Source organism: Ruminococcoides sp. (assembly GCF_057037865.1).
In genome coordinates, this window is sequence record NZ_DBLZMS010000001.1 from 52,573 (window position 1) to 167,915 (window position 115,343).

The window sequence follows — 115,343 nt, forward strand, 5'->3', positions numbered from 1 at the left end:
TGCGAAATACATAAAAAATAAGTTTAAGCACGAAGTATTTGTTTCTATTAACAGAGAAGATACTCTGAATATAATTCATTCAGAAAATATTGATTTGTTGATTATTGACATTGTGCTTAAAGATGACAACGGAATTTTACTTGCGGAAGATATTCAAAAAATTCAGCCAAATATAAAAACTATTTTCATAACCGGCTACGGCAATGTTTATTATGAAAATATTTACGAGCATATTACTCCACAGGGATTTCTTGAAAAACCGATTCAGTACAACATTCTGAACTTTTTCATTAAACAGGCTGAAAATGAATATAAGAAAAAGACGGCAAAGCTTAAAATTTCTTATGACTTCAAAGAATATCTTATTACTGTTGACGATATTCTGTACATACAGAGTTCTAAAAGAGTTTGTGAAATTATCACCAATGACAAAACCTATCGTTGCTACAAAAAACTTTCTGATTTTCTAAAGGAGTTGCCCGAATATTTCGTAAGATGCCACCAGAGCTATATTGTAAATACCAAATACATTGCCTCTTATCAATCAGGGCAATTTACTTTGACAAACGGAGCTATTATTCCGATAAGCGATTCTTATGCTAAAGATGCAAAAAATTTATATCTTATGAATTTCGGAGGATAAACAATGTTACTTGCTTTTGCTACTATATTAGACTTAATTACAACTGCTACTTTTATTCAGTATCCACTGCAACTGCTTACTTTAAAAAAGGATAAACCTATTTATAAAATTATAATTGGAATGTTCTTTGTTTTTACCATGGTTATTTCTTTTCTATCCAGAATAAACGAGGAATTTAACGCTAATCCGTTTAAACCTATTATCTTATTCGGAGTGATTGCCATAACATTTTTCACTTGTTTCAGCGATAAAATCTCTCAGAAAACAATAGCCTATGTTCTGTTCCTTGCTTCAATGTGTATAACAGAGCTTTCGGTTATGGCGTTATTTACTTTTATGGGATTTTCATTGCGTGACGATAAAGTTGCAAATGTACTCAGCAATGTTGTAGCTATTCTTGTTCTTTGGATTTTACTTTTAATATGCAAAAAAATTTTTGATAAAAATCTTAAGCACAAAAATTATTCATCAAGAATGTGGCAATTTGATATTATCATTGTTTCACAGCTTATGTGCAGTTCGGCAATTGCCATTTCTGTATATAACAATAACAATTTTGAACTGACAAGTGCAAATATTATACTTTGGATTTTTGTCCTTGCAACAATCATATGTATGGTTATATGTGACATTGCACTTTACAAAGTTTTGCTTGTAAATTCTGAAAATCACGATTTGAAAGAAGCACTCGAACTTTCTAATTTAAAGAACGAACTCGAACTTGAATACTACAACAAAATGAAAGTAAGTATTGCCGAAACAAGAAAAATGAATCACGATATCAGTAATATGATTACAGTTGTAAAAGCTATGGTCAACGATAACAGTGATAATAATAGCGAGCGAGCAAATGCAATTATCCAAGATTTGACCGAAACTCTTGAGAACAACAAAATCAGAAAATTCTGTGACAACGAATTGGTCAACATCATTATGATTAACAAATATGGCACCATAAAAGCAAATCATATTGAATTTTCTAGCAACTTAAATATTCCGAATAACATCAATATTAAAAATACAGACCTCTGCAGATTGTTTACCAACATAATTGACAACGCAATAGAGTCTTGTGTTAGCTCTAACGATAAAAACAAAGTATTTATTATTCTTTCATCGCAAATTAAAGATAATAACTTTGTAGTAAAATGCATCAATTACTGCGACCATAATATTACCGATAACATTGATAATTTACAATCCACAAAGCCAAATCATAAAGGACTTGGTATTGAAATCCTAAAAAATATTACAGAATCATATTCAGGCGATTTCACAGTAAGTTGTGAAGATAATACTTTCACTACAATAGCATTGTTAAAAATCTGATTATTACAAACAGCACCCACATCATTACGATATGAGTGCTGTTTTGTTGTGACTAAAAGTTTTTTATGCTATAATAAAATCATCTTTTAAACCCATTAACGATAGCTTGAATTGGTAAATTATAATTCTCTCATTGAATTATAACAAGCGAAAATCCACTTTGCACCCCCTACTCAAAAACTATCGTTATACGGTTGATTTTGAAAGTAGTCTGCACCACCTTAACTGACTACTATTTGACTACTTTTGGAAAATCTAATATGCCACATTTTGCCTTGATTTGCGTGTTTAGAGGAAATTTCAAAAGTGATACTCATTCCTGTTATACTCAATTCACCCTTGCAAATCACGGCATATTACGGCAAATCGGGAGGAATTTTAATATGATAAGGATAATGTTTGTGTGCCATGGGAATATTTGTCGGTCGCCTATGGCGGAGTTTATATTTAGGGACATGGTTAAGAAGGGCGAGATTGCTGACAGGTTTGTGATTAAATCATCTGCTACGAGTACGGAGGAGATATGGAACGGGATTGGGAATCCTGTTTATCCGCCGGCTAAGCGTGAGCTTGCAAAACACGGAATCGGTTGTGACGGCAAGAGGGCTGTTCAGCTCAAAAAATCCGACTATGACAAGTACGATTATTTCATCTGCATGGACTCTAATAATATCAGAAACACTATGCGAATTTTCGGCGATGACAAAGACGGAAAGGTTTGCAAGATGATGAGCTTTGCAGGTATGAATCGTGATGTATCGGATCCGTGGTACAGCGGTGATTTTGAGCAGGCATACAATGATATTTACAGCGGATGCAAAGGACTTTTTGAAAAATTTAAAGGCAAAGCTTAATTTTGTTGTTAATATGCACAAAGATTTTTGATCGTATATGTGCAAAATCTAAAACACATTTAATTGACACAATAAATAAACGATGTTAAAATTGTGACAGGTTGTCATATGACTGCCTGTCACATTTATTTTGGAGGATTTTTTATGATTAAAAACACCTTTTATAATCTTCCCGAAGAAAAGCGTCAGAGAATCACGGACGCAATATTCAATGAATTTGCCGGTTCGTCGGGAGAGAGAGTCAGCATAAACAATATTATAAAGAACGCAAACATTTCGAGAGGCAGTTTTTATCAGTACTTTGACGATAAGGTTGACCTTGTGGAGGTTATGACACGCTCATTTATTGACTTTTCGCTTAAAAAAGCCACAGAGGTTATCTCTCGCACTCACGGCGACATATTTGTAACTTATGATTTGCTTTTTGAAATTCTATGCGAATGTTCAAAGGATGCAAAACAAAGTATCATTATGAAGAATCTCATCAAAAATATAAAGGCAAATGACAGTCTTGTTTCGGAATATTTTATCAACCGTTTCAAGGGCGTTGCAGAGCTTGTCAGCGTTACAAACAATTTTGACAGAAGTAACCTTAAATATACTTCAGATGAAGATGTGAAGTGTCTTTCACAGATTCTCACTCAGGTGCTGAAGAATGCCGTGTTCAATGTTTTTGTAATAGGAAAACCTTTTGACGAGGTTCACAGGGAGTATCACAGAAAACTTGAAATTATCAAAACAGGTGCAATTGCAGATTAAGTTTAATATTCACGCAACCGGTTGCGACCGATTTCAACAGAAAATGTAAACCTAAGTTGGTAGAAATTGCATTTAATATGAAATATACTCATAGATAAAAGCACAAACAAAGGAGTAATCAATGTTATCTAAAATCAGCGTAAAAAAACCGATGACGGTATTGGTTGCGGTTGTACTTGTTCTGGTTCTCGGTATAGTGTCATTTTTTAAGATGACGCCCGACCTTTTACCGAATATGGACTTTCCCTATGCCGTTATCATGACCACCTACGCAGGTCAGACGCCCGAGGCGGTTGAAACAACGGTTTCAAAGCCTCTTGAACAGTCGATGTCGGCAATTGACGGTGTTAAGGAGATCACCTCTACCTCATCGGACAACTATTCTCTTTTGATGATTGAATTTGAGGACGGCACAAATATGGACAGCGCAACTGTTGATATGCGTTCAAGCCTTGACACAATCAAGGGCAATTGGCCTGACGGAGTCGGAACACCGTACCTCATCAAAATCAATCCGAACATCCTCCCCGTTGCAATGACGGCGGTTGACTTTGAAGGCAAGTCGCAGACAGAGCTTTCGGATTATGTCACAAACGAACTTTTGAATGAACTTGAAGGCATTGACGGGGTTGCCTCTGTTTCTGACAAGGGCATTGTTACGGAACAGGAAAATGTCGTACTTTCACAGGATAAGCTTGACAAGCTTAATAAGAAGATTTCCGCTGCGCTCGATAATCAATTCGGTGATGCGGAGGACAAAATTGCCAAAGCTAAAAAGGAATTGCAGGATAATATCGGCAAAGCCAAGGACGGTCAGGGTACTGTTTCATCTTCAATTGAGCAAATCAACTCACAGCAAGAGGCTGTTTCAAAACAGCTTGCCGATGCACAGAACAAGGCTGAAAGCGGTAAAACACAGCTTTTGTCGGCAAAGATGCAGTTGCTTGACCGAAAGGCAAGCCTCACTTCAACAAAGACATTGCTCGAAACCGCTTATCAGGGTTTGCTTGAACTGAAAACTACCTATGATGAGCTGACTTCCGAGCAGTCACAGCTTACGCAAAAACTTGAACAGCTTTCAAAATTCAACGAACAGTATCAGGAAATTGTTCGGAAAATGAATGATGCACTGCCCGACAGCGAGGAATACAAGGCACTTCAACAGCAGATTGACGAGATTAACAAGGTGCTTGAGCCTTACGGAATCAAAGCTCCCGATATTGCAAAAACAATGCAGACAGTTCAGAATTCCATTAACAAAAGTGCAGAGGCTCTTCAAAATGTTGAAAACTCACTTAAAAAGCTCGGAACTTCGGGAGATGCAATCAATTCTGCATTAAGCGAAATGTCGGAGAAAATCTCAGAAATCAACTCGGGTATTGCACAGCTTGATAACGCAATTTCGGGACTTGACGACAAGTCGGTTTCGGTTGATTCCGCTCTTGCCCTCATTTCACAACAACAGTCAAGTGCGGACTTCAAAATGTCCTCTGCCATGTCAACTCTCACTTCAAAACAGAGTGAACTCAACAGCGCACTTACACAGCTTTCAAGTGCAGAAAAACAGATTGAAACATCCGAAAAAGAACTTGCAGATAAAAAGAAAGAGGCAAAAAGCAAGGCTGATGTGAGCAACACAGTCACACTTGATACCATTTCTTCAATTCTAACGGCACAAAACTTTTCAATGCCGGCAGGCTATGTTACCGATGACGATAACAATAAATTTATGGTTCGTGTCGGCGACAAGGTGAATGATGAAAAAGAGATGAAGTCGCTTGTGCTTTTTGACACAGGAATTGACGGAATAGGAGTTATTCATCTTGAAGATGTTGCAGATGTTTTTGTTGCCGATAATTCCGACGAAACCTTTGCAAGAATCAACGGCAACCCCGGTATTGTATTGAGCTTTTCAAAGTCAAGTAACACAGCGTCTTCTACCGTTTGCGAAAATATTAACGCAAAGCTTGATTCGCTTTCAAAAGAGGTTGACGGACTTCACTTTACAAACCTTTATAATGAAGGCGACTACATTAATCTTGTAATCAACAGCGTTTTGCAGAACCTCCTTATGGGTGCGGTTCTTGCAATTATCATACTTTTCCTATTTCTCAGAGATATCAAACCGACGCTCATTGTTGCCTGCTCAATTCCGATAAGCGTTGTGTTTGCAATCGTTCTTATGTATTTCAGCGGCGTAACACTCAATATGATTTCGCTGTCAGGACTTGCGATAGGAGTCGGTATGCTTGTTGACAACTCGGTTGTTGTTATCGAAAATATCTACCGACTGAGAAGCATGGGCGTTTCGCCGATTAAGGCGGCACTTAACGGTGCAAGACAGGTTGCCGGCGCAATTACAGCGTCAACTCTCACCACAGTATGCGTGTTCCTGCCGATTGTATTTGTTGAAGGCATCACCCGTCAGCTGTTTGTTGACCTTGCACTCACGGTTACATATTCACTTCTTGCAAGCCTTATTGTTGCGCTGACGCTTGTTCCGGCCATGGGACAGAGAATACTCCGCAAGATGAAACCTAATTCCGCTCCGAAGGACGGAAAAATCAAAAAGGCATACGAACGCTCACTTCGTTTCGTATTAAAGCACAAAGTTCCTGCAATTCTCGTTGCAGTTGCACTTCTCTTTACAAGTGCAGTTCTTTGTCTGATGAGAGGTTTCAGCTTTATGCCCGATATGAGCAGTACACAGATTCAGGTATCATTGAAGCTTGACGATAACGCAACCTTTGAGGAAACAGTTAAAGAGGGCGAAAAGCTCAACGATTTGCTTTCAAAATATGACCAGTTTGAAACCGTAGGCGTTATGGCGGGAAACTCGTCAAGCCTTATGGGACTTACAGGCGGTTCATCGTCAAATGATGCCGGCTCACTTATGGCATATGCCGTTCTCAAGGATGATTTTACAAAACAGAGCGGTGAGATTTCAAAGAAGATTGAAAAGGATCTTGAAAGCCTTGACGGTGAGGCTGCCGTAAGCGGCGGCACTTCAAGTTCAATGTCAAGCCTTATGGGTGACGGTTCCGTTCAGATTACGCTCTACGGTGACGATCTTGACACACTCAAAAGCACTGCCGAGGATATCGGCAAGACACTTGAAAAGGTTAAAGGCGTTGCATCGGTTGACAACGGCATCGGTGCTGTTTCTCCCGAAATCAAGGTTACTGTTGACAAGTCAAAAGCCGCTGAAAAGGGACTTACCGTTGCACAGGTTTATCAGCAGGTTGCCGCTGCAATTTCAACAGAAAAAACCGCTGCCACTCTTACGAATGATGACGGCAATGATATGAATGTTGTGGTTGTAAAGGACGACAGCGAAACCGTTACTCCGAAAAATCTCCGTGACCTCGACATAACTTATACGGATAAGAGCGGTAACGAAAAGACAGTTAAACTCTCCTCTGTTTCGGATATTTCAAAGTCGGAAACTATGGATAAAATCAGCCGTGAAAATCAAAAGCGTTATCTTACAATCAGCGCCGAAGTCAAGGACGGCTACACGCTTACATCTGTTTCAAACAATGTAAAATCCGCAATGAACGATTACAAGCTCCCGAACAGCTGTTCAATCGACTATGCAGGTACAGACAAAATGACAATGGAGGCAGTTTCACAGCTTATGCTTATGCTGTTGCTCGGCATTATTCTCATCTACCTCATTATGGTTGCACAGTTCCAGAGCCTAAAATCACCGTTCATTATTATGTTTACAATTCCGCTTGCATTTACGGGAGGTTTCCTCGCACTTTTAATCACAGGATTTGACATCAGCGTTGTATCGCTTGTCGGTTTTGTAATGCTCTGCGGTATCATTGTAAACAACGGTATCGTACTTGTTGACTACATCAACAAACTTCGTATTGACGGCAAAGAAAGAATTGAGTCAATTGTTGAGGCAGGTAAAACCCGTATGCGTCCTATCCTCATAACCGCACTCACAACCGTTCTCGGTCTTGTTGTTATGGCTCTCGGCATAGGCACAGGTGCAGAAATGATGCAGCCTATCGCAATTGTCTGCATCGGCGGTTTGCTCTACGCAACATTTATGACGCTCTACATCGTTCCCGTTATTTACGATTTGTTCAATAAAAAGGAACTCAAAAAAGTAAGTGACGAAGACCTTGAATTTATTGACGAATAAAACATACTAATAAAACACACCCCCGACTTAACCGTTTGGCACAGTCGGGGGTGTTGTTTTTTGAATATCAGGTCAGTCCTTTATAATATCGGCACATTGACCGTTTGTAAGACGGATTAAATCTTCTGGTTTTAAATCAATTTGATAACCGATTTTTCCTGCACTGACAATGATTTTCGGAATTGACTCTGCTGTAATGTGGAAGGTTGTCTTGAACTGCTTTTTCATTCCGAGAGGTGAACAGCCTCCACGCACATAACCCGTGACCTTTGTAATGTCCTTTACGGGAATCATTTCAACCGACTTTTCACCTACGCTCTTTGCACATTTTTTAAGGTCAAGCTCATGGTCAACAGGAACTACGAAAACATAATAATCTCTGCCCATGCCCTTTGTTACAAGAGTTTTGAAAACATAATCGGGATTTTGATTCATAAGCGTTGCAACCGTTACTCCGTCAACGGCATCCTTGCCGTGGGGATATTCATGGTGAGTATATTCAACCTTTTCTTTGTCTAAAATTCTCATTACATTTGTCTTGATTTCTTTCATAAATACACAATCCTCCATGCATATTGCCATCTTGTTATTACCCTCACATAATACAACTTTTCGCATCGGATTTCAACCTTGATTTATTTGCAATTTTATTAAAATAATGTCAGAATAAATTCAGAAGTTATTCGAGGTGGAAGATTTCGTACAATCCACACGCCGATGGCTTGACAAAGGGAAACCTTGAGAGATGCAGGAGAGTTATACGCCTGCCGAATAACCGTAGCTTTGAAAGCCGCTCCGAATTTTTTCGGGACGGCTTTCTTCTGTTTTACAGACTAAAATATCGCTGTTTTACCCACAACACGCAAGATAATAAGCAAGTCAGTAAGCAAGACAGTAAGTAAGATAATAAGCAAGTTAATTTTTTAAACACCGTATTATGCGGTGTTTTTTCTTTTATCGCAAATTAATGCTGTAAAACCACTCGCAAATGCGGTCACAGGGAAGAAAATGATAAAAAACTGGGCAAACTTTAATGTATGTTGATTGCTTTTTTTAAATAATTGTGCTACAATCTAGGAATAGAATAAACAAAATAGTGTATTCTTCAAAAATATTTTTATGCATTTTTTAACAAAGGAGGATAACAATGGCAAAAGATATGCTGGACGCCATTTACAATGCCGAAGAGGATTGCAGACAGCGTGAGGCAAATGCACGAGCAGAATCAGCAGAAAGGGTTGAACAGACAAAGGCAGATGCCAAACAGGTTGTGCTTTCGGCAAAGGAAAAGGCACAAAAGGATGCCGATATGCTTTTTGAAAAGACTGCGAAAGAGAGCAAAAAAGAGCTTGAGAAAGCCTCTGAAAAGGCAAATCTTGAGTGCGACATTCTCTCTCGGACTGCAGACAAAAACCGCAAGCGTGTTATTGACGGGGCTATACAAAGGCTCTCTCTTTAAAACGGTTGCAATGAAAGAAGCGTGGTGATAGAAATTGGCAAAACTTAAAATGAAGTCGGTTCGGATTATTGCCCTAAGACAGGACAGAAAGCGACTTCTTGAACATTTGCAGGATTCGGGTTTGGTTCAGATTGAAAAGACCGAAACCTGCAGAAAAGGTTTCGGCAAGATTGATATGACCTCACAAATTCAGATTTTCGAGCGGAATGTTACTCTCAGTGAAAACGCTCTGAAAATTCTCGACAGCAACTCTCCCGAAAAGAAAAGTATGCTTTCCGCATTTTGCGGACGGCGGGAGATTGATCCCGATGAAATCGGAGTTATCGCATCAAATGCAGGCGAAGTTATTGATGTGTGCAACAGAATTTGTGAGCTTAACAAACAGATTGCCGATAATGCGGCGGAACGGATTCGCATAAAAACCGCTCTTGCACAGCTTGAGCCGTGGAAGAATCTTGACATTCCGCTTAATGCAAAGGACACAAAAACAACGGCTGTTTTCATAGGCTCAATTCAAAAGGAGTACAACGAGATATCGCTTTCAAAGGCACTTGCCGAGGCTTCTCCGAAGCTTGAATTTGATTTTGAAATTCAATTTGCAAACGAGGTGCTTACCTGTATTGTACTTTTTGCACCGATTGCCCAAAAGGAGCTTGCAGAAAATGCTCTGCGTGATATCGGTTTTGCAAAACCTGTTACAAACTCAAGCCTTACCCCTTTGGCGGAATCAAAAAAGCTTGTTGAAAGAAGTCACAAGCTTGAAGATGATACGGAAAACGCAAAAAAGGAAATCATTTCCTTTGCAGACAGACGAAAAGATATTAAAGATACACAGGATTATTTCAGAATCAGAGCCGATAAATACAGCGTAATCGGTGAACTTCAGCATTCACGGAATGTTTTTGTTATTTCGGGTTATATTCCCGAGGAGGACTGTGAAAAGCTTGAAAGGCTTTGCGAAAGAGTTTCTGTATGCTATGTTGAATTCGGCGATGTTGACGAGGAAAAAGCTCCTGTAAAGCTAAAGAACAGTCGCTTTGCAGCACCGGCAGAGAGCATTGTAAATATGTACTCTCCCCCATCGCATGACGATATTGATCCAACACCGTTGCTTGCATTCTTCTTCTACTTTTTCTTTGGAATGATGTTCTCGGACGCAGGCTACGGACTGTTAATGGTAATAGGAACAGGACTTGCAATAAAGCTGTTCAAGCCTGACAAAGAAATGCGAAACACCTTGAAGCTGTTCCAATATTGCGGTGTTTCAACATTTTTCTGGGGACTTGTTTTTGCAAGCTTCTTCGGAGATGCCCCCGCAACCCTTTACAACTACTTTACGGGTGCAGACATTACGATGAAACAAATCTTCCCGTGGCCGACAATTGACCCGCAAAAGGACGCACTTATGCTGATGATTATTTCAATAGCATTCGGTCTTGTACACATTCTTGTCGGTATGGGCTGCAAATTCTATGTTTGCCTCAGGCAGAAGGATTACGGCGGAGCGTTCTTTGACACGGGACTTTGGATGCTTATGCTTATCGGATTTGCCGTTTTGGCGGCAGGTATGGCATTCGGTCAGACACTCGTCTATGTCGGAGCAGGCATTGCGATTTTCTGCGCAATCGGTCTTGTTCTCACACAGGGCAGAAACAAAAAGGGATTCGGCAAAGTCATCGGCGGACTTGCCTCTCTCTATGACATCACAGGTTACATCAGTGACCTTCTGAGCTATTCAAGACTTCTTGCTCTCGGACTTACAACGGGAGTTATGGCTCAGGTGTTCAATATGCTTTCGACCATGTTCGGAAAGAGCTGGTTCGGAATTATCTTACTCATTATCGTGTTCATCATCGGACACGCAATCAACATCGGACTCAACGCACTCGGTTCATATGTTCACACAATGCGACTTCAGTATGTTGAAATGTTCGGAAAATTCTATGAGGGCGGCGGCAAACAGTTTAAGCCGTTCAAGCTCAACAGTAAATATATTAAAATTCAGGAGGACAAATCAAAATGAATGGAATATTTTTCGCACTTTTAGGCGCATCAATAGCAACAGCACTTGCAGGCGTAGGTTCTGCTCGAGGTGTAGGCTCTGCCGCACAGGCAGCTATGGGAGTTCTTTCCGAGGACTCATCAAAATTCGGTAAAATGCTCGTTCTCACACTTCTCCCGGGTACTCAGGGACTTTACGGATTTATCGTAGGCTTCCTTATTCTCGTAAGCGGCGGCGTTCTCGGCGGCACAGCTCCGACAATCGGACAGGGACTTGCATACTTTGCAGCATCGCTTGCTATCGGCATCGGCGGTATGATTTCAGGTTTTGCACAGGGCAAGGCAGCCGTTTCGGGTATTGCACTTAGCGCAAAGGACGATTCAAACTTCTCAAAGGCTATGGTTTCCGTAACTCTCGTTGAGATTTACGCTCTCCTTTCATTCATCGTTTCACTTCTCGTTGTTATCACAGTTCCAAACCTTAACATCTGATAACCGACTAACGAAAATTACGAAAGAAAGGTGGAATCACTTTGAGCAGCGGTGATAAAATTTTAAATCGCATAAGTCTTGACTGTGACGAAAGAATCAGCCAAATAGGTGCTGAAACCGATGAAAAATGCGCACAGATTATGGCACAGGCAAAGCTTGATGCCGACAAGATTTCTGCCGAAATTGCCGACAGGGCACAGTCAAAGGTCAAGCAGATGCAGGCGGCTTCAAAGAGCCGTTGCGACCTTGAAACACGCAACGCTTTCCTAAAGAGAAGGCGTGAGGAAATTGACAAGACATACAGTGAAATTCTTAATAAAATGAAAAATCTTCCCGATGAAGATTACTTTGAACTGATTTACACATTTGCAAAAAAGTTAAACGGAATGAGCGGTGTTGTGCTTTTGAATGAAAAGGATATGAACCGACTTCCGAAGGATTTTCTTGCAAGGCTTGAAAAATGCGGTGTAAAAGCAGAGCTTTCAAAAACGCCGTGTGACATTGAAAGCGGATTTATTCTTAAATGCGGTGACATTGAAGAAAACATGGACTTCTCGGCAATATTGTCCGAAAAGCGTGACGCTATCGAGGATTTTATAAATCAGGAACTTTTTAAGGCATAGGGAGGAATATGATGGCATTATCTTATGAATTTTCCATCGGCTCCGTCCGTGCTAAAGAAAAAAATCTGTTTACAAACAGCGACATTGAGCATATGCTCGGTTGTGAAAATGTGCATGAGCTTTGCAGATACCTCTCGGACAAGGGTTACGGTGAGGGCGATGACATTGAAGATATATTGAAATCACACAGCGAAAATGTGTGGGAATATCTCAAAAGAACCGCACCCGATTTTGCAATATTCAAACCGTTCTTCTATCTTAACGACCTTCACAACCTTAAAGCTGTTTTAAAGGGAACGCTTTCAAACAGACCGTATTCACAGCTTTTGGTAAAGCCGTGTACTTTCTCAGAAGAAACGCTTAAACAGGCGGTTGAGAACAGAAAGTTTTCACTTTTGGGCGAAGAACTTTCCGCACCTTGTGACAAGGCATATGAAATTCTTGCACACACAGGTGACGCAAGACTCAGCGATGCGGTTCTTGACAGAGCTTTTATGGAGCTTGTTCTGAAAACATCCGAAAAATCCGACAGCGAATTTATGTCCGAATATTTTAAAGCTACAGTATTTTATAATAATGTAAAGACAGCCATAAGAGGTGCAAAAGCCGATTGTGACAGGGATTTTCTTGAAATTGCAATCTGTGATGTGCAGGACTTCCCCCGTTCAAGGGTTATTGAGGCAAGCGTAAAGGGGCTTGAACCAACGCTTGATGTGCTGTCAAAAATCTCGGCATACGGCTGTAACAAGGCTGTTGAAGAGTACAAGGCTTCTCCGTCGGCATTTGAAAAATTTGTTGACAACAGGCTTATGAGCCTTGCAAAAGAAAAATGCAAAAGAAGCGGTGACGGTGCAGACCCGATTACGGGCTATCTGATTGCAAGTGAAACAGAGAAAAAAGTTATTCACATTATTGCAAGCGGAATCCGCACCAAGACAAATTATGAAACCGTAAAAGAAAGGTTGCGTGAAGTTTATGGCTAAAAATATTGCCGTTATCGGCGACAGCGAAAGCATAAAGGGCTTTGCGGCAATCGGCATGGACATTTATCCGTGTGATGACAACGAAAACGCACCGCATCTTTTCAGAAAGATTGCTGACGGTGACAACTATGCGGTAATTTTTATTACCGAGGAAATGTTCGGACTTGTTGAAAAAGAGCGAAAAAGATATGAAGAAAGGCTCATTCCTGCCGTTATTCCTATCCCCGGTGTAAAAGGCAATACGGGAATCGGTATAAAAAGACTGTCGTCATTCGTTGAAAAGGCAGTCGGTTCGGACATTATCTTCAATGATTGAGGTGTAAGAATTTGAAATCTGGAATTATAACTAAGGTAGCAGGTCCTCTGGTAATTGCCGAGGGTATGCGTGATGCCGATATGTTCGATGTTGTGCGTGTAAGCAGTCAGCGACTTATCGGTGAAATAATTGAGATGCACGGTGACAGGGCATCAATTCAGGTATATGAAGAAACTTCGGGACTCGGACCCGGTGAGATTGTTGAATCCACAGGCGCTCCGCTTTCCGTTGAACTCGGTCCGGGACTTATCGGTTCAATTTATGACGGTATTCAGCGACCGCTTAACGAGATTATGAAGGTTGCCGGCACAAACCTCAAAAGAGGTGTTGATGTTCCGTCACTTGATCACAAAAAGAAGTGGCACTTTACTCCCCTTGTTAAAAAGGGTGACACAGTTGCGGCAGGCGACACACTCGGTACTGTTCAGGAAACACACGCTGTTCTCCACAGGATTCTTGTTCCGAACAAAACAGGCGGTGTTGTTGAGAGCATCAGCGAGGGCGATTTTACAATTGACGAAACAGTTGCCGTTCTCAAAACAGACAAGGGCAATGTTGAGATTAATATGTGTACAAAATGGCCTGTTCGTGTGGGCAGACCGTACAAAAGAAAGCTCTCCCCCGACATTCTTCTTACCACAGGTCAAAGACCTATCGACACACTCTTTCCGCTTGCAAAGGGCGGTGTAGCCGCAGTTCCGGGACCGTTCGGTTCGGGCAAAACTGTTGTTCAGCATCAGCTTGCAAAGTGGGCGGCTGCCGATATTATCGTATATATCGGTTGCGGTGAGCGTGGCAACGAGATGACTGATGTTCTTAACGAGTTCCCCGAACTTAAAGACCCACGCACAGGCAACTCTCTTATGGAGAGAACCGTGCTTATTGCAAACACATCCGATATGCCTGTTGCCGCCCGTGAGGCATCTATCTACACAGGCATTACTATTGCCGAGTATTTCCGTGATATGGGTTACACGGTTGCACTTATGGCTGACTCAACATCCCGCTGGGCAGAGGCTCTCCGTGAAATGTCCGGCCGTCTTGAAGAAATGCCGGGTGAAGAAGGTTATCCCGCATACCTCGGCAGCCGACTTGCACAGTTCTATGAAAGAGCAGGCCGTGTTATCGTAAACGGCAGTGAGGACACGGAAGGCGCACTCTCGGTTATCGGTGCTGTATCACCTCCGGGCGGTGATATTTCAGAGCCTGTATCACAGGCAACACTCAGAATTGTTAAGGTATTCTGGGGACTTGACGCAAACCTTGCTTACAAACGACACTTCCCTGCAATTAACTGGCTTACAAGTTATTCGCTTTATACAGACCGACTTGCAGATTGGTTCTCAAAGAATGCCGCTCCCGACTTTATGGAGCTTCGTGGCAAACTTATGACATTATTACAGGAAGAAAGCGAGCTTCAGGAAATTGTAAACCTTGTCGGTATGGACGCACTTTCCGCACCCGACAGACTTAAGCTTGAAACCTCCCGTTCAATCCGTGAGGACTATCTGCACCAAAACGCATTTGACCCGACAGACACATACACATCTCTCGGCAAGCAGGTGCTTATGATGCGAGCAATTCTTGCTTACTATGACAAAGCAAAAGAGGCTCTTGCAAACGGTGCAGACATTGAAATGCTTGTCAATCTTCCTGTCCGTGAACGCATAGGAAGATATAAATATGTACCCGAGGATAAGGTTCGGGACGAGTTCGAGTCAATCAAGGCTCTGCTTGATTCGGAAATTAAGGATGTACTTGAAAGGAGTGAGGACTGATGCCAAAGGAATACCGCACAATACGAGAGGTTGCAGGTCCTCTTATGATGGTAAGTGATGTTGAGGGCGTAACATATGACGAACTCGGCGAAATTGAACTTCCGAACGGTGAAACACGCCGTTGCAAGGTTCTTGAGGTTGACGGCTCAAACGCACTTGTTCAGCTTTTTGAATCAGCCGCAGGCATTAACCTTGCAAATTCAAAGGTAAGATTTTTAGGTCGTTCAATGGAACTTCCCGTATCTCCCGATATGCTTTCACGAGTATTTGATGGTCTTGGAAATCCGATTGACGGCGGTCCTGCTCTTATTCCCGAAAAAAGACTTGACATCAACGGAACACCTATGAACCCTGCTGCAAGAAACTATCCGCAGGAATTTATTCAGACAGGTATTTCAGCAATTGACGGACTTAACACACTTGTTAGAGGACAGAAGCTGCCTATCTTCTCAGCATCGGGTCTGCCCCATGCCCAGCTTGCCGCTCAGATTGCAAGACAGGCGGCTGTAAGAGGCAAGGACGAGCAGTTTGCCGTTGTATTTGCCGCAATGGGTATTACATTTGAAGAATCCGACTACTTTGTTCAGTCGTTTAAAGAAACAGGCGCTATTGACAGAACCGTAATGTTTGTAAACCTTGCAAACGATCCTGCCATTGAGCGTATTGCAACTCCTAAAATGGCACTCACGGCGGCTGAATATCTTGCATTTGACAGAGGAATGCACGTTCTCGTTATTATGACCGACATCACAAACTATGCCGATGCGCTCCGTGAGGTTTCTGCCGCAAGAAAAGAAGTTCCGGGCAGACGAGGCTATCCGGGTTATATGTACACAGACCTTGCAACATTGTATGAAAGAGCCGGCAGACTTAAAGGCAAAGAGGGTTCAATCACTCTTATTCCGATTCTTACAATGCCCGAAGATGACAAGACTCACCCGATTCCTGACCTTACAGGCTACATTACAGAAGGTCAGATTATCCTATCCCGTGAGCTTTACAGAAAGGGAATTACTCCGCCGATTGATGTTCTTCCGTCACTTTCAAGACTTAAAGACAAGGGTATCGGTCCCGACAGAACCCGTAAAGACCACGCCGCAACCATGAACCAGCTTTTTGCCGCTTATGCAAGAGGTAAAGACGCAAGAGAACTTATGATAATTCTCGGTGAGGCGGCTCTTACCGATATGGATAAAAAGTACGCTGAATTTGCCGAGGCATTTGAGCGTGAGTATGTTTCACAGGGTTATGACGCAAACCGTTCAATTGAAGAAACACTTGACATCGGCTGGAAGCTTTTGCATATTCTTCCCAGAAGTGAACTTAAACGAATTAAGGACGATATGCTTGACGAGTTTTACGGTAAAGAATAATCGCATTGAAGGTGTTTGCTAATGGCAGTTATGAATGTTAATCCCACCCGTATGCAGTTGACAAAACTGAGAAAACAGCTTGCAACAGCTACCCGTGGTCATAAAATGTTAAAAAACAAGCGTGACGAACTGATGCGCCGATTTCTTGACCTTGTTAGAGAAAACAAGGAGCTTCGTGAGAAGATTGAAAGAGAGCTTGCAGAGTGCAACAACCACTTTGTGAACGCAAGTGCGGTTATGTCAAAAGAGGCTCTGGACGCCTCATTGATGTCACCGAAGCAGAGAATTGACCTTGAGCTTTCTTCAAAAAATGTTATGAGCGTTGATATTCCGCAGTTTTCATCAAGCACACGAACAAGCAACGAGAGCGATATTTTTCCCTACGGTTTTGCGTTTACTTCGTTTGAACTTGATGATGCGGTTATGTCGCTCAACGAGCTTTTGCCCGACCTGATAAGGCTTGCTGAAATTGAAAAAAGCTGTGAGCTTATGTCGGCAGAAATTGAAAAGACACGCCGCCGTGTTAATTCGCTTGAGCATGTTATGATTCCGAGATATCAGGAAACAATCAAATACATCTCGATGAAACTTGAAGAAAATGACCGCAGCAGTCGTACAAGGCTGATGAAGGTTAAGGATATGCTTCTTGACAAGGCACATCATTATTCGGAACACTATAATTAACTACACAACAATCAAAGGGGCTGTTAAAAAACAGCCCCTTGTTTGTCAAAAAATTCTGTAAAATAAAAAAATCAGTACATCAACTGTACTGATTTAATGGAGCGGATGACGGGGCTCGAACCCGCTACCTCCACCTTGGCAAGGTGGCGCTCTACCAGATGAGCTACATCCGCATATAATGGTGGGAACAACAGGGCTCGAACCTGTGACCCTCTGCTTGTAAGGCAGATGCTCTCCCAGCTGAGCTATGCTCCCACATTTTTATAATCGGAAAGCACTCCCGTTAAGAAGTGCTTTCCGTTTTGGAGGCGACACCCGGATTTGAACCGGGGCGTCAGAGTTTTGCAGACTCGTGCCTTACCACTTGGCTATGTCGCCGAATACTGAGCAATGTCACTCAACAGGCATTATTCTATCATAATAAAATTCATTTGTCAATACTGAATTTGCATTTTAACAACAAAATTTAACGGAAAATTTCTACACTGATATTTTATGCATCAAACAGAAAAATGACACCTCTGTTTTTGATTCCTCATAAAGCCCCGAACCCTCAAAGATGCAATACTCTGAAGGTTCGGGATTTTGGGGTTATCATACTTTTCTTAAAAAGAGAAGAAAACAAGATAAGTATCTTACACGCTCGGCTTTTCAAATGCCGAAAGAATAAGCTTTACACCGTAGATTGACAAAAGGACACCAATCATAAATCCGATTGTCTGTGCGGCAAATATAAGGTGGAAAAATCCGTAGATACCGCCGATTATGACGAGTATTCCGCAGAAAAGCGGAATAAGCCATGCACCTGAGGAAGATGCTTTTTTGACCTTGAGTGACATTGCAACGGACGAGATACCGTCCACTACAAGCCAACCTGAGAAAATGCAGAGAATGATAACATCAAACATAAGTCTTATGCCCGGCATAAACATAGCAAGAATTGAAATTACTGCCGCTGCAATACCGACAACAAGACCGAGTGTTCCCATTATCGCTTCACTCTGTTCAGCCTTTGCCTTTTTGCGTTTTGCAAAGTAGTCAATCACGGAGCATATTCCCCATACTCCGAGAAGAATTGTCACTATCCAACCGGCATTAAGGAAGGTAAGTCCCGGATAGAACATACAATAAATCGCACCGATTATCGACAATATGCCGAAAATACAATTAAATACTTTCATAGTCACCTCATACTTTAATTAGGGTTCAATAATATTGAAATACAGCGGGAATTCGGCAACGCTTGATGTAAGGGTTTTGATGATGTCACTGTTGCCCTCAACCTTTTCAATGCCGGCGTCCATAAGTTTCTGATTGTTCTGTGCAATGCCGAGAATACCTGCACTCTTGGTTTTGATTGTTGCGTCAGCCTTATCGCTCCACTTTTCCTGTGAATAGATAAGCACACCGTGATTTATGCGAAGAAGATATTTTGCGTTTTTATCGGTCACTTCAAGATTGATTACAAGGTTCTGATCTTCAAGCTTCTTTTCGTCAAGACAGATTCCGAGATAATCCAACATTGTTTCGGTACTCATACCGAGAGCTGTTGCACCTGAACCTTCGGAATTCGGATAATTTTTTGTACCGTTACGAAGCTCATAAGCACCTGTAAGATAAGCGTTTCTCCATGCACCGCTTTCAGCCTGATAGCCGAGCTGTTCGAGTGCGTCTGCGCAAAGATAGCGGGCATCTTTATTTTCGGGATCTGCATATACAAGTGTGTTTGTAATCTGTGCAACCCACTGATACTCTCCCTTGTCAAAGTCTTTTTTAGCCATTTCAAGAACCTTGTCTGTATCGCCGAGATACTCAACAAGCTTCTTTGAATATTCTGTCGGTTCAAGCTCATCAAGATGAATGGGGTTTTCGTCATACCAACCCATATACTTCTGATAAACCGCCTTTACATTGTGCTTGAGAGTTCCGTAATACTGACGAGTGTACCAAATCTTGTTGAGTTCATCGGGAAGCTCAATCATATTTGCAATCTCGGTTGAAGTATAGCCCTGATTGATGTACATAAGTGTCTGTGAGAATATGTACTTATAGACAGAGGCTGTGTTTGCCATGTAGTCATTGATTACATCGTTGCCCCAATGAGGCCAGTTGTGAGCCTGGAAAACTACTTCGGCTTTGTCTCCGAAAAGCTCCTTTGCCTCCATAATGTACTGCGCCCACGCATTGCCGTCACGAACCTCTGCGCCTCTGAGTGTGTAGAGATTGTGCATTGTGCCGGAGCAGTTTTCAGCCATCCACAAAGCCTTGTATTTTGGAAGGTAGGTGTTCATCTCGGCAGGCGATTCTGTGTTGGGAGTAAGCTGGAACACCATTTCAACACCGTCAACCTTGATGGTTTCGGTAGCTTTCTTTACCTCATAAGACGGTGAAATGTATGTTGTTGTGCCGCTTGAAGGGGTAAGACCGATACCTACCGACAAACTGCCCTTACCGCCCTTATCAAGCAATGATCCGTACTGAAAGTTGGTTCTGCGTTTCATTGCGTTTCCTGCAAAAACATTTTCTTCCATAACAGCCTTTTCGTAGCCTTCGGGAACGATAATGAGCGTTTTGCCGGACTTAATCTGTTCATCAAGCGGAAGTGATGAATCTGCAACATTCTTTTCGTCAATAAGTCCGCCGATACCGCCGTAGTGGTCAATGTGAGCGTGGCTTACAACAACAGCGGCAATATGCGCCTTGCCGAACTTAGATTCAAGCAGTTCAAGCGCCGCCTTTGCAGTTTCGGAGCTTGTTGTACAGTCAAAAACAATCCAGCCGTTGTCGCTCTTTACAAAGGTTACATTGGCAACATCGTAGCCTCTGACCTGATAAACACCGTCAACAACTTCAAAAAGTCCGTAAAGCGAGTTAAGCTCCGTGTTTCTCCAAAGGCTTGGGTTTGCACTGTCGGGAGTTGACGAGTTTCTGATAAAATCATATGCCGATTGACTCCATGCAACAGTTCCGTTCTCGGTTTTGATTTCGAGTTTGTCGGGTGCTGTTATAAAGCCTTTTTTTGCAAATTCCTTTTCCTGTTCATCGGAAAAGTCAAGTGTCTTATACACCTGTGCGTTTTCGTCAGCTGTATATTTTGACGCATCCTTTACATCGCTGTTGAATTTTGCGGATTTGCTGCTGTCGCTCTGCTGACATCCGCAAAGTGCAGACGAGGCAATCAATGTTGCCGCCAAAGCAAGACAAAGTCCCGTTTTCTTTTTGTTAATCATAGAATATTTCCTCCGTGTTTCTATCCGTCCATGATTTTTTGGTTTAAGCCGAATTATAATAAATAATTGTCATTTAGTCCATACATTTGGCACAAAGTGAAAATTTTTGGCACGAAATGCAAATTAAAGTCACTATTTGCGATATTATGTGATACAATAAGAGTGATAATTATGCAGGAGGTACGGTATGAGGATTGCAATAGTTGATGATTGCGAAAATGAGCGGAATGAACTTTGCAAAAGACTTTCTCAAAGCTCATTTTCAAGGTCATATGATATTGAAATTTGCGAATATAACAGCGGAACGGATTTTCTGAATGAGGCAATGCAGAACAGATTTGACCTTGTTTTTATGGATATATATATGGAAAAGGAAAACGGAATTGATGCGGCACAAAAGCTGAGGAAGTTTGACAAAGATTGTCTGCTTGTTTTCACAACCACATCAACCGACCACGCACTTGAAGGTTTTAGGGTTCGGGCATTGCACTATCTTGTGAAGCCATACAGTGATGAAGAGCTTGATATGTTGCTTGATGAGATTTCGCAGAAAATTTCCGTTGAAGAAAAATACATTGAAATACCCTCTGCAAGTGACTTGTTGCGTATAAAGCTTTGCGACATTTTGTATGCCGAGCATTTTAAGCACTGCATACATATTCATTGTACGGACAAATCCGAAAAGTCTGTGCGCAGTACATTTGCCGAATTTGTAATGCTGTTTGATGACGGGGATAATTTCTTTGTGTGCAACCGAGGAATCATAGTAAATCTTGAACACATCAGGGATATGAACGGCAATGAATTTGTTCTTGACAACGGTGAAAAAATCTCCATAAGTCGAAGTCTTGTAAAAAGCGCAAAAAGCACCTTTGGCGAATATATTTTCGGCAGGAGGGATTTGCATTGACAAATGTTTTCTGTCCGATGATTGAACTCGGTGCAATCATCCCCGGTGTTGTACTTGCATATCTTCCGATAAAAAAACATCTCAAACTATCAAAGCTCAGGCTGTTTCCTGTGATGATTTTATCACTTGTGTGCCTTTGTACATTGTGCGGTTTTGTTTGTTACAGATACAATCTGAAATCGTTTGTGCTTGCAATACCGATAGTGCTTGCCCTTTCGGCAGCATACTGTTGTTCACTCAAAACATCCATGTGGAAATCGGTGAGTGTGTTACTTGCGGTATGCGGAGTGTTTGCTTGCATTGCGAGCATTACACGGGCGGTTGATTCGATAACATTTCCGCAGAACACAACGCCGTGGTTTGAAATTAAATCGGCTGTGCTGTTCAATATTCTATGCTGGATGTTTGTAATTCTTGCATGGTATCCTGCAACACACGGTGTGAGTGAACTGCTCGATGACGAAAACATTGCCCAGACATGGTATGTATTCTGGATTTTACCGATAATATTCATCTTGCTCAACTTTTTTATAATCCCATGGAATCCTAACATTCTCCATACAGGAAGAATTATGCAGGGTTACATTGTTATCAGCGTATCACTTCTTGTGCTGTTGCTCATTTTCTACGCTTTGCTGTATTTTATTGCAAAAAGTCTGAACCGCAATAACAAACTTGCTCAGAAAAATCAATTTTTGAATATGCAGAGGGCACAGTATGACGCATTAAAAGTCGCTATTGAAGAAACCCGTCAGGCACGGCATGATATGCGACATCACTTTGCCGTACTCAATGCTCTTGCCGAGCAAAAGAACTGGGAAGAACTTGAAAAATACCTTTCGTCAGCATCGCAGAATATTCCCGACACAGAGCTTGTACTCTGTAAAAACCACGCTGTTAATGCGATTATCGGACATTATTATTCAAAATACAAGAGCAATGGTATTCCGTTTAAACTAAAAATTGACATTCCCGAAAAGTTGACAGTTTCGGAATCCGATATCTGTCTTGTAATCGCAAATTTGCTTGAAAATGCATTTGAGGCGAGCATGAAGCTTGACAGAGATAAACGGCAGATTAAAATGTATGCCCGTCCGCATTCCGAAAAGATATTGCTTATTTCCGTAGAGAATGCTTTCAACGGAGAGATTACCGAAAAGGACGGATTTTTCGGTTCGTCAAAGCGAAACGGTAACGGTATCGGTACGCAGTCGGTACGCAGAATTGCCGAGAAAGACGGCGGTTATTGCAGATTTTCTCACGAAAACGGAATTTTTACGGCGGATGTTATGCTGCACGGCAAAAACTGAATCGGACATTATAAAAGGGAAGAAACTTTTTTCGGTTTCTTCCCTGTTTTTTTATTCCGTAATTTTATTTTCTTTTAGCGAATATTTTGTCACCGTGTTCCAATCTCGGCGGATCGAAATATCAGCGGTAAGGTTTGTGTTGTCATAAACAATCGACCATTGAGTATTGCTTGTTATATCGTTCGGATTCGGTGCTTGTGATGCCGAAACAAGTGCCTCCCATGCTGTTTCTTTTGTGTAACTATTATTCTTTTCAAGAATATTGATTATCTTATCATACCGCTCTCTGCCGTGACCGTAAACACCGTTTTTCTGATAAGGCTTTACAAAATTTTTGTACATCACAAAAAAGTTTGTAACGGCAGGCGATTTTGTAACAACAAGCTTTCGGTCATCGCTGTTGCAATCGTACTCAATAACACGACCGTCACCGTTTGAATCGGTAACATAAAAGTGATAATCTCTTCCGCTTGAAGCGAACATATCGTATTTTTCAAAAAGTGTAACCGCCTCTTCGGTTGACGAAGCTCTGTCAAGTATAAGACGGATTGCAAGCGTTGTGGCGATAACGGGCTTTCCGCTTTGCTGACAAACCGGCTTACTGTCAAGTGTGAGAACTGCGATTGACACGCCCTTTTCATTGATTCCGTCAAGGCTGATAAACGGTGAGAGCAAGGTTGCAAGCCTTGTTTTATCACTCAACTCTGGGTTGTTTGCACCTACATTATCAAGTGCCGCAAACGCAACCGACCTGTAGCCGTCCTTTGGCAAACAATACACAAGCATTGACGAGGTGTCGTTCTTAAAATCATAGTTTCGCCCCATCATTACGCTGTCGGGATTTTTCATTGTAAAGGCACTGCACCCGAAATTCGGCATTTTAAGATTGACGGGATAATCGGGCAGAACCTCCTGCAAAATTGCACCGAGAGCCGACTCATCATCAAAAATCCCTCTGTCAATGATTTTATCAATGCTGTAATCGTAGCATATATCCATTTTATAAAGGTTAAAATCGCTGTAATCGGTCAGCTTTTTAACAGATTCAAGTGTATGCTTTCTTGCGTCAATCATAATGTATCCTCCTTAAAACGGGGTGTTTTCAACGCAATAATAGCATAATATTTTTATTTTTTCAACAATTTTGAGTCAATTCGCAATAATTTTTTCATAAGAAAAATCGGAAAGACAGAATTTTTGATTTCTGTCCTTCCGACCGGTATTTTACATATTGAATTTTAATTTATTTAAGAAGATTATTGTCTGTAAAATAATCGATTCTCATAGAATGACGGACATCCTCAAGTGTTTTTGCGGCAGTTTCCTTTGCAACCTTACTGCCCTCTTTGAGAATATCGAGAACATCGGGAAGATGATTTTCCCATTCTTTTCTGCGTTCACGAATAGGACGAAGCTCCTCCTGCATAACATTGTTAAGGAATTTCTTAACCTTGACATCACCGAGTCCGCCACGCTGATAATGAGCCTTGAGTTCGTCAAGACAGCTGTAATCATTCCAAAATTCCGCAAAATACTCGTCACGGCAGAATGCGTCAAGGTAGATAAACACGGGATTGCCCTCAACCTTGCCGGGATCCTCAACACGAAGATGATTCGGGTCGGTAAACATTGACATAACCTTTTTCTTGATATCCTCGGGTTCTTCTGCAAGATAAATGCAGTTGCCGAGGGATTTGCTCATCTTTGCCTTACCGTCAATACCGGGCAGTCGCAGACAAGCCTTGTTGCTCGGAAGAATAATCTGCGGTTCCGTAAGAGTTTCGCCGTAAACGGAATTGAACTTGTGAACAATCTCTTTGCATTGTTCAAGCATCGGAAGCTGATCCTCGCCGACAGGAACGGCAGTTGCACGGAATGCCGTGATATCAGCCGCCTGACTGATTGGATAACAGAAAAATCCCACAGGAATGCTTGCCTCAAAATTACGCATCTGAATTTCTGCCTTAACGGTGGGGTTGCGCTGAACACGGGACACGGTTACGAGGTTCATATAATAGAAAGTAAGCTCCGTAAGCTCGGGAATCATTGACTGAACAAAAATTGTTGACTTGTTCGGATCTATTCCGCAGGCAAGGTAGTCGAGCGCAACCTGCAAAATATTCTGTCTTACCTTTTCGGGATGCTCGGCATTGTCGGTAAGAGCCTGAGCGTCTGCAATCATAATGTATATATCATCATATTCGCCCGAATTCTGGAGCTTTACTCTCTCCTTGAGCGAACCTGCATAGTGACCGACATGAAGTCTGCCCGTAGGACGGTCACCTGTTAAAATTACTTTTTTCATAGGTTTCTCCTTTGTTTACCTTGATTCAAAGGCAAAATTCTTTTCTATGATTATATCACCATAAACAACAGCCGTCAACATTTGTAAAAAAGCTAAAAAGAAAAATATTCCATAATAATTCCCATATATTTTATGCCACAAAATTCGACAAAATGTTGCATAAGACACACGCAAAATTCATTTGACCGTTGAATTTTTTTAAAATAAAAATATAATATTCTAAAAAACGAGGGTAAAGAGTATGGAGTACAATTATCATAAAAATGCAGGACAGCTTGCATTCATAAAATTTGTAAAAGGTCTTGTGCATCTTCTTATTCGCCCGAAGGTTGAATGGAAAGACAAGAGCCTTAAAAAGAGCCTCAAGGGCAATCCTGTTGTGTTTGTGTGCAACCACACTCACCACTTTGACGGAGTTGTGATAAGCTCTGTACTCAGCAGATACAAGCCGTATATGCTTGTTAAAAAAAGCTGGTACGACAAGAGCGGAACAGGCTCATTTATTCGAATTTGCCGCAGTATTCCCGTTGACTTTGACACCATGGACACAAACTGGTATGCGCAAAGTGAGGGTGCGGTTGAAAACGGATATTCAATGCTTATCTTCCCCGAGGGCGGAATTGCAAGAGAGGGCAAAATGCTCCCGTTCAAGCCCGGTGCGGCATTGCTTGCGGCAAAAAAAGGTCTTGACATAATCCCGATTGCATCTTTGGGTGAGTATAAAATTCTTTTTGGAAAGAGGCAGAAAATTTTAATCGGCAATCCGATAAAATCCGAATGTCCCGAAAATGTTCGCTGCTCAAAATATGCAAAAGGAATAAGTGCCGAAGCCGAAAAGCAGGTCAAAAAACTTTATCTTGAGCTTGAAGAAAAATACGGCAAAGGCAAGGTTTATTACAAAGAAGATTTTTCTTCGGAAAATTTATAATAAAATCAAAAAAATCAAAATTTTAAGTGAGGTAATTAAAATGAACAATGCTATTGCAGATCAGATTAAGGAAATGCTCGTAGAAAACCTTAGAATTCCCGAAAACATTCTTACATACGATTCAGAACTTTTCGGTGACGAAATCGGTCTTGACTCAATCGACTCAATCGAAATCGTTGCAGGCATCGACACACTTTTCGGTATTGATATGACAGGTGCAGACCGTGAGCACTTCCAATCAATCAGAGCACTTACAGAATATGTAGAAAGCAAGCAGGGTTAATATGGCTGACAAAAAGAGATGTGTTGTCACAGGACTCGGACTTATCTGCGGCGTCGGTGACAATGTAAAGGATTGCTGGGATGCCGTAACACTAGGTCACTCCGGCATTGATGAGGTTAAGTCGGTTGACACCTCAAACTGTTATGCACACAAAGGTGCAGAGGTTGACAAGGCATCGTCAGAGCTTTCTCCCGAAAACTATGACCGTTCTTCCCTTCTCTGTATTCATGCCGCAAACGAGGCTTTTGAAGATGCAAACATTGACGCATCCGAAAAGAACATCGGTGTTATTCTTGGCAGTTGTGTAGGCGGTGCGGCAAGCATTGACAAATATTACACAGACGAAATCAAGGGTGACGGCGGTAAAAAAGAAGATATTTTCAAAATGGGTGCTTCGGCAATTGCCAACAATGTTTCCGCTCATTTCGGACTTGAGGGCATTACCGCAAACATCGTCAACGCTTGTGCGGCAGGCACAATGAGCATCGGCTATGCCTGTGACCTTATCCGTGAGGGCAAGGGTGATGTGTTCATCGCAGGCGGTTCGGACAGCTTTTCTTCACTTGCATTCAGCGGTTTCCACGCTCTCCATGCGCTTGACGAAAACGCCTGTTCCCCGTTCAATCACAGCACAGGTATCACGCTCGGCGAGGGTTCGGGTATTCTTGTAATCGAAAGCTACGAACACGCTGTTGAACGAGGCGCAAAGATTTACTGTGAAATTCTCGGTTCGGGTGTAAGCAGTGACGCTTACCACATTACCGCACCCCGTCCCGACGGTGAAGGTCAGATGAGTGCAATCAGAAGGGCTGTTGAAAGCTCTGCTCTTAGTTTCGACGATATCGACTACATAAACGCACACGGAACGGGTACTGCCAAAAATGACGAGGCTGAATTTCTTTCACTTCACACACTTTTTGACGGCAACGACCACCTTTCTGTCAGCTCAACAAAATCTATGACAGGTCATTGCCTCGGTGCGGCAGGTTCAATTGAGGCTGTATTTTCCGTAAAAGCAATAAAAGAGAACCTCGTTCCCCCTACAATCGGCTACTCCGATGAGGATTTGAAGGTGCTTTCCGAAAAGGCGGGCAACATTGACTTTATTCCGAACAAGAGCCACATAAAAGATGTTCACTATGCAATGTCAAACTCATTTGCATTCGGCGGCAACAACGCAAGCATCATTTTCTCGGACAACGAGCATGATATTCCCGACAACAGTAAAAATGAAAAAATTTACATTACGGGCATTTCAAAGCTTACAGGCACAAAGACTGACGAACACAGCCTTAACTGCAACCTCACCTCCGAAGATTATGACAAACACGGAATCAAGGTTGCATTTTACAGAAAGCTTGACCGTTTCAGCCAGCTCCAACTTTTGAGCGGTATGGACGCACTTGCAGACGCTGACATAAAAATTGACAAGGACAACGAATATAAAACAGGTATTGTAATCGGCACGGCTGACGGCCCTATGACCGAAATTGTTGATTTCCAAAAAAAGGCAATCACAAGAGGTACCGAAAAGGGCAGTGCTTTTTCATTCCCAAATACGGTTTACAATGCCGCAGGCGGTTATCTGAGCATTTTCTCAGGTATCAAGGGCTACAACGCAACTGTTGCAAACGGCAATCAGGCAGGACTGCAGAGTATTTGCTATGCCGCTGATATTCTTGCAGACGGCAACGAAAGCGTTATGCTTGCCGCAGGTACCGATGAAAATACAAAGACAAACCTTGAACTCTATACAAAGGCCGAATTGCTTGAAAAACCGCTCGGTGAGGGCTCTGTAACTCTCGTTCTTGAAACAGAGAAAAGTGCAAACGGCAGAAATGCACGCAAGTATGCAGAAATTAAGGGTTATGCACAGGCTCACCGCCCTGTATCGTACGACAATTCAGAGGTTGACAGCAAGGCTGTTGTTGAGGTTATCGAAAAGGCTTGTATGAATGCCGGCATTGAGGCAGACAATATCGACTTTGTATGCTGTGACGACAGGAAGATTATCAAGACGCTTATGCCATGCTATGATGTATCGCAGGAAATCGGCAATGCAAGAGCCGCAGCAAGCGCAATGACAGCGGCATATGCGGCTGAGCTTCTTTCTGACAGCGAGAAAAATTACGAATACGGACTTGCTCTTTCAATGGGTGCGGGCGGAACATACTCTGCCGTAATTCTGAAGAAAGCGTAAAAATCGGAGGTAAATATGAGCAAAACCGCTCTTGTAACAGGTTCATCAAGGGGCATTGGCAAGGCTTGCGCTTTAAAGCTTGCAGAGCTTGGATATGACATTGCCGTGAACTGCAATTCAAATTTAGAAATGGCTCAAAAGGCTGTTGACGAAATTACATCACTCGGCAGAAAAGCCGTTGCCTACAAGGCGAACACGGCAGATATTGACGAAGTAAAGGATATGTTCCGCAGTATTCAGCAGGACTTCGGCGGAATTGATGTGCTTGTCAACAACGCAGGTGTGGTTGACGACGCTTACCTTTTGATGATTAAAGACGAGTCACTTGAAAGAAGTCTTGACATTAATATCAAAGGATATTTCAATTGTGCAAGACAGGCATCGCTTAAAATGCTCCGCAAAAAGAGCGGAATCATCATCAACATTTCTTCCGTAAGCTCTGTTCTTGCAGTTGAAGGTCAGTCGGTTTACAGTGCAACAAAGGGTGCGGTAAACGCTATGACACACACGCTTGCAAAGGAACTTGCAAAGTACGGAATCAGAGTAAACGCAGTTGCACCCGGTTTTATCGAAACCGAAATGATGAACGGCATTCCCGAAGAATTGCAGAAAAAGTATCTTGAGGCTATTCCCGAAAAGAGATTCGGCACAGTTCAGGATGTCGCAAATGTAGTCGGACAGCTTTGCAGTGACGATTTTTCATATATGACAGGTCAGGTGCTTGTGCTTGACGGAGGACTCAGCTTATGATGAATCTGCTTGAAATCAATCAAAGAATAAAACAAAGACCACCCTTTCAGATGATTGAGAGGGTGACCGAGCTTGAACCGAATGTTTCGGCAACAGGTATTAAAAATGTGTCGGTGAACGAGCCGTATTTTGCAGGTCATTTTCCCGACACACCGATTATGCCGGGAGTATTGCTCATTGAATCTGCGGCACAGCTTTGCAGTCTTGTATTTGCTCCCGAAAGCGTTGAGGAGGACAAGCTGTATGTTCTTCTAAAAGTCAAGGATTTCAAAATGCTCCGCCCCGTTATTCCGGGTGATACGCTTATTATCAGCGTAAATGTTACAATGTCAACAAAGTCGGCATTTGAATTTGCGTGTGTCATCAAGGTTGACGGTGAAGTGAGGGCAAAAGGAAGTCTTTTGTTTACTACAATGGATAAAAATGCGGTTTACAAGCCGTCACAGGAGTGATTATGAAGGTTCTCGTATTAAACGGTAGTCCAAAGGGCGAAAAAAGCAATACTCTCAACATTACAAAAGCATTTCTTGACGGCTTTTCAGCCGATACGGAAGTTGAATATATCACGGTTAAAAAGGAAACAATCAAGCCATGTATGGGTTGCTTTTCGTGTTGGAGCAGAACACCCGGCAAATGTGTTATAAAGGACGATATGCAGAAAATCTACGAAAAGATTAATTCTGCCGATATTATCATTGAGAGCTTTCCGCTCTACTTTTTCGGTATGCCGTCACAGATGAAAGCATTAACCGACAGATGTCTGCCGTATATGCTCCCCTATTCGGGAAATGTTGTCGAGGACAAAGAAGCCTCTTTCCATGAACTGCGTGATGAAGCAATGCACGAAAAGAGGCTTTTGGTTATTACAACTTGCGGCTATGTGAGTGCCGAACCGATGTATCCCGCACTTATAAAACAGCTTGATTTGATTTGCGGTAACGGCAATTACACGATGATAAAATGCCCCGAGGGCGAGCTTTTTATTGCAGAAAAAGCTGAAAGACAGAGAAAGGCATACCTTGATTCAATCACGGAGGCAGGCAGGGAATTCTGCGAAAACCGCTGTCTTTGCGATGAAACAATGAAAAAAATTTCAAAGCCTATTCTCTCCCCCAAAGGATTTGAGGCTATTACTAAGGCTCATTGGAAAATGAGTTAATCAGCTTTTCGGGCGAACATATTCGGACAATGCTCCGAGAACGAACTCGTTGACAGCGTCTGCAAGCTTTTCGGAGCTTTCTGCACAGCCGTCATTGAACCAACGGACATAAACCGAGATGAATCCCGAAACGACAAACTCAACAAGGTATTTGAGTTTTGTTTCATTTTTAAAATTAAGCACAGGTCTTATTGAAACCTCGATAAATCTTTTCAAAAGCTCAACAGAGCGTCCCGAGCCGAACACCTCGGGAGAATTTTTCAGAATTTTATTAATCTGTTCTTTATTTTCAACAATGGAAAGACCGATAAAATTCAGCTGATTCACAAGATTGTTGCCGTCACGATCGGATTTTTTCGCATGGCTGATAACATCGTTGACTATATCGTAATTGATATCATCGACAACATCCTGAACCGTGTGATAATGGCGGTAAAAGGTTTTGCGGTTAATCATCGCCTTTTCTGCAAGCTCAGTCACCGTGATTTTGGAAACATTTTTTTCGGCAAGCAAATCAATCAGCGAATTTTTTATATTGGTTCTTGTTTTTACAATGCGAAGGTCAGTCACATTAGCATCCATACTATCACCCCATAAAACAGTTTGATTATAGCACCAAAATTTTTTTGAGTCAACGGAGGTCCTTATGACAGGTCTGATAATTGAAGGCGGAGCAAGGCGAGGAATTTTTACCGCCGGTATAACCGACTGTCTGCTTGAAAACAAAATACACTTTGACTATGTTGCAGGAGTTTCGGCGGGAGCTGAGGTCGCCCTTGATTTTACCGCAAAACAGGAAGGTCGTTCCCGCAAGGTTATTATGCCCCACAGAACAGGCGATTTTTCGGTTCTCGGTTTTCTTTCAATGGATCTTGACAATATGATTTACAGATTTCCTTATCAGGACTATCCGTTCGATTTTGATACATTTTTTGCGTCAGATACAAACTGCGAATTTGTGGCAACCGACTGCGTAACAGGCAAGGCAAAATATTTTTCCGAGAACAAAAGCGAACAGCGATTGCTTGACTCCGTAAGAGCGTCCTGCACAGTTCCTATTCTCTATCAGATAAGCGAATTTGAGGGCGGAAAGTATGTTGACGGCAGTATTGCCGACGCTGTTCCCTTTGACCGTGCGTTTGAACAGGGCTGTTCCCGTGTGCTTGTGCTTTTGACAAAACCCGAAAATGAGCCTTGCACGGACTATCGCAAGTTTGAATTTTTAATCAACAAAAAATACAAGGACTATCCGAACCTCATCAACGCTCTTATGACGAGATTTGACCGCTATAATGAGCAATGCAAAAGAATGAAACAGCTTGAGGAGGACGGCATACTTATGGTACTCCGCCCGTCACACAAGTATGTAAAATCATTTGAGATGAACACGGATGTGCTTGACAAGGCATATAACGCCGGCAAAAATCTTGCCAAAGAAAGGCTTGCCGAAATTGAAGATTTCCTCAATGTTCTCGAAAAGAAATAATCAAAACAACAAGTTACATTAATATATCTTCCCAAAAAGCAAGGTGCAATTTCGTGCCTTGCTTTCTTTTTATATGCAATTTCAACAAGTAAAAAGTGTTCAATATGTGACTTATTCCAATTAAATAACAATAGTATTGTATAATGTCAAAAAACATGGTATATTCAGCATATATTTTAAAACACGGAGATTTATATGAAAAAGCAACTAATGATTTTTGACTTTGTGTACACGGGTATCGCAGCTATCTTGCTTTTGACAATTGCCATACTCCAAAATTGCGGCATTAATATTACACACGAAAATGTAATAGGCATTATTGTTCTGATAATCCTGTTTGTCCTAATTTTGCTCAGTACGGTTAATGTTTTGGGATGTAACTATCCCACCTCAAAAATAACTTTTCTCAGACCGATATTGCTGTTCATTGCGTTATACATTTTTTATTGTATGCCGTTTATGGGCTTTATCGGCAAGGCGGGAAATGTGTGGAACAGTATAATGTTCGCCCACTTCGGCATTACAGTATCAAGACAATTCTACTACATCTCCAAATCACCCATAGCCGAAAAATTTGTAAAATCACCTTTTGTCTATACCAAAGGCACTGAATTTTTTTCCAGTGCGGGATCATTCTTTAAATTTCTTTCAGTCATAATCATCCCGATGACCGTAATCGGAATAATATTAAACATAACCACAAACGGAATCAATGTGGCAAGCATATTTTCCTAACAAACACGGAGCAGAAATTAAAATCTGCTCCGTTAATTTTTTATTTTAAAAACAATTCAATTGACAACCAAATCATTATGCAGTATGATTGTATTGACAGATAAACTTGGCTTTAGGTCAAGAACTTTTAGAATGTTTCGGAGTGATTTTATGTACACAATCGGTCAGGTATCTCAGATGTGCGGTATTCCTGTTTCAACCCTGCGTTACTACGATAAAGAGGGACTTTTTCCGCATATGGAGAGGGTGTCGGGTATCCGCAGATTTTCCGACAGAGAGCTTGAAACACTCCGCATAATTGACTGCCTCAAAAAATCGGGACTTGAAATCAGGGAAATAAGAAAATTTATGCAATGGTGCGCCGAGGGCAGTTCGTCCTATCCGCAAAGGCGAGAACTTTTTGAAAATCAGAAAAAAACCGTAGAAAAGGAAATTGAGCGTCTTCAAAAGACGCTTGATATGCTCCGCTTTAAGTGCTGGTACTACGATACTGCCATTGCTGACGGCAACGAGGACAGAATCAACGAAATGCTCCCGAACAATCTTCCCGAGGATATTCAAAAGCTGTATGACCATGCCCACAGCGATGACGAAGATTAATTTTGATAATTTGTAAATTCACAGAATTACGCTCTCCAAACGGAGGGCATTTATTTTGTGCTATTTTATTTTGTTCCGAAATATTTTATGTAGCTTTCAATGTTGCAGTTGATTTCTTCAAAAATTTTTCGCACCCCGTCAACTCTTAAATTTTCATGATAAACCTTTGCTCTGCCCTCTCTGTCAATTTCAATCAGCAAAACATTTTCACCGTCAACCTCAGCATAAACATTGCACGATAACTCCGGATATTTCACCTAACCACCTCGGTAATTTATATGAAGTCAGAGGGTTGTCTGTTGCAAAACATTGAACAGAAAAAATTTTTATGATAAAATTTCAATATACTGTAACAAAACAGCAATTTGCGGATTTAATATACGGGAGGTGACAAAGTGCCATTTGAAGAATTTTACAGACAAAACTTTAAAACAGTTTACGGATTTCTGATTAATCTCTGTAAAAACAGCGACCTTGCAGAAGAATTGACTGCCGAAACTTTTCTTAAAGCATTTGAACATTACAAAAGCTACAACAAAAAGTACAAGCCCTCAACATGGCTTTGTGCCATTGCCAAAAACGAATATTTAAAATACCTGCGTAAGCAAAAGAAAATTGATGGTTTTGACAATGCAGAAATTGCCGACATCAGCAATTTAGAAGAAAAGCTTTCGGATAAAGACACGGCATTGCGAATACATAAATATCTGCATATTCTTGATGAACCGTATCGTGAGGTCTTTATTTTAAAAGTTTTTGCAGAACTGTCATATAAAGAAATTGCCGAAATTTTCGGCAAAAAAGAAACATGGGTACGAGTCACCTATTACCGTGCAAAAGTCAGATTATTGGAAAGGCTTGGTGATGATAATGAATAAGAACTGCAACATAGTGCGTGATTTAATTCCTTTGTATTCCGATAATACCGCAAGTGATGAAAGCAGGAAATTTATTGAGGAGCATTGCCGTACTTGCGATAAATGCAATCGTATTTTATCACTTTCAAAAACCGAAATTGACAAAACGGCACACCTTGACGATGAAATTAACAGCGTATGGAAAAGTATTGAAAAGCAAAACAAAAAGAAAAGAATAATTAAAGTTGCAATTGCGGCTATTTTGGTTACTGTTCTTATCCCCTTAATTATTATCGGGGCAAATTATATGTACGGTGCTGACAACACAGATACAGCGAAAAGCCCATATTTCAGCGACGAAATGCTAAATGAATTTGACAAGGGATATTCACAATCGGACCAAAAACAGCTTGAACCGCTTTTGAATGATATAAAAAATGTTATTGATTTCAACGGTGAATATGAAACCGCCAAAGGAAAATTCGGAGAACTTGCGTATTATTCATATGACCGTGTTGAGGGCGATTACACAGTCAAAGCTAAGGTTGAATTGAACTCCGCAAAGCTTTACACAGACACTGGATATATGTGGATTGAATACACAAAGGATTTATACACAGAGGACGGAACTTTTTGGATGACAACCGAACCCGTAAAATCACGAATTACCGTAATCAATAAAGACGGTGAATGGACAGCGGTCAATATTCAGTCGGAACAGTAAGGCTTGTTTTAAATACACCGATGTGTTATACTCGGGTTAGAAACTGAAAGAGGCAGAGTTATGGTAAGAGAAATTGTACATGATCCTATGTTTTTACAGAGAAAATCGGAGGACGCAACACAGGCAGATTTGCAGACGGCACAGGATTTGCTCGACACACTCAGGGCAAATTTTGACCGTTGTGTGGGCATGGCGGCTAACATGATAGGCGTTGCAAAGAGGATAATCGCAATTAATGACAACGGAAAATATCTTGTTATGTTCAATCCCGAAATCATTAGCAAGTTCGGTGAATTTGAAACCGAGGAGGGCTGTCTTTCGCTTGACGGCGAACGCAAAACAGTTCGTTACAAAACGATAAAAGTAAAATATTTCAACGAAAATTTCAAGCAGATAAAACGCAGTTTTTCAGACTTTACCGCACAGATTATTCAACATGAAATTGACCATTGCAACGGGATTCTGATTTAAAGTTAATACAAATCCTTCTCTCCCCGACAGTCACACGGTACAATGTGTGTCTGTCGGGTTTTATTTTGCACAAAAGTTTTACTGCAATTTATTCATTGCAACTAATTTCACCGTCAATCTGAACCTTTTTTGGATTATTGTTTTGTAAAAATCGCACGAAATTGCATGGCAGAATATTTTGCAATTGCACTTTGAATTACATTGTGCTATAATATTAATACAATAGAAACACATAAAAATTGTAATTAATCAAAAGGCGGTGATTTTATGAAAGAAATTACAAAAAATCAAGCGACAGCAATTTGGCAGATTTTCTTTGTATTGTGGCTTACTGTAGGGTCAATCGTGTGTTTTAATATTCATTGTATAACATCCGAGCCGCCGATATACGCACCTATGTTTGCAATAACTCCGCTTTATCTCATAGAGTTCTATTTTGACCACCCCTACACCGTACAGGCAATTCTGTTTCAAAATTTTGTACTAATATTGATGCCCGCACTGCTTTGGTTTTTAACATACAAATCAGTATTCAAAAACAAAAAATCCGCAAATACAATTATTCTTATTCTTATGATTCCCGACACCGTTTTGTCAGCATTTTACGGCTTATTTTTTACAATAGGATATTTTTTCACATCCAATCACTATTTTCTATTGTTAGCGTTTTACATAATCAATTTAATAATAAAAATCGGATTAATTTTTGTAACGGTTAAAAGAGATTAAAAGGCGGTGAGATTATGAAAAGCAATAAAACTCTCAAGTACACAGGAATTATACAAGGTGTACTCATTGCAACTCTGTTACTGCTTGCCATTTGGATTCAAGTGACATTTTTGTATAACACATACTATTGTGAAGATTATTCTTTTGATTTTCTTAGAAATATGGGTATTGGTTATTGGGATTTACGGAATAATTCTTCAGTGTTTTTCCTCATAAATTCCATTGCGGAAACCATAGCTTATTTTTTAGATTTGATGCGTCTTTATGTTCTTAAAATAATTTTTCAGATTATTGCCGCTGCAGCGTTAACCTTGCCTGTTATTTTAGGCTATCTGTCAATATTCCGCAAAAACATAGTTGCAAACGGATTGATTATTGCAGGATCGGCATTGACTTTGTTATCCGCATGTCGGAGTCTTTTCTCTACCCTATTTGAACTTGCCCGTGGATTTGGCGAATTCACTTTGGTTCAAGTAGTTTTAATAATTGTGATACTGATAAAAATAGAATTGATTGCCGTTTCAATACTGCGGATAAAACAGATTAAAAAACAAATCAGTTACAGTAAATAACTAAGCGGTGATTTTATGAAAACAAATAAAATTCTTAAAGTTACGGGAATTATTCAGAGTGTTCTCATCGGCATATTGCTGTTGTTTGCGATTTGCATTGAAGTAATGAGCCGTATGAATTTTTATACATACGACTATTCACTCAATTTTGATTATTCTTCTTTTTGGGCAATCCACGGCGACTACCCGTTCCTATTCATTTTCAACACTCTTTTTACAACCTTTGCATCTTTCTCAAGCTTGTTAGAAAATTATGTTTTATATGTTATTCTTGAAATTATGGATATTGCATCGTTGGTATTGCCCGTATATCTCGTTTACAAATCCATACGCAGTAAAAGCACGATGGCAAACGGATTGATTATTATATCATCGGCTGTTACTTTTATGATTATGGTTGCTTACGGAGTTTATACCCTTCTTGACATAATTCGCGGTGCTGAAACATTCAATATTTACAGCATAATTTTCATCTTCATAATGTTGATAAAAGTTACTCTGTGCATTGTTTCACCGCTCAGAATAAGGGCAATTAACAACGCAGTCGAATAGTATTACATATAAACAAGACAGTTTACGGCTGTCTTGTTTTGTTATTTATTAAAATTTCTTCATTGTATAACCCTTTCCCTACAAAATCTACAGGGACAGTTGCTGTGAACATTGACATATATTGCTGATTTAATATCCCAAATTTAATATTGCTAATTTAGAATTATAATGGTATAATTCGTGTAGATATTGCGGAGGTGTTGTCGTGAAAAAATTTGTATCGTTTTTGCTTGCTCTTATGATGATTTTCTGGAGCAGTACCCTTGCTTTTGCAACTGACAAAACAGACACACAAGTCAACTCCACATCCGATGAATCGGACGGAGGTTCAATGCCTACGGATTTTGCGATAATTCTTCTGCTTATCGCCGGCGGTACGGCAGTCGCAAGTTTTAAACGCCACAGAAATGACCGTGACGATTACGATGAACCCGATGATGACACGGAAGAAGAAATTTGATTTTACATTATTAAAAACAACAAAGCCGACAGAATACAATCGCTGTATCTGCCGGCTTGATTTATTTTTAATTAAATTATTGTTGAACCTCAAGAAGTTTTTTGTTCACTCTGTTTGTAACATCAAGATAATATGCAAGGTCAGCAGATGAAAGGCTGTCCTCGTCAATTTTTGAAACCTTGTCCATATATGTGTTGTACTGACTCAAAAGTTCGGTATATTCGGAAAGCATTGTTACATCATTTGCATCATAGCTTTTCATAAAGTCAACATACTTGTCCATAAACTCTTCGTACTCGTCCATTGTTTCTTTGAAGGATGAAGAAACTTCTTCACTTTCGGAACTTTCTTCCTTTGAACTCTCTTTTTTGGAGCTTTGCTCTTTCTTTGAACTTTCTTCCTTTTTAGGCTTTTCGGTTTCGGGTTCAGACTCAACATCACTTGATTCATCTGAAATTTCCGACACTACGGATGTTGATTCCTTCGCATCATCTTTTGAACTGCTGTCTTTTCCGCAGCCTGACAATGACACAGACATAAGTATTGCAAGCGACATTGCCACAACGGCAAATAATTTTTTCTTTTTCATAGTTTTACTCTCCTTAAAATATTTATAATAAAAAACTAAATCAATAGGCAAACACTACAAACGGGATTATTAAAATTAAACCTGCTAAGGTAAGAATTGTCGGAAGCGATTGTGTCGGGGATTTTATAACCCCCTTTCTGAACAAAACAGATGAGACAAAAAGAATAGTTTGCAATGCGGAAATTATTGCGTCAATTAAAAGTCTTGAAGAATATCTGAGTTGTGAAAATTCGCCCATTGCAATTATTCCGCATATTATCGCACCGATTATTGCAACAACACCGAAGCCGCTTTTTCTGTACGCTTCGTCAGCTTTTTTCTTTTCGGCTTTGCGTTCTTTTTCGTCCTCTCTTTCCCACTTTTTATATTCCATTTCTTTGTAAGTATCATTTCTGATGCGTTCAACCTCAACCGCATCACCATAGACAATAACCTCACTTGAACCGCAGTACGGACAATGCAAAGTTTTATTACTGCTGTCGGCTGTCATCACACCGCCGCATTCCTTGCATTTCAGCTGAACTCGCTCGGTTTTGTCATTATTTGTAATCTTTGCACCGCAGTTTTTACAAAAAGAAGAACTGTCCTCAATTTTCTCGCCGCAATTACTACAAAACATAACATATCACCCTCAGTAATAATTTGTATTTATTATAGCATACTATCCTTTTAAAAGCAATACTATCTTTAATAATTTATTTATTTTTATCCTTTTAAAAGATAATATTTACTTGGTGATAAACAATGCTAAACCTTAAAGAAATAGGTAACAGAATTAAAAAATACAGAAAGCAAAAAGGGTTCACGCAGGCACAGCTTGCGGAAATTATCGACATTTCAACAATTCATATGTCACACCTTGAAACAGGTTCTGTTGCAATGTCACTTGAATGTATGATAAAGGTATGCAATGCCCTTGAAGTTTCTCCCGATGATTTGCTGATTGGTGAATTTGAACTTAACAATAACGCCACAATAAAACAGCTTGCAGAAATAACCAAAAATCTTTCTTCGGACGAAAACAAACTGCTGATAGATTTTGCACTTTTGCTTGAAAAAAACAAGCCTAACAGAAATTAAAAAAGCCGACAGAATACAATCGCTGTATCTGTCGGCTTATTATTATGCTTAAAAACTAATTCATATTATTGTTTAATTCGTTTGAAGAATTTATTATTTCTCTGATTTCATTTTCGGCTTGTCTGACTTCTTCTAAAAATGCTCTTGATGAAACACGCAACGCACCGTTGCCCAGAATTATCATCTGTTCGAGTGCGTCGGATGTTACGACACGCACCTTATTGGTTTTGGCAAGCTTGTGAGATGTTTTCTCAATGAACATATCGGCGGTTTCTGCCTCTTTGGTATATACAATGCTGATATTATTCACGGTTTCAACCTCTCTGTGTTCGCCCTTTACCTTGTACGCATCAAACACGAGAATAAGGTTGCACTTGCTGTAGCCCTGATAGTTGCAGAGAATGTTTATCAGAGCGTGTCTTGCACCGTCAAGACTTCTTTCAGAAAGCTCTTTGAGGTGTTCCCACGCAAAAATAACATTGTAGCCGTCAACAAGCAGATACTCCGTGCCGTCATACACGGGGGATTTTTTATACTTTTCAGCCGCCTTGTCAATTGACGAAACCGCCTTGACATGACGCTTTTCGGGAGCGTGTTTTCTGCGTGTCACAGGACCGTAGGTCTGTTCAAAAATCTGCATAAGCTCCTTGTCGAGAGCAAAAATATCGTCCTGAGTTTTGCACTTTGCAAAAGCGTTTTCGCTGTTTGTGCCGATTTCATCGTCTTTCGGAGCATCGAGAACACTCGGCAGATGCATATGCTCACCGACCTCATTCCACGGCACATTGTAGCCTGCTCCGTGAGAACAGAACACAGAACCGCACGGATTGTCAACATCGGCATCGCAATCGTAGCCGATTTTTGCAATAACTTCATCGCTGTTGTGACACGGCTCATAGCCTTTAAGACTGCACGAAAGTCTGCCTCTGCCGTGAGTGTACTGCATAACTTCTTTTGTATAGTTGCCCATTTCGGACACGGGTGCTGTACCCGTGAGAACGGAATTTTCTCCCTTGGCTTCGGGAGAATTGAAAGTACCGCTCATCCGCTGAATATCTGACATTGCCCGTCCCACATTTTCGTTAGGCACTTCAAGCGTAAAATCATAAACAGGCTCAAGCAGAATGCTCTTTGCCGAGCGCAGTCCCTGTCTTACGGCACGGTAGGTTGCCTGTCTGAAATCTCCGCCCTCGGTATGCTTTGCGTGAGCTTTTCCCGAAACAAGCGTGATTTCAATATCTGTAATCGGCGAGCCTGTCAGCACACCGAGATGTGTTTTTTCACAGAGGTGAGTAAGAATCAGCCTTTGCCAGTTGCGGTCGAGCAAGTCCTCTTTGCAACGGGAATTAATTGTAATTCCGCTGCCACGCTTTGCAGGTTTCAAAAGGAGATGAACCTCTGCATAGTGTCTTAACGGCTCAAAATGACCGACACCCTCAACTGTGTTTTCGATAGTTTCTTTATAGATTATACTGCCTGTGCTGAACGATACATTCATACCGAAACGCTCTTTTATTATGCACCTCAGCACCTCAAGCTGAATTTCACCCATAAGGCGGATGTGGATTTCACCGAGTCTGCTGTTCCACACAACATTTAGCTGAGGATCTTCATTTTCAAGCGTTTTCAGTTTTGTGAGAGCCGTGTGGGCGTCTGTCCCGTCCTCTAATTCAACCTTGTAAGTCAGAACAGGTTCGAGTACGGGAACTCCGGAATTTTTCTCAACACCCAAGCCGTCACCCGATGAAGTGAATGTTATTCCCGTTACCGCACAAACGGTTCCTGCAACAGCCTCCTCAACGGCTGTGAATTTCTCGCCTGAATAAATTCTTATTCTGTTTACCTTTTCGGCATTGGTATTTTTTTCGCTTTGGAGAACCTCACGCACTTTAAGACTTCCGCCCGTAATTTTCATAAATGTAAGGCGGTTGCCCTGATTGTCCTCTGCAATTTTATAGACCTTTGCACCGAACTCAGCACCGTAAGAGGGCATAACCGTGTATTCGTCAAGCAGATTCAAAAATGCCTTTACACCGTCAAGTTTGAGTGCCGAACCGAACATACACGGAAAGATTTTGCGTTCCTTAATCGCACCTGTTATGTCGGTCTTTTCAACGGCATCTGTTTCATAATATTTTTCAAGAATTTTTTCATCACATACGGCAACACTTTCACGAAAGCCGTCGGAGTTCGGATAGGTAAAATCAACGCAGTTTTCGTCAAGCCCTGTACGCAGCTGTGCCATAATGGAAAGCTTGTCCGCACCGTCAAGATCCATTTTGTTGACGAAGATAAAACACGGCACATTGTACTTTTTGAGCAGCTTCCAAAGTGTGCAGGTGTGACTTTGAACGCCGTCAGTTCCGCTGATTACAAGAATTGCGTAGTCAAGCACCTGAAGTGTACGCTCTGCTTCTGCCGAAAAATCAACATGACCGGGGGTGTCAAGCAGAGTAAATTCCGTGTTGTTGTACTTCATAACCGCCTGTTTTGAAAAAATTGTAATTCCACGGTCACGCTCAAGCGAAAAAGTGTCGAGAAACGAATCCCTGTGGTCAACCCGACCAAGCTTTGTTATGTTGCCTGAGGAGTACATCAGAGCCTCTGAAAGCGTAGTCTTTCCCGAATCGACATGAGCCAGAATACCGACTGCAATTTTTTTCATCTTATCACCATACCCGAAAATTTATATATTTCTTTTAGAGAATTGTTTCCATACCAATTTTTTGAACCTTAAAACCGATACGCTCGTAAAATTTCATTGCACCGTCATTGCCTGCCCACACATTTAGCGTAACATTATAACAACCGCTTTTTCGGGCAAAATCAATAACATGGTTATACAGCTTTGTGCCGATATGCATTCCTCTTGTATCCTCGTCAACACACAAATCATCAATATACAGGGTTTTTATATTTGTGACCGACTTGCTTTCAAGATCCTGCTTAAAAATACAAAAAGCATATCCTTTTACTTTTCCGTTATGTTCTGCAACAAAAATCGGCTTTTGCTCATCAACAATTATTCGCTCAAGCTCCTCGTCTGTGTATTTCTTCTCACCGACTGTAAAAAGGTCGGGGCGGATATCGCTGTGAATCTTGTGAACCTCAAAAAGGAGCTTGTCAAGTTGCGGTATATCTTTAAATTTTGCCCGTCTTATTGTTACTTCACACATAATTTCATCTTCCAATCATATAAAAAATACCTTGTGCAATTTCGTTTTGCCGAAACCTTCAACATTTATTTTACCACATTAAAAAATTAATGTAAACAAAGCAAAAAGGCTTGCGACCAAAATTGACCGCAAACCTTTTCGGGAGTAAATATGAACGAAAGTAATTATCAGTTTTATGTTGTTATATAAGATTTTTGTAAAGCTCTTAAATTTCTTCAACACTTGCAGAATAAATCTATTTGCCTTATTATACACCTGTATATCTAAAATTTCAAGAACCATTTTAACATTTCTATGTCTTTTGCTGTCATTTGCATTAAAAACTTGTACTTTGCAAAAAGAATGGTATAATATAATCAGAATAAAATTTACATAACCAAGGAGTTGACATATATGTATGAAGAAATTTATGCTCAGGCAAAACAGGCTTGTAATGAGCTTTGCGATGTAGCCAAGCTTAAAGAGGGCAGTATTGTTGTAATCGGCTGTTCTTCAAGCGAGGTTGCAGGCGGAACTATCGGACACAATTCAAGTCTTGAAACCGCTCAGGCTGTTTTCAAGGGTATATACGAAGTGCTTTGCGAAAGAAAAATTTATCTTGCCGCACAATGCTGTGAACACCTCAATCGTGCAATCATCGTTGAGCGAGAGGCTGTTCCGAACGCTGAAATCGTGAATGTTGTTCCACAGCCAAAGGCAGGCGGTTCGTTTGCCACAACAGCATACAAAACATTCAAAGATCCCGTTGCGCTTGAAGAAATCAAGGCTGACGCAGGTCTTGACATCGGCGGAACACTTATCGGTATGCACCTTAAAAGAGTTGCCGTACCCGTAAGACTCGGCATTGACCATATCGGACAGGCAATTCTGCTTGCCGCAAGAACCCGTCCTAAATTCATCGGCGGTTGCCGTGCCGTTTATGACGACAGCTTTTAATTTTATTACAATTGACGGGCGGCAGTTTTCGGACTGTCGCCTGTTTTTTATTACTGCTTATTAAAATTTCAACATATTACCTTGTTTTCCGCAAATTTGCGACATACAATATCAAAGAAAAGTTTGCATTTTTCACTAACTGTGGTATAATCTAATGAGATAATTTTTTTCTGGAGGTACTATGAGCGGTATAATTGTTTCTGTTATTGTCCCCTTTCTTGAGAGCAATAACAAATTAATAGATACTCTGTCATCAATATCCGAGCAAAAGAATATTAATCAAGAGAACATTGAAGTGCTTATTGTTGACGCAACAGACAAAACTTCAGGCAAAATTGCAAGTGGCAGTATGTCAATGTGCAAGGTGATTTATGCAAAGTCGGTTAAAAGCTTTGCCGATGCCTGCAACCTTGCTGCGTCAAAAGCAACAGGCAAATATATCACGGTGTGCAATTGCGGCGACACTTTCAGCGATAACTATTTTGAAAGCTGCATTAAGGTGTTCGACAAAAATGAAAAAATTCCTTTTGTTGCCGGTCACAGATTTTGCGTAAACCCTGTTTTCAGAGAGAAAAAGGAATTTAGACTTAACAAAGGTCAGCTTGAATCAAGCGTTGTCAGCCTTTTTGATAATCCCAACCTCATCAATCTTGAGCTTACGGGTACTTTTTACAGAACTGAAATTTTCAAATCATACAAAATGAACAACAAGCTCAAGTACGAAAGTGCAGACGATTTTGCACTCAGAATTCAGCTTGATTATCCGGAGTATGTATATCTTGATGAGATTGAATTTGACTACTTTATGCCTGTAAGCGATGACTTTATGTACTATGTTCCCACAAACTACAAGGACTGGTACACAGATTCGCTTAACAACTTCTTAAAGCCTCTCATCAATGACAGCAAGGACAGGGACGGAAATATTCCGCTGTTTATTCAGTTCTATATTGTTTTCAATATTACAACAAAGTTCCTTGCAAATATGAACAACCGTAACAAGCGTAATATGAACGATGAAGAGCTTGCGGTTTTCTTTGAAACAGCAAGAGAATGTTTTAAGTTTGCAAATGACGGTTTTGTTCTTAACAAAGACAAGTATGTTTCTCTCGGCTACAGTGAGGAAGCCGCCGAGATGTTCTATATGATAAAGCACAATTGTGTTTTCAAGGATATGCCTTTTGAATATTCCGAGGGCAAAAAAGAGGTTTACCTCAACTGCAACAATGTCTATATTTCTAAGCTTACAGACCAGAGAGTCGGTATGCATGTTATGGACTACCGTGACGGCAAGCTTGTTATTGACGGCTCGTTCAGACAGGTTTTTGACCTTGAAGATTTTGAGCTTTATGTTCAGTTTGGCGACAAAAGACAGGTTCTTACAAACACAGACCGTTATTCTCTGACAAAATATTTCGGCATCAGTGCGTACAAGAAATTCACCTTCCACCTTGAGCTTGAGCTTGATCCCGAAAATCCTCAGCAGACGGTTGCATTCTTTGCAAGATACAAGGATTCAATTATTCCGCTCAAGCTTTCATTCCTGCACCATTGGTCTAAGTTTACAATCAAGCCAAAGAACTCCTACTGGAGATTCAACAAGTATGTTGCCTATATTGACAACTCAAGCACAATTGTAATCTGCCACGCATCTGCTATGGATACATTCAAGAGAGAACTCAAGTTCCTCCCATATGTTTTCATGGAGAGTAAACGCAGCTTCATTACAAGAATTCAGTATTGGCTTACAAGACCTTTCTTCAAGAACAAGAAAATCTGGCTCATGTACGATAAGCTGTACAAGGGCGGTGACAGCTGTGAATATCTTTACAGATATTGTGCAGACAAAAAGGACGGCATTTCAAGATACTATATCATTGACAAAAACACCTCCGATTACAAGAGACTAAAGGCTGACGGACTCAAGCCTGTCAAGAACCGTTCATTCAAGCACAAAATGCTGTTCCTCAATACCGATATTGCGCTCATTACAAACTCAAATGTATTTCCGTTCAACGGCTACAGTATGGATCGTTCAAGATTCATCAGAGGTTTGTGCAACTTTCCTTCAATGTGCTTACAGCACGGACTTTCGGTTCAGAAGTGTGCAATGGCTCAGCAGAGAATTGTTGACAACACACAGATGTACTTCCTTGCGTCAAAGTATGAGTACAAAAACCTGAGCAACCATGTTTACAACTATCAGGATTTTGACATTCTCAAGATGACAGGCATCGGCAGATATGACGGACTTATCAATAACGATAAAAAGCAGATTCTGCTTTCACCCACCTGGCGTATGTACAATGCAATGCCTGTTACAACAAGCGAGGGTGAACAGAGAGCTTACAATCCCGAATTCAAGCACACAACCTATTATAAAATCTACAACGACCTTATCAATAATAAAAAGTTGATTGATACGGCAAAGCGTACAGGCTACAAGATTAAGTATGTTCTTCATCCGATTTTAAGCTCACAGGTTAACGACTTTATCCCCGATCCGTATGTTGAGGTTGTTTCATCGGTTGGCGATTTCAACTACGAAACAGCTTTTCAGGAGTCAAGCCTTATGGTAACAGACTATTCGGGCGTTCAGTTTGACTTTGCTTATATGAAAAAACCGCTTGTATATTTCCATCCGTCACAGCTTCCTGCGCACTATGATGACGGCGGATTCTTCTATGATACAATGGGATTCGGAGAAATTTGTACCGAAAGCGACCAGCTTGTTGACCTGCTCTGCGAGTATATGGAAAACGGCTGTAAAATGAAGCCAAAGTATGTTGAAAGAGTTGAAGATTTCTATCAGTTTGACGATCACAACAACTGTGAAAGAATTTACAACGAAATCATCAAGTATCAGCAACAGGTTAACAAAGACAAATTAAAATAATATTTAAACGGTCAGTTTTTCGCTGACCGTTTTTGTTTTGCCAATACTCCTCAAACTCAATATACTTTTATTGCTTTTTGTACATATGTACAAATTTTGTATATATTGTTTAAAAATTACTTGTTTTTCTCTTGAAATACTACACCGCATAAATTGTTATAACAGGCAAATTATGGTATAATTGGTATTTGTAGCAATGTTGCAAATTTTACGAAAATTGTTAAGAAAACGAAGTTCCTGTCAGAAATTGACAGACACAAATCCCCTACTTTTTGGGATTTCCGTTTACGGAGGATTTAAAAATGAGCAAAACCAAACGACAGTCCGGTATTGAGTTACTGCGAATTATTGCAATGATACAGATAATTTTTTTGCATGCGTATCAGTACGGATTACTTCATGACGCATCAAAGGCCGCAGGCGATATTGACGGTATATTGGTGACATTTGTATGGTCATTATGCAGAACCCCTGTTGATGTGTTTATTATGATAAGCGGCTACTTCATGATAACCTCGCAGTTTGATATAAAAAAGACCATACGGCGTGGCGGAAAAATCTACGGTGCAATGATTTTTTACTCGATTATACTTTCGATAATTTTCTTCATAAGCGATCCGTCGCTCATAAATATAAATTCAGTTATAAAGGCGTTCACTCCGCTAATGTCACGAACTTGGTATTTTCTGAGCAATTATTTGATTATTCTTCTGCTCAGCCCATTTCTCAACAAAATGCTTGCGTCACTTTCTAAAAAACATTACCTCTACTTTATGGGAATTGTTTTTGTGGCAGTAAGTCTATGGTCAACGCTTGCGGAAATTCACGGAATAAACAATGTGATCAGCGTCAACAAAATACTTGATCCTTATATGGGCAAAAGTCTTGGCGGATTCCTTTTGATGTACATAATCGGCGGTTATCTGAGGTTGTTTGTAAAGCAGAAACCGCTTGAGAAAAGAAAACCGAATTTCCGCTATCTCGGCATTTTCGTCGGCCTTTGCGTATTAGATTTTGTATTGGCATCTGTTTTTCCACAATACAAGCCGGCATTCGGTATGTTCAACAACCCGATTGTCCTCGCCGAATCGGCGATGTTGGTTCTCTTTTTCAGAGATTTCAATTTCAGCTCAAAATTTGTCAATACAGTAGCCGGCACAACGCTCGGTATATATGCAATCCACGAAAATCCGTATGTTCGTGATTGTCTGTGGAATGTTGCAAACTTCAGCAATAAGCACCTCTATGACACCCTGATTTACATTCCGATTGTAATTATAACAGTCCTCCTCATATTCGCAGGCTGTTGCGTAATTGAGCTTTTAAGACTTAAACTCTTCGAATTTGTCGGCAATAAAATCAACGCCCGCAAATCCATAACATCCGGCAACCGCTGTACAAAATAATATATCTTATAAAAAAAACACCGACAGATTCAAGCCAAAAGCTAACCTGTCGGTGTTTTTATTATTCAAAATATTTTCCGCTGCCCTTCATTTCTGTTTTGATGAAGTGCGACATAATTTTGCCGAGATATTTTTTCATCATTTTGTTATAGCTTTCGGGGTTGACTTCACCGCCGTATGCCATAACATCAAATGTTATTTTCGCCTCAACAATCTTTGCATTCAGCCTTAAAAATCCGCAGCGCTGATAGAATTTATAACGACTCATTCGCTGTTTTTGATTGGGGGCATTTTCTTCTTCAAGCTGTTCAATTGCAAGAAAAATTCTTTTGCCCTTATACAAATTTTTAAATTCATCAAGCACGGCAACTCCGATTCCGTGTCCCCTCTCCTTTTCGGAAATTGCATAGTAGTACACATAGACAACTTCGCCGTCCGTGATTGCATAGATAAGTCCAATCCACTTTTCTTCATCATAAATTGCGTAGAAATCTGCACCATCATTCTTTGATTTTTTCATCAAAAGCCAAAACGGTACTCTCTCAACGGCCGGAAATGCGGAAAGGTATAATTCTTTTACAGATTTATAATCATCAAGTTGTTTTGTGACTTTTTTAAAGCAAATCATAAAAATCCCTTTCGTTATTATAATCACAGGGAATATTATACCACATAAAGGATTAATTTGCCACAACAGTTTTCGTCTTTGAAAGTTTTCTTATTTTAACATAATAAACCGCAATCATAAGGAGCATACTTCCTGTCCATGCGGCAGGACCGGCAACACAGATTGATGCGTAACCTATTACAGAACTGAAAATGACGGGCGTCATAATTCGCATAACAACTTCGATAAGCGAACCGATCATAGGCACAATGCCGTTTTTAAGTCCCTGAATTGTTCCACGGTATATAAACAGCATTGCAAGTGACCACTCAAACGGGCAGTTCCAGAACATAAACTGAACGGAATAATCAATAGTCTGCTGTGAGCTTCCGCTTGTGAAGATTCCTGTTATCGGCTGAGCAAAAATCATTGAAACCGCACCTATTACAATTGAATATGCAATACAGGTCAACAGGCAAAAATTGACGCCTTTTTTGATTCTGTCATATCTTCCTGCGCCCTCGTTCTGACCAGCAAATGTTGCGATAACCGTACTCATTGAGTTCATCGGATTCTGGATGAGGAGCTGAACGCGGTTGCCGATTGTGTAGGCGGCAACGGCATATGAACCGAACTGATTTACGAAATACTGCAAAACCATCATTCCGATTGAAATTACTGAGTTTTGAAGTCCCATCGGGAAACCGACTTTTAGCTCGTCCCGTACAGTTGAAGTCAAATTTTTAAAGCTGTTTCTGTTCGGCAAGAGCATTTTCACCTTGAAAAAAATGTACACACAACAGAGAACTGCCGACACAAGCTGAGAGATTACCGTTGCAATTGCCGCACCTGAAACATCCCACCTGAACACTATGATAAATAACAGGTCAAGTCCCACATTCATTACGGATGAAAAGAGCAACAGATAAAGCGGAGTTTTGCTGTCACCAACCGAACGCAGAAGTGATGCCGTAAGGTTGTAGAGCATTGTTGCGGGGATTCCGAGGTAAATTATTGTAAGATATCTGCTTGCATACTCGAATGTATCCGAGGTTGTTCCGAGCATTGTAAGCAGCGGATTAACAAGAAGTACAAACGAAACAGTAAGCACAACAGCCGACACAACGCCAATTATTATGTGGGCGGCAACGCTCTTTTTCACCCGTTCCATATCGTTTGCACCGAAATGCTGTGAAGTGATTACCGAACAGCCGGCGGAAAGTCCTATGAAAAATCCGAGTGCAAAAAAGTTGAGCGAACTCGTTGAACCGACAGCCGCAAGCTTGATTTCACCGAGCGTCTGACCGACAATCAGCGTATCGACAACATTGTAAAGCTCCTGTAAAAGGTTGCCGATTATTACGGGAATTGCAAAAAATAAAATCTGACTTGAAATTTTTCCCTGAGTCAGATTTCTAACAGATTTTGAACCATTCATAACATTCACACTTCTTATCAAAAATTTTTATGTTTTTAATATCTTTTTCGTTTAAATTTAAGTCTTGGCAACACTCTGATTTTGATTGTTCAAATACAGAGTATGTTGTATATAGCAAACAGATTGCAATCTGTGCAAAGGAGCGATATCCCCTCGGGATTTCAGTCATTAGACTGAAATCCTAAGAAGTACCGCACTAGATTATAGCACAGCGATTTGTGAATGTAAATGTATAGGAATGACGAAATAAAGACGCTTTTGTTTTGAAAAAACTTTACACAATGCACAGTATTGATTTTGTCCTATTTTATTACAGCATAATTTTATAACCAAATAATAAGTATTTCACATTATCCGATTATTATTGACTGTTTCAAGAACACAACCGTTTTGATGAAAATTTGCAAATTGTCAATATTTTGTTATTCTGAGTTTTCAGCAAAAACAAAACAGAGCCGAAAAAACGACTCTGCCCTGTAACATTAGAGAAAATATTTATGAAAACAAACTGTCTTATTAATCAATCTTTTTTAACATTGAAAGCGTCCATACCGACTGCTGTATCGTTAATTACTGTATTAATACTTTCAACTGATTTTGAAACACCCTCTCGGGAGGTAAGCACATCCTCCCGAGTAAAGGCTTTCGGTACCCGCAAGGGAAGTCCACATGATTTATTCAAAAGAGTTAGCCTCTGCTAACCGAGTATTATTATATACCACTCAACAAAGAAAATCAAGAGAAATTTTTATTTTTTCTGCAATATTCGTCAGAGGTATTTTAAAGCTATTTAAAAATATTTTTAAATAGTTCTTGACTTTTCGGTAAATTAGGCTATAATAAAGCTACAAGCTATTTAAAATATTTTTTAAATAGCTGTGATAGGACTTTGTGAGGAGGTATCTGCTTGTCACTGAACGGTACACTTAAAGCACTTTCAGATCCGATAAGAAGAAATATTCTGACAATGCTGAAAGGCAAGAAAATGATTGCAGGCGACATTGCCGAAGAACTTGGAATTTCACCTGCATCGCTTTCATATCACCTCAATCTGTTGAAGAAAAACGACCTGGTGATTGAATCAAAAGAAAAAAATTATGTTTATTATGAGCTTAACACAACCCTGTTTGACGAACTCATAATGTGGCTTAAACAATTTTAGGAGTTGATTTTATGAAAAAGCTGAATAAAATTATGCTTGCACTTTCCATATTGCCCACTTTGCTTACTTCCGTATTTTTATTCTTTATGAATGACACCGTTCCCATGCACTACAACGCAAGCGGTGCTGTTGACCGTTACGGTTCAAAATACGAAAACTTCATTTTCCCTGCAATCATTCTGTTTATGTATGCATTTTACATGGTGTATACCAAAATATATACTAAATACAGCACAAACAGCGTTGAAAAGATAAATAACAATGTAAAAATCACTGCGATACTTGTGACATCAATTATTGCGGCTTTCAATATTCTTCAATTGATGTTTCTTATTCTGGCAATATTAAAGCCCGACAGCACAACTTTTACAGATAATGTGCCGTTCATTATAAATACGGTTATGGGTTTGATGTTGATTATTGCAGGCAACTTTCTTCCGAAAACAAAACGAAATTCGTTTATCGGAGTAAAAACCTCATGGACTCAAAGCAGTGACTTGGCGTGGTATGAATCAAACCGAGCCGGCGGAATTGCCTTTGTAGTTACCGGAGTTTTGACAATCATTGAAAGCTCATTCATAAAGGGAATCAATTCAACATTTATTATGGTTGCAATTCTTCTGATAAGCATTGCCGTTGCCTACATCTATGCGTATGTTAAAGTGAAAAAATCCGCTTAATCAAGCACAAAACCGCTGTCGGGATTAAACCTGACAGCGGTTATTTTTTGAAATATTTACTTATAAATATTCACTAAAATTACTGCTCTGCTTTTTCAGGGAGCGACAAAGCTTTGCCTTTATCATTTTTCTTTGTCAGCGGAGTCATACTCTTTGCACAAATCATCATAGTTGACGCATTATGCAAAAATGCCGAAACCGACGGCTGAATAACGCCCATAAAGCCTGAAAGCAAAAGTGCCGAATTGAAAGCAATTATGAAACGATAGTTTTTGTTGATTCGTTTCATAAGGTCTTTGCTCAACTTGCGAACACGCACAAGCGCACGCAAATCAGAGCCTTTTATGGTAATATCCGCAGTTTCACGGGCAATGTCGGACGCATCGTTCATTGCAACCGAAACATTTGCGGCGGCAAGTGCCGGAGTATCGTTGATACCGTCACCGACCATAATTACCTTCTGACCGTTCTGCTTCATTTCTTCAACATATCTGTGCTTGTCCTCGGGGAGAACCTGACACTTATAGTCGGTAATTCCGAGCATTGCGGCAGTCGCCTTTGCGGCTCTGTAGCTGTCGCCCGTGAGCATAACAACATTCTTTATGCCCTGTTTTTTGAGCATATCAATTGCCTGTTTTGCTTCTTTTCGAGGCGGATCGCTGATGCACAATGCACCCGAAAGTTCACCGCCGATTGCAAGGTAAAGCACGGAACATGAGCCGGACTTTTCGTCAATAATATTCTGCTGTTCCTTTGTAACGGTAACATTCTCGTCCTCAACAACAAAATGCTTACTGCCGATTATTGCACGCTTACCGTGAAGTGTTGTTGCAATACCGTGGGCAACAACATACTCAACCTCGGTATGCTCCTCGGAGTGAGAAATTCCTCGTTTTTCAGCACCGATTACAACGGCATTTGCTACGCTGTGCGGAAAATGCTCCTCAAGACAGGCTGAGATTCTGAGAACCTCGTCCTCTGTATAATTGCCGAATGCAACAACCTTTTCAAGAACAGGCTCTGCGTTTGTGAGAGTACCTGTCTTGTCAAACACGATTGTGTCAGCATTTGCAAAAGCCTCAAGATACTTTCCGCCCTTGATTGTAATATCGTTGTCAGCCGCCTCTTTTACAGCCGAAATTACGGCAATAGGGGTTGACAGCTTGATTGCACAGGAGTAGTCAACCATAAGAAGTGAAACTGCCCTTGTGATGTTTTTTGTGAAGATAAGAGTTGCAAAAAATCCGATAAAGCTGAACGGAACAATTCTGTCGGCAAGAGCTTCGGCACGGCTCTGAACACCTGCCTTGAGTTCCTCGGAATTGCCGATAAGCTCAATAATCTTGCTGATTTTAGTATTTGACGCAAGCTGACGGACTGTTACAACAATACTGCCCTCTTCGATTACCGTACCTGCATAAACGGAAATTCCCTCACGCTTTAATACAGGCAACGGCTCGCCTGTCATTGACGACTCGTTTACGGTTGCCTCACCGTCTGCAACAACACCGTCAACAGGAATAACCTTGCCTGTCTGAACACGGATTTTGTCGCCGACACGCAGATCCTCAATCGGAATGAGAACATCACCGTCATCTGTAACAAGCCATACTTTATCGGTCTTGATTGCAAGGCTGTCTGTGAGAACCGCCTTTGTCCTTGCGTGAGTATATTCTTCAAGCAAGCCCGATATTCTGAGCATAAACATAACCGTTGCGGCTGTTTTGAACTTGCGTTGACACAAGCATGCCACAACAGATGCACCGTCAAGCACATCTACGGTAAGTTTACCGTTCCAAAGAGTTTTGAGAGCCTTTTTAATATATTTTGCACTTCTGTAAAGAGTGATTGCCGTTCTTATCGGAGCAGGAAGGAACATCTTTGAAAGATAGTGCTTTGCAACAAGAGTGAAAAGATTGTCATGAAAATCGCTGTCAATCTTCTGAATTCCAAATTCTGCACTCGGTTCATTCTTTTTAAGAGTTTTTACATTAATAGTTCTTACAAGGTCGATAATTTTACTTCTGCTGCCCTTTGTGTAATTGACAAGAATACCGCCGTTTGCAGAACTTACCTGTGCCGAATTCACATAAGGAGATGCGGTCACAAGATTATAGATTGCCCCCTCATACTCCTTATCAAATGCATATGCGCCGCAGCGAAAACGAATTCTCTGCGGCTTGTCATAGACAATTTTAAATTTCATTATTCTGTCACTTCTTCAGCGGCAGCATCTTCGTGAATACCTGCCTCTGTTTTAGCATCATAGCAGATATCCGAAGCTTCATCCTTCATATTCTGGAAAGCTGCCTTTGCATCTTTCTGAAGCTTCATACCCTTTGCAAGACCTGTAACTGCAAGACTGCGGGTTTTATCTGCTTTAAGTATCTTTTTGCCTACGATTACTGCTGCTGCGCCTGCAGCTGCACACCATAATTTTTCGTTCTTGAATACTTTCAACATATAAAGTCCTCCTTTAACGCTCATATGCACAAATGTACATATATTCAAGTTGTTTTACACAACAACTTTACCATTAATTATATAATATATGACAAATTTGTCAAGAATTTGCAAAGTGAAATTTTCCGATTTTATAAAAAATTTATCCGAGAGCAACATCAAGAACCATCATCAGCGTAAATCCTATTGCAACACCGATTGTTCCGATGTTGGAATGTTTACCGTTTTGTGATTCCGGAATAAGCTCTTCGGTTACAACATATATCATTGCTCCTGCGGCAAATGAGAGAAGATACGGCAACAGCGGAACTGCTATTCCTGCAAAAATCACCGTAAGTACAGCACCGATAGGCTCTACAACTCCCGACATAATTCCGAGAAAGCATGACTTTTTGCGTGACGCTCCGCCTGCATGGAGCGGAAGTGAAATTATTGCCCCCTCGGGAAAATTCTGTATTGCAATACCTACCGCAAGAGCCAATGCGCCTGCAACGGTTATTCCCGTATTATCCGAAATTGCTCCGACAAATGTTACACCTACTGCCATTCCCTCCGGGATATTGTGCAAGGTAACGGCAAGAACGAGCATAGTGTTCTTTGAAAGGCTTGAACGAACGCCCTCGGGATTGTCGCTGTCAAGGTGCATATGCGGTATAACGCTGTCGAGCAAAAGCAAAAATCCAATTCCGAGCAAAAATCCGACTGTCGCAGGAATCCACGCAACTATGTTCTGACTTTCTGCCATTTCAATTGAGGGAATCAACAACGACCATATTGATGCCGCAATCATAACTCCCGATGCAAATCCGAGCAGAAATTTTTGCAGCTTTTGATTGAGCTCTCCTTTTGAAAAAAGTACAACGGCTGAGCCGAGCGATGTTCCGAGAAACGGTATTAAAATTATAATCAGTCCGTTTAAAAGCATATTGACCTCCTTGTAGTTAGTCTTTGCTAACTACATTGTAGCACAACAAATTTTAAAATACAATAGCGGAACAGAAAATCTCTGCTCCGCTGCATAATATGATATGTTAATCTGTAATAATTTTTATTGAACTGCCCGACTTTGTGCCGACAACCTCGATTTTGTTGCCTATGCTGTTTTTCAGCTCGCTTATGTGGGAAATGATACCCACAAGGCGGTTGCCGTTGCCTGTAAGGTCATTCAGCGTTTCAATTGCAGATGCAAGGCTGTCATTGTCAAGTGAACCGAATCCCTCGTCAATAAAGATTGAATCAAGTCTGATTCCGCCGTTTCTCTGCTGAATAATGTCGGAAAGTCCGAGTGCAAGCGCAAGTGACGCCTGAAAAGATTCTCCGCCCGAAAGAGATGAAATATCCCTTTCCTTGTTGTTAAAATTATCACGAACGCTGATTTCAAGTCCTGCGCTGATTCGCTTGTCACGGCTTTCGCCACGGATAATTTCATAGCGACCGCCCGTCATTTTTGAAAAACGCAGATTAGCATAGTACAAAACCTGTTCAAAATACGAACCCATAATGTAGCGTTCAAAGGTGATTTTGCTGTTATCGGAAACAATTTCACCGTTGGCGGTTTTCTTGAGATTTTCGTAAACATCTGCTATTCTGAGCTTTTCTTCAAAGTCATTTTTCAGCTTTTCAACGCTGTTGTAAATGTTTAGATTATTGTGAAGACTTCTGTCGCCTGCGGTATAAAGATTGTCCCATTTTTCCTTTTCAGAAGTATAGCTATCAATCAGTTCATTGATTTTAAGGACATCTTCCCTTTGCTTTCCTTCAACTGATTTTTCACAGGCTTCAACCGTTGCCCGAGATTTTTTCAGAGAATCGGTAAAGGTTTCTGCCTCTCGTTTTAATTCTTTTATGGAATCTTCGGTCAACAAATTAAAATCGGGACATTCCAAGATATTATTCTCTGAAAGAACAATATCAAGCTCCGATTTTTTGTTTTCAAGTTCAGATTCAAAACTTTTCAGCTGTTTTGCAGTTTCGTTTTCAGCAGAAACCTTGCCGTCAAAATCTGACTTTGCATTTGAAAGCTCGCTTTGTGCAAGGTCGATTTCCGACTTAATCTGCTCTGCCTTGTCGGCACAAGCCTTTGCAGCATTCAACAGTTCTTCAACCGATGAGTATTTTATCTCCGCTTTAAGACTCTCAGTTTCTTCTTTTGCGGAATTATATTTGCTTTTTGCGTCAGCATTTTTGCGGATTAATTCGGTATGAACAAGGTCAAGCTTTTTAAGCTTTTCATCAAACCTTGAGATTTCAGCCTTGCAGACCTCACGCTGTTCTCTGACTTTTTCAAGGTCAGAAGCTTCGTTTTCAAGTGCTTTTAATTGCTTGTTTTGTTCCGACAAAAGCTGTGAAATCATTTCGGCTGAAAGTGTTTCGGCATCAACCTCAAGTGCATTCGCAAATTCCGTGACATTTGTTTTTGCGGATTCTGATTCCGTTTCAAGCCTTGTGACCTCATTTGACTTTTTATGAACGGCGCTTTCAGCAACTTCACACCTTGCCTTCAAAGCATCAAGCGTATCCTTGTCGGGGGCATTTTCGCTGTGTTTTGCCGGATTAGGATGATGCAATGAACCGCAGACGGGACACGGTTTTTCATCTTCGAGTGTGTCGGCAAGCACGCCTGCCATATTCATTATATAAATGTTGTGCTGTTCGTTGTACTCGTTGTTGAGTGCCGTTGCCGACTTTGCGAGGTCTGCACATTCTGCTTTTACATTAGTCAACTTTGCATTGATTTTTGCGAGATTTTGATATTCCGCAGAAAGCCTTTCAGCCTTGCCTGATTTGTCTTTCAATGCGGTTATTTTGCTCTTGGCGTCAAAGATTTTCTGCTCCGTGTCGCTGTTTTCTGAGATAAATTTTTCCGCTTTTGTCTTTAGATTCTCCGTATCCGAATAAGATTTTCTGTTGTTTGAAATTTCTTTTTCGGAATTTTGCAAAACCGATTCATATACACTCAAATTTGCCGTAAGGTTAAAATATTTTCTGTAAGTATCTTCCTTTGCACGGAGTTTTCCCGATTCCTCGTTTAGCGTTGCGATTTTGCCCTCAAGCGACTTTTTCTCGGCAAAAACATTCTGTTTTAATTTCAAATTTTCTTCGGCGGATTTTCTGTTTATTTCCGCATTTTTACAGTTTTTGAGTGCCGAATCATATCTTGTCCGTGACTCGGCAAAGCTGTCATATTTTGGCTTTACGGAGTGCAGTATTTTTTCGTCATTCTCAGCTTTTTTGAGCATTTCATCGTAATGCGGTTTGCTCTGCAAAAGCTGTTCGAGGCGGAGCTTTTCGGTATCAAGAGTATCGAATTTATTATTAATTTCAACTGCAAGAGCCTTTTTCTTTTCTTCCTCAAGAATTGTCTTTTCAAGCTCTTTTCGCTTTTTTTCAATTTCTGCATTGTCCTTTTTCTGCATCTCGGAAAGTACCGATAGGTGCAAAAGAAATTGCTCAATATCAATTACCGTAAGGTCTGTTCTGTCGGTATAAAGGCTGATTTTTTCGCTGATTTCGGCAAAGCTGTCATCATCGGGAATTTCAACGGCAACGGTTTTTGACTTGATAAGTTCGCAGACTTTTTTCTTTTCTTCAAGCTTTTCGGCTGACTCTGTTTTCAATTTATCCTGAAATTCTTTGTAGATGTCCGTGTGAAAAATTTTGCGAAAAATCTCGCTTCGCTTTTCACTTCCCGACTCAATGAACTTTTTGAATTCGCCCTGTGCAAGCATTGCAATCTGGCGGTACTCATCACATTTCAAGCCGATAATTTCGCTGATTTTATTATTGACCTCGCCCGTTTTTGTGAGCGGAGTTGTAATGTCATCACCCGTAAGCTCTGCTGACGCACCCTCAATTTTACTGCCTGTTCCACGCTTTTTTGCGACCTCATTCGAGGTGGTTCTGATGATGCGGTACTTCTTTCCCCTGTGTTCAAAGTCAAGCTCAACATAGGTGCGTGTGAGTGGTTTTGCAAAGTTACTGCGGAGCATTTCGCCGTTTCGTGAAGAACCGCTTGTTTCACCGAAAAGTGCAAAGCAGATTGCATCGAAAATTGTTGTCTTTCCTGCGCCCGTTGTGCCTGTTATGAGGAAAAGCCCTTTGCCGTCAAATGCCGAAAAATCGACCGTTTCAACATCGGCATACGGTCCGAAAGCGCTCATTTTCAGTTTAATCGGTTTCATCGTTTACACCTCCGATTTCTTTGAAAATTCTCTCAATAATTTTTACGGATTCGGGTTCAATCTCTTTTCCGTTCTGCATTTTATAGAAATCCGAAAATAGTTCAATATTGCTCTTGCCATCTGTTTTACCGTACATTTCGGGAGTCATTTCAATGCTCTTTTTTCTGTTGACATATTCAAGTCCCATAATGTTGGGATAAATATTTTCAAGCGTTGAAAATGCATTGGTAACGGGATTTTCGTCCGTAAGCTCGGCAAAAACATAATCATCGGTTTTGTCGTCATATGTGTCGGATATCGGATTTTCTGCAAGTTCACGCAGAGTTCCTTTTATGATTCTCATATCATGCAACGGATGTACGGGAATTTCTTCAAGATTTAAATTTCCGTTTGAAAGCTCGCCGAAAATCACACATTTTTTGTTGCGACATTCAGTTTTTGAATATTTTATCGGCGAACCGCAATAAGCAATATTTTTGTTTTTGCCCATAATCTGCTTGCCGTGAATATGACCGAGTGCAACATAATCGAACGGTTCAAAAACATACGGCTCAACATTATCAAGCGTACCGAGGCTTGACTCCGAACCCGAGGTTTCACTGCCCGTTACAAACTGGTGAGCAATCAAAATATTGGTTTCATCGGCATTGATATCGGAATGTTCAAGCACAACCCTGACAGCAGTTGTATAGTCGGTAATTTTAGCCGATTCTTCGGGATATACCTTGCGCACAAATGACGGACGGATAAACGGCAACGAGAAAATATTAACCTTTTCTCCGTCACATTCAACAGTATTTTTTCTTGCAACACCTTCAAACACACCGTCGGTAAAAATTCCGTTGAGTTCAATCAGCTTGTTGAAATAACCGATTCTTTCGGGCGAATCGTGATTGCCGCTGATTACAAAGGTTTTCAACCCTGTTTTGCCGTGAAGCCCTGCAATTTCAGTCATAAAGCTGTCGAACAATTCAACTGCCTCGGCAGACGGCAAAGACTTGTCATAAATATCTCCTGCAATCAGCAAAGCGTCGGGATTTTTCTCTTTTATAATCTCAACAATCCGCTCAAGCATATAGCGTTGATCATCAAGCATTCTGTAGCCGTTCACATATTTTCCAATATGCAAATCCGAAATATGCAAAAACTTCATTTTAAAAATCCTTTCAGTTAATCAAAACTTCCCAAACTAATTAAACAACAGGCTATGCGTCAAAAATGTCACACAAAAAATTCGAGAATGAACACAACCGCACAGCATACGCATGAAACCTTGAAAAGACCTGCGTTGAACCATGCCGCTACAAGTCCTGCCGCAAAGGCTGCTATGCCTGCAATCGGACTGTGAGTTGCGTTGATTATTGCCGGAAATGTCATTACCGAAAGCGTTACATACGGCACATAGTAGAGAAACGAACGCACAAATGTGTTTGTAAACTGCTTTTTAACAAGTGTAAGCGGAAGAACACGGATTGCGAATGTTACAGCCGCCATAATAAGTATGTATATATAGGGATTATGCGACATTTTCGTTCTCCTCCTCTTCTTTGACAGGGAACAGCAATGCCGCCGCTGCCGAAATTACGATTGTAAGAATAATTGTGCGTGTACCCTCGTCAATCTGATTGATGACGGGAAGATATGCAAATGCAAAACTTGCCGCAAAGCTGACAAGTACAATTCCGAGAAGTGTTTTGTTCTTTCTTGACGGCGGAACGATGATTGCAAGGAACATTCCGAAAAGTGCAACGCTTAGTGCGCTGACAATACGAAGAGGCAACAGATTGCCTGCAATTGTTCCGAGCATACTGCCGAATGCCCAACACGGGCAGCCTATGAGAATTGCACCGTAGGTATAAAAAGGATTCAGCTTGCCCGACCGTGAAATTGAAATTCCGAAAAATTCGTCTGTAACAAAAAATCCGAGCAACAGCCTGTGGATAATCGAGGTGTCCTTTGAAATACGCTGACTTAACGCACAGCTCATAAGAAGATATCTTGCGTTGGCAACAAGGGTTGCAAGCGCAATTACAAAATATGACGAATCAGCCGCAATTACGGTAAAGCCCGAATATTCACCTGCCGATGCGTTACACAAAAGGCTTGCAAGAAAGCTTTGAAACGCATTAAGTCCCGCAGTTTTTGCGGCAATGCCGAGTGAAAACGAAACGGCAAGGTAGCCGAGTCCAATCGGAATACCGTCACGCATTCCCTCAAGAATAACCTTTCGGTTAGATTTTATTAAATTTTTCCCACCCATTTTTAACTCCATACTTTAAATTCATTTTTTACAAAATATTGCAGATATATTTTGCAAGCATACTTTTTATTATAATATTTAACTCGGCAAAAGTAAATAATATATTACACAAATTTACAGCCGCTTTTCAAAAAGGTAAAGTGCAACAAAACTTACCTCTTTTCTTTGTGAGTAATGCCAAATTTAGAAACTAATTTTAGGCTATTATTGATTTTTGCTTTTTCAGGTTTTATAATATGGATTATCACTTGACGAAATTAATAGGGAAATTGAAAAAAGTAAATAAAAACTACAAAACCGTGCAAAACTGATTTTTGTTTTGTGCGGTTTTGTTTTTTCAAAAATGCGGTGCAAACGCAATTAATTAAAATATTTTCACAATTTAGCAATATTTTTTCAAATTCTATAGATTTCTTCTTCAAAATGTTGTATAATTTTCATATTTAAGTACCTGTATAAAACTGTACATTATGTTGAAACAGGTGTTTTGAAAGTGAGTGAGAATTATGCCAACCGTTTGCGTTGATGCCGTTAAGGAAAATCTGCCGAATGTTATAGAATTTGTGACAAAAATGCTTGGTGAAAATGCACACGGTAAGCTTGTTTTTGAACTTGAACTGATTTGCGAGGAAGTGTTTGTAAACATCTGCAACTATGCTTACGGTGAAAATGTCGGCAAGGCTGAAATTGAAGTTAGCAAACTTTCAGACAGCATTGTTGTAAAATTCATTGACAGCGGGAAAAAATTTAATCCGCTTGAAATTGCAGAGCCGAACATTCACGCTCCGCTTGAGGAACGAAGCATCGGCGGTCTGGGAATTTTTATGACAAAGAAACTTTCCGACGCTCTTTCCTATGACAGATCTAACGGCAAAAACATTTTTACAATTACAAAGAATTTCTAATTTAAAGAATCAATTATTCATCACTCAAAATTCAAAACCGAATAATACAATGTTTTCAAAATCAGGTTATAATAATCCGATTGTCAGTATTTTGTCACGGTATTGACACTATAATGGAAATGTTGAACGATTGAAATTAAGAATAAAATTTATTGGAGGAACTAACTATGGAAATCAATAAGGCTATAAGCAATCAGAATGTTATTATCACACTCAAGGGCCGTCTTGACACAATGACAGCACCGCAGCTTGATGACGAGGCAAAGAGCATTGATTTTGACGAGGTTGAAACCGTAACTCTCAACCTTAAAGAACTTGAGTACATTTCAAGCTCGGGACTAAGGGTTATTCTTGCACTTTATAAAAACCTAAAAAGCAAGGGCGGAAATCTTAAAATTGTCAATGTAAGCAACACAATTATGGAGCTGTTCTCAATGACAGGGATGGCTGACTACCTTGACATTGAGCAGGGATAAGGAGTTAAAATGAGCAGTACCGTACTTGGCAGAAATGCCGTTACCGTCAACAAAAAATACACGGAATATTTTCTTCCTACAGTTCTGACGGCTATGGCAACAAACATTGCGATGATTGTGGACTCAATTATTGCAGGCAATCTTCTGGGACAAAACTCACTTGCGGCAATCAACCTTATGTCCCCTATTTCGCAGCTTTATTTTTCGATTACTATTCTTTTCGGACTCGGTGCGTCCTCGATAATTTCATTTGCAAAGGGCAGGCGTGACGAAAAGCAGGCTAACCGTGTTTTCACTTCAACATTTATCGTACTTATCGCACTCAGCGTAATTTTTATTGCAATTCAGCTGCCGCTTGCCAACTCGATAAGCTCGTTGCTTACAAAGGACGCAGAGCTTAAATCGCTGTTGTATCAATACTATGTTCCGTTCATAATCGGCACACCGATTTACCTTTTGCTCATGTGTTCAATTCACTTTGTAAGAGCAGACGCAAGACCTGCGTTTGCATCAAACATTGTAATTGTGGCAAATGCTGTAAATCTCGGACTTGACTTCCTGTTTATGGGTGCTTTCAAAATGGGCATTGCAGGCTCGTCAATTGCGACCGTAACAGGCTATGCGGTAGGGTTTGTGATGATGTCAACACACTTCATCATGAAGAAAAGCACATTGCACTTTGACTTTTCAATTCTCAGAAATCCCGTTCAGTTCTTTAAGTTTCTCGGAAAAATGGTTACAATCGGACTTTCGGGAGCATTGGGTACAATGCTGATAACAGTTAAAATGCTGTTTTTAAACACAATTATTCAGAGCATAGGCGGAAGTGCGGGTATGGTTTCATATTCGGTATGCTCGTCAAGCCAAATTTTTATGTCAATGTTTATCACAGGTGCAAGTCAGACAATGATTCCGATTATCGGGGTTTGTCTTGGTGAAAAGGACTATGACGGTGTGCGCTATGCATTCCGCAGAGCCGCAAGGGTGCTTGCTGTTTCAAGCGTTGTAATTATGTTTTTCATCTGTATCGAGCCTGAACCGATAATTAAATTTTTCGGAATTACTTCACCCACAGACATTGCAAACACAGTTCCGGCAATGAGAATCAACGCATTGTCATTCCCCGGACTTTCATTCTCGTTTTTGTTGCTTTACTACTATATGGCAACGCAGAAAAGAGCTATTTCTACTGCAATTTCAATCATCAACGGAATCGTCATACTCATTCCGTCAGCTTTAATTCTCGGCAAATTTTTCGGCATCACGGGCGTATGGTATTCACTCGTGGTTGCACAGGTGGGAACACTTGTAGTTGTGTATTTTATTGACCTTGCCGAAAAGAGAAAATCGGGCGGAAAGTATAAAAACTTTTACCTTCTTGAAGAAACCGAGGACAACGAGCTTCTTGCTCTTTCGTTCAAAGGAACAAAAGAAAATGCGGCAGGCGTTTCGCTCTACCTCTCCTCTTTTCTTTCAAAAAACGGAATTGAAGAAAGCCGTGCAAACAGGATTGCAGTTGCCGTTGAAGAAATGGCTGCAAGCTGTGCCGAAAGAATGAATGGCAAAAAGAAATTTGCAGACATCGATATCAGAATTTTTGCCGATAAAAACGAAACAATAATTTCCGTTCGTGACAACGGTGATGAATTTGATCCGCTCAATGATGATAAGGAATTTGAGATGAGTCCTCTCACGGTTGTAAATGCAATTTCGGATAAGGTTGAATATTCAAGGGTGCTTGGTTTCAACCGCACAATAATTAAACTTTAACAAACGGAGTTGAATATTATGAGTAATTTAATCAACTTGCTTGATACATACAAAGGTGAAAAGCGAGAGCTTTATCCGCTTACGCCGAGCCAGATGGGTGTTTATCTTTCGTGTATGCACAATCCAAAAGGCACAATGTACAACATTCCCTGCACCTATGTTTTTGACAGTGGAAGTCTTGATACCGACAGGCTGATAAATGCCGTAAGAAAAGCTGTTGACAATCACCCTGTTATGAAAATTTTTATTGACAGTTCAACAGGAAGTCCGATGATGAAGCTTCGTGACAGCGTTGATTTTGACATTCCTGTTGTACAGGTTGACAATCTTGAACAGGCGGGCAAAGATTTTGTTAAACCGTTTGAACTTGAAAAAGATGTTCTGTTCAGATTTGCAATTTTTGAATGCGGTGACAAATCTATGTTTGCAATGGACTTTCACCATATAATCTCTGACGGCACATCTGTTTCGGTTATCTGCAATGACATTGCGCTTGCATATGACGGAAAAGAGCTTGAACCCGAAAAGTTTTCTCAGCTTGATCTTTCTGTTTTTGAGGAAAAGCTTGAAGAAACCGAAGAATATCAAAAATCAAAGAACTACTATGACAGCATTTTTTCGGCTGTTGAGTCAAAGTCGGAAATAACGGAAGATTTTGCAGAGAATTCAGAGGTTGAGGATAAACCGAACGGTTCTTTTGAATTATCCACGAACGGCAAATTCTCCGTTGAGGATGTTCGCAATTTTGCCTTAGCAAACCAAATTACGCCGTACACTGTTTTCCTCGGTGCATATGAATACGCAGTTGCAAAGTTTACAAATCAGAGCGAAACAACAGTTTGCACGGTTACTCACGGAAGATTTAACAAGCGACTTAAAAACACAGTCGGCATGATGGTTCGCACACTTCCTATCCACGCAAATATTGACGAAGAAGATACAGTTTCGGACTACCTCAAAAAAATACGCATGAGCATAAAGGAAACAGTTGCAAACGATTGGTTTCCGTTTATGAAACTTGCGTCTGACTATGACCTCTCTGCCGACATTATGCTGGCTTATCAGGCTGACATATTCAACACCTTTAAAATAGGCGGTCAGGCTCTAAAATTAAAACTTGTTCCGTTAAAAAGTGCCATTTCAAAATTGAATGTTATGGTATTTGAATCAGAAACAGATTTTGAATTGCGTTTTGAATACAGAAACGATTTATTCAAAGAGGAAACTATTCGTTCGTTTGCCGACAGCTTTTTAAAGATTGTTGAGCAGTTTCTTAAAAAATCCAAGCTCTGCGAAGTTGAGCTTGTAAACGAAAATCAGCTTGCAGAGCTTGATAACTTCAACAAAACGGAATTTCCGTTTGACGACAGCAAAACCGTTGTTGATTTGTTTGAGGAGCAATGCAAAAAAACTCCCGACAAAACAGCGGTTGTATATAAAGAAAAGAAGTTCACCTACGCTGAAATTGATGAGATTACAAACCGAATTGCAGGTTATGTTCACTCAAAGGGTATCGGTAAAGAAGAGGTTGTTTCAATTCTGATTCCGAGATGCGAATATATGCCGATTGCGTCAATCGGTGTGCTGAAATCGGGTGCGGCATATCAACCGCTTGATCCGTCATATCCGCCCGAAAGACTTCAGTTTATGATTAAGGACGCAAATGCAACGCTTCTTATTGCGGACGAAAATCTGCTTGAGCTTTTGCCCGATTACAGCGGTGATATTCTTCTTACAAAGGATATTCCGAATCTTCCGAAATCAGACGCAGTTTTTGCAAAACCCTCACCCGATGATTTGTTTATACTTATCTATACATCGGGTTCAACAGGCACTCCAAAGGGTGCTATGCTTGAACACAAAAATGTTCGTTCATTCTGCGATTTTCATATCAGAAACTCTGACATTGACGAACACAGCGTTGTTTCGGCATATGCAAGCTACGGTTTTGACGCCTGCCTCAGTGAAATGTATCCTGCGCTTATCGGCGGTGCCGAGCTTCACATTATTGAGGAGGACATCAGACTTGACCTTGTAAGGCTGAACAGATATTTTGAAGATAACGGAATCACCCACGCATTTATGACAACACAGGTTGCAAGACAGTTTGCAACCGAAATTGACAACCACTCGCTCAAATATCTTCTTACGGGCGGTGAACGGCTTGTTCCCCTTGAACCGCCAAAGAATTTTGAACTCATAAACGGTTACGGTCCGACAGAATGTACGGTTTACATCACATCACAACCCGTTGACAAACTCTATCACAGAATTCCTGTCGGCAAGGCGCTTGACAATATCAAGCTTTATGTAACAGACAAATACGGCAGACGGCTTCCGACAGGGGCTTTGGGCGAGCTCTGTGTATCAGGTCAGCAGGTTTCAAGAGGTTATCTTAACCGTCCCGAACAGACTGCAAAGGCATACGAAAAGAACCCGTATTGCAATGAAAAGGGTTACGAAAGGCTTTATCACACAGGCGACATTGTTCGCCTTACAGATGAGGGCAAGGTTGACTTTATCGGACGAAATGACGGTCAGGTTAAAATCAGAGGATTCCGCATTGAGCTTTCCGAGGTTGACAAGATTATCCGCAAATATGACGGCATTACAAACACAGCTGTAATCGCAAGAAAGCTTGAGGGCGGCGGACAATGCATTAACGCATACATTGTTGCCGACAGAAAAATTGACATTCAAAAGCTCAACGAATTTATTCTTGAACACAAGCCGCCGTATATGGTACCCGCCGCTACGATGCAGATTGACAAAATTCCGCTCAATGTAAACGGCAAGGTTGACAAGCGCAAGCTTCCCGAAATCAAGGCAGAATCTTCAAAAAAGAAAAATTCCGCTCCGAGGGAACTAACATTCCTTGAAAAGAAAATTTCCGCAATTATCGAAAAGATTATCGGACACAGCGATTTTGATATTTCCGAAAATCTCATCAACGCAGGTATGACCTCGCTTTCGGTTATCAAGCTTGCAGTTGAACTCAACAAGGCATTCGGCTTTGAGGCACAGGTTAAAAAGATGATGAAGGGCTGTTCGGTTCTTTCGATTGAGGACGAACTTCAGGAGTTTATGTTCAGCGGTACGGCAAATCCGCAAACTGTCAAAAAAGAAGAAAAGAAAGAACACAAGGCTCTCTATCCCCTTTCAAAAACTCAGCTCGGCGTGTATATTGACTGTATGAAAAATCCGTACAGCACACTTTACAATATTCCGTCAATTCTCACATTTTCAAAATCAGTCGATGCACAAAAGCTTGCCGACTGCGTTGTAAAGGTAATCAAGGCTCACCCATATATTATGACTCACCTTTCACTTGAAAACGATGATATTGAGCAGGCATATGTTGACTCTGCAAAACCGAATGTTCCCGTTGAAAAGCTTACGGAAGAACAGCTTGAAGCCTACAAAAAGGATTTTGTAAAACCGCACAATCTTATGAAAGCACCGCTGTTCAGAATCTCGGTTGCAGAAACCGAAAAGGCGGTATATCTACTTTCGGATTTCCACCACCTTATCTTTGACGGTGCGTCCGTTGCACTTTTCTTTGAACAGCTTAAAACGCTGTACGAGGGAGGTAACATTGAGCCTGAAAGCTACACCTACTTTGATTATGCAGAGAATGAAATTAAGGCTGAAAGCAGTGATGAATTTAGAAATGCTGAAAAGTTCTTCGACAATATGATGAAAAATTTTGAATCTGCAAGCGAAATCACGGCTGACCTCAGAGGTCATGCAGAGGACGGTGCTCTTGCATCTCAGGCAGTCCCCGTTGATATGGCAAGGGTTGAAAACTTCTGTTCACAGCACGGAATCACTCCAGCCCACCTTTTCCTTGCCGGCACATTCTACGCTGTTTCAAGATTTGTGAACAGTAGAAATGTTTACATCAGCACAATCAGCAATGGCAGAAGCGATATGCGGCTTACAAACTGCTTTGGTATGTTTGTAAAAACTCTTGCACTCGGCATTGAAATTGAGGACATCACCTCACTTGAATTTGTTGAAAAAAGCAAGGCTGTTTTCACGGATTCAATTGAAAACGAAATTTATCCCTATGCACAGCTTTGTGCAAAATACGGCTATGCACCGAACATTATGTACGAATATCAGCTTGGTGTTGTTGATAACCTTGAAATTGACGGCAAAGCTGTTGTCCGTGATTACCTTGAAATGAATACCGCAAAGTTCAAAACAGCCATTCACATTGAGGATTACAAGGGCAAGCCGAGCGTTGTGGTTCAGTACAATGACGCACTTTACAGCGGTGAACTTATGAGAACGCTTGCAAAATCCGTTCTCTGCGCTGTTGAACATATTATCGAAAATCCAAACGGCAAAATCAGAAAGGTTTCACTCCTTGACAACGCCGCAATTGCTCAGCTTGAAAGCTTTAAGTCAACAGAAATTGCTCCCATTAAGACAAAACTTCTTCACAAAATGTTTGAAGAACAGGTTGCAAAAACTCCCGACAGAATTGCACTTTTGGCTTGTGACGGCAAACTGACCTATAAAGAGCTTGACCGTCTTGCAAATATCACGGCAAACTCACTCATTGAAAAAGGTCTTGAAAAGGACGGAAAGGTTCTTATTCTGCTTGAAAGAACCTCAAAATTCTTCATATCACTTCTCGGCATTCTCAAGGCCGGCGGTGCGTTTATTCCGTCATGTCCCGACTATCCGAAGGAGCGAATCGACAGTATTATTGAGGACAGTGACGCAGACTTTGTAATTACCGAGGGCGAACTGCTTGGCGTATATGACCGCACGGTTGATGTTTCAAAACTTCTTTCGGGCAATAATGAAGAAAATCCGAATGTTGATGTACAGCCTGACGACCTTGCGTACCTTATCTACACCTCAGGTTCAACAGGCAAGCCAAAGGGCGTTATGCTGCGCCACATCGGCATTGCAAACTACCTTGCATACAGCGACTCAAACATTCAGGTTAAAGAGGTTGTTGACAACTGTCACGCATACGGCTCTGTAACTACAATCAGCTTTGATATGTCGCTAAAGGAAACCATGCTGTCGCTCTGCAACGGTCTTACCCTCGTTTTTGCAAGTAATGAACAGACGGTAAACCCGATGTTACTTGCAGAATTCTTTAAAGAAAACAATGTTGATGCGTTCAACTCTACACCGTCAAGACTTTTGCAATATATGGAGCTTGACGAATTTGCGGAAGCAATGGCAAACTGCAAGGTTATTCTCTCGGGCGGTGAAAAGTATCCCGACAAGCTATTAAGGATACTGCGTGAAAAGACGAACGCAATAATAATCAACACCTACGGTCCGACTGAAATCACGGTTTCTTCAAACGCAAAAAATCTTACGAATGCAGACGAAATTTCAATCGGCAGGCCGTTACGCAACTACACGGAATATATCGTTGACTCAGACAACAATCTCCTTCCAATCGGAGTTGTGGGTGAGCTTCTCATTCAGGGATGCGGTGTTGCACTCGGCTACAACAAACTTCCCGAACAGACTGCAAAGGCATTCATCGAATTTAACGGTGAACGCACCTACCGCTCGGGCGACTATGCAAAATGGACAACGGACGGCGATGTTATTATTCTCGGCAGAACCGACAATCAGGTTAAGCTGAGGGGTTTGAGAATTGAACTCGGTGAAATTGAAAAGTGTCTGACCGCAGTTAACGGAATCAAGAGCGGAATTGCTCTCATCAGAAAGGTCGGCAAGGCTGACGCAATCTGTGTTTACTATACAGCCGACAGACAGATTGAGCCAAATGAAATTAAGTCTGAGCTTGCAAAATCTCTCACGGATTATATGGTTCCGAGCGCATATGTTCAGCTTGACAAAATGCCTCTCACACCAAACGGCAAGGTCAACACAAAGGTTCTTCCCGAACCTAAGAGCAACAAATCCGAAAGAGGTCGGTTGCCGAAGAATGAAATTGAAAAAACATTCTGCAACATCTTTGCAGAAATTCTTGAACTTGACAATGTTTTTGCGGACGATAACTTCTTTGACCTCGGCGGAACATCGCTTACAGCAACAAGAATTGTAATCTCCGCATCAAAGAAAAACATTGAGGTTGCATACAGCGACATTTTTGCAAATCCTACTCCGCAGACTCTTGCAAAATTTGTGAGCAAGGATGATTCAGCCGAAAACGACCTTGAAAATCTTTCGGACTACGATTATACAAATATCAATAAAGTTCTTGAAAAGAATAATATTGACACATTCAAAAACGGTGAGCTTCAAAAACTCGGCAATGTTCTTCTGACAGGCTCTGCCGGCTTCCTCGGAGTACACATTCTCTACGAACTTCTTCACAAGTATAACGGCAAGGTTTACTGCATGATTCGTGACAAAAACAATAATCCTGCCGAAAACAGAATGAACTCAATCTACTATTACTACTTTGAAGAAAGTCTGAAAGAAAGATATCCCGACAGAGTTACCGTTATCAGCGGTGATGTTACAAACCGTGAATCATTCGATAAATTTATTGACAAGGACATTAACACGGTCATCAACTGTGCCGCAAATGTTAAGCACTTCTCAAAGGGTACAGACATTGAAGATGTAAACCTTTACGGTACTCTCAATGTGCTTGACTTCTGCAAAAAGGCTAATGCAAGGCTTGTTCATGTGTCAACAATGAGCGTTGGCGGTATGTTTGTGGGAGAACAAGGTTCTGTTGACAAGCTCAAAGAAAATCAACTTTACTTTGGTCAGCATGAGGGTTCAAAGTACACCCTGTCAAAATTCCTTGCGGAAAGGGCAATTCTTGAAGAGGTTTCAAAGGGCTTTAACGCAAAGATTATGCGTGTAGGCACACTTGCCGCAAGAAACAGCGACGGTGAATATCAGATTAATTTCACCACCAACACATTTATGGGCAGACTCAAATCTACACTCCTTATCGGCAAATATCCGTACGAAGCAATGGAAATGCCGTTTGAGCTTTCTCCGATTGATTTTGTGGCAAAGGCAATTCTTCTGCTTGCACAAGCTCCGAAGGATTGCACCGTGTTCCACCCGTTCAACAACCATACTCTCATTATGGGTGACCTCTACACCGAGATGAACAAAATCGGACTTCATTCACAGGGTGCAGAGTATGAGGAATATATGATTGCACTTGACAGAGCCGAGCAGGATCCCGAAAAAGCAAAGATTCTTTCAAGTATGATTGCATATCAGAACATGGCTCACGGTCAAAAGACATTTACAGTCGGCAAGAGCAACACATACACAATGCAGGTTCTTTACAGAATGGGATTTGTGTGGCCCGTTACCTCGCTTGACTATATGAAACGATTCATCAACGCATTAAGAGGTCTTGGCTTCTTCGATTAATAATACAAAATCAAGTCATAATAAAAGGCAAAACAGCGGACATTCCGAATCAATGGACTGTCCGCTGTTTTTATATTTTATAATAACGGCAAGCATAAAAAGCACCGCCCCTGCTCTGCCAAAAAACAGAACAAGGACGGTAAAGTTAAATGCTTGTCAAATTATGCACTTACTGTCAAATTAATAAACAAGATTTAATAATAATCTCTGTCTACATTTTAAATATTCAAAGTCGAAAATCAATATACCTTGGAGTAAAAGAGCGGTTTTGGGGAGTGAAAGGAACACTGCATACAATATCCTGAAAATAATATAATAAATTTCAGCAACGGCAATGCCATATATTGACAATAAGGTGCAGAAATATTATAATTTATTATATAACAGGAGCAAAAGTGCGGTTTTCGGGAGTGAAATTACTTTGCAAATAAAAAGCAATCAAACGATTGCCTTTTATTTTTCAGGCATCAGAGCCAACCGAAGATCCATCTGAAGATAGTATCAAACACTTTTTGCTCCCCCTTTATTCTGTTGTTAAATTCACAATAACAGATAAAAAGAGCAAAATAAATACAGTTTGGAGCAAGATATTCTGTTTTGGGAGTAAGAGGGTGAAGATGTGTTTGCGGCTTTATGTGATGATGATAAACACATAACCGAAGAGGTTAAAAAACTGCTTTTAGAATATGCAAAGGATAATCGTGTAACTATTGATATTGATGAATTTGAAAGCGGTGAAAAGCTTTTGAATTCCGAGAATAATTACGATATAATCGTGCTTGATTTTCAGCTTGGCAGTACAGACGGACTGACCGTTGCAAAAAAACTTAGAAAACGCAATGTGCTGTCCTGCATAATCTTTTTGACATCTTATCCGCAATTTATGATTGACGCATTTGAGGTGAACACATTCAGGTTTCTTTTAAAGCCGATTGACAAGTCAAAATTTTATAAGGCAATTGACGACTATGTAAAAATTGTAGATGCAAATTATCCGATAACTCTTATTCAAAATAAAGAATTGAAAAAAATTAACTCAAATGAAATCTGCTTTATTGAGGCAGACGGAAAGTACTCAAACATTCATTTAAACACCAAGGTCATGCACTGTTCAAAAACTCTTTCGGGAGTTACAAATCTTCTCCCAAAGTATTGTTTTATAAGAACTCATCGTTCTTATGTGGTAAATCTTCACTATATAAAATCATACTCATCAGATACGGTGTATCTGAGCAACGGAGAGGCGGCTTATCTCAGTAAAAATTATCAAAAATCCTTTCGGACATCATATATGAATTTTCTTGAAAAAAATTATGTGAGGTTATAATTTATGCTATTTTACAGCTATGCGGAGTTTGTAATAGGGCTTGTGGCAATTTTCTATTTTACTTCAAAAATATTTTCCATTACCAAGTACAAACTGTATTTTGCCCTGTCATTGATTTTTATAATTTCAACGGCATCGTTTGCCTGCTTTATAAAAAGCGACCAACGGTATGTAATTCTGCCGGTTTTGCATTTTGTTGCATTGACATTTCTTCCGATTTCACTTGGATACAATAAAAAAATGATGTTGCTGTTCTCTTCGCTCTTCTTTTCGGGATTAACATTTTTTATATCCGAAATCTATCAATTGTTGTGTTCAATCTATTCAACCGAATTTGCGAGCAGCACCAGTGTGTTTTTTAATCTGATTTCAAATCTTATTGTTTTGGGAATATTCGTACTGCTGTCAAGTCCGCTGAAAATCAAGACCAAGCTTGTGGTTGAGTCAATTACCAAACCGACAATAATTATGATATTGATTTTCCTTTATCTCGGCGGAAGTATGGCGACCTTCGGGGCATATTACATAATTCCGTCATCGGATTACAGAACAGCTACACTTAAAATTTTGACAATGATTGTGTCGATTGTATTCTCGTTTTCAATACCTATTCTTTTGTACAATCAGATTAAAAAGAGCCAATATATGCACGAAAACGACATCTACGAAAGACAGCTTAACGCACAGATTAATTATTACAAGAGCATTACGACTTCGGGATATGAACTGAGAAAAATCAGGCATGATTATAACGATCTTTCTATCGGATTAAAATCGCTTATCAATAGTCGGAAATATGATGAGGTTCTTCCTCTCCTGCAAAAATATGACAGCGAGATTATAAGCTCATTTCAGATTTTGTACAACACGGGCAATGATCTGACCGATGCGATTTTAAGCGATAAGCAGAAAAATGCAGATGAAAATGTTAAAATCACATTTGAGGGTTCGCTTGCAAATGTGCCTGCCGACAACCTTGAAATCTGCGTTTTGTTTAACAATATGATTGACATTGCGTTTGAAAATGTAAAGGAATTTTGCGGAAACGGAAAACAAATTATCGCCTTAAAAGCAGAAACAAGGGCTGGATTCCTCTTTTGCTGCATAAGCTTTCCGATTGAAAATGAAATAAAAAAGGCACAGAACAATGTTCTGTACCACAGCTTTGCGTATAAAACTTTGAAAAATCTTGCCGAAAAAAACGGCGGTAAAATTGAAACAAGCCTGTCGGATGACAGACTGGCAATAACTACGGGTTTGGTAATTAATAATTTTAGTTAATTCTTTTCGGGAATTTTTGAATAAGCTTTTTAACATCAGTCTTTTCAATTTTGAGAAGGCTGATTTTTTTGTCTATGCCGCCCGCATAACCCGTAAGGTTTCCGTTTGTCCCGACAACACGGTGACACGGCACGATTATCGAAACGGGATTGTGACCCACAGCACCACCAACCGCCTGTGCGGACATCTTGGCAACGCCACGCTGTTTTGCCAAAATTTTTGCAATTTCGCCGTAGGTCATAACTGAGCCGTAGGGAATTGTCAGGAGAATATCCCACACAGCCTTGCGAAATTCTGAGCCGTTAAGCGAAAGTTTGGGCATAAAATCGGGTTCGTTGCCCGAAAAATATATGTCAAGCCACTTTTTTGTCTGTTCAAAAACAGGCAGGGTTTTATCCTCAGTTTCACCTTTTACGGTTGACGCAAAGTACTTTTGTCCATCAAACCACAAACCGCAAAGGCTCTCACCGTCAGATGCCATAGTTATATTGCCAATCGGAGAATTGTAGTAATCGTTAAAAGACATAATCTCACCCCACCTAATTGTACCGTTAAAGGCAGTTTTTGGCAAGAAAAAATCGACACGAAAATCGTGCCGACTTTGGTTACAGATTCATTTCTGAAAGTTCTTTTGCGGTTGCATCAACAAGTTTTTCACACTTTTTTGTGTTTTCGCTGACCATTCCGCCAACGCTGAAAAGCCCGCCTGTGATTGAATCCAATGCCGCATTTTTAGCTACATTGTCCATACCCGCCTGAGTGGACTTTTGAATTGAGAATTTCTGCGTTTCCTTGCCGAAACCGCTCTTCATAATCCACACCTGATTCTGACTGTCGAGAGCGGGAAATGTTATTACGGTAGCCATTCCATGCTTTGTAAGTGACGGAGTTCCTGCCGTAAACTCTTTGTCTTTGATTGCATCAAAAAAGCTCTCAATCGTATAAGAATTTTGTGTCTTAATGTTTTTGGTTTTAATTCCGAATGCCATAGTAACTTCCTTTCAGATTAGTTAGCACCCCAGACATTTCCGTTTTTGTCCGTGAATTTGCCTGTAAGAACCATAATAAAATCAACAAGCCAACCGATACCGAAAACACCGCAAGTTAAAAGCCAGATGATACCTGTTCCGATTTTGCCTGTCATAAATCTGTGGACACCGAGTTCACCGAGAAAAAATGTGATTAGTACCGCCGCTGTTTTGCTCATTTGTAAGCACTCCTTTAAATTTATTTGTTGAGTACACTATACAGAATAAAAATTATAAATGCAACAATTTGGCAGTAATGTCAGTTTTTCGGCAAGAAAGTCATAAAATCACAAAGGACATTGCCAAATGACAATGCCCTCTGCGAATGAGTTAAAATGAATAAACCTGTTATCTGTTTTGAATTGCAATTTTTCTGTAGGTATCGAACTTAACCCACTTTGCAAAGAAATCCGCATCGTTGATGCTTTTAAGATTTGAATACTCGGAAAGAAACTGCTGAATTTTTTCGTTGCTGTCGGCAAGAACCTCAAAGCCTCTGCCGTTTACAACAGGAACACCGCCGTAGCTGTACTCCGATGTCGGAACGATATCGGTAATCTTGCGGTCACGAACCTTTACGGCAACGCTGTCACGAAGAACTATAATATCAAAGCTGTCGGGATACTTATAGCTTTCGCCCTCAACAGGGATTATGTCCCCCTTTGTATAGGTTTCCTTAACAGGCTGATATTTGAGAACATTAAGGCTTGAAGTGTCATAGAAAAACTCTTCAAAGATATCACCTCTTGCCTCAAGTGAGCCGAGTACGAATGACGCCTTTTTTGCATCATCGGCCTTTTCTTCAACCGAATCAACAACACCGCAGGCTGATGTCATATTTGACACACGGTCAATCAAAATAAGCTCACCGAGTGTTTTATGCTTTGAGAAAAGGTCAACCGCAATCGGCTCTGCAAGCAGAATTGTGCAGACTGCGATTCCGTTCTTTGTAAGTGAATCGGCAGGGATATGCTCGCCTGTGTTCACATCAACAGCGTACTTGATTTCGGAAACGATACCCGAAATAGTCTTTGTGCCGAGCTTTACAAGGTAATCCTTGCCGGCTGTAAGCTGTTCGTCATCCATCCAGAGAATTGACGCTGTAAGCTCCTGATAGGACGCAAGATTTGTGTCCTTTGTTATTACACAGCCACGGGATACATCAACTTCCTTGTCAAGTGTTATTGTAACGGGCTGTCCCTTGAAAGCGGTTTTAACATCCTTATCTGTCATAAGTATCTGCTTTACATGGGCCTTTTCATTGCTCGGGAGTGTTACGATTTCATCGCCTATGCTGATACTGCCCGACTCAATCTGTCCCTGAAAGCCTCTGAATGTGTGGTCGGGACGGCAAACTCGCTGAACAGGAAGATAGAATCCTTCTTCCTCCTCCGAGGAATCAACATCAACAGTTTCGAGATACTGAAGCAGAGGAACACCGTTGTACCACGGAATGTTTTCGGACTTTACGGTAACATTGTCGCCCTCTGTTGCGGAAAGCGGAATGATGTAGATATCGTCAAGTAAAAGCTCGTTTTTAAGTTCTTCAATCTGCTTTACGATTTCGTCAAAGCGTGACTTGCTGTACTTTACCAAATCCATCTTATTAACGGCAAAGACAAAATGTCTTATACCCATAAGCTTACAGATTCTTGCGTGCCGTCTTGTCTGAACAAGAACGCCCTGTGATGCGTCAATGAGGATAACTGCGAGGTCTGCAAAAGATGCGCCTACAGCCATGTTTCTTGTATATTCCTCGTGACCGGGTGTGTCGGCAACGATAAAACTGCGGTTGTCGGTTGTGAAGTAGCGATAAGCAACATCAATTGTGATGCCCTGCTCACGCTCAGCCATAAGACCGTCAAGCAAAAGCGAATAGTCAATGTCACCGCTGCGACTGCCGACCTTACTGTCAAGCTCAAGAGCCTTTTCCTGATCGGCATAAATAAGCTTTGCATCATAAAGTATGTGACCTATGAGTGTTGATTTACCGTCATCAACACTGCCGCAGGTAATAAATTTAAGTAAACCTTTCATCAGAAGTAACCCTCCCTTTTTCTGCGTTCCATACTGCCCTGTGCCTCGTTGTCGATTACTCTGGAGGTACGCTCCGAAGAAACGGAGCTGAGGGTTTCGTCAATAATTTCATCAAGAGTTGTTGCAGTCGACTCTATGCCGCCTGTAAGAGGATAACAGCCGAGTGTTCTGAAACGAACCGATTTCAATTCGGGTACTTCGCCCTCTTTGAGCGGAAAACGATCGTCATCAACCATAATAATGTTGCCGTCACGGTAAACAACAGGTCTTTTTGCCGCAAAGTAAAGCGGAACGATGTCAATTTTTTCCCTTTGAATGTACTGCCATATGTCCTTTTCTGTCCAGTTGGAAATTGGGAACACACGAATGCTTTCGCCCTTATTGATTTTTGTGTTGTAAAGCTTCCACATCTCTGGGCGCTGGTTCTTAGGATCCCATGCCTGTGCTTTATTTCTGAAAGAGAAAATTCTTTCCTTGGCTCTTGACTTCTCCTCATCTCGTCTGCCGCCGCCGAATGCCGCAGTAAAGCCGTATTTGTTGAGAGCCTGTTTGAGAGCCTGTGTTTTCATAATATCTGTGTAAGCCGCACCGTGATCAAACGGGTTGATGCCTTTTTTAACACCTTCTTCATTGGTGTAAACGAGCATTTCAATTCCGAGCTTCTTTGCTGTGTCATCACGGAATTTTATCATATCCTTGAACTTCCACGTTGTGTCAATGTGTAGGAACGGGAACGGCGGTTTTTCGGGATAAAACGCCTTCATTGCAAGGTGGAGCATAACCGAGCTGTCCTTGCCTATTGAGTAGAGCATAACAGGCTTTTCGCACTCTGCCGCAACTTCTCTGATTATGTATATAGCTTCTGTTTCAAGCTCATCTAAATGTGAAAGCTGACTCATACCTTATCTCCTTTTCACGGAAATACTTACAAAGTGTTTCCTTAGTATTTGTTTGATTCTTTTTGATTTATATCAATCTTAATTACCTCGCCATGAGGTTTTTCAATTAACCACGAGAGGATATCTCCGTTCTTTTCGGTGTGAACCTTACTGCCCATACCGCCGATATCGGAACCGAGGAAAAAGCTGATTGCATATGCGGGACATTCTTTTATGCAGGAGGTGCAGCCCCAGCAATCCTTGGGATATTTGATGTACGCTTTGCCGTTTTCGTCAGTCTTGATAAGACTTCCGGGGCAGACATTGCGACACTTTTTGCAGCCTATGCACTTGGACTTGTCAATTACTATGCTCATACTTTTCACCTCCCGTTACAAGGTCACGAATAATAATTTTTATCTCGCCGTTTTCAAGACGGGAATTAACATACTTGTTAAAGTTCCTGTCGTCCTTTTCGGGATAGTCAAGGTTTTCGGCAAAGCTGTGCCAGCGTGTTTCCTTTCTCGCTCTGAGGTGAGCAATTACGCTTTTGCAGACCGTAAGCCTTTCTTTAAGCTCGCAGATATACATTAGCTCCTGAAAATCTTCTGCGTAGAGGTCATCTGTGAGCGTTTCAAGCTGTCTGATTTTGCAGTCGGCAATGTCAAGCTGTTTTTCGTTGAAACGGTAGTTTGTTTTTATACCGCCTGCGTAGCTGTCCATAACCGTCTGCATTGCCTCTTCAAGCTGTTCCGTGGTGTAGAGTGAATGGCGGTCTGTGAGATATTTCTCGGTTTCCCTGAGATGATAATTTGTATCTTCATCGCTGATTTTCTCAAAGCTTTCTTTGCTGTCAATATACTTAACTGCCGAAAGTCCTGCAATTTCACCCTCTGCAAGAGCACCCGTAACATACTTCTGCGGACAACCGCCTGCAACATCACCGCCTGCAAAAAGTCCTTCAATTGTGGTTGCACGGTCTGTGTCAATCCAGTAACCGCTTGCCGTGTGACCGCCTACGATATACGGCTCTGTTCCCTCAATTTCAACATTCTGCCGTGAAGGATTTCTTCCGCTTTCAATCCACTTGATTGTCTGCGAAGGTGCCATATTGAGATAGGCTTTTAAAAGTGATTCGTCCTGCTCGGCTGTGATTCCCTCTGTTCTGAGGTAGCAGGGACCTCTGCCCTCCTGATTTTCATTTACCGTACCGTAAACTCTTTCGGAAGTTGTAAGTCCGTACTTTGTTTCATAAACCTCGCCGAGTGAATTAATCTGCTTTGCGCCTACACCCTGTGCAAGTGTTCCCGTGGGAGCGATTGTGTCCTTGCATCTGAGTGCGATAAAACGCATTTCAAAGGTTGTCATCTCTGCACCGGCTCTGATTCCCATTGCGTAGCCTGCACCTGTGTTAAAGGGCGGATACCACATCTTGTGACGGGAAAATCCGGGATTGTTCGGCTTGTAAAGTCCTGCCGCACCGCCTGTGGCAATTATGACAGCCTTTGCTTCGATTGTGTAGAAAATTCCGCTTTCAATGCCGAATCCGAATGCACCGTTGATTTTGTTGTCCTTTACCGAGTAATCAAAAATATTAACACGGTTGAGAACGGTTACATTCTTTGCCTTTTCGACTGCGTCCGCAAGAATCGGCTTTATGTTTTCACCGTTGATTTTAAGGTTTCGGTTGCCTCGTGTAACATACTTTCCGTTCTCGTCCTTTAAAATTACAAGACCGAGTTTTTCAAGCCTGTCGGTTACTTCGTTGAGCTTTTCGGACATGGTAAGGAGCAAATCCTCTCTGACAATCCCGTCAGCGTCCTTTTTAGCGTAGTCAACATAGTCCTGCGGTTTTCTGCCCTCAACAATGTATGCATTAAGAGCGTTTACACCTGCGGCAAGACAACCACTTCTTTTGATGTGTGCTTTTTCACAGATAAGAACCTTTTTGTCCGAATTTTCGGAAATGGTCAGAGCCGCATAACAGCCTGCCGTTCCGCCGCCTATAATGAGGACATCGGTGCTTATTTTTTCTGTTTTCATAGGATTTCACTCCCTTGACGTTATTGTTTTTCGTCAAGATATTTTTCTGCCGAAATCACACAGTTTGCACCGTCCGAAACGGCTGTAACGACCTGACGAAGTGCTTTTGTTCTGATGTCACCGCCTGCAAAAATACCGTCTGCGGAGGTTTTTCCGCTTTCATCGGCAATAATGTAACCGTCCTTGTCGGTTTTGACAAGATTTGCAAGAGGTTTTGTATCGGGAACACTTCCGACTGCAACGAAAACACCGTTGCAATCAAGCTGTTTTTCTTCTCCGTTTTGTAAAAGTGTGACCGAAGTCACCTTTGTATCTCCGTTAATTTCAGATATCGTTGCATTTGTAAGAGCTTCAATATTTTCCGTGGCAAACGCCCTGTTCTGCAAGGCTCTGCCTGCTCTGAAGGAATCTCTTCTGTGGACGAGATAAACCTTTTTGCAGAATCTTGAAAGCAGAAGTGCGTCACCCAAAGCAGTGTCACCGCCGCCTGTTACCACGGTAATTTTATCCTTATAGAAAGCCGCATCACACACCGCACAATAAGAAACTCCGTTACCCGAAAATTCCTTTTCGCCTTTTACACCAAGCTTTCTGCGCTGTGTTCCTGCCGCATAGATTACGGTTTTTGTTTCAAGGCTTTCACCTCCGTCAATGTTTACGGAGAGGTTACCGTTAACTCTTTCAACCTCGGTAACCTCTCCCTCAACAAATTCAGCACCGAGTTTTTCGGCGTGAGTTCTGAACTTTTCTCCGAGGTCAAAGCCCGTTTCACCGTAAAGTCCGGGGTAATTATCTACTCTCTCGCTCTCGGCAATCTGTCCCGTACCCATAAATTCTTTTTCAACCACAACCGCTTTAAGGTTTTCACGCTGTGCATAAATTGCGGCTGAAAGTCCTGCGGGACCGCTGCCGATAATCACGATGTCGTACATAATCTCCCTCCTTTACTCTATAACAAGCTCTTCCTTTTCCGCTGTATCTCCCGTAATTTTGAATGAATTGAGAACGGGGTTTTCTCTGTCCATAAGCGAAAGAATCATATAGCTTGCCTTGCTGTCAAAGGCAAGTCTTTTGTCCTCTTCAGACGGTCTTGACGGCGATTCGGGATGTGAATGCCAGTTGCCGAGAGGAAGAAATCCGTTCTTTCTCATATCTTTGATTGCCTCAAGCTGTTCCTTTGGATCAAGCGAAAAATGTTCGTTTGAGTGATCGATATTTGTAAGGAGATAAACCTTTTTAATCTCCTTGTCACCGACATCAACCGTTCCTGCAATAAGACCGCAAGCCTCATCGGGAAGCTCCTTTACAGCGTGAGCAAGTATTTTTTCAAAGTCGCTTTTTGTAAGTTTTATCATAAATGAACACCGTCACATTCTGCCTGTTCGTAGTCGATAAGCTCTGTGATTGTCGGGTGGTCACCGCAGACTGCGCAATTGTGTGTGTCACTCGGAAGTTTTACCTTGCGAAATTCCATTTTGAGTGCGTCATATGTAAGAAGATAGCCCGTGAGCAACTCGCCCTGACCGATGATGTACTTGATTGCTTCCATTGCCTGTAGGCTGCCGATTACACCGCCCATTGCACCGATAACACCTGCCTGCTTACAGGTTGGAACTGCGTCCTTTGGCGGAGGGTTCTTGAATACACAACGGTAACAAGGGCCTTCACCCGGCACATAGGTCATAAGCTGACCTTTAAATCTGATGATTCCGGCGTGTGAGAAAGGCTTTTTAGCCATTACACAGGCATCGTTGATAAGGAACTTTGCCGGAAAGTTATCCGTACCGTCAATGATGAAGTCATACTTCTTTACAAGGTCAAGTATGTTTTCGCTTGTAACAAATGTGTGGTATGTCTTTACGGTAACATCGGGGTTGATAGCCTCCATTGTTTCCTTTGCCGACTCAACCTTAGGCTTGCCGATATCCTGTGTTGAGTGGATAATCTGTCTTTGAAGATTTGAGAGATCCACCTCGTCTGCATCTGCAATTCCGATTGTACCTACACCTGCGGCGGCAAGATACATTGCGGCAGGAGCGCCGAGTCCGCCTGCACCGATAATGAGAACCTTTGCGTTAAGGAGCTTTTTCTGTCCCTTTGCGCCGACCTCTTTAAGAATAATATGTCTTGAATATCTTTCAAGCTGTTCGTTTGAAAATGCCATTACTGACCGCCTCCCATAAAGTAAAGGAACTCTACAACATCGCCGTCCTTTAAGGTTGTTTCTTCAAATGTACCGCTCTTAACAAATTCGTCATTGATTGTAACGGTTACATACTCGGGGGTTTCAACATTCTCGTCAATAATGAGCTGTGCTACCGTAAGATTGTCTGCAACTTCCTTTTTGTTTCCTGCAACTGTGATTGTCATAACGATTACTCCTTAATAAGTTTTTCTGTCACTTCGATTATTCCTGATTTTTTGACCGCACCTCTGAGTCTTTCTTTCTCTTCACCGTTTTTGAAGAAAACGAGTGTGGGTGCCGCCTGTACTTCATATTCCGATGCAAGCTCGGAATCAAAATTAACATTTATCTTTGCAATTTTCAGCTTGCCCTCATACTCTTTTTCAAGTTCAAAGAGTACGGGTGAAAGTCTTTTGCAAGGGATACAGCTGTCGGAATAAAAATCCGCAAGCACGAGTGTATCGGCTGAAAGAACTTCGCTCTGAAAATTGTCTTTGCTTACTCTCTGCGGCATTTAATCACCAACCTTTTCAACAATCAGGTCATATGTGCCGTCCTCGTTGTCAATGAGCTTGAGAATTTTGTGTCCCTCTTCCTTGATACTTCTCGGAACATTCTGAACAGGCTCGCCGTCATTCATTTTGATTGAAAGGATCTGACCTTCGTCAAGCTCTTCAAGGGTAACCTTTGCCTTTACAAAAGTTGTCGGGCATACCACATCGGTAATATCTACTGTATCGTCAATTACAAAATCAGCCATTGTAAACCTCCAAAATTCTCTGTTCAAATTTCTCTCTGCCTACTCTGTCGATTGTAAACTTAAAGCGTTCGCTCGGCTTTGCGTTTTCTGCAAAGAAGTTAAGAGCGGCATCACAGATTTCCATAAGTTTTTCTTTATTTTCGATAAACGGAATAATTGTTTCGCCCTTGTTGATTGAGTTGCCGAAAAGTCCGCCGAATGAAACAATGTAGCCGTGAATTGTGTCCCACGCATCTGTCGGGCAAGCCTTGAAGCATCTGCCGCAGTAGTTACACTTTGAATTGTCAACGGAAATTTTCCCGTCCTCAAGAGTGATTGCACCCTGACGGCAGGCCTTTACACAGACTCCGCAGCCGATACAAGCGTCCTCTTTCCATGAAACCTTGATTCCTCCCTTGATACCGACATCGTTTTCCTCGGCTTTAAGGCAGTTGTTCTGACAGCCTGTTATGCCGAACTTGAACTTGTGCGGAAGTTCCTTTGCAAAATATCTGTCGTCAAGCTCCTTTGCAAGAGCGTATGTATCAATACAACCGCTTGGACAGATTGCCTCACCCTGACAGGCTGTAATTGTTCTTACTCTCGGACCGCAAACGCCCGGCTCAACATCGCCCTCGGCAAGTGCGTCCTTAACTGCCTCAACATCATCAAGCTTTACAAAAGGAATTTCAACACTTTGTCTTGATGTGAGGTGAACATAACCGTCACCGTAGTTTTCCGAAACCTCGGCAATTTTCGCAAGCTGTTTAGCTGTGAGGTTGCCGCCTACAACTCTGAGCCTGAGCGAAAAATTATTTTTCTGTTTTTGACGCATAAAGCCGCCCTTTTTAAGCGTAGCATAATCAACTGCCATTTCTCTTACTCCTCCGATTCATTCACATTTATACTGTCTACAGCCTGTTTGAAGTCAGACTTTAAATCCTCAATATCTTCAATGCCGACGCTGATTCTTATTGTGTCATCAAACACGCCTGCGTTTCTTTTTTGTTCTTCTGTTCCGTGAGCGTAAATTGTGCTTGACGGATGAATTACAAGTGTTCTTGTGTCGCCTATATTTGTTGCATTTGTTGCATACTTTAAATTGTTGATAAGCTTAAACGCTCTTTCTTTACTTCCTGCCCTGATTGTGAGGATTGCACCGCCTTTTCCCTTCAACAGCTTTTGACAAAGACTGTAATATGGAGAAGCTTCAAGAGCCGGATAGTTGACTTCGATTCCGTTTTGTGTTTCAAAGAACTTTGCAAGCTCAATAGCGTTGTAACAAAGACGCTCCATACGAAGTCCGAGCGTTTCAAGTCCGACAGAGTTCATAAAAGCATTAAACGGTGCAAGGCAACAGCCTATGTTTCGCCAGATACCGTTTCTCAGCTTTGCAACATATGCAAGCCGACCGAATTTTTTGTACTCTGCAAGACCTTTGTATCTTTCCGTATTCCATTCAAAATTGCCGCTGTCAACGATTATTCCGCTGATTGAATTTCCGCCGCCGTTAATGTACTTTGACGAGGAATGAACAACGATGTCCGCACCGTGTTCAAACGGCTGAATAAGATACGGAGTTGCCGTTGTGCTGTCGATAATGAGCGGAACACCGTGTGAATGAACAAGCTCTGATACAGCGTCAAGATCGGCAATTTCAAGTCCGGGATTGCCGATAAGCTCGGCAAAGACTGCTTTTGTTTTTTCGTTTATGAGCGGTTCAATCTCCTCGGCTGTCACCTTGTTGACATATCGTGTAACAATTCCGAAAGGCTCAAGATCTCCAAACAAATCAATTGTTCCGCCAAAAAGACCTGCGCTTGCTATTACCTCGTCACCTGATTCAAGAATGTTCAGGAGTGCCATCGTAACGGCTGCCATACCTGACGAACACGCAACCGCACCGACACCGTTTTCAATGGAAGCAATTCTGTTCTCAAAAGATGTTACCGTGGGATTGCCTATTCGAGAGTAGGCGTAGCCGGGAGCTCTGTTGTTGAACACCTTTTCAAGCTGTTCGGCAGAGCTGTGCGAAAATGCACTGACCTGATATATGGGAGTTAAGGTTGAGCCAAAAACCTTTTCACCGTTAAACCCCTTGTGAAGTAATGCGGTGTTAAACTCCATAATATCACCAACCCCTTAATTTCATACAACCAACCCTTTTGTGTAAGACCGTCGTAAGAATTTGTCTGACGGCTTCGATTGATATAGGTAGATTATACTCCATTAATCATAGTATTTCAATAGGTTTAATAAGATTTTACCTGTTGCACAATTTTTCTTTAAAATTTGCCGTAATTCCATTATTTCCTACAATGCATATTTGTTTAGTAGGTATTGATTTTTAAATTAAAAACTGTTACCATTATTATATACTCTTTCAGCAAACAAAACGCACGGAAAGGAGATGCTAAAATTGAAGATTTCAACAAAGGTGGAATTCGGAATCATCGCTGTTATTGACATTGCGTCACACTCACTAAACGGCAATGCGGTAACAACTCCCGAAATTGCCAAACGGCAAAATATATCTAAAAAGTATCTTGAACAGATTCTCTCATCACTCAGCTCGGCAGGACTTGTGCGAGGTCAGAAGGGTTCAAACGGCGGTTATGTTATTGCAAAAAACCTTAAAGAGATTACATTCAAGGATATCATAAACGCACTTGACGCAAATGTTCTGAGCAATGTTTATTTTAACACTCGGGGCGATGATGATGTTATGATAAGACTTATCGACAACAGTCTTTGGTCGAAGATGTCGTCATATCTTCAGGAATATGCCGAAAGCATTACACTTGCACAGCTTTGCGATGAGTATATCAAAAACAATGAAATTGAACACAACATTCCGATGTACTACATCTGATAGATTACAAACAAAAAGCCACCGATTTTTATGTCGGTGGCTTTTCTTGTTTTTATCGGATTTTATTTAAAGCTTTCAATAACCTGACAGGTTTTTTCAATGTCATCTTCCGTGTGTGCAAATGAAACAAACATCGCCTCAAACTGTGACGGTGCGGCATAGATTCCGTTTTCAAGCAGATGATTGTAATACTCGGCATATCTCTTTGTGTCGGCTGTTGTTGCCGTATCATAGTCAACAACCTTTTTGTCGGTAAAAAATGCCGTCATAATCGAACCCACACGGTTCACATTAAGTCCTGCGTTCTTCATTGCATTTCCAATCTTTGCAGACTTGCGTTCAAGCCCGGGATATATCGAATCTTTATTTTTTTCAAGAATTTTAAGCGTTGCAATGCCTGCACTTACCGCTACCGGATTTCCCGAAAGTGTGCCTGCCTGATAAACAGAACCGAGAGGAGCAACACACTCCATAATCTCTTTTCGTCCTCCGTAAACCGCAAGCGGCATTCCGCCGCCGACAATTTTTCCGAGGGTTGTAAGGTCGGGTTTTACTCCGTAAAGCTTTTGAGCACCGCCGAGTGAAAGTCTGAAGCCTGTGATTACTTCATCAAAAATAAGAAGTGAACCATGCTTTTCAGTGATTTCACGCAGGAATTTTAAAAATCCTTTTTTGGGCGGAACAACACCCATATTTGCGGCACAAGGCTCAACGATTACACAGGCAATTTCATCACCGCAGTTATCAAAAAGCTGTTGTACGGATTCTTCATCATTATACTTTGCAAGCAAAGTTGTGTCTGTGTAGCCTTTCGGCACACCTGCGCTGTTCGGAATTGAGTTTGTCAGAAGTCCCGAACCGCCCTTTACAAGCAAGCCGTCGGAATGGCCGTGATAACAGCCCTCGAATTTTACAATTTTATTCCTTTTTGTAAAGCCTCTTGCGGCACGGATTGCACTCATAACCGCCTCTGTGCCTGAATTTACAAGTCGGAGCATTTCAATTGACGGCATATTTTTGCGGATAAGCTCGGCAAGTTCAATTTCTCCGCTGTGGCACGCACCGAATGTAAGTCCGTTCTGACAGGCAGAAGTCACGGCCTTGATAACATCAGGCTGTTTGTGACCGAGGATATTCGGTCCCCAGGAGCAGATATAGTCAATGAACTCGTTTCCGTCAACATCATAAATTTTTGAACCCTCTGCACGGTCGATAAAAAGCGGAGTTCTTCCGACCGAACGACACGCACGGACAGGACTGTTCACACCGCCGGGCATAAAGTCAAGCGCCTGTGCGTATAGCTTTTCGCTTTGAGTTGTATTCATAAAAGCACTTCCCTATTTGTAAAATTCGTCAATCCATTTTGCAACATCAAGTGCGTGGTATGTGATTATGATATCCGCACCCGCCCTCTTGATTGCAATCATATTTTCGCACACAATTTTCTTTTCGTCAATCCAGCCTTTTTCGGCAGCCGCCTTGACCATTGCATATTCACCGCTTACATTATAGGCAACAAGCGGAAGGTCAAAGCGTTCGCTTGCGGCTTTTACGATATCGAGATATGCAAGTGCAGGCTTGACCATAACCATATCCGCACCCTCGTCAATATCATCTGCAATTTCACGCAGAGCCTCTTTGCCGTTTGCGTAATCCATCTGATAGCTTTTTCTGTCGCCAAATTCGGGGGCAGATTCTGCGGCGTCACGGAACGGCGAATAGTAGCCTGAGGCAAATTTTGCACTGTATGACATAATCGGAGTGTTGATAAGTCCGTTTTCGTCAAGTGCGTTTCTGATTGCAGACACTCTGCCGTCCATCATATCCGACGGAGCGATGATATCCGCACCTGCTTTTGCAAGGCTAACAGCCATTTTAGAGAGGAGCGGAAGTGTTTCGTCATTGAGAATTTCGTGACCGCAAACAACACCGCAATGACCGTGACTTGTGTATTCACAAAGGCAGACATCGGCAATAATAAGGAGTGACGGATAATTTTTCTTTATGTATCTGATTGCGTTCTGAGTTACACCGTTATCGTCATAGGCTGATGTTGCAAGCTCGTCTTTATGCTTTGGAATTCCGAAAATAAGAAGTCCTGCAATGCCGCTGTTTTCAATTTCTTTAAGAATCTCGTCTGCTCTGTCAAGTGAATATTGGTAGACATTCGGCATTGAATCAACAGGCTTTTTAATATTTTCACCCTCTGCAATAAAAATCGGGTAAATCAAATCGCCCTTGTCAATTCTTGTTTCACGAACAAGACTGCGAATCTGCTCGCCTGCTCTTAATCTTCTGAATCTTCTCATATATTTATCCTTCTTTCAAAGTTACTTCCTTGATTATAGTTTTCAAAATTCCGTCTGTGTCCTTCGTTTTTGCAATCCTGAACGAATTTACGCCGTGACTTTCAAGTGCCTCGGCGGTAATTTCACCTATGCAGACAACGGAAGTTCTGTCGGAAATAGTTGCTCCGCCGTCAAAAAATGTGTTCACACCCGACGCACTCGCAAAAGTGATAAAATCGGTATCAACAACGGAATTATCCTGTTTTTTCTCAAGCTGAATGTCATAGGTTTTTACATCGTCAAAGTCAATGTTGTTATCAGCCAAAATCCGAGTGAGTTCGGGCGAACCGTTTTCGGCACGCAGAATCAATACTTTTTCGCCGTTTTTCACCGTTTTTGCAAGCAAAATTCCAAGTTCACGGGTTGTGTAGACATTCGGAATACAGTCGGCAAAAATTCCGTACTTTTCAAGTACAGCCGCTGTTCCCGAACCAATCACCGCAAACTTAATATTTGCAAAACTGCGGATATCCTTTTTCAGCTTACGCAGTCGGCTCATAAAAATTTCTGCACCGTTCATACTTGTAAGCACCACATAATCGTAGCCGTCAATACCGTTTATTGCATTGTCAAAAACCTCGTTGTCATGATATTCAATCACCTTTAAAAGGTCGTGTCTTTTGACCTCCGCACCCGAAAGCGTAAGCATTTTGCCGAGCTTGTCGGAAAGTTTTCTCGTACCCGTAACGGTAACCGAAACATTTTTCAAAGGTCTTGTAATTGTGGGGGCAAAGTCAAATTTTGCGGTTTCGCCAACCACTATAACGGCAGGCGGTACAACCTCTGCTGATTTAACATTTTCGCAGATTGTCGAGAGAGTTCCCCTCACGGTCTGATTTTTTGCACAAGCGCCGTTTGACACAACGGCAACGGGAGTATCCTCCGATTTACCGTTACGAATGAGATTTTCCACAATGTCGGGGAGGTTTCTCAATCCCATAAGAAAGACAAGCGTTCCGTCGGTTTCGGCACACTTCTTTATATTTTCGGGCAGGGTGTCCTGTGCCGTATGTCCCGTGATTATATGAACACTTCGGCTCAGATTTCTGTGTGTAACAGGGATTCCCGCAAGTTCGGGAACGGCAATCGAGGAAGAAATTCCGGGTACAATATCAAACGGAATATCGGCACTTTTGAGGGTTTCAATTTCCTCTCCGCCTCTGCCGAACACGAACGGATCGCCGCCTTTAAGACGAACAACCGTTTTGCCCTCTCTCGCCTTTTCAACAAGGATTTCGTTAATATTTTCCTGCTTTTCGCTGTGTCTGCCCGAACGCTTTCCAACGCAGATTTTTTCAGCCGTTTCGGGTGCAAAACCGAGCAATGACACATCTATAAGGCTGTCGTAAACAAGCACATCGCAATGTCTGATATACTCCGTACCACGCATTGTTATCAGGTCAAAATCGCCGCATCCCGCACCGACAATATACACTCTTCCGTTACTCAATTTCGCTCACCAGCCTTTTTGCAAGTTTGATTCTGTTTGAAATTTCATCTGTTCCGCTGACAGTTTTTTTGCAGTCGGCAGACAGAGAAAGCGTTATCCTGTCGTTTTCAACCTTTGAAATTGCACCGATGGGAGTTGAACAATCGGCATTGAGGCTGTGCAAAACCTGTCTTTCGGTTTCAAACGAAAGCATTGTATTTTTGTCGCTGATTTCAGCGAGCATTTTGGAAACCTCGCTGTTTTTTCTGCTTTCAATTGCAACTATTCCCTGACACGGTGCAGGGAGAAATTCATCGGTATCAAACGGAGTTACCGTATAATCCTCACCATTGCAAAGGTCAAGTCTTTCAAGCCCTGCCTTTGCAAGCACAAGAGCATCGTACTCACCGTTCAACAGCTTTTTAAGTCTGGTGTCAACATTGCCCCTTATATCCTTGAATTTTGCATTAGGATAGACTTTCTCCGCAAAAAGTTTTCGCCTTAAACTGCCTGTTCCGATGACAAAGCCATCCTTTATTTCAAAATTGTTGCGTGTAACAAAAACATCGCCGAAGCTGCCCCTTGGCAACACGGCGGAAATTTCAAGTCCGTCTGCAATTTTTGTCGGCAAGTCCTTTGCACTGTGAACGGCAACATCTGTTTCTCCGCTCAAAAGTGACATTTCAAGTTCCTTGATGAACACACCTTTTCCGCCTAAAGCTGCAAGCGGTTTGTCAAGGGTTTTGTCACCTGTTGTCGAAATGTAAACCGTTTTAATTTTAACATTTGGAAAACGGTTTTTCAGCGTTTTTATTAACATTTCGGTTTGTGCAAGGGCAAGCCTGCTTTTTCTTGTTCCGATTTTTATCGTCATTGTTCGTATTCCTCAATCAAATTTTCAACAGTTTTTTCATCGGGTTCAAGTCCCGAAAGGCAAAGCGAAAGAAGCTGTTCAAAAATCTTCCTTCTATCATCTTCCTTTTCAACTTTCTCCTTAATTATCGGGCGATATTTCCACAAAACCTCGGTTGTATTTTCGTTCATACTTTCAAGGATTCCCACAAAAAGCTCTTTAAGATATTTTGCGTAAATCGGACTTTTGCCCGATGTTGTAATTCCTGCCGTTATGCCGTTTTTGCTTGCAATTGCAGGAAAAATAAATCCGCATTTTTCCTTATCGTCAACTGTGTTGACAAGAATATTTTTCTCGTTGCAAAGCTGAAAAATTCTGCCGTTGAGCGTTTCATCATCGGTTGCGCTGATAACGCAAAACGCACCGTCAAGGTCGCTGTCACAAAATCTGCGGTCAATGATTTTCACATTCAAAGCCTTGATTTCATCGCAAATTTTCGGGGCAACAACGGTTATGTCCGGCGAAAACGGCGTCAGCTTTTCAATCTTTCTGAGTGCAACCGTACCGCCGCCGACTACAAGTATTTTTTTGTTTTCAATGTCAATATAAAACGGGAAGTATGCCATTAGTTATTCTCTCCGCACTTTCTGTAGATTTCAAGAATTCTTGCAAATTCTTCTGCCGAAACATCGGATTTCAGCTTATAAATGAATTTTTCCGAAAAATCTGACGGCATTGCGTTTTTCACAGACTGCATACACGGCAAAAATTCGTGAAAGGCAAGGTCTTTTTTGAGAACTTCAATTTCCTCAAAAATTATTTCTTTTGCACTTTCAACACTGTCGAGTTTGAGAGCATTGTTCTCGTTTGCAAGCTGTTTTATGCAGTCAATGTTAATCAGCCTTACTCCGCTTATTTTGGGGATATTTTCGTCAATGTCGGGCGGTACGGCAAGGTCAATAAACAGCCTTGATTTTTCGGTTTTTATATTGTTTTTTAAATCATAATATGTAACCGTGTAATGCGGTCCGCTTGTGGCACTGATTACGCAGTCTGCAAAATCAAACGCTTTGTATCTTTCGTCATAATCAATCACATTCGCACCCGTATTTTCAAAAACAGTTTCTGCTTTATGTTTTCGTGAAGTCACGGTAACGCTTATACCTTTGTGCGACAAGAGATTTTTCACAACAGTTGAGCCGACCTTGCCTGTTGCACCGATTACAAGGACATTCAGCTCACCGTCTTTGAATTTTGCCGCCTCGTTTGATGCAAGAGTTGCAACGGAAACCGATGTTTTTGAAATGGCGGTTTCGGTCTTGATTTTTTTTGCACAGGCAACAGCCGCCTGAACGCACATATTAAGCTCATATGCAACCGTGCCGTTGTCCTTTGCAAAGGCGTAGGCTCGCTTTAGCTGACCGAGTATTTCATCTTCACCGATAACCATTGATTCAATTCCGCCCGCCACCCTGAAAAGATGGAGCAATGCCCTGTCACCGTAGAAAAGACAGATGTACTTTTTTAGTTCGTCAAAATCAATTCCCGAAAAATCCGAAAGAACGGTTTCAACCGTTTTCACAGATGATTCGTCACCGCAAAAATAAACCTCGGTTCTGTTGCAGGTGCAGAGAATCAAACACTCGCTGATATTTTCAGAATAATAAAGTTCGTCAAGAAATGTCTTTTTTTGCTCATCGGGAAAGGCAAGCTTCTTTCTCACAACCACATTTGAAGTTTTGTGACTTACGCTCAGGCAGTACATAAAAATTTCGCTCCGTTACAAATAAAATCCGACAGTAAAATACACTTTTAAAGTTATTTTATTACTGCCGACAGCTATTGTCAATTAAAGTTAGTCAGTTATTTTACCACTAAACCTATCTGTTTGGTATGTTTTGATTATACTACATTCACCATTCCATGTCAATAAATTTCGGGTTTTGCTTGACAAAAACAGTGATTACAATATAAACTATACAAAGATACCTCCCGTCAGCAAACAGCGGGAGTTTTATTCCGATGTAAATACTTATTGTACCGATAGGAATACTAAATGATTTGAATATGTATTAAGGAGCGTTTTTATGCTTAATCAGTTTTCAAGAACACAGCTTTTGATTGGCAAAGAAGCTATGGACAGGCTTTCAAAAACAAGAGTTGCAATTTTCGGAATCGGCGGTGTAGGCGGATACACGGCGGAGGCTCTTGCAAGGAGCGGAGTCGGCGAGCTTGACCTTATTGACGATGACAAGGTGTGCCTTACAAACATCAATCGCCAGATTTTTGCAACAAGAAAAACAGTAGGCAAATACAAGGTTGATGTTGCAGAGGAAAGGCTCAAGGACATCAATCCCGACATAATCATCAACAAACACCAAACCTTCTACACTCCCGAAACCTCGGAAAAATTCGACTTTTCAAAATACGACTATGTAGTTGACGCAATTGACACGGTAACAGGCAAAATTGAGCTTGTTATGCAAGCCGACAAAGCCAAGACGCCTATCATCTGTTCAATGGGAGCAGGCAACAAACTTGATCCTACAGCGTTTGAGGTTGCCGACATTTACAAAACCTCGGTTTGTCCTCTTGCAAGGGTTATGAGACACGAACTCAAAAAGAGAGGTATCAAAAAGCTGAAGGTTGTTTATTCAAAGGAAAAGCCTATCACACCCGTTGACGATATGGCAATAAGCTGTAAAACAAATTGCATATGCCCTCCCGAAACTGAGAGAAAATGCACCCAACGCAGACAGGTTCCCGGCAGTACCGCATTTGTTCCGTCGGTTGCAGGTCTTATCATAGCCGGCGAAGTTATCAAGGATTTGATTAAGTAAATATAATTTTTAACAAAGCAAAGCACCGAGAGAAATTACCCTCGGTGCTTTGCTTGTTTTTATAGGATTTTTTACAGTTGATATCGTGATTAAACAGATTAGATGATAACCGATTCTTCCTGAAGTGATTTGTTACGGAGAATCTGAACCTCATCGCCTTTGGTAATGAAAAGCCGATAAAGAAATACATTGACCTTTTCTCCGACGGTAATCGGAGTTTCGTCAAGTCCTCTGTACGCATAAACCGTGCCTCCGTCACATTTTACGGCAATTTCGATATTGTCGCCTCTGAACGAAGTCTTTATAACCTCACCGACGGATACAGACGCTTTTTGTGCGGTTGTTTCGCTGAGCTTTGTCACCTTTACAAATTCGGGACGGATAACTGCACGGTCAACATTATCGACAACATCAAAGGTCTTGAACTTTGTATAATCGTCAAGCGTAGTAGTCTGACCGAAAAATGATGCGGAAAATGCGGTTTGAGGATGCTGATAAATGTCAATCGGCGAGCCTATCTGCTCAATTCTGCCCTTGTTTGTAATTATAATTTCATCGGCAACTTCAATAGCCTCGCTCTGATCGTGAGTTACAAATATACTTGTAACGCCGAGTCTTTCAATCATATCTTTAAGCCATGAGCGAAGCTCCTGCCTAACCTTTGCGTCAATTGCGGCAAAGGGTTCGTCAAGCAGAAGAAGATTCGGGTTTGGCGCAAGCGCTCTTGCAAAGGCAACACGCTGTTTTTGACCGCCCGAAAGCTGGCTTGGATAACGCTTTTCAAGTCCTTCAAGACCGATAAGCTTTACAAGCTCGTTTACTCTTTCCTTGATAAATTTCTTGCTCTTTTTCTGAATTTTCAGACCGAAAGCAATGTTATCAAAAACTGTCATATATCTGAAAAGAGCGTAGTTTTGGAATACAAAGCCTATGCCTCTTTTGCTTGCGGGAATATCGTTGACAACCTTTCCGTCAATTACAATTTCGCCGCTGTCGGGATTTTCAAGTCCTGCAATCATACGAAGAATTGTTGTTTTGCCGCTGCCCGAAGGACCGAGAAGTCCGATAAGCCTGCCCTTTTCAATACCAAAGTTTACATTGTCGGATGCCTTGTAGTCACCGAAAGTTTTATTTATATTTTTAAGCTCAACATACATTACGCATCCTTCTTTCCTTTGTATTCAACCACACTTCTGATAATCAAAATCGCAATCGCCATAAGCACAAGTATTGATGAAACCGCAAATGCGGGAACATACTTGAACTCGTTGAACAAAATTTCAACATGGAGAGGAAGTGTGTTTGTTTTTCCTCTTAAATGTCCCGAAATTACCGAAACTGCACCAAATTCACCCATTGCTCTTGCGGCACAGAGTACAACTCCGTAAAGGAATGCCCATTTTATGTGCGGAAATGTTATTTTTCTGAAAATTGTTGTGCCTTTTGCACCCATAAGTGCGGCGGCTTCTTCCTCATCCGTACCCTCTGATTCAAGCACGGGAATAAGCTCCCTTGAGATGAACGGGAATGTTACAAACACGGTTGCAAGGATAATTCCCGGAACGGCAAAGATAACCTTGATTCCAAGTTCGCTTAAAAGCGGATATATCGGGCTTTGTCTGCCGAATGTGAGTACAAATATAAGACCTGCGATTATGGGCGAAACCGTTACGGGGAGGTCGATGAGTGTTGTAAGAAGTTTTTTGCCCTTGAATCTGAACTTTGTAATTGACCAGGCGGCAAAAATTCCGAATACCGTATTGAACAGTACCGCAAACACGGTTGCCTCAACAGTAAGCACAATTGCCTTTACCGTGTAATCATCGCTGACAGCCTGCCAGAACACCTCTGCACCGCTTTTGAAAGCCTCGCAGATTACCGTAACAAGAGGAAGAACGAGCATTACGAATACAAATAAAAGTGCAATGCCTATGAGTATGTACTTTACAACCTTTGAACGCTTTGTTTCTTCGTACATTTTATCTTCCCCCTTTCAGAATTTTTGCATTTCTGTGCTGAACCATATTCACAAGGAACAAAATCAAAAAAGATGCGGCAAGCATTACAAGTGCGATTGCCGTTGCACTTTTGTAGTCATATTCCTGCAGCTCCGACATAATGATAAGCGGAGTGATTTCTGTTTCAAACGGCTTGTTGCCTGCAATAAAAACAACCGAACCGTACTCACCAAGACATCTTCCGAATGCAAGACCAAAGCCTGTGAGAACCGAGGGAAGAATTTCGGGAAGAATAATTTTTCTGAAAATTCTGAATCTGCCGGCACCCATAACTCCTGCCGCCTCTTCATAAACAGGATCAAGCTTTTCAAGAACAGGTTGAACTGCTCTTGTTACAAAAGGTATTCCCACAAATACAAGTGCAACCGTAATACCAACTCTTGTGTAGGCAATGCTTATGCCGAACTTTGCAAAAAATCCACCGATAAGACCTGTGTCGGCAGTCAAAGAAGTAAGTGCAATGCCTGCAACCGCTGTCGGAAGTGCAAACGGAAGCTCAATCATACCGTCAAGAATTCTTTTGCCGGGGAATTTGTAACGAACAAGCACCCACGCAAGAATTACACCCATGACGGCATTGATGAGAGATGCAATAAATGCGGTTATAAAACTAACCTTGTAGCTTGCAAGCACTCTTTCACGGGTGATTGCCTCCCAAAATTCAGAGGGGCTCATCTGTGCCGTATAAATAACGAGAGCGGCAAGAGGAATCAGCACAACAAGGCTTAATAATGTAATTGTTACACCCAAAGAAAGACCGAAGCCCGGGATTACTCTTTTTGCTTTTTTTGACTTTTTTGCCTGAACCATCATCACACCTGTTTCCCCTGTAAAATATCATCCGACATCAGACAGGATTGCCTATAAACTGCCTGATGTCATTTTTTAATCGGTTTTATTTTTTCTCATAAATTTTATCGAAGATACCGCCGTCTGCAAAGTGCTTTTTCTGAGCCTCGTCCCAACCGCCGAAATCGTTGATTGTTACAAGATTAATGTTGAGGTCGAACACATCGGAGTATTCCTTCAAAATTTCCTTATTATAAGGTCGGTAATAGTTATCGCCTGCAATACGCTGAGCCTCATCGCTGTAAAGATAACTTAAATACTCTGTTGCAACCTTTCGAGTACCTCTTTGGTCAACCACTTCGTCAACAACGGCAACAGACGGCTGTGCAAGAATGCTGACGCTCGGAGTAACGATTTCATACTCGTCGGGATTGTCCTTGATTGAAAGATACGCCTCATTCTCCCAAGCAAGAAGAACATCGCCCTGTCCGTTTTCTACAAATGAAGTTGTAGCACCTCTTGCGCCTGAGTCAAGCACAAGCACATTTTGATAAAGCTTTTTAATGAAATCTTCGATTTTTGCCTCATCACCGTTATATTTCTTGTCTGCATATGCCCAAGCGGCAAGGTAGTTCCATCTTGCACCGCCCGAAGTTTTCGGATTTGGAGTGATAACACCCACACCGTCTTTTGCAACATCGTCCCAATCCTTGATGTTTTTCGGATTACCTTTGCGAACAAGGAATACAATTGTTGAAGTGTATGGTGAAGAGTCATTGTCAAACTCATTTACCCAACCATCCTCAATCAGACCTGCGTCACGAATTGCGTTTACATCGTATTCAAGTGCGAGTGTTACAACATCCGCCTCAAGACCGTTTGCAACCTCAAGAGCCTGTTTGCCCGAACCGCCGTGTGACTGGGTAACTTCAACATCCTGTCCTGTTTCTTCTTTCCAATGCTTTGCAAAGATTTTGTTATATGATTCGTAAAGCTCTCGTGTAGGGTCATACGAAACATTTGTTAATGTTACTTTTGAATCGTTTGTTGTATCTTTATTTCCGCATCCTGTAAAGGCAACCGCTGACGCACCCAATACTGAAACTGCCAATACTGCCGATAATACTTTTGTTCTTAAATTTTTCATTTTGATTACCTCACTTCAAATTAATTTGATTTTAGATTCTGACAGGCAATTACATACAACAGTACGGCTTGCCTCCAAATGAGGTACACATTCGTATTTTCTTCAGATTGTAAATGTTTTTCATAAGCGTCACCTTTTGGATTTTTGAGGTTATTTTATTTAACCTACAATTCCTATCAATTTACTATGCGTTTCTTTGAGAACTATTTTATACTGTACAGGGTGAAAAGTCAAGGTAAAATTTTTACACATCCGACACTTTAGCAAATTGCAACAATACACAAGCAATATTTTTCGCAAAAATAGTAATAAAATCGAAAAAGCAGGCATAAAATAACGGATAGGTATTTTCAAATGAAATATGCCTATCCTAAAAAAGAAATATTTTTTTGCGTAAATCTATTGACAAATCTATATAAAAAAGGTATAGTAGTATTAAATCAATAATGATTATTATTTTATTCAAAAATTAAATACACAAAGGCGTATTGAGTATTTTAAATTTCAAAAAATTAATTTAACGGAGGAAATATTATGGCTAAAACAACAAAGTATTCGGGAACACAGACAGAAAAGAACCTTGAGGCTGCTTTTGCAGGCGAATCGCAGGCTCGTAACAAATACACATATTTTGCGTCTGTTGCCAAAAAGCAGGGCTTTGAGCAGATTGCAGACCTTTTCTTAAAAACGGCAGACAACGAGAAAGAACACGCAAAAATGTGGTTCAAGGAGCTTAACGGAATCGGCGACACAGCCGAAAATCTTCTTGCCGCTGCCGAGGGCGAAAACTACGAGTGGACAGATATGTACGAAGATTTCGCTAAAACTGCCGAGGAAGAAGGCTTTACAGAGCTTGCACACAAGTTCCGCCTTGTTGCCGCAATTGAAAAGCACCACGAAGAAAGATACCGTGCATTACTCCGCAATGTTGAAACTGCAGAAGTTTTCAAAAGGAGCGAAATCAAGGTTTGGGAATGCCGTAACTGCGGTCACATTGTTGTAGGCAAAGAGGCTCCCGAGGTTTGCCCCGTCTGCAACCACCCACAGAGCTATTTTGAAATCCACGCAGAAAACTACTAATTCTGATTTAATCAAATATATAAAGGAAACTCCACCGCATTTCACGGTGGAGTTTTGTGTTTAGTATCAAATTAAATTCAAAAAACTTACTCTTCTTCGGGATATTTCATGCCCCAGCTTTTGCGGATGTCGGTCATGATTTTCATAACATCCTTTGTGTAGTCAAGGTGCATAAGAGCCGTGTCGCCCTCTATCGCCTTTTCCATATCTTCAACCTCATAAAGCAAAGCGTCCTTTGTCTGACCTGCCGAGATTGTTTCACAATGGCCGTCAGCCGTGTATGTAATCTTTGCCTCCATGCCTCTGGGATATTCAAAGATTTCAACATAACCCTTGTCAAACGAGATTGTGCCACGCTTTGGCTGTTTTGCGTGAAGCGAAAGAATGACAGTTGCCATTTCATCCTCTTTATTCTTTAAAAGAATACTTGCTTGTTCGTCAACGCCTGTTTCAGCATATTTAACCTGCGACAACACATCGTTTGGGCATGAGCTCATAAACATACGAACAAACGAAAGCGCATACACGCCGATGTCAAGCATTGCACCGCCTGCAAGATTGCGGTTGAAAAATCGGTTGTTCATATTGTACTCTTTGTAACTGCCGAAATTCATCTGAATAAGCCTAAGCTCGCCAAGGTCACCTGAATTTACCTTTTCAAGAAGTGCCTTGTAAATCGGCATATGGAAAATTGTCATTGCCTCTGCAAGCACAACATGGTTTTTCTCTGCAAGAGAGATTGCCTCGTCAAGTTCATCTGAATTAAGCGTTATCGACTTTTCGCACAAAACATGCTTTCCTGCCGCAAGAGCCTTGCGAAGATATTTTATATGCGTGTTGTGCGGTGTGGAAATGTAAATTATGTCAACATTTTCGTCTTTAAACAGCTCGTCAATATCGTTGTAAACCTTTTCAATGCCGTACTTTTCGGCAAACGCAACCGCCTTTTCATGGGTACGGTTTGCAACGGAATAAAGTTTCTGTCCTCTGCTTTTGAGTGCGGCTGCAAGCTCATTTGCGATAACTCCGCAACCGAGTGTTGCCCAGTTGTAGTTTTTCATAAAAACACCTCCGTATATTTTTCGAGAAAAGTTTAACACACGGAAATGCGTCTGTCAACGGTATTAGATGGCTTTTCTCGTATCTGCTCCGTACTTTTTCATAATCTTGCGAAATTCGTTATTTTCGCTTTTTGAAAGACTAAAATACATAAATCCATGCTTAACAGTTTCATCACCGTCACACGCAGGCATATATGTATTACAGCCTATTCTTATTGATGCCTTTTCGGAAAAACCGCAAGACGGTGAATCAAAATATGCGGATTTGCCCTCAAACATTTTCTTCACGGTTTCGGCATCTTCGGCAGACATCTTAGCGTCAACCTTGTCGCAGTACTCAACATCAAAATACACGGTAGGCTCACACGCATAGAAACTGATTTTCGGCACGGCAAATACTGCAGCAGCAACGCATAAAACAACTGCAACCACAATTACAGCAATCTTTTTCTTCATAACATTCACTCCTTTTCGCTTATTCCTTTAAAAATATATTATATTAAGCTTGTATCATAATTGTATCATTATAATTTAATCGGCATATACACCAATTTTAAAATCATTTATTTGTAGGTTAAAAAATTTTTCGTCAATGCTTACAAGAGAGCAATTTTACTTTTGTTGAAAAGGCACAAATTGCATACAAATTCAAAGCCTTGCTTATTGAGAAAAATCGGTCTGAAAATATGCAGAAAAGCAGTTTTTACCATATTATAAAGGCATAAAAAGAAGAATTTTGACGAGGTAGTTATTATAACTAAAATTGTGAGCAAAGTAAACTTTATGTTTATAAGGTATTTTGCTTGTTTATTTCGGGCAACAGGATTACAATAATTGTGGAAAACGGAAAAGAATAGTATTGTTTACAACGGTTATGTGATTGAAGAGGTTAGAAATTAATGGAGAAAGTCAAAAAAATGCTCTCACTTGCGTTTGCAAGTCTGTTTAGAAGAAACAAAGGTCAGAATACCGTAAAAGAAAAGCGACAGCGCTCACACCAGATAAATATGCTGGAAGGTCCGCTCGTAAAAAAAATTCTTCTTTTCACACTTCCGCTCGCAGGATCCAGTATTCTTCAACAGCTTTTCAACTCAACCGATGTTGCGGTGGTCGGCAGATTTTCAAGCAGTCAGGCACTTGCCGCAGTCGGAAGCAACGCTCCGCTCATCAATATGCTTGTGCTGTTATTCACGGGACTTTCGGTCGGCGCAAATGTTTTGATTGCACGATATATAGGTCAAAATGACCGTAAAAAGGTTTCGGAAGCTGTTCACACGGTAATAACACTTTCACTTATATGCGGATTTCTTCTTCTGATACTCGGTCAGGTTATTGCAGCACCGCTGTTAAGGCTGATGAACACACCGGATGATGTAATTGACCTTGCGGCAACATACCTGAGAATTTACTTTATGGGCATGCCGTTTGTAATGCTCTACAACTTTGGTTCGGCAATTTTGAGAAGTGTCGGCGACACAAGCCGTCCGCTCTACTGTCTTGTAATTTCAGGTATTGTAAATGTTCTTTTGAATCTCTTCTTTGTAATCGTCTGCGATATGAGCGTTGCAGGAGTCGGCATTGCAACAGTAATTGCCGACGGCATAAGCGCCGGACTTGTTATGATGTTCCTCATCAGAAACGAAGACGAGTCAATCAGAGTCAATCCAAAAAAACTTTCATTCAAAAAAGAACATCTCATTATGATTTTGAAAATCGGTGCTCCTGCAGGTATCCAGGGTATGGTTTTCTCAATTTCAAATGTATTCATTCAGACAGCCATAAACGGCTTCGGTTCACAGGCGGTTGCAGGCTCATCGGCTGAACTCAACTTTGAGTACATTACATACTATATAGTATGTGCGTTCAGCCAGACAGCCGTTACATTCACAAGTCAGAACTACGGCGCACTTCAGTTTGACAGATGCAAAAAGGTGTTTAGACTTTGTATGCTTTTCAGCTGTATTTTCACAGGCTGTGTGAGCGTTATATTCATGCTTGGAAGCGGATTTTTCATCACCTTCTTCACAACCGACCCCACCGTTATCAAGTACGCAATCATCAGAATGGCGATTGTTATGCTCCTTGAGCTTATGACAGGTTCATACGAAATCAGCGGAGGTGCGCTCAGAGGAATCGGACATTCACTCCTCCCTGCAATCCTCACAATCTTCGGTTCTGTTGTGTTCAGAATCATCTGGCTCTTCACGGTATTCAAGGCATTCCACACCTATGATATGCTCCTTATGGTTTACCCCGTTTCATGGCTTATCACAGGCACATCCGTTTTGATTGCCTACTTCATCATCAGAAAAAGAGAATTCAAAAAGGTAAGCGCCGCTTTTGAAATTTAAAATCAAATAGGTTTTTATGGCTGACATCGGCATTGGTGTCAGCTGTTTTTGTTTAGAAGAGGCTCTAAAATTAAAAAAATAATAAAAAGCAATTATTTCGTACTTTTTGTGCGGAATAATTGTTTTTTTGCTGTATTTTATGTTATAATCCAATTATAAACACACGGAGGTGCGACAATGACTAAACGGACTGTTGCCAACAATTTTTTATACTACATTTTTTGCGGATTCAGCGGTGCGGTTACTTCGCTGATAGTATGGCTGTTTCTAAAACTTATGGGTTTGGGAATCGGTCTTGTGTGGGATATAATTCCGTCAAATTTTGATTTCAAATTTTATCCGATTATCGTCTGTACGGCGGGCGGAATTATTCTCGGAATATGGCAAAAGCTGACAAATGCCGTTCCCGATGAACTTGACGAGGTTATGAAAAAGGTAAAAAAAGATAAATTTTACCCGTATAACAAGGTGCTTTTGCTCTGCATTTCGGCACTTTTGCCCCTTGTTTTCGGCGGAAGTCTTGGTCCCGAGGCAGGCTTGACAGGCGTTATCGTGGGACTTTGCTACTGGGCAGGAAGTCATATGAAAGACGCTAAAAGTAAAATTCCCGAACTAATGCAAATCGGCATAAGCGCAACCCTGAGTGCGGTATTCTACGCACCGCTTTTCGGTCTTGCATCGGTCAATGAAGAAAGGCTTGACAGCGAAGAAAAGCCTACCGATATCCGTTCAACAAAGCTTATTTCAAACATCATTGCCGTACTTTTTGCGGCGGGAACTCTGTTTTTGCTTAACTCGATTTTCGGCGGAAGTATGGGACTTCCACGACTTGGTGGTTATAACATTACAAATTTTGAGCGTTTGTGGGGAATTCCTCTCGCACTTTTGGGTGCTGTATGCGGTTTTCTGTTTATCGTATCTTCAAAGATTTTCGGAAAATTTTTCGCACTCATTCAGGGTAAACTCGGCATTAATATCAGCACAACTCTCGGCGGAATTATCCTCGGTGTTATGGGTACATACCTCCCCCTCACAATGTTTTCGGGCGAAGAAAGCATTACCGTTGTCAAGGAAAGCTTTGCCGAATTTGCACCGTGGATTCTCATTATCAGCGGTGTGCTGAAACTTATTCTCACAAACATCTGCATAAAGTCGGGTTGGAAAGGCGGTCACTTCTTCCCCGTCATCTTCTGCGGAGTGAGCATCGGCTACGGTGTTGCAATGCTCGGCGGACTTGACACGGCATTTTGTGCGGCAGTCGTAACGGCAGGACTTCTCGGTGTCACAATGAAAAAACCGCTTGCCGTAACAATGCTCCTTTTGCTCTGCTTTGACGCAAGAGTTATTCCGTGGATTTTGCTCGCCGCATTCCTCGGAAGCATTATTCCGACTAAAATTTTCGGCAGTAATAAAAAGAAAGTTAAGTGAGCATATAAAAAACTGCTTTGCGAACCACCGTTTCCTTTGGAACGCGTTGAAGAAATGACCGCTCTTATGGGTGGCGACGGTTCAATTAAATAAAACCAAGAAATCCGTGTTGTAACCATGCAACACGGATTTTTATATAAAGAACAACCTCCCCGTAAGCTGAAATGCTTTGCAGGGAGGTTGTATTATTCTTATATAGAATTTTATTTTACTTGCGGATAATTATTGCTTTGCCGTTGCAATGAACCTTTCCGTTTGAAACCGCAACTGTTTCACCGCTGATTTCGTTTTTATAGTCGCCGTCGGGGAGGTCAACTTTTACATCAGCCGACTTTGATTTAAGGCTGAAAATGCCGACTTTTTTGCTCTTGTTGTTGTCACGCTCAAGAATTGCAATATCGTTTTCATCGTCTGCATCAGCCCTGAAATAATCGTCATCATCAAGAACGGTTTTCTTGATTGTATCAAGCTTTGCAAGAAGGTTACTTAAATCAATGCCTGTGTTGCGTGGGAAAACATCCTTGTCAAAAAGGCTTGGAGTTTCATCACAACCAAACTCCTGGCCTGCATAGATGAGGGTTGAACCCTTCAAGAAATACAGAAAAGCTGTATAATTTTCAAGGTCGCTCCTGTTCTTTACATAATGGCAGATTCGGGGCTGATCGTGGTTTTCAAGGCAACGCATTTTATCGTAATTCTGCGGATAAATTGCCTCCTGATAATTGAACATATCCATATAATTTGAAAGTGAGGTTTCGCCCTTCAAATATTTGTCGAAAACCTCACGGATATCGTAGTCATATTCCATATCAAAAGCGTCAAAAAGCTCATAGTCGCTTGCGGTATAAATTCCGCTCTTGCGAGAGAACACATTGAAAGAGCTGTGTACGCTTTCGGCAAGCCAAATGCAGTCGGGATTTACCTTTGAAACAGCCTCTCTCGCCTGTTTCCAAAATTCAACGGGAACGAATGATGCAACATCACAACGGAAGCCGTCAACAATTCTCGCCCACATAACGAGTGAATCAATCTGATACCGCCATAATTCTTTGTTAGAATAATCAAGGTCGATTATGTCGCTCCAATCGCCGACTTTGTTGCCAAAATTGCCGTCCGGCTTTCTGTAGAAAAATTCGGGATGTTCAACCGAAAGATTTGAATCGGGCGAAGTGTGGTTATAGACAACATCAATGATGCACTTCATGCCCTTTGCGTGAATTTTTTCAACAAGGCTCTTGAAATCGTCCATTGTGCCATATTCGGGATTTGTTGTGCGATAGTCCTTGTTTGCATAAGGACAACCGAGAGAGCCTTTTTTATTCTTGACGCCAATCGGATAAATCGGCATAAACCAAATGATGTCAGTACCGAGTGACTTTATTCTGTCAAGATCCTCTGCAACGGCATTAAATGTGCCGTCATTTGTGTGGTTGCGGACATAAACCGAATAAATAACCTTGTTTCTCAAGCTGATTTCAGTATTTTTTGCCATTTAAAACATCTCCTTATGTATTTTTCCACGGTCTGTTTTTACCGTTCCAACCTCGTTCTGCCCAGTAATTTTTATCGGCTTCATTCCAGCCGCTTTTCTGAATCATTCTCATAATAAAGAAAAAGCCTTTTGTTTTTAACCCTGCCTTAACTTTGCCGTCATTTTTCTTTACCTTATTGGCAATTGAGGTAGTCTTTTTGTCAATTTTCTTTTTGAGTTCATCGGTGACGCCTGAATAATTTGTTGCACGAACATTGACACCGTAACGATAAGTTTTTGGAACGCCCCAAAAGAACATACTGTCGGCGATATCCTTGTTGGCAGATTTTGTACCCGAACCTGCGGCTGTCGAAATTACAACCGCCTGCTTTGTGAACATTTTCTGTTCGGGACGGTGAACCATCCAACGATAACCGTAATGATCAAGAAATGCTTTCATTGAGCCTGTGCAATGATAAACATACACGGGCGTTGTGAAGATGAGTACATCAGCCTCGTCCATAGCCTCGGTAATCTTTTTCAGTCGCTCATAATGCGGACAAAGTGTTTCGGATTTTAGAAAACACTGCGTACAACCTACGCAAAAATTGCCGAAATCTCTCGGAAGAAAAAACTCCGTAACCTCGCCGCCTAATTTATCGGCAACCTGCTTGCCAATATGATAGGTTGAGCCTTTATGGTTCTGACCGTTTATTACTGCAATTTTCATTTTATGTCACCAAATTCATCAATTTCAAGTCAATTTTAGCACAACAAAGCAATATTGTCCATATGATTTTTATGCCTTTTAAGAGCATTTTTATGCGAATTTTTTACTCTTATAAAAGACAAAAAGCACCTGTCCTCTGACAGATGCTTTTATTGTCAATCATCATAATGACCTTTGCACTGGTAAACAATAATAAAGTCATTATTTACACTATAAACAAGTCGGTCTTTATCATTTATGCGGCGACTCCACAATCCACTTTTATCGTTTTTTAGCGGTTCGGGTTTACCTGCTCCGTCAAATGGATTACGCTGAATTTCTTTAAGCAACGCATTAATTTTTTTAAGAGTTTTCTTATCTTGCGTTTGCCAATATAAATACTCTGACCACGCATCATCTGCAAATGAAATATTACTCACCGCTCATTTTCTCCAATTCTTCAAGTGATTTCGTTACAATATGACCACTTTCAACCTGAGATTTTGCCTTTTCAATCTGAGTCATATTTGATTGCGAATAGAACGGATCAATCGGTGCATCGACTGCAAACGGAATACTTCTTTCACGAAGTGCCTTTTTTGCGTAAATCATAAAAAATGTGGTCAGATTCATACCCATTTCAGCACACATTTCGTCAAGTTCTTTTTTAGTATTGTCATCAAAACGAAGACTTACTGTTGTCATATCAATCAACTCCTTTCACTGCTTATATTATATGATAAAAGAATTAATTTTGCAATAGTTTAAAGCAAATTTAATTAAAACTCTTTCATTTGTCAGTCATTTTGAAGTAGAAAACAGCTCCCCGAAAACGGAGAGCTGTGATAAGTACAAATAGATTTGTCAAACGAATCAGAAGTCGATTTCTGTATCGTAGTAGCAAGCCTTGAGAAGTTTTTCCATTTCTTCCTGATTTGGCTGGCGTGGGTTAGAACCTGTGCAAGCATCGGCAATTGCGTTCTTGGCAACTTCGGGGAGCTTTTCGAGGAATTCTTTTTCGTCGATAATGCTCTCGTCAGCCTTAACGCCACCCGGACCGTAGTTCTTAATGCCCTGCGGAATGTTGAGCTGATCGTTCATTGAACGGAGTTCAGCGATGAGTGCGTCAACAAGTTCTTCTGTTGTTTCGCCCTTGAGGTTGATGAACTTAGCAATCTTAGCATAACGCTCAGCTGCAACAGGATCTTTTGAGTTATACTTGATAACCTTAGGAAGATACATAGCGTTTGCACAGCCGTGAATAATGTGACCGCCTGTGAAAGCCGCACCTGTCTTGTGAGCCATTGAGTGAACGATACCGAGCAGAGCATTTGAGAATGCCATACCTGCAAGGCACTGTGCATCGTGCATTTTATCACGGCAAGCCATGTCGCCCTCATAAGACTTCTTGAGGTTGTCGTGAATCATCTCAATTGCGTGGAGAGCAAGCGGATCTGTGTACTCACAGTTGAGAGTTGAAACATAAGCCTCAATTGCGTGAGTCATAGCGTCCATACCTGTGTGAGCAGTAAGTTTAGCCGGCATTGTTTCGGCAAGTGCAGGATCAACGATAGCAACATCAGGTGTGATATTAAAGTCAGCAAGCGGATATTTGATACCCTTTGCATAGTCTGTGATAACTGAGAAAGCCGTAACTTCTGTTGCAGTACCCGATGTTGACGGGATAGCACAGAATTTAGCCTTTGTACGAAGTGTCGGGAAACTGAACGGAGTAATAATTTCCTCAAAAGTTGTGTCGGGATACTCATAGAATACCCACATAGCCTTTGCGGCATCAATCGGCGAACCGCCGCCCATTGCAACAATCCAGTCGGGTTCAAATTCACGCATAACAGCGGCACCCTTCATAACTGTTTCAACAGATGGGTCAGGCTCTACGCCCTCGATAAGCTTAACCTCCATACCTGCTTCTTTAAGATAGTCAACAGCCTTGTCAAGAAAACCGAAACGCTTCATTGAACCGCCGCCGACAACTACAACAGCCTTTTTGCCGGATAAATTTTTAAGACTTGAGAGAGCATCCTTACCATGATAGAGATCTCTCGGTAAAGTAAATCTGTACATTTTAATTACCTCCTGAAAGGATATTTTGTCAACTTCTCCTTGACTACCGTAATTATAACACCGAAGATTTATAAAGTAAATACCTTTTTTGAAAATAATGTGTGTTTATTTTGTGAAATTTTCACTATAGTTCTTTATTGGAATTTATATTGAGAAATATGCTCAGTTACAGCCCGTAAATGTTGTCATCGCCCTTGGCATATTTCTTAACAGCCTCCATAAAAAGCTTTGCGGCAGGATTTGAAATATTCTTTTCCCATGCCATAACATAGGCTATGCTTGTGTCCGCATCATCAATAAGGTATGAATCGGTGTATTCGTCAGAAGTATATGCGGCAACCGAGGTTGGTACGACAGACACGCCGATTCCCGATGACGATGACACATATATTGAAACAAGATCGTCAAATGAATTTTCAATTTTCGGGGTTATGTGAAATGTACGGAACAAATCCATAATTTCCATATATACAATCGGTGCAACCGATTCCGAAAGTACCAGAATACTTTCGTCAGCCAATTCGGAAAGCTTAACGCTTTTTCTTCCGCTGAATTTTGAATTTTTCGCTGTTACAACGGACAAAGTTTCATTATGTGTAATGATTGATTCAATACCTGAGCTTTCGGGAACCATATCTCTCGGCATAAAGCAAAAGTCGTATTCACCGCCTGTGATTGCAAGCGTGCGGTCAGCTTCGTCAAGCTGTCGCACATCAATCGTAATTCCCGGATATTTTTCCGCAAAGTCGGCAATACATTTTGTCGGGAACGAAAGCGAGGTAACATCACAGCCGAGCGTAATTTTACCCTGACCTCCGTCATGCATCTGCTTGATAACGGTTTTTGCTTTCTTTAAAGTTTCAACAATTTCAATCGCATAGGGCAAAAGTGCCTTGCCCTCGCTTGTTATGATAACATCACGGTGAGAGCGTGTAAAAAGCTGAACCCCAAACTCCTTTTCAAGGTCGCTTACATATCTGCTGACGGTTGACTGAGAAACATAGTTCCGCCTTGCCGCCTCTGAAAAGTTGAGCGTCTGAGCCACAGTTATAAAGCAATTGAGCTGATTTATATCCATAATAACCTCCGTTTTGACAATTTCCCGCAGTATTTTGTCGGTTTTTTTCAATATTATGCAAAACTGTAAATTTAAGACTGCCAAATCGTCATTTTTGCATAATCAACGGTATTGAATAATTTTTCCATATTTGGTACAATTCAAGTATAGCATAATAATATGCAAAATGTAAATAACTTATTTTAAAACAAGGAGCTTAACGAATGAAGAAAATAGTTGTAACCGGTATGGGTGCGGTAACACCTGTCGGCATCGGTGTTGAAAACTACTGGAATAATATCACGGCAGGTGCATCGGGCATTGACACAATTAAGACTTTTGATCCGTCTGAACTCGCTGTTCAGATTGCCGGCGAAGTAAAGGACTTTAATCCGTCCGACTATCTTCCAAAGGATTTAATCAGAAAAACAGATCCGTTTATGCAGTACGCTTATATTGCGGCTGAGGAAGCCATGAAACAGAGCGGAATTGAGATTGAACCCGAAAGAACGGGTATTGTTATGGGTACTGCAATGGCAGGTATTGCAACAATCGCATATACTCAGGAGGCACTCACAGGCGCATCACACAAAAAGGTAGGTCCTCGTTTTATTCCCAAAATTCTCGGAAACATTGCCGCCGCAAATATCGCAATCGACTACAATATTCAGGGACCGAGCTTTACGGTAAGCACAGCTTGTTCGTCAGGCGGTGACGCAATCAACACAGCTTGTATGTGTATGCAGAGCGGCAAGGCTGATATTATGCTCGCAGTAGGTGCAGAGTCCGTTCTCTGTCCTCTTGTAATTTATTCGCTTGCCAACGCAAAAGCTCTTTCAAGAAGAAACGATTCGCCAAGCACTGCAAGCCGTCCGTTTGATGTTACCCGTGACGGTTTTGTAATAGGTGAAGGCGGCGGTGCGCTCGTTCTTGAAACAGAGGAACACGCTCTTGCAAGAGGTGCAAAGATTTATGCAGAAATCAGAGGTTGCGGCAACACAGATGACGCTTATCATGTAACTGCTCCGCATCCCGAAGGACGAGGTGCAATCGCTTGTATGAAACAGGCAATTGCAGAGGCAGGAATCAATCCTTCCGACATCGGCTACATCAATGCTCACGGTACTGCAACAAACAAGGGTGACACAGTTGAAACATCTTCAATCAAGAAGGTTTTCGGCAACACTCTCCCCTATGTAAGCTCAACAAAGGGCGCAACAGGTCATATGATGGGTGCAGGCGGTATTACAGAAACAATTACCTGTGTCAAGGCTATTGAAACAGGCACAGTTCCGCCTACAATCAATCTCAACGAGGTTGATCCCGAATGTGCCGGCATTGACTTTGTTGCAAATACCGCAAAGAAAGCCGAAATCAACTTTGCCATGTCAAACGCATTCGGATTCGGCGGTCAGAACTCAAGTATTATCGTAGGCAAATACGGCAAATAATCTGCCGACAAAACAACATACAAGCAACACACATATGTGTGTATAAAATAATGTACACCCATACATAATAGGACAGGGGGATATTATGAATTTAACATATGATTCACAGATGTTCAGAGAAACATTTGAAAGTGAATTTACATGGCTTAACGGCTTTATGAGAAATGTAAGACGCTTTTCGGATAAACCTGCCGCAATTGATCCTCAGAGCGGCAGAACATGGAGCTACAAAGAGCTTAATGCCGATGCAAACAGATTTGCAAACGCTATGAAAAAAGACGGCGTCAAAAAAAACGACATCGTGTTTATGCAGCTTTACAACTCACCGCAGTTTTTGTTCGGTTACATTGCGCCGCAGAAACTCGGTGCAATCTCAAATCCCGCTAACTTTAACCTATCACCGGGCGAAACCGCAGAAATTATGGGACACAACAAGCCTGTTGTTTATGTTTATGATGCAGACATTATGCAAACAGCCGTACAGGCTCTTGAAATCTGCGAGCATAAGCCAAAATTGATTCTCTGCGTTAATAATTCCAAAAAGGAAGTAACTCTTCCCGAAGGACACATTTTCTTTGACGATTACATCAAGGACAGCAGTTACGAAAATCCGCCTGTTGACTATGCACCACATATTTATGACGAGGTTTTAAGACTTCAGACCTCAGGTACAACAGGCACTCCGAAGGGCGTTCCGCTTAACGCAATCAACGAAGTTCTTTCGGCTCACGATGTAATTATGCACTTTCCGCTCTCACCCGTTGACATTACGATGAACATGACGCCGTGGTTTCACCGTGGCGGTATTCATTCGGGCGGTCCTACACCTACCCTTTATGCAGGTGCGTGTCTTGTGATTATGAGAACATTCAACCCGAGAAGCTGCATGGACTTTATCGAAAAATACGGCATTACATTCATAACAGGTGTTCCGTCAACTCTTGAGATGCTTGCAAACCGTCAGGAAAAACATCAGAAAAACCTTTCTTCGCTCAAGGGCATTATTACCATGGGCAGTCCGCTTGAAAAAGCCGCTTGCATCCGCTATCAGGAGCTTCTCTCCCCCAACATTTTTAACGGCTACGGCACAACAGAATCTTTCTGGAATACATTTCTTCGTCCGTATGACCTTCCTGAAATGGCAGGTTCGGCAGGCAGATCATGCACAGATGATGAGGTAAGACTTGTAAATGTTTATGACGACAGAAAAGCAGAGCCCGATGACACAGTCCCCTGCGATAACAAAACAGAGGGAGAAATCATCATCAAATGTCCGAACAAAACTACCTACTGCTATGTAAATAACGAAAAGGCTACAAAAGACAAGTTCTACAAGGGTTGGATGTACACAGGCGACATCGGCACTTGGAACAGCGAGCAGTTTGTTACAATTGCAGGCAGAAAAGATGATATGATTATCAGCAAAGGTGAAAATATTTATCCTGCAAGAATTGAGGAAATTCTCAACTCACACCCGAAGGTTCAGGAATGTATCGTAACAGGTGTTCCCGATTCAACAAGAGGCGAGTGCGTTGCGGCATATGTAATCAAGGCCGACGAAAGTCTTACGGTTGCCGAGCTTATCAATTTCTGCGACAGCTCACCGAATATTTCAAAATATCAGGCTCCGAGATACTACCGTTTTGTCAACGATCTTCCGCAAACCGCTACAGGCAAGAAACAGCATTTTGTAATAAAAAAACAGGCAGCAGAGGACCTTAAAAACGGTTTGTTGCTTAAAAAATAATTACGGATTTTCCGTATATATGTAATGGAGAAAATATGACCGAGAAATTATACAAAGCAAAGGTTTCATACTATGAAACAGACTGTATGAACATTGTTCATCACTCAAATTATATCAGATATTTTGAAGATGCAAGAATTCAGTATATGCACGACATCGGTTGTGATGTTGCCGAAATGCAGTCAAAAGGATTGTATATCCCAAATGTTGACGCATATGCCCGTTACAAAAAGCCGCTTAAATTCGGCGATGAGTTTTCCGTTGAAGTAAGCCTTGTATTTTTTACGGGTTCAAGAATGATTTTTGACTATAAAATCTTCAACAATAAAAACGGAGAACTTTCTGCAACAGGCAGAACAACACACTGTTTTGCAACTCCCGAGCTAAAACCGATAAGCATAAAGCATTCAAATCCCGATTATTACAATCGACTTCGTGACAACATTGTCGATACGGAAGATATTACAATAAGAAGATAAACAATTTTACAAGCAAAAAGTGCGTACCAAATTTTGGTACGCACTTTTTTGATATAGGAAAATATCAGTCATCAAAGTTGGGAGTCTGAATTGCATCGTAGCCTGTTTCTCCCGTACGGATTTTAACCGCCTGTTTAAGATAGTAGGTAAATATTTTACCGTCACCCGGGTTGCCCGTAAAGGCTGTTTTTCTGATTGCCTCAATTGTTTTTCTCTCCCATTCTTCGGAAGAAACAACAATTTCAAACTTGATTTTCGGCAAGACCTGAACATCAACCTTCTGTCCTCTTACATACTCCGACATACCTCGCTGAATTCCGCAGCCTACAACCTGATACGCTGTAATTCCGTTTACGCCGATATCCGTGAGAGCCTTTTTGACATCTACAAACATTTCTTCACGAACAACGGCCTCTATTTTTATAAGCTGAATATCGTTATTGTTTTCCATACTTTAAAACCTCCGTTAGTTGTCAAGACCGTTAAATGACGGATAAGCAGATTCACCGTGCTGTGAAACATCAAGTCCCATAAGCTCATCTCTGAGGTCAACCCTGATTTTGCCTGTAAGAAGTCTTGTGATGCCGTAGCAGATGAGTGTTCCGACAACCGCAATTACAATTGTGATGCCGATACCTGCCGCCTGAGCACCGAACTGTGCAAACTCACCGTACACAAGACCGTTACCTGCACTGCTGTTGATTGCCGTGCATGAGAACACACCTGTGAGAAGTCCGCCCCAGATACCGCCTGTACCGTGACAGCTGAATGCGTCAAGCGCATCGTCAAAGCCGAATTTTTTCTTGCCGTATGAAATCATAATATAGCAAACGGGGCTTGTTGTCAAACCGATAATAACTGCCGCCCACATCGGAACAAAGCCTGCACCGGGTGTGATACCTACAAGACCTGCAACCATACCCGTGCTTGCACCGATAAGCGTAGGCTTTTTGTTCTTGATAACATCGCAGAGCATCCACGAGAGCATTGCGGCTGCGGCTGAAACACCAGTTGTCATAAATGCGTGAGCCGCAAGACCGTCGGCGGCAAGTGCAGAACCCGCATTAAAGCCGAACCAACCGAACATAAGGAGCGACGCACCGAGTACAACTGTCGGGATATTGTGAATTCTGTAAATTGAATGTTCATAATCGTGACGCTTGCCGAGGAGTATGCAAAGTACAAGTGCCGAAACACCCGAACTGATATGTACAACATCGCCGCCTGCAAAGTCGAGAGCACCGATACCGTCTGCACCTAAAAGTCCTCCCTGTCCCCACACCATGTGAGCGAGCGGATAATAAACGATAAGCGACCAGAAAATTGTGAAAACGAAAATTGACTTAAACTTCATTCTGCCTGCAACCGCACCCGTGATAAGAGCAGGGGTGATTACGGCAAACATCATCTGGAACGCAGAGAATACCATATTCGGAATCGACGCATCATCCGTGTAGCCCTCCGTGAGTGAAACACCCTCAAGACCGAGCCAACGGAAATCACCGATAAAAGCATTTCCCGAAGGAGCAAACGAAAGCGAATAACCGAAAAGCACCCACATAACAATTCCGATACCGATAATAAAAATTGATGTCATCATTGTATTTACAACATTTTTCTTTCGTACAAGACCGCCGTAGAACATTGCAAGACCCGGAGTCATTACAAATACGAAAGCCGCACAAAGCAGCACAAAGCCTATATTTCCTGAATCCATTTTTAACCTCCACATAAACCGTTTTTGCCGAAGCAAAAAAATAAAGCTCACAATGTTTTTATCCGATTTTGCAAGTTTTTAAAAATTTGTTGCAAAATCAGAAGAAACCAAAGTGAACTTCCTTGTCCTTTTTATATTCAGTTTTCCGAAAACTTCGTAAGACCTTTGCCTTACTGTCTTGAATTATAAAGCCTTGTTAACCGATTGTCAATACTTTTTTGAATATTTTTTAAAGTTTTTTGCTGTTTTTTAAATTACAGTTTACAATAACAGGTCAAAAATCTAAGCTACGGCACAAATTTAATTTTTGCAAGTTTATTTAATTTTCTTGCAAATTATTTTTTTGATTACAGCATATTCTTTGTAGCGTTTGTAGCGGCGAACTTCGTTCGCCGATCGGTTTGGTTACAAAACCAAACCGACTTAATATAAATTATTTGTTTAAGATAGTTATGATATAAAAATACAATTGCGATTTATTCATTTCGTGTTTGCACACGAAATGATTGGCGAACACAGTTCGCCGCTACATTAAATTGTGCAAACAGCTACTATACTACGCTCGGGCATAATATGTTTTTTTATATTGCAAACCATCTTCCCGACCGCAATTTTCCATTTTCAATTTTCAATTTTTCATTTAATGAACCTATCTACACGAATCAGGTACGGCGGCTCGCCGTACTGGCGGATAATATCGTCCCTACAAAATAAAAGCTACGGTCAACATAGTCCTGTCAACCGTAGTTAAAATCAAGATATTTTATTTTGCAAAATCGGACGCTCTGCTTTCACGGATAATATTAACCTTAATCTGTCCGGGATATTCAAGCTCTTCTTCGATTTTTTTACAGATATCTCTTGCAAGCGGAATCATACGCTCATCATTTACAATTTCGGGCTTAACCATAACTCTAACCTCACGGCCTGCCTGAATTGCAAAGGTACGCTCAACACCGTCAAAAGAAGACGCAACCTCTTCAAGCTTCTGGAGTCGCTTAATGTAGTTTTCAACATTTTCTCTTCTTGCACCCGGTCTTGCGGCTGAAATAGCATCTGCCGCCTGTACAAGACAGGCAACAATTGTTCTCGCCTCAACATCACCGTGGTGAGCGTGAATAGCGTGAATAACAGCGTCGCTTTCCTTATACTTTTTGGCAAGATCGACACCAATCTGAATATGTGTTCCCTCAACCTCATGGTCAATGGATTTACCGATATCGTGCAAAAGACCCGCACGCTTAGCAATTGTAGGATCAAGACCAAGCTCGCTCGCCATCATACCTGCAATGTATGAAACTTCAAGAGAGTGATCAAGTACATTCTGACCGTAGCTTGTACGGTAACGAAGTCTGCCGAGAAGCTTGACAAGCTCCGGATGAATGTTATGAACACCTGCGTCAAGCACGGCTCTCTCACCTGTACGCTTGATTTCGGATTCAACCTCTCTTCTTGCCTTTTCAACCATCTCCTCAATTCTTGCGGGATGGATTCTGCCGTCTGCAATAAGCTTTTCAAGTGCAATTCTTGCAATTTCTCTTCTTACAGGCTCAAAGCATGAGAGCGTGATAGCCTCCGGCGTATCATCAATAATAAGATCAACACCCGTAAGAGTTTCGATGGCTCTGATGTTACGGCCTTCCCTACCGATGATTCTGCCCTTCATCTCGTCATTGGGCAGAGGAACAACCGAAATTGTTGCCTCTGAAACCTGCTCAGCTGCAAGTCGCTGAATTGCAAGCGAAATAATGTTTCTTGCCTTGTCGTCTGCTTCCTCTTTGAGCTGTTCGGTATATTCCATAAT

108 protein-coding genes and 3 tRNA genes (1 of these 111 running past the window's edge) are annotated in these 115,343 nt (G+C 41.2%); 51 read left to right on the top strand and 60 right to left on the bottom strand.

Features of this window, described 5'->3' with window-relative positions:
* The 5 genes from AC2HW8_RS00240 to AC2HW8_RS00260 all read left to right on the top strand — a co-directional run.
* Positions 1–643, top strand: a 643-nt coding sequence (locus AC2HW8_RS00240; RefSeq protein WP_484326984.1) for a LytR/AlgR family response regulator transcription factor, incomplete at its 5' end; no start/stop codon positions are given.
* Between the two features lie 3 nt (positions 644–646).
* Entirely contained in the window at positions 647–1,972 is a 1,326-nt protein-coding gene (locus AC2HW8_RS00245; RefSeq protein ID WP_412961905.1) for a sensor histidine kinase, read from the top strand.
* A 383-nt stretch (positions 1,973–2,355) separates the two neighbouring features.
* Complete coding sequence (locus AC2HW8_RS00250; RefSeq protein ID WP_046432639.1) at positions 2,356–2,826, top strand: low molecular weight protein-tyrosine-phosphatase; 471 nt, start codon at positions 2,356–2,358, stop codon at positions 2,824–2,826.
* A 144-nt stretch (positions 2,827–2,970) separates the two neighbouring features.
* Complete coding sequence (locus AC2HW8_RS00255) at positions 2,971–3,585, top strand: TetR/AcrR family transcriptional regulator (RefSeq protein WP_192869336.1); 615 nt, start codon at positions 2,971–2,973, stop codon at positions 3,583–3,585.
* A 121-nt stretch (positions 3,586–3,706) separates the two neighbouring features.
* Positions 3,707–7,744: an efflux RND transporter permease subunit gene (locus AC2HW8_RS00260; RefSeq protein WP_484326985.1), complete on the top strand. Its 4,038-nt coding sequence runs from the start codon at positions 3,707–3,709 to the stop codon at positions 7,742–7,744.
* Between the two features lie 72 nt (positions 7,745–7,816).
* On the opposite strand, the gene ybaK is transcribed toward AC2HW8_RS00260, so the two are convergent.
* Entirely contained in the window at positions 7,817–8,296 is a 480-nt protein-coding gene (gene ybaK, locus AC2HW8_RS00265; RefSeq protein ID WP_046432649.1) for a Cys-tRNA(Pro) deacylase, read from the bottom strand.
* 595 nt (positions 8,297–8,891) lie between these two features.
* Between ybaK and AC2HW8_RS00270 the strand changes: the two genes are divergently transcribed.
* The 9 genes from AC2HW8_RS00270 to AC2HW8_RS00310 are packed head-to-tail and all read left to right on the top strand — an operon-like array spanning position 8,892 to position 17,453.
* Positions 8,892–9,203, top strand: a complete 312-nt coding sequence (locus AC2HW8_RS00270) for a hypothetical protein (protein ID WP_021883649.1) — start codon at positions 8,892–8,894, stop codon at positions 9,201–9,203.
* A gap of 34 nt (positions 9,204–9,237) precedes the next feature.
* Positions 9,238–11,226: a V-type ATP synthase subunit I gene (locus AC2HW8_RS00275; protein WP_302856869.1), complete on the top strand. Its 1,989-nt coding sequence runs from the start codon at positions 9,238–9,240 to the stop codon at positions 11,224–11,226.
* The gene (locus AC2HW8_RS00280; RefSeq protein ID WP_015523549.1) at positions 11,223–11,696 is read left to right on the top strand and encodes a V-type ATP synthase subunit K; all 474 of its coding nucleotides are present in this window, start codon (positions 11,223–11,225) and stop codon (positions 11,694–11,696) included. Before AC2HW8_RS00275 ends, AC2HW8_RS00280 begins: the two co-directional genes overlap by 4 nt.
* 41 nt (positions 11,697–11,737) lie before the next feature.
* On the top strand, positions 11,738–12,319 hold the full coding sequence (locus tag AC2HW8_RS00285) for a V-type ATP synthase subunit E (RefSeq protein WP_181971310.1): 582 nt from the start codon (positions 11,738–11,740) through the stop codon (positions 12,317–12,319).
* An 11-nt stretch (positions 12,320–12,330) separates the two neighbouring features.
* Positions 12,331–13,302, top strand: a complete 972-nt coding sequence (locus tag AC2HW8_RS00290; RefSeq protein ID WP_484326986.1) for a V-type ATPase subunit — start codon at positions 12,331–12,333, stop codon at positions 13,300–13,302.
* Entirely contained in the window at positions 13,295–13,618 is a 324-nt protein-coding gene (locus tag AC2HW8_RS00295) for a V-type ATP synthase subunit F (protein WP_015523547.1), read from the top strand. Before AC2HW8_RS00290 ends, AC2HW8_RS00295 begins: the two co-directional genes overlap by 8 nt.
* An 11-nt stretch (positions 13,619–13,629) precedes the next feature.
* The gene (locus AC2HW8_RS00300; protein WP_101070273.1) at positions 13,630–15,396 is read left to right on the top strand and encodes a V-type ATP synthase subunit A; all 1,767 of its coding nucleotides are present in this window, start codon (positions 13,630–13,632) and stop codon (positions 15,394–15,396) included.
* Positions 15,396–16,769 carry a V-type ATP synthase subunit B gene (locus tag AC2HW8_RS00305; protein WP_015523546.1) on the top strand — a complete coding sequence of 458 codons (1,374 nt, stop codon included), beginning with the start codon at positions 15,396–15,398 and terminating at the stop codon, positions 16,767–16,769. Before AC2HW8_RS00300 ends, AC2HW8_RS00305 begins: the two co-directional genes overlap by 1 nt.
* 21 nt (positions 16,770–16,790) lie before the next feature.
* Positions 16,791–17,453, top strand: a complete 663-nt coding sequence (locus tag AC2HW8_RS00310; protein WP_484326987.1) for a V-type ATP synthase subunit D — start codon at positions 16,791–16,793, stop codon at positions 17,451–17,453.
* A 97-nt stretch (positions 17,454–17,550) separates the two neighbouring features.
* Here the strand turns inward: AC2HW8_RS00310 and AC2HW8_RS00315 are convergent.
* The 5 genes from AC2HW8_RS00315 to AC2HW8_RS00335 all read right to left on the bottom strand — a co-directional run bounded on the left by AC2HW8_RS00315 (position 17,551) and on the right by AC2HW8_RS00335 (position 20,683).
* A tRNA-Gly gene (locus tag AC2HW8_RS00315) sits at positions 17,551–17,626 on the bottom strand.
* Positions 17,627–17,632: 6 nt separating this feature from the next.
* Positions 17,633–17,708, bottom strand: a tRNA-Val gene (locus tag AC2HW8_RS00320).
* A gap of 48 nt (positions 17,709–17,756) precedes the next feature.
* Positions 17,757–17,831 (bottom strand) — tRNA-Cys (locus tag AC2HW8_RS00325).
* A 257-nt stretch (positions 17,832–18,088) separates the two neighbouring features.
* Positions 18,089–18,634, bottom strand: coding sequence for a DUF308 domain-containing protein (locus AC2HW8_RS00330; protein WP_117951768.1), 546 nt, complete (start codon positions 18,632–18,634; stop codon positions 18,089–18,091).
* A gap of 18 nt (positions 18,635–18,652) precedes the next feature.
* Positions 18,653–20,683, bottom strand: coding sequence for an alkyl/aryl-sulfatase (locus AC2HW8_RS00335; RefSeq protein ID WP_303793045.1), 2,031 nt, complete (start codon positions 20,681–20,683; stop codon positions 18,653–18,655).
* A 187-nt stretch (positions 20,684–20,870) separates the two neighbouring features.
* On the opposite strand from AC2HW8_RS00335, the gene AC2HW8_RS00340 reads away from it, so the two are divergent.
* Positions 20,871–21,593, top strand: a complete 723-nt coding sequence (locus AC2HW8_RS00340) for a LytR/AlgR family response regulator transcription factor (RefSeq protein WP_117951764.1) — start codon at positions 20,871–20,873, stop codon at positions 21,591–21,593.
* Positions 21,590–22,903 (top strand): GHKL domain-containing protein, encoded by a 1,314-nt coding sequence (locus AC2HW8_RS00345; protein ID WP_337806404.1) that lies wholly within the window; start codon positions 21,590–21,592, stop codon positions 22,901–22,903. Before AC2HW8_RS00340 ends, AC2HW8_RS00345 begins: the two co-directional genes overlap by 4 nt.
* A 51-nt stretch (positions 22,904–22,954) precedes the next feature.
* On the opposite strand, the gene AC2HW8_RS00350 is transcribed toward AC2HW8_RS00345, so the two are convergent.
* Positions 22,955–23,977, bottom strand: coding sequence for a carcinine hydrolase/isopenicillin-N N-acyltransferase family protein (locus AC2HW8_RS00350; RefSeq protein ID WP_484326988.1), 1,023 nt, complete (start codon positions 23,975–23,977; stop codon positions 22,955–22,957).
* A 169-nt stretch (positions 23,978–24,146) separates the two neighbouring features.
* Complete coding sequence (gene trpS, locus AC2HW8_RS00355) at positions 24,147–25,208, bottom strand: tryptophan--tRNA ligase (protein ID WP_021883660.1); 1,062 nt, start codon at positions 25,206–25,208, stop codon at positions 24,147–24,149.
* Between the two features lie 241 nt (positions 25,209–25,449).
* Between trpS and AC2HW8_RS00360 the strand changes: the two genes are divergently transcribed.
* The 6 genes from AC2HW8_RS00360 to AC2HW8_RS00385 are packed head-to-tail and all read left to right on the top strand — an operon-like array spanning position 25,450 to position 30,528.
* The gene (locus AC2HW8_RS00360; RefSeq protein ID WP_484326989.1) at positions 25,450–26,136 is read left to right on the top strand and encodes a lysophospholipid acyltransferase family protein; all 687 of its coding nucleotides are present in this window, start codon (positions 25,450–25,452) and stop codon (positions 26,134–26,136) included.
* A 40-nt stretch (positions 26,137–26,176) separates the two neighbouring features.
* Positions 26,177–26,419: an acyl carrier protein gene (locus tag AC2HW8_RS00365; RefSeq protein WP_021883662.1), complete on the top strand. Its 243-nt coding sequence runs from the start codon at positions 26,177–26,179 to the stop codon at positions 26,417–26,419.
* Between the two features lies 1 nt (position 26,420).
* Positions 26,421–28,619, top strand: coding sequence for a beta-ketoacyl synthase N-terminal-like domain-containing protein (locus tag AC2HW8_RS00370; RefSeq protein ID WP_484326990.1), 2,199 nt, complete (start codon positions 26,421–26,423; stop codon positions 28,617–28,619).
* Between the two features lie 15 nt (positions 28,620–28,634).
* A complete protein-coding gene (locus AC2HW8_RS00375) occupies positions 28,635–29,369 on the top strand; it encodes an SDR family NAD(P)-dependent oxidoreductase (protein WP_015523537.1) in 735 nt (244 codons plus the stop codon).
* A complete protein-coding gene (gene fabZ, locus AC2HW8_RS00380; RefSeq protein WP_117522667.1) occupies positions 29,366–29,821 on the top strand; it encodes a 3-hydroxyacyl-ACP dehydratase FabZ in 456 nt (151 codons plus the stop codon). Before AC2HW8_RS00375 ends, fabZ begins: the two co-directional genes overlap by 4 nt.
* A gap of 2 nt (positions 29,822–29,823) precedes the next feature.
* Complete coding sequence (locus AC2HW8_RS00385; protein ID WP_117966338.1) at positions 29,824–30,528, top strand: flavodoxin family protein; 705 nt, start codon at positions 29,824–29,826, stop codon at positions 30,526–30,528.
* On the opposite strand, the gene AC2HW8_RS00390 is transcribed toward AC2HW8_RS00385, so the two are convergent.
* Positions 30,529–31,110, bottom strand: coding sequence for a TetR/AcrR family transcriptional regulator (locus AC2HW8_RS00390; RefSeq protein ID WP_021883667.1), 582 nt, complete (start codon positions 31,108–31,110; stop codon positions 30,529–30,531).
* A gap of 64 nt (positions 31,111–31,174) precedes the next feature.
* Here AC2HW8_RS00390 and AC2HW8_RS00395 point away from each other — a divergent pair, with 64 nt between their 5' ends.
* From AC2HW8_RS00395 to AC2HW8_RS00405, 3 genes are all read left to right on the top strand, one after another.
* A complete protein-coding gene (locus tag AC2HW8_RS00395; RefSeq protein WP_117966335.1) occupies positions 31,175–32,014 on the top strand; it encodes a patatin-like phospholipase family protein in 840 nt (279 codons plus the stop codon).
* Between the two features lie 195 nt (positions 32,015–32,209).
* Complete coding sequence (locus tag AC2HW8_RS00400; RefSeq protein ID WP_117886259.1) at positions 32,210–32,749, top strand: hypothetical protein; 540 nt, start codon at positions 32,210–32,212, stop codon at positions 32,747–32,749.
* A gap of 150 nt (positions 32,750–32,899) precedes the next feature.
* Entirely contained in the window at positions 32,900–33,349 is a 450-nt protein-coding gene (locus AC2HW8_RS00405) for a MerR family transcriptional regulator (protein WP_015523532.1), read from the top strand.
* A 65-nt stretch (positions 33,350–33,414) separates the two neighbouring features.
* On the opposite strand, the gene AC2HW8_RS00410 is transcribed toward AC2HW8_RS00405, so the two are convergent.
* Positions 33,415–33,606: a hypothetical protein gene (locus AC2HW8_RS00410; protein WP_294036832.1), complete on the bottom strand. Its 192-nt coding sequence runs from the start codon at positions 33,604–33,606 to the stop codon at positions 33,415–33,417.
* Positions 33,607–33,744: 138 nt separating this feature from the next.
* Between AC2HW8_RS00410 and AC2HW8_RS00415 the strand changes: the two genes are divergently transcribed.
* The 6 genes from AC2HW8_RS00415 (at position 33,745) to AC2HW8_RS00440 (ending at position 37,714) form a co-directional block, all read left to right on the top strand.
* On the top strand, positions 33,745–34,227 hold the full coding sequence (locus AC2HW8_RS00415; protein ID WP_021883672.1) for an RNA polymerase sigma factor: 483 nt from the start codon (positions 33,745–33,747) through the stop codon (positions 34,225–34,227).
* Positions 34,220–34,930 carry a zf-HC2 domain-containing protein gene (locus tag AC2HW8_RS00420; protein WP_324497903.1) on the top strand — a complete coding sequence of 237 codons (711 nt, stop codon included), beginning with the start codon at positions 34,220–34,222 and terminating at the stop codon, positions 34,928–34,930. Before AC2HW8_RS00415 ends, AC2HW8_RS00420 begins: the two co-directional genes overlap by 8 nt.
* A 60-nt stretch (positions 34,931–34,990) precedes the next feature.
* The gene (locus AC2HW8_RS00425; RefSeq protein ID WP_015523530.1) at positions 34,991–35,401 is read left to right on the top strand and encodes a peptide deformylase; all 411 of its coding nucleotides are present in this window, start codon (positions 34,991–34,993) and stop codon (positions 35,399–35,401) included.
* 743 nt (positions 35,402–36,144) lie between these two features.
* Entirely contained in the window at positions 36,145–36,702 is a 558-nt protein-coding gene (locus tag AC2HW8_RS00430; protein ID WP_484326991.1) for a hypothetical protein, read from the top strand.
* Positions 36,703–36,717: 15 nt separating this feature from the next.
* Positions 36,718–37,254 carry a hypothetical protein gene (locus tag AC2HW8_RS00435; RefSeq protein WP_484326992.1) on the top strand — a complete coding sequence of 179 codons (537 nt, stop codon included), beginning with the start codon at positions 36,718–36,720 and terminating at the stop codon, positions 37,252–37,254.
* Between the two features lie 205 nt (positions 37,255–37,459).
* Entirely contained in the window at positions 37,460–37,714 is a 255-nt protein-coding gene (locus tag AC2HW8_RS00440; RefSeq protein WP_304033054.1) for a hypothetical protein, read from the top strand.
* Positions 37,715–37,790: 76 nt separating this feature from the next.
* Here AC2HW8_RS00440 and AC2HW8_RS00445 read toward each other — a convergent pair whose 3' ends face one another.
* A complete protein-coding gene (locus AC2HW8_RS00445; RefSeq protein ID WP_484326993.1) occupies positions 37,791–38,303 on the bottom strand; it encodes a DUF6591 domain-containing protein in 513 nt (170 codons plus the stop codon).
* Positions 38,304–38,343: 40 nt separating this feature from the next.
* A complete protein-coding gene (locus tag AC2HW8_RS00450) occupies positions 38,344–38,922 on the bottom strand; it encodes a zinc ribbon domain-containing protein (protein ID WP_117948599.1) in 579 nt (192 codons plus the stop codon).
* A 125-nt stretch (positions 38,923–39,047) separates the two neighbouring features.
* Here AC2HW8_RS00450 and AC2HW8_RS00455 point away from each other — a divergent pair, with 125 nt between their 5' ends.
* A complete protein-coding gene (locus AC2HW8_RS00455; RefSeq protein ID WP_021883681.1) occupies positions 39,048–39,383 on the top strand; it encodes a helix-turn-helix domain-containing protein in 336 nt (111 codons plus the stop codon).
* 55 nt (positions 39,384–39,438) lie between these two features.
* On the opposite strand, the gene AC2HW8_RS00460 is transcribed toward AC2HW8_RS00455, so the two are convergent.
* Together AC2HW8_RS00460 and AC2HW8_RS00465 are read right to left on the bottom strand one after the other, a co-directional pair.
* On the bottom strand, positions 39,439–42,048 hold the full coding sequence (locus tag AC2HW8_RS00460) for an NYN domain-containing protein (protein WP_484326994.1): 2,610 nt from the start codon (positions 42,046–42,048) through the stop codon (positions 39,439–39,441).
* Between the two features lie 34 nt (positions 42,049–42,082).
* Positions 42,083–42,559, bottom strand: coding sequence for a GNAT family N-acetyltransferase (locus AC2HW8_RS00465; RefSeq protein WP_101070251.1), 477 nt, complete (start codon positions 42,557–42,559; stop codon positions 42,083–42,085).
* Positions 42,560–42,952: 393 nt separating this feature from the next.
* Here AC2HW8_RS00465 and AC2HW8_RS00470 point away from each other — a divergent pair, with 393 nt between their 5' ends.
* From AC2HW8_RS00470 to AC2HW8_RS00480, 3 genes are all read left to right on the top strand, one after another.
* On the top strand, positions 42,953–43,495 hold the full coding sequence (locus AC2HW8_RS00470) for a TIGR01440 family protein (protein WP_021883684.1): 543 nt from the start codon (positions 42,953–42,955) through the stop codon (positions 43,493–43,495).
* A gap of 181 nt (positions 43,496–43,676) precedes the next feature.
* Entirely contained in the window at positions 43,677–46,391 is a 2,715-nt protein-coding gene (locus tag AC2HW8_RS00475; RefSeq protein ID WP_021883685.1) for a CDP-glycerol glycerophosphotransferase family protein, read from the top strand.
* Positions 46,392–46,693: 302 nt separating this feature from the next.
* Positions 46,694–47,797, top strand: a complete 1,104-nt coding sequence (locus tag AC2HW8_RS00480; protein WP_484326995.1) for an acyltransferase — start codon at positions 46,694–46,696, stop codon at positions 47,795–47,797.
* 61 nt (positions 47,798–47,858) lie between these two features.
* Here AC2HW8_RS00480 and AC2HW8_RS00485 read toward each other — a convergent pair whose 3' ends face one another.
* From AC2HW8_RS00485 to AC2HW8_RS00495, 3 genes are all read right to left on the bottom strand, one after another.
* Entirely contained in the window at positions 47,859–48,425 is a 567-nt protein-coding gene (locus AC2HW8_RS00485) for a GNAT family N-acetyltransferase (protein WP_303786281.1), read from the bottom strand.
* Positions 48,426–48,477: 52 nt separating this feature from the next.
* Positions 48,478–49,842 (bottom strand): MATE family efflux transporter, encoded by a 1,365-nt coding sequence (locus tag AC2HW8_RS00490; protein WP_118099716.1) that lies wholly within the window; start codon positions 49,840–49,842, stop codon positions 48,478–48,480.
* 520 nt (positions 49,843–50,362) lie between these two features.
* Complete coding sequence (locus tag AC2HW8_RS00495; protein WP_484326996.1) at positions 50,363–50,524, bottom strand: hypothetical protein; 162 nt, start codon at positions 50,522–50,524, stop codon at positions 50,363–50,365.
* Between the two features lie 225 nt (positions 50,525–50,749).
* Here AC2HW8_RS00495 and AC2HW8_RS00500 point away from each other — a divergent pair, with 225 nt between their 5' ends.
* Both AC2HW8_RS00500 and AC2HW8_RS00505 read left to right on the top strand, forming a co-directional pair.
* On the top strand, positions 50,750–51,004 hold the full coding sequence (locus AC2HW8_RS00500; RefSeq protein ID WP_021883691.1) for an autorepressor SdpR family transcription factor: 255 nt from the start codon (positions 50,750–50,752) through the stop codon (positions 51,002–51,004).
* A gap of 11 nt (positions 51,005–51,015) precedes the next feature.
* A complete protein-coding gene (locus AC2HW8_RS00505) occupies positions 51,016–51,684 on the top strand; it encodes an SdpI family protein (protein WP_118101373.1) in 669 nt (222 codons plus the stop codon).
* Between the two features lie 79 nt (positions 51,685–51,763).
* Here AC2HW8_RS00505 and AC2HW8_RS00510 read toward each other — a convergent pair whose 3' ends face one another.
* The 7 genes from AC2HW8_RS00510 to AC2HW8_RS00540 form a co-directional block, all read right to left on the bottom strand.
* On the bottom strand, positions 51,764–53,890 hold the full coding sequence (locus AC2HW8_RS00510) for a heavy metal translocating P-type ATPase (protein WP_484326997.1): 2,127 nt from the start codon (positions 53,888–53,890) through the stop codon (positions 51,764–51,766).
* Positions 53,890–54,147 (bottom strand): DUF1490 domain-containing protein, encoded by a 258-nt coding sequence (locus tag AC2HW8_RS00515; RefSeq protein WP_484326998.1) that lies wholly within the window; start codon positions 54,145–54,147, stop codon positions 53,890–53,892. The genes AC2HW8_RS00510 and AC2HW8_RS00515 overlap by 1 nt, the downstream gene beginning before the upstream one ends.
* Before the next feature lie 142 nt (positions 54,148–54,289).
* On the bottom strand, positions 54,290–55,072 hold the full coding sequence (locus AC2HW8_RS00520) for a ZIP family metal transporter (RefSeq protein WP_101070243.1): 783 nt from the start codon (positions 55,070–55,072) through the stop codon (positions 54,290–54,292).
* A 106-nt stretch (positions 55,073–55,178) separates the two neighbouring features.
* Positions 55,179–58,328 carry an AAA family ATPase gene (locus tag AC2HW8_RS00525; RefSeq protein WP_484326999.1) on the bottom strand — a complete coding sequence of 1,050 codons (3,150 nt, stop codon included), beginning with the start codon at positions 58,326–58,328 and terminating at the stop codon, positions 55,179–55,181.
* The gene (locus AC2HW8_RS00530) at positions 58,315–59,481 is read right to left on the bottom strand and encodes an exonuclease SbcCD subunit D (protein WP_021883697.1); all 1,167 of its coding nucleotides are present in this window, start codon (positions 59,479–59,481) and stop codon (positions 58,315–58,317) included. The genes AC2HW8_RS00525 and AC2HW8_RS00530 overlap by 14 nt, the downstream gene beginning before the upstream one ends.
* Before the next feature lie 68 nt (positions 59,482–59,549).
* Entirely contained in the window at positions 59,550–59,855 is a 306-nt protein-coding gene (locus AC2HW8_RS00535; protein WP_015523509.1) for an AzlD domain-containing protein, read from the bottom strand.
* Positions 59,845–60,588 (bottom strand): AzlC family ABC transporter permease, encoded by a 744-nt coding sequence (locus tag AC2HW8_RS00540; protein WP_021883698.1) that lies wholly within the window; start codon positions 60,586–60,588, stop codon positions 59,845–59,847. Before AC2HW8_RS00540 ends, AC2HW8_RS00535 begins: the two co-directional genes overlap by 11 nt.
* A 506-nt stretch (positions 60,589–61,094) precedes the next feature.
* On the opposite strand from AC2HW8_RS00540, the gene AC2HW8_RS00545 reads away from it, so the two are divergent.
* From AC2HW8_RS00545 to AC2HW8_RS00570, 6 genes are all read left to right on the top strand, one after another.
* Complete coding sequence (locus tag AC2HW8_RS00545) at positions 61,095–61,493, top strand: ATP-binding protein (RefSeq protein WP_484327071.1); 399 nt, start codon at positions 61,095–61,097, stop codon at positions 61,491–61,493.
* 167 nt (positions 61,494–61,660) lie between these two features.
* Entirely contained in the window at positions 61,661–61,969 is a 309-nt protein-coding gene (locus tag AC2HW8_RS00550) for an STAS domain-containing protein (protein ID WP_021883700.1), read from the top strand.
* Between the two features lie 9 nt (positions 61,970–61,978).
* Positions 61,979–63,739, top strand: a complete 1,761-nt coding sequence (locus AC2HW8_RS00555) for an MATE family efflux transporter (RefSeq protein ID WP_484327000.1) — start codon at positions 61,979–61,981, stop codon at positions 63,737–63,739.
* Between the two features lie 18 nt (positions 63,740–63,757).
* On the top strand, positions 63,758–71,089 hold the full coding sequence (locus tag AC2HW8_RS00560) for an amino acid adenylation domain-containing protein (protein WP_484327001.1): 7,332 nt from the start codon (positions 63,758–63,760) through the stop codon (positions 71,087–71,089).
* 619 nt (positions 71,090–71,708) lie between these two features.
* Positions 71,709–72,416, top strand: a complete 708-nt coding sequence (locus AC2HW8_RS00565) for a LytR/AlgR family response regulator transcription factor (RefSeq protein ID WP_484327002.1) — start codon at positions 71,709–71,711, stop codon at positions 72,414–72,416.
* Positions 72,417–72,419: 3 nt separating this feature from the next.
* Positions 72,420–73,697, top strand: coding sequence for a hypothetical protein (locus AC2HW8_RS00570; RefSeq protein ID WP_484327003.1), 1,278 nt, complete (start codon positions 72,420–72,422; stop codon positions 73,695–73,697).
* Here AC2HW8_RS00570 and AC2HW8_RS00575 read toward each other — a convergent pair.
* The 15 genes from AC2HW8_RS00575 to AC2HW8_RS00645 all read right to left on the bottom strand — a co-directional run bounded on the left by AC2HW8_RS00575 (position 73,690) and on the right by AC2HW8_RS00645 (position 84,734).
* The gene (locus tag AC2HW8_RS00575) at positions 73,690–74,223 is read right to left on the bottom strand and encodes a methylated-DNA--[protein]-cysteine S-methyltransferase (RefSeq protein WP_484327004.1); all 534 of its coding nucleotides are present in this window, start codon (positions 74,221–74,223) and stop codon (positions 73,690–73,692) included. The genes AC2HW8_RS00570 and AC2HW8_RS00575 overlap by 8 nt on opposite strands.
* Before the next feature lie 79 nt (positions 74,224–74,302).
* Entirely contained in the window at positions 74,303–74,686 is a 384-nt protein-coding gene (locus tag AC2HW8_RS00580; RefSeq protein WP_101070233.1) for a hypothetical protein, read from the bottom strand.
* Positions 74,687–74,703: 17 nt separating this feature from the next.
* Positions 74,704–74,904: a TM2 domain-containing protein gene (locus AC2HW8_RS00585; RefSeq protein ID WP_021883707.1), complete on the bottom strand. Its 201-nt coding sequence runs from the start codon at positions 74,902–74,904 to the stop codon at positions 74,704–74,706.
* Positions 74,905–75,073: 169 nt separating this feature from the next.
* Positions 75,074–76,762, bottom strand: a complete 1,689-nt coding sequence (locus AC2HW8_RS00590) for a sulfate adenylyltransferase subunit 1 (protein ID WP_298765433.1) — start codon at positions 76,760–76,762, stop codon at positions 75,074–75,076.
* The gene (gene cysD, locus AC2HW8_RS00595; protein ID WP_296177856.1) at positions 76,762–77,661 is read right to left on the bottom strand and encodes a sulfate adenylyltransferase subunit CysD; all 900 of its coding nucleotides are present in this window, start codon (positions 77,659–77,661) and stop codon (positions 76,762–76,764) included. The genes AC2HW8_RS00590 and cysD overlap by 1 nt, the downstream gene beginning before the upstream one ends.
* Positions 77,662–77,702: 41 nt before the next feature.
* Entirely contained in the window at positions 77,703–78,017 is a 315-nt protein-coding gene (locus AC2HW8_RS00600; protein ID WP_021883710.1) for a 4Fe-4S dicluster domain-containing protein, read from the bottom strand.
* Positions 78,001–79,683 carry an adenylyl-sulfate reductase subunit alpha gene (locus AC2HW8_RS00605; protein WP_296177858.1) on the bottom strand — a complete coding sequence of 561 codons (1,683 nt, stop codon included), beginning with the start codon at positions 79,681–79,683 and terminating at the stop codon, positions 78,001–78,003. Before AC2HW8_RS00605 ends, AC2HW8_RS00600 begins: the two co-directional genes overlap by 17 nt.
* 20 nt (positions 79,684–79,703) lie before the next feature.
* Positions 79,704–80,615: a thioredoxin-disulfide reductase gene (trxB, locus tag AC2HW8_RS00610; protein WP_484327005.1), complete on the bottom strand. Its 912-nt coding sequence runs from the start codon at positions 80,613–80,615 to the stop codon at positions 79,704–79,706.
* Positions 80,616–80,627: 12 nt separating this feature from the next.
* Positions 80,628–81,038 carry a Mov34/MPN/PAD-1 family protein gene (locus AC2HW8_RS00615; protein ID WP_443954204.1) on the bottom strand — a complete coding sequence of 137 codons (411 nt, stop codon included), beginning with the start codon at positions 81,036–81,038 and terminating at the stop codon, positions 80,628–80,630.
* A complete protein-coding gene (thiF, locus tag AC2HW8_RS00620; protein WP_302456006.1) occupies positions 81,035–81,847 on the bottom strand; it encodes a thiazole biosynthesis adenylyltransferase ThiF in 813 nt (270 codons plus the stop codon). Before thiF ends, AC2HW8_RS00615 begins: the two co-directional genes overlap by 4 nt.
* Positions 81,847–82,053 carry a sulfur carrier protein ThiS gene (gene thiS / locus AC2HW8_RS00625; RefSeq protein WP_015523488.1) on the bottom strand — a complete coding sequence of 69 codons (207 nt, stop codon included), beginning with the start codon at positions 82,051–82,053 and terminating at the stop codon, positions 81,847–81,849. Before thiS ends, thiF begins: the two co-directional genes overlap by 1 nt.
* A 5-nt stretch (positions 82,054–82,058) precedes the next feature.
* Entirely contained in the window at positions 82,059–82,382 is a 324-nt protein-coding gene (locus AC2HW8_RS00630) for a thioredoxin family protein (RefSeq protein ID WP_303671584.1), read from the bottom strand.
* Entirely contained in the window at positions 82,383–82,628 is a 246-nt protein-coding gene (locus AC2HW8_RS00635; protein WP_484327006.1) for a sulfurtransferase TusA family protein, read from the bottom strand.
* The gene (locus tag AC2HW8_RS00640; protein ID WP_101029430.1) at positions 82,621–83,481 is read right to left on the bottom strand and encodes a 4Fe-4S binding protein; all 861 of its coding nucleotides are present in this window, start codon (positions 83,479–83,481) and stop codon (positions 82,621–82,623) included. The genes AC2HW8_RS00635 and AC2HW8_RS00640 overlap by 8 nt, the downstream gene beginning before the upstream one ends.
* A gap of 5 nt (positions 83,482–83,486) precedes the next feature.
* A complete protein-coding gene (locus AC2HW8_RS00645) occupies positions 83,487–84,734 on the bottom strand; it encodes an O-acetylhomoserine aminocarboxypropyltransferase/cysteine synthase family protein (protein WP_117951003.1) in 1,248 nt (415 codons plus the stop codon).
* A gap of 292 nt (positions 84,735–85,026) precedes the next feature.
* Here AC2HW8_RS00645 and AC2HW8_RS00650 point away from each other — a divergent pair, with 292 nt between their 5' ends.
* Positions 85,027–85,479 carry an RrF2 family transcriptional regulator gene (locus AC2HW8_RS00650; protein WP_046432502.1) on the top strand — a complete coding sequence of 151 codons (453 nt, stop codon included), beginning with the start codon at positions 85,027–85,029 and terminating at the stop codon, positions 85,477–85,479.
* Between the two features lie 62 nt (positions 85,480–85,541).
* On the opposite strand, the gene hemL is transcribed toward AC2HW8_RS00650, so the two are convergent.
* Genes hemL through hemA form a run of 6 tightly spaced genes read right to left on the bottom strand, consistent with a single transcriptional unit; the run spans position 85,542 to position 91,874 of the window.
* Positions 85,542–86,804 carry a glutamate-1-semialdehyde 2,1-aminomutase gene (gene hemL, locus AC2HW8_RS00655; RefSeq protein WP_484327007.1) on the bottom strand — a complete coding sequence of 421 codons (1,263 nt, stop codon included), beginning with the start codon at positions 86,802–86,804 and terminating at the stop codon, positions 85,542–85,544.
* Between the two features lie 12 nt (positions 86,805–86,816).
* Entirely contained in the window at positions 86,817–87,788 is a 972-nt protein-coding gene (gene hemB, locus AC2HW8_RS00660) for a porphobilinogen synthase (RefSeq protein WP_117519905.1), read from the bottom strand.
* Between the two features lie 4 nt (positions 87,789–87,792).
* Positions 87,793–89,277 carry a uroporphyrinogen-III C-methyltransferase gene (gene cobA, locus AC2HW8_RS00665; RefSeq protein ID WP_484327008.1) on the bottom strand — a complete coding sequence of 495 codons (1,485 nt, stop codon included), beginning with the start codon at positions 89,275–89,277 and terminating at the stop codon, positions 87,793–87,795.
* On the bottom strand, positions 89,270–90,130 hold the full coding sequence (gene hemC, locus AC2HW8_RS00670; protein WP_117519909.1) for a hydroxymethylbilane synthase: 861 nt from the start codon (positions 90,128–90,130) through the stop codon (positions 89,270–89,272). The genes cobA and hemC overlap by 8 nt, the downstream gene beginning before the upstream one ends.
* A complete protein-coding gene (locus AC2HW8_RS00675; protein ID WP_117519911.1) occupies positions 90,127–90,735 on the bottom strand; it encodes a precorrin-2 dehydrogenase/sirohydrochlorin ferrochelatase family protein in 609 nt (202 codons plus the stop codon). Before AC2HW8_RS00675 ends, hemC begins: the two co-directional genes overlap by 4 nt.
* Positions 90,735–91,874 (bottom strand): glutamyl-tRNA reductase, encoded by a 1,140-nt coding sequence (hemA, locus tag AC2HW8_RS00680; RefSeq protein WP_117519913.1) that lies wholly within the window; start codon positions 91,872–91,874, stop codon positions 90,735–90,737. Before hemA ends, AC2HW8_RS00675 begins: the two co-directional genes overlap by 1 nt.
* A 322-nt stretch (positions 91,875–92,196) precedes the next feature.
* On the opposite strand from hemA, the gene AC2HW8_RS00685 reads away from it, so the two are divergent.
* Positions 92,197–92,949, top strand: coding sequence for a tRNA threonylcarbamoyladenosine dehydratase (locus tag AC2HW8_RS00685; RefSeq protein WP_015523478.1), 753 nt, complete (start codon positions 92,197–92,199; stop codon positions 92,947–92,949).
* A 98-nt stretch (positions 92,950–93,047) separates the two neighbouring features.
* Here AC2HW8_RS00685 and AC2HW8_RS00690 read toward each other — a convergent pair whose 3' ends face one another.
* From AC2HW8_RS00690 to AC2HW8_RS00705, 4 genes are all read right to left on the bottom strand, one after another.
* Positions 93,048–94,106, bottom strand: a complete 1,059-nt coding sequence (locus AC2HW8_RS00690; RefSeq protein WP_021883726.1) for a sulfate/molybdate ABC transporter ATP-binding protein — start codon at positions 94,104–94,106, stop codon at positions 93,048–93,050.
* Positions 94,106–94,927 carry a sulfate ABC transporter permease subunit CysW gene (gene cysW, locus AC2HW8_RS00695; protein ID WP_021883727.1) on the bottom strand — a complete coding sequence of 274 codons (822 nt, stop codon included), beginning with the start codon at positions 94,925–94,927 and terminating at the stop codon, positions 94,106–94,108. Before cysW ends, AC2HW8_RS00690 begins: the two co-directional genes overlap by 1 nt.
* 1 nt (position 94,928) lies before the next feature.
* Positions 94,929–95,780 carry a sulfate ABC transporter permease subunit CysT gene (gene cysT / locus AC2HW8_RS00700; RefSeq protein WP_101070216.1) on the bottom strand — a complete coding sequence of 284 codons (852 nt, stop codon included), beginning with the start codon at positions 95,778–95,780 and terminating at the stop codon, positions 94,929–94,931.
* Between the two features lie 82 nt (positions 95,781–95,862).
* Complete coding sequence (locus AC2HW8_RS00705) at positions 95,863–96,903, bottom strand: sulfate ABC transporter substrate-binding protein (RefSeq protein ID WP_046432469.1); 1,041 nt, start codon at positions 96,901–96,903, stop codon at positions 95,863–95,865.
* A gap of 534 nt (positions 96,904–97,437) precedes the next feature.
* Here AC2HW8_RS00705 and rbr point away from each other — a divergent pair.
* Positions 97,438–97,983: a rubrerythrin gene (gene rbr / locus AC2HW8_RS00710; RefSeq protein ID WP_015523472.1), complete on the top strand. Its 546-nt coding sequence runs from the start codon at positions 97,438–97,440 to the stop codon at positions 97,981–97,983.
* Positions 97,984–98,069: 86 nt separating this feature from the next.
* Here the strand turns inward: rbr and AC2HW8_RS00715 are convergent, their stop codons facing one another.
* Positions 98,070–99,044, bottom strand: a complete 975-nt coding sequence (locus AC2HW8_RS00715; RefSeq protein ID WP_484327009.1) for a Gfo/Idh/MocA family protein — start codon at positions 99,042–99,044, stop codon at positions 98,070–98,072.
* Positions 99,045–99,107: 63 nt separating this feature from the next.
* Positions 99,108–99,500: a hypothetical protein gene (locus AC2HW8_RS00720; protein ID WP_484327010.1), complete on the bottom strand. Its 393-nt coding sequence runs from the start codon at positions 99,498–99,500 to the stop codon at positions 99,108–99,110.
* 443 nt (positions 99,501–99,943) lie between these two features.
* On the opposite strand from AC2HW8_RS00720, the gene AC2HW8_RS00725 reads away from it, so the two are divergent.
* Both AC2HW8_RS00725 and AC2HW8_RS00730 read left to right on the top strand, forming a co-directional pair.
* Positions 99,944–101,395: an MATE family efflux transporter gene (locus AC2HW8_RS00725; protein WP_303786937.1), complete on the top strand. Its 1,452-nt coding sequence runs from the start codon at positions 99,944–99,946 to the stop codon at positions 101,393–101,395.
* A gap of 177 nt (positions 101,396–101,572) precedes the next feature.
* A complete protein-coding gene (locus tag AC2HW8_RS00730; RefSeq protein ID WP_484327011.1) occupies positions 101,573–102,823 on the top strand; it encodes a chloride channel protein in 1,251 nt (416 codons plus the stop codon).
* A 208-nt stretch (positions 102,824–103,031) separates the two neighbouring features.
* Here the strand turns inward: AC2HW8_RS00730 and AC2HW8_RS00735 are convergent, their stop codons facing one another.
* The 6 genes from AC2HW8_RS00735 to AC2HW8_RS00760 form a co-directional block, all read right to left on the bottom strand.
* Complete coding sequence (locus AC2HW8_RS00735; RefSeq protein ID WP_484327012.1) at positions 103,032–104,315, bottom strand: alpha-amylase family glycosyl hydrolase; 1,284 nt, start codon at positions 104,313–104,315, stop codon at positions 103,032–103,034.
* 13 nt (positions 104,316–104,328) lie between these two features.
* A complete protein-coding gene (locus AC2HW8_RS00740; RefSeq protein WP_484327013.1) occupies positions 104,329–105,024 on the bottom strand; it encodes a flavodoxin family protein in 696 nt (231 codons plus the stop codon).
* A 155-nt stretch (positions 105,025–105,179) separates the two neighbouring features.
* Positions 105,180–105,443: a Txe/YoeB family addiction module toxin gene (locus tag AC2HW8_RS00745; protein WP_117886661.1), complete on the bottom strand. Its 264-nt coding sequence runs from the start codon at positions 105,441–105,443 to the stop codon at positions 105,180–105,182.
* Positions 105,436–105,708 (bottom strand): type II toxin-antitoxin system RelB/DinJ family antitoxin, encoded by a 273-nt coding sequence (locus AC2HW8_RS00750; protein ID WP_117886662.1) that lies wholly within the window; start codon positions 105,706–105,708, stop codon positions 105,436–105,438. The genes AC2HW8_RS00745 and AC2HW8_RS00750 overlap by 8 nt, the downstream gene beginning before the upstream one ends.
* Before the next feature lie 168 nt (positions 105,709–105,876).
* Positions 105,877–107,088 (bottom strand): iron-containing alcohol dehydrogenase, encoded by a 1,212-nt coding sequence (locus AC2HW8_RS00755; RefSeq protein ID WP_021883737.1) that lies wholly within the window; start codon positions 107,086–107,088, stop codon positions 105,877–105,879.
* A gap of 166 nt (positions 107,089–107,254) precedes the next feature.
* On the bottom strand, positions 107,255–108,166 hold the full coding sequence (locus tag AC2HW8_RS00760) for a LysR family transcriptional regulator (protein ID WP_117837671.1): 912 nt from the start codon (positions 108,164–108,166) through the stop codon (positions 107,255–107,257).
* Positions 108,167–108,369: 203 nt separating this feature from the next.
* Here AC2HW8_RS00760 and fabF point away from each other — a divergent pair, with 203 nt between their 5' ends.
* The 3 genes from fabF to AC2HW8_RS00775 all read left to right on the top strand — a co-directional run bounded on the left by fabF (position 108,370) and on the right by AC2HW8_RS00775 (position 111,822).
* Positions 108,370–109,596 carry a beta-ketoacyl-ACP synthase II gene (gene fabF, locus AC2HW8_RS00765; RefSeq protein ID WP_117886664.1) on the top strand — a complete coding sequence of 409 codons (1,227 nt, stop codon included), beginning with the start codon at positions 108,370–108,372 and terminating at the stop codon, positions 109,594–109,596.
* An 85-nt stretch (positions 109,597–109,681) separates the two neighbouring features.
* A complete protein-coding gene (locus tag AC2HW8_RS00770; protein WP_484327014.1) occupies positions 109,682–111,343 on the top strand; it encodes a class I adenylate-forming enzyme family protein in 1,662 nt (553 codons plus the stop codon).
* Positions 111,344–111,378: 35 nt separating this feature from the next.
* Positions 111,379–111,822, top strand: a complete 444-nt coding sequence (locus tag AC2HW8_RS00775) for an acyl-CoA thioesterase (RefSeq protein WP_117951016.1) — start codon at positions 111,379–111,381, stop codon at positions 111,820–111,822.
* A gap of 64 nt (positions 111,823–111,886) precedes the next feature.
* Here the strand turns inward: AC2HW8_RS00775 and AC2HW8_RS00780 are convergent, their stop codons facing one another.
* The 3 genes from AC2HW8_RS00780 to rny form a co-directional block, all read right to left on the bottom strand.
* Complete coding sequence (locus tag AC2HW8_RS00780; protein ID WP_015523458.1) at positions 111,887–112,273, bottom strand: P-II family nitrogen regulator; 387 nt, start codon at positions 112,271–112,273, stop codon at positions 111,887–111,889.
* 15 nt (positions 112,274–112,288) lie between these two features.
* On the bottom strand, positions 112,289–113,539 hold the full coding sequence (locus AC2HW8_RS00785) for an ammonium transporter (protein ID WP_117522758.1): 1,251 nt from the start codon (positions 113,537–113,539) through the stop codon (positions 112,289–112,291).
* 763 nt (positions 113,540–114,302) lie between these two features.
* On the bottom strand, positions 114,303–115,343 hold the 3' portion of the coding sequence (gene rny / locus AC2HW8_RS00790) for a ribonuclease Y (protein WP_101070614.1). 507 nt of this gene lie beyond the right edge of the window; 1,041 of the gene's 1,548 nt are visible here — the last part of the coding sequence; the start codon falls outside the window, past its right edge — the gene reads right to left on this strand; it ends in the stop codon at positions 114,303–114,305.

Coding starts and splice junctions, on each gene's coding strand:
- AC2HW8_RS00245 (WP_412961905.1), top strand. CDS start 647: ATGTTACTTGCTTTTGCTACTATATTAGACTTAATTACAACTGCTACT.
- AC2HW8_RS00250 (WP_046432639.1), top strand. CDS start 2,356: ATGATAAGGATAATGTTTGTGTGCCATGGGAATATTTGTCGGTCGCCT.
- AC2HW8_RS00255 (WP_192869336.1), top strand. CDS start 2,971: ATGATTAAAAACACCTTTTATAATCTTCCCGAAGAAAAGCGTCAGAGA.
- AC2HW8_RS00260 (WP_484326985.1), top strand. CDS start 3,707: ATGTTATCTAAAATCAGCGTAAAAAAACCGATGACGGTATTGGTTGCG.
- ybaK (WP_046432649.1), bottom strand. CDS start 8,296: ATGAAAGAAATCAAGACAAATGTAATGAGAATTTTAGACAAAGAAAAG.
- AC2HW8_RS00270 (WP_021883649.1), top strand. CDS start 8,892: ATGGCAAAAGATATGCTGGACGCCATTTACAATGCCGAAGAGGATTGC.
- AC2HW8_RS00280 (WP_015523549.1), top strand. CDS start 11,223: ATGAATGGAATATTTTTCGCACTTTTAGGCGCATCAATAGCAACAGCA.
- AC2HW8_RS00290 (WP_484326986.1), top strand. CDS start 12,331: ATGGCATTATCTTATGAATTTTCCATCGGCTCCGTCCGTGCTAAAGAA.
- AC2HW8_RS00295 (WP_015523547.1), top strand. CDS start 13,295: ATGGCTAAAAATATTGCCGTTATCGGCGACAGCGAAAGCATAAAGGGC.
- AC2HW8_RS00305 (WP_015523546.1), top strand. CDS start 15,396: ATGCCAAAGGAATACCGCACAATACGAGAGGTTGCAGGTCCTCTTATG.
- AC2HW8_RS00310 (WP_484326987.1), top strand. CDS start 16,791: ATGGCAGTTATGAATGTTAATCCCACCCGTATGCAGTTGACAAAACTG.
- AC2HW8_RS00330 (WP_117951768.1), bottom strand. CDS start 18,634: ATGAAAGTATTTAATTGTATTTTCGGCATATTGTCGATAATCGGTGCG.
- AC2HW8_RS00335 (WP_303793045.1), bottom strand. CDS start 20,683: ATGATTAACAAAAAGAAAACGGGACTTTGTCTTGCTTTGGCGGCAACA.
- AC2HW8_RS00340 (WP_117951764.1), top strand. CDS start 20,871: ATGAGGATTGCAATAGTTGATGATTGCGAAAATGAGCGGAATGAACTT.
- AC2HW8_RS00350 (WP_484326988.1), bottom strand. CDS start 23,977: ATGATTGACGCAAGAAAGCATACACTTGAATCTGTTAAAAAGCTGACC.
- trpS (WP_021883660.1), bottom strand. CDS start 25,208: ATGAAAAAAGTAATTTTAACAGGTGACCGTCCTACGGGCAGACTTCAT.
- AC2HW8_RS00360 (WP_484326989.1), top strand. CDS start 25,450: ATGGAGTACAATTATCATAAAAATGCAGGACAGCTTGCATTCATAAAA.
- AC2HW8_RS00365 (WP_021883662.1), top strand. CDS start 26,177: ATGAACAATGCTATTGCAGATCAGATTAAGGAAATGCTCGTAGAAAAC.
- AC2HW8_RS00370 (WP_484326990.1), top strand. CDS start 26,421: ATGGCTGACAAAAAGAGATGTGTTGTCACAGGACTCGGACTTATCTGC.
- AC2HW8_RS00375 (WP_015523537.1), top strand. CDS start 28,635: ATGAGCAAAACCGCTCTTGTAACAGGTTCATCAAGGGGCATTGGCAAG.
- fabZ (WP_117522667.1), top strand. CDS start 29,366: ATGATGAATCTGCTTGAAATCAATCAAAGAATAAAACAAAGACCACCC.
- AC2HW8_RS00385 (WP_117966338.1), top strand. CDS start 29,824: ATGAAGGTTCTCGTATTAAACGGTAGTCCAAAGGGCGAAAAAAGCAAT.
- AC2HW8_RS00390 (WP_021883667.1), bottom strand. CDS start 31,110: ATGGATGCTAATGTGACTGACCTTCGCATTGTAAAAACAAGAACCAAT.
- AC2HW8_RS00395 (WP_117966335.1), top strand. CDS start 31,175: ATGACAGGTCTGATAATTGAAGGCGGAGCAAGGCGAGGAATTTTTACC.
- AC2HW8_RS00400 (WP_117886259.1), top strand. CDS start 32,210: ATGAAAAAGCAACTAATGATTTTTGACTTTGTGTACACGGGTATCGCA.
- AC2HW8_RS00405 (WP_015523532.1), top strand. CDS start 32,900: ATGTACACAATCGGTCAGGTATCTCAGATGTGCGGTATTCCTGTTTCA.
- AC2HW8_RS00420 (WP_324497903.1), top strand. CDS start 34,220: ATGAATAAGAACTGCAACATAGTGCGTGATTTAATTCCTTTGTATTCC.
- AC2HW8_RS00425 (WP_015523530.1), top strand. CDS start 34,991: ATGGTAAGAGAAATTGTACATGATCCTATGTTTTTACAGAGAAAATCG.
- AC2HW8_RS00430 (WP_484326991.1), top strand. CDS start 36,145: ATGAAAAGCAATAAAACTCTCAAGTACACAGGAATTATACAAGGTGTA.
- AC2HW8_RS00435 (WP_484326992.1), top strand. CDS start 36,718: ATGAAAACAAATAAAATTCTTAAAGTTACGGGAATTATTCAGAGTGTT.
- AC2HW8_RS00445 (WP_484326993.1), bottom strand. CDS start 38,303: ATGAAAAAGAAAAAATTATTTGCCGTTGTGGCAATGTCGCTTGCAATA.
- AC2HW8_RS00450 (WP_117948599.1), bottom strand. CDS start 38,922: ATGTTTTGTAGTAATTGCGGCGAGAAAATTGAGGACAGTTCTTCTTTT.
- AC2HW8_RS00455 (WP_021883681.1), top strand. CDS start 39,048: ATGCTAAACCTTAAAGAAATAGGTAACAGAATTAAAAAATACAGAAAG.
- AC2HW8_RS00460 (WP_484326994.1), bottom strand. CDS start 42,048: ATGAAAAAAATTGCAGTCGGTATTCTGGCTCATGTCGATTCGGGAAAG.
- AC2HW8_RS00465 (WP_101070251.1), bottom strand. CDS start 42,559: ATGTGTGAAGTAACAATAAGACGGGCAAAATTTAAAGATATACCGCAA.
- AC2HW8_RS00470 (WP_021883684.1), top strand. CDS start 42,953: ATGTATGAAGAAATTTATGCTCAGGCAAAACAGGCTTGTAATGAGCTT.
- AC2HW8_RS00475 (WP_021883685.1), top strand. CDS start 43,677: ATGAGCGGTATAATTGTTTCTGTTATTGTCCCCTTTCTTGAGAGCAAT.
- AC2HW8_RS00480 (WP_484326995.1), top strand. CDS start 46,694: ATGAGCAAAACCAAACGACAGTCCGGTATTGAGTTACTGCGAATTATT.
- AC2HW8_RS00485 (WP_303786281.1), bottom strand. CDS start 48,425: ATGATTTGCTTTAAAAAAGTCACAAAACAACTTGATGATTATAAATCT.
- AC2HW8_RS00490 (WP_118099716.1), bottom strand. CDS start 49,842: ATGAATGGTTCAAAATCTGTTAGAAATCTGACTCAGGGAAAAATTTCA.
- AC2HW8_RS00505 (WP_118101373.1), top strand. CDS start 51,016: ATGAAAAAGCTGAATAAAATTATGCTTGCACTTTCCATATTGCCCACT.
- AC2HW8_RS00510 (WP_484326997.1), bottom strand. CDS start 53,890: ATGAAATTTAAAATTGTCTATGACAAGCCGCAGAGAATTCGTTTTCGC.
- AC2HW8_RS00515 (WP_484326998.1), bottom strand. CDS start 54,147: ATGTTGAAAGTATTCAAGAACGAAAAATTATGGTGTGCAGCTGCAGGC.
- AC2HW8_RS00520 (WP_101070243.1), bottom strand. CDS start 55,072: ATGCTTTTAAACGGACTGATTATAATTTTAATACCGTTTCTCGGAACA.
- AC2HW8_RS00525 (WP_484326999.1), bottom strand. CDS start 58,328: ATGAAACCGATTAAACTGAAAATGAGCGCTTTCGGACCGTATGCCGAT.
- AC2HW8_RS00530 (WP_021883697.1), bottom strand. CDS start 59,481: ATGAAGTTTTTGCATATTTCGGATTTGCATATTGGAAAATATGTGAAC.
- AC2HW8_RS00535 (WP_015523509.1), bottom strand. CDS start 59,855: ATGTCGCATAATCCCTATATATACATACTTATTATGGCGGCTGTAACA.
- AC2HW8_RS00540 (WP_021883698.1), bottom strand. CDS start 60,588: ATGGGTGGGAAAAATTTAATAAAATCTAACCGAAAGGTTATTCTTGAG.
- AC2HW8_RS00545 (WP_484327071.1), top strand. CDS start 61,095: ATGCCAACCGTTTGCGTTGATGCCGTTAAGGAAAATCTGCCGAATGTT.
- AC2HW8_RS00550 (WP_021883700.1), top strand. CDS start 61,661: ATGGAAATCAATAAGGCTATAAGCAATCAGAATGTTATTATCACACTC.
- AC2HW8_RS00555 (WP_484327000.1), top strand. CDS start 61,979: ATGAGCAGTACCGTACTTGGCAGAAATGCCGTTACCGTCAACAAAAAA.
- AC2HW8_RS00560 (WP_484327001.1), top strand. CDS start 63,758: ATGAGTAATTTAATCAACTTGCTTGATACATACAAAGGTGAAAAGCGA.
- AC2HW8_RS00570 (WP_484327003.1), top strand. CDS start 72,420: ATGCTATTTTACAGCTATGCGGAGTTTGTAATAGGGCTTGTGGCAATT.
- AC2HW8_RS00575 (WP_484327004.1), bottom strand. CDS start 74,223: ATGTCTTTTAACGATTACTACAATTCTCCGATTGGCAATATAACTATG.
- AC2HW8_RS00580 (WP_101070233.1), bottom strand. CDS start 74,686: ATGGCATTCGGAATTAAAACCAAAAACATTAAGACACAAAATTCTTAT.
- AC2HW8_RS00585 (WP_021883707.1), bottom strand. CDS start 74,904: ATGAGCAAAACAGCGGCGGTACTAATCACATTTTTTCTCGGTGAACTC.
- AC2HW8_RS00590 (WP_298765433.1), bottom strand. CDS start 76,762: ATGAAAGGTTTACTTAAATTTATTACCTGCGGCAGTGTTGATGACGGT.
- cysD (WP_296177856.1), bottom strand. CDS start 77,661: ATGAGTCAGCTTTCACATTTAGATGAGCTTGAAACAGAAGCTATATAC.
- AC2HW8_RS00600 (WP_021883710.1), bottom strand. CDS start 78,017: ATGAGCATAGTAATTGACAAGTCCAAGTGCATAGGCTGCAAAAAGTGT.
- AC2HW8_RS00605 (WP_296177858.1), bottom strand. CDS start 79,683: ATGAAAACAGAAAAAATAAGCACCGATGTCCTCATTATAGGCGGCGGA.
- trxB (WP_484327005.1), bottom strand. CDS start 80,615: ATGTACGACATCGTGATTATCGGCAGCGGTCCCGCAGGACTTTCAGCC.
- AC2HW8_RS00615 (WP_443954204.1), bottom strand. CDS start 81,038: ATGATAAAACTTACAAAAAGCGACTTTGAAAAAATACTTGCTCACGCT.
- thiF (WP_302456006.1), bottom strand. CDS start 81,847: ATGGCATTTTCAAACGAACAGCTTGAAAGATATTCAAGACATATTATT.
- thiS (WP_015523488.1), bottom strand. CDS start 82,053: ATGACAATCACAGTTGCAGGAAACAAAAAGGAAGTTGCAGACAATCTT.
- AC2HW8_RS00630 (WP_303671584.1), bottom strand. CDS start 82,382: ATGCCGCAGAGAGTAAGCAAAGACAATTTTCAGAGCGAAGTTCTTTCA.
- AC2HW8_RS00635 (WP_484327006.1), bottom strand. CDS start 82,628: ATGGCTGATTTTGTAATTGACGATACAGTAGATATTACCGATGTGGTA.
- AC2HW8_RS00640 (WP_101029430.1), bottom strand. CDS start 83,481: ATGGCAGTTGATTATGCTACGCTTAAAAAGGGCGGCTTTATGCGTCAA.
- AC2HW8_RS00645 (WP_117951003.1), bottom strand. CDS start 84,734: ATGGAGTTTAACACCGCATTACTTCACAAGGGGTTTAACGGTGAAAAG.
- hemL (WP_484327007.1), bottom strand. CDS start 86,804: ATGAATACAACTCAAAGCGAAAAGCTATACGCACAGGCGCTTGACTTT.
- hemB (WP_117519905.1), bottom strand. CDS start 87,788: ATGAGAAGATTCAGAAGATTAAGAGCAGGCGAGCAGATTCGCAGTCTT.
- hemC (WP_117519909.1), bottom strand. CDS start 90,130: ATGACGATAAAAATCGGAACAAGAAAAAGCAGGCTTGCCCTTGCACAA.
- AC2HW8_RS00675 (WP_117519911.1), bottom strand. CDS start 90,735: ATGGCATACTTCCCGTTTTATATTGACATTGAAAACAAAAAAATACTT.
- hemA (WP_117519913.1), bottom strand. CDS start 91,874: ATGTACTGCCTGAGCGTAAGTCACAAAACTTCAAATGTGGTTGTGAGA.
- AC2HW8_RS00685 (WP_015523478.1), top strand. CDS start 92,197: ATGCTTAATCAGTTTTCAAGAACACAGCTTTTGATTGGCAAAGAAGCT.
- AC2HW8_RS00690 (WP_021883726.1), bottom strand. CDS start 94,106: ATGTATGTTGAGCTTAAAAATATAAATAAAACTTTCGGTGACTACAAG.
- cysW (WP_021883727.1), bottom strand. CDS start 94,927: ATGTACGAAGAAACAAAGCGTTCAAAGGTTGTAAAGTACATACTCATA.
- cysT (WP_101070216.1), bottom strand. CDS start 95,780: ATGATGGTTCAGGCAAAAAAGTCAAAAAAAGCAAAAAGAGTAATCCCG.
- AC2HW8_RS00705 (WP_046432469.1), bottom strand. CDS start 96,903: ATGAAAAATTTAAGAACAAAAGTATTATCGGCAGTATTGGCAGTTTCA.
- rbr (WP_015523472.1), top strand. CDS start 97,438: ATGGCTAAAACAACAAAGTATTCGGGAACACAGACAGAAAAGAACCTT.
- AC2HW8_RS00715 (WP_484327009.1), bottom strand. CDS start 99,044: ATGAAAAACTACAACTGGGCAACACTCGGTTGCGGAGTTATCGCAAAT.
- AC2HW8_RS00720 (WP_484327010.1), bottom strand. CDS start 99,500: ATGAAGAAAAAGATTGCTGTAATTGTGGTTGCAGTTGTTTTATGCGTT.
- AC2HW8_RS00725 (WP_303786937.1), top strand. CDS start 99,944: ATGGAGAAAGTCAAAAAAATGCTCTCACTTGCGTTTGCAAGTCTGTTT.
- AC2HW8_RS00730 (WP_484327011.1), top strand. CDS start 101,573: ATGACTAAACGGACTGTTGCCAACAATTTTTTATACTACATTTTTTGC.
- AC2HW8_RS00735 (WP_484327012.1), bottom strand. CDS start 104,315: ATGGCAAAAAATACTGAAATCAGCTTGAGAAACAAGGTTATTTATTCG.
- AC2HW8_RS00740 (WP_484327013.1), bottom strand. CDS start 105,024: ATGAAAATTGCAGTAATAAACGGTCAGAACCATAAAGGCTCAACCTAT.
- AC2HW8_RS00750 (WP_117886662.1), bottom strand. CDS start 105,708: ATGACAACAGTAAGTCTTCGTTTTGATGACAATACTAAAAAAGAACTT.
- AC2HW8_RS00755 (WP_021883737.1), bottom strand. CDS start 107,088: ATGTACAGATTTACTTTACCGAGAGATCTCTATCATGGTAAGGATGCT.
- AC2HW8_RS00760 (WP_117837671.1), bottom strand. CDS start 108,166: ATGGATATAAATCAGCTCAATTGCTTTATAACTGTGGCTCAGACGCTC.
- fabF (WP_117886664.1), top strand. CDS start 108,370: ATGAAGAAAATAGTTGTAACCGGTATGGGTGCGGTAACACCTGTCGGC.
- AC2HW8_RS00770 (WP_484327014.1), top strand. CDS start 109,682: ATGAATTTAACATATGATTCACAGATGTTCAGAGAAACATTTGAAAGT.
- AC2HW8_RS00775 (WP_117951016.1), top strand. CDS start 111,379: ATGACCGAGAAATTATACAAAGCAAAGGTTTCATACTATGAAACAGAC.
- AC2HW8_RS00780 (WP_015523458.1), bottom strand. CDS start 112,273: ATGGAAAACAATAACGATATTCAGCTTATAAAAATAGAGGCCGTTGTT.
- AC2HW8_RS00785 (WP_117522758.1), bottom strand. CDS start 113,539: ATGGATTCAGGAAATATAGGCTTTGTGCTGCTTTGTGCGGCTTTCGTA.